At 74.5% G+C, this 84,356-nt stretch carries 78 protein-coding genes, 1 rRNA gene and 2 pseudogenes; 27 read left to right on the forward strand and 54 right to left on the reverse strand.

From position 1 onward, the window contains the following. The 3 genes from BM242_RS26000 to BM242_RS26010 form a co-directional block, all read left to right on the forward strand. Positions 1-565, forward strand: a 565-nt coding sequence (locus tag BM242_RS26000) for a hypothetical protein (protein WP_217652595.1), incomplete at its 5' end; no start/stop codon positions are given. A 149-nt stretch (positions 566-714) separates the two neighbouring features. Continuing rightward, positions 715-996: a hypothetical protein gene (locus tag BM242_RS26005; RefSeq protein WP_093841391.1), complete on the forward strand. Its 282-nt coding sequence runs from the start codon at positions 715-717 to the stop codon at positions 994-996. Positions 997-1,543: 547 nt separating this feature from the next. After that, entirely contained in the window at positions 1,544-1,870 is a 327-nt protein-coding gene (locus BM242_RS26010) for a hypothetical protein (protein ID WP_139238457.1), read from the forward strand. 72 nt (positions 1,871-1,942) lie between these two features. Here the strand turns inward: BM242_RS26010 and BM242_RS29700 are convergent, their stop codons facing one another. The 4 genes and pseudogenes from BM242_RS29700 to BM242_RS26025 form a co-directional block, all read right to left on the reverse strand. Continuing rightward, the gene (locus BM242_RS29700) at positions 1,943-2,119 is read right to left on the reverse strand and encodes a hypothetical protein (protein ID WP_175541588.1); all 177 of its coding nucleotides are present in this window, start codon (positions 2,117-2,119) and stop codon (positions 1,943-1,945) included. 54 nt (positions 2,120-2,173) lie between these two features. Continuing rightward, positions 2,174-2,518 carry a hypothetical protein gene (locus tag BM242_RS29050; RefSeq protein ID WP_139238458.1) on the reverse strand — a complete coding sequence of 115 codons (345 nt, stop codon included), beginning with the start codon at positions 2,516-2,518 and terminating at the stop codon, positions 2,174-2,176. Positions 2,519-2,543: 25 nt separating this feature from the next. Continuing rightward, positions 2,544-2,711, reverse strand: a pseudogene (locus tag BM242_RS31245) (GntR family transcriptional regulator); the annotation flags it as partial. A gap of 176 nt (positions 2,712-2,887) precedes the next feature. Continuing rightward, positions 2,888-4,543, reverse strand: coding sequence for an FAD-binding dehydrogenase (locus tag BM242_RS26025; protein ID WP_093841394.1), 1,656 nt, complete (start codon positions 4,541-4,543; stop codon positions 2,888-2,890). A 123-nt stretch (positions 4,544-4,666) separates the two neighbouring features. Between BM242_RS26025 and BM242_RS26030 the strand changes: the two genes are divergently transcribed. The 4 genes from BM242_RS26030 (at position 4,667) to BM242_RS26045 (ending at position 7,964) form a co-directional block, all read left to right on the forward strand. Beyond that, positions 4,667-5,062 carry a YidH family protein gene (locus BM242_RS26030; RefSeq protein WP_093841395.1) on the forward strand — a complete coding sequence of 132 codons (396 nt, stop codon included), beginning with the start codon at positions 4,667-4,669 and terminating at the stop codon, positions 5,060-5,062. After that, the gene (locus BM242_RS29060; protein WP_093841396.1) at positions 5,059-5,394 is read left to right on the forward strand and encodes a DUF202 domain-containing protein; all 336 of its coding nucleotides are present in this window, start codon (positions 5,059-5,061) and stop codon (positions 5,392-5,394) included. Before BM242_RS26030 ends, BM242_RS29060 begins: the two co-directional genes overlap by 4 nt. 282 nt (positions 5,395-5,676) lie before the next feature. Continuing rightward, a complete protein-coding gene (locus BM242_RS26040) occupies positions 5,677-6,732 on the forward strand; it encodes a phosphotransferase family protein (RefSeq protein WP_093841397.1) in 1,056 nt (351 codons plus the stop codon). Between the two features lie 5 nt (positions 6,733-6,737). Then, on the forward strand, positions 6,738-7,964 hold the full coding sequence (locus BM242_RS26045; RefSeq protein ID WP_093841449.1) for an acyl-CoA dehydrogenase family protein: 1,227 nt from the start codon (positions 6,738-6,740) through the stop codon (positions 7,962-7,964). A 106-nt stretch (positions 7,965-8,070) separates the two neighbouring features. Here BM242_RS26045 and BM242_RS26050 read toward each other — a convergent pair whose 3' ends face one another. Genes BM242_RS26050 through BM242_RS26060 form a run of 3 tightly spaced genes read right to left on the reverse strand, consistent with a single transcriptional unit; the run spans position 8,071 to position 10,478 of the window. Further along, entirely contained in the window at positions 8,071-9,060 is a 990-nt protein-coding gene (locus BM242_RS26050) for an NADPH:quinone oxidoreductase family protein (RefSeq protein ID WP_093841398.1), read from the reverse strand. A gap of 54 nt (positions 9,061-9,114) precedes the next feature. Next, on the reverse strand, positions 9,115-9,705 hold the full coding sequence (locus BM242_RS26055) for a TetR/AcrR family transcriptional regulator (RefSeq protein ID WP_093841450.1): 591 nt from the start codon (positions 9,703-9,705) through the stop codon (positions 9,115-9,117). A 5-nt stretch (positions 9,706-9,710) separates the two neighbouring features. Further along, positions 9,711-10,478: an SDR family oxidoreductase gene (locus tag BM242_RS26060; RefSeq protein ID WP_093841399.1), complete on the reverse strand. Its 768-nt coding sequence runs from the start codon at positions 10,476-10,478 to the stop codon at positions 9,711-9,713. Positions 10,479-10,732: 254 nt separating this feature from the next. Here BM242_RS26060 and BM242_RS26065 point away from each other — a divergent pair, with 254 nt between their 5' ends. Continuing rightward, complete coding sequence (locus tag BM242_RS26065) at positions 10,733-11,194, forward strand: MaoC family dehydratase (protein WP_093841400.1); 462 nt, start codon at positions 10,733-10,735, stop codon at positions 11,192-11,194. A gap of 102 nt (positions 11,195-11,296) precedes the next feature. Here BM242_RS26065 and BM242_RS26070 read toward each other — a convergent pair whose 3' ends face one another. From BM242_RS26070 to BM242_RS26085, 4 genes are all read right to left on the reverse strand, one after another. After that, positions 11,297-12,670 carry an SPFH domain-containing protein gene (locus BM242_RS26070; RefSeq protein ID WP_093841401.1) on the reverse strand — a complete coding sequence of 458 codons (1,374 nt, stop codon included), beginning with the start codon at positions 12,668-12,670 and terminating at the stop codon, positions 11,297-11,299. Positions 12,671-12,672: 2 nt separating this feature from the next. Next, positions 12,673-14,316, reverse strand: a complete 1,644-nt coding sequence (locus BM242_RS26075; protein ID WP_093841402.1) for an SPFH domain-containing protein — start codon at positions 14,314-14,316, stop codon at positions 12,673-12,675. Positions 14,317-14,573: 257 nt separating this feature from the next. Next, positions 14,574-15,224, reverse strand: coding sequence for a TetR/AcrR family transcriptional regulator (locus BM242_RS26080; RefSeq protein ID WP_093841403.1), 651 nt, complete (start codon positions 15,222-15,224; stop codon positions 14,574-14,576). 114 nt (positions 15,225-15,338) lie between these two features. Further along, entirely contained in the window at positions 15,339-16,466 is a 1,128-nt protein-coding gene (locus BM242_RS26085; protein WP_093841404.1) for a Zn-dependent alcohol dehydrogenase, read from the reverse strand. 343 nt (positions 16,467-16,809) lie between these two features. Here BM242_RS26085 and BM242_RS30980 point away from each other — a divergent pair, with 343 nt between their 5' ends. After that, entirely contained in the window at positions 16,810-18,177 is a 1,368-nt protein-coding gene (locus BM242_RS30980; protein WP_093841405.1) for an NsdA family TPR-like regulatory protein, read from the forward strand. Between the two features lie 122 nt (positions 18,178-18,299). Beyond that, on the forward strand, positions 18,300-19,460 hold the full coding sequence (locus BM242_RS26095) for a serine hydrolase domain-containing protein (protein ID WP_093841406.1): 1,161 nt from the start codon (positions 18,300-18,302) through the stop codon (positions 19,458-19,460). 63 nt (positions 19,461-19,523) lie between these two features. Here BM242_RS26095 and BM242_RS26100 read toward each other — a convergent pair whose 3' ends face one another. The 4 genes and pseudogenes from BM242_RS26100 to BM242_RS26115 all read right to left on the reverse strand — a co-directional run. Next, positions 19,524-20,270, reverse strand: a complete 747-nt coding sequence (locus BM242_RS26100; RefSeq protein ID WP_093841407.1) for an SIMPL domain-containing protein — start codon at positions 20,268-20,270, stop codon at positions 19,524-19,526. Between the two features lie 69 nt (positions 20,271-20,339). Next, a complete protein-coding gene (locus BM242_RS26105) occupies positions 20,340-20,942 on the reverse strand; it encodes a TetR/AcrR family transcriptional regulator (RefSeq protein WP_093841408.1) in 603 nt (200 codons plus the stop codon). Between the two features lie 16 nt (positions 20,943-20,958). Beyond that, on the reverse strand, positions 20,959-22,227 hold the full coding sequence (locus tag BM242_RS26110) for a hypothetical protein (RefSeq protein WP_175541589.1): 1,269 nt from the start codon (positions 22,225-22,227) through the stop codon (positions 20,959-20,961). A 30-nt stretch (positions 22,228-22,257) separates the two neighbouring features. Next, a pseudogene (locus tag BM242_RS26115) lies at positions 22,258-24,466 on the reverse strand (right-handed parallel beta-helix repeat-containing protein); the annotation flags it as partial. Positions 24,467-24,624: 158 nt separating this feature from the next. Between BM242_RS26115 and hmgA the strand changes: the two are divergent. Both hmgA and BM242_RS26125 read left to right on the forward strand, forming a co-directional pair. After that, positions 24,625-25,959, forward strand: a complete 1,335-nt coding sequence (gene hmgA, locus BM242_RS26120; RefSeq protein WP_425443936.1) for a homogentisate 1,2-dioxygenase — start codon at positions 24,625-24,627, stop codon at positions 25,957-25,959. 47 nt (positions 25,960-26,006) lie between these two features. Further along, positions 26,007-26,762 carry a GntR family transcriptional regulator gene (locus BM242_RS26125; RefSeq protein ID WP_093841410.1) on the forward strand — a complete coding sequence of 252 codons (756 nt, stop codon included), beginning with the start codon at positions 26,007-26,009 and terminating at the stop codon, positions 26,760-26,762. 65 nt (positions 26,763-26,827) lie between these two features. On the opposite strand, the gene BM242_RS26130 is transcribed toward BM242_RS26125, so the two are convergent. After that, entirely contained in the window at positions 26,828-27,091 is a 264-nt protein-coding gene (locus BM242_RS26130) for a hypothetical protein (RefSeq protein ID WP_093841411.1), read from the reverse strand. A 185-nt stretch (positions 27,092-27,276) separates the two neighbouring features. On the opposite strand from BM242_RS26130, the gene BM242_RS26135 reads away from it, so the two are divergent. Continuing rightward, positions 27,277-28,440: a DUF5925 domain-containing protein gene (locus BM242_RS26135; protein WP_093841454.1), complete on the forward strand. Its 1,164-nt coding sequence runs from the start codon at positions 27,277-27,279 to the stop codon at positions 28,438-28,440. A 78-nt stretch (positions 28,441-28,518) separates the two neighbouring features. On the opposite strand, the gene BM242_RS26140 is transcribed toward BM242_RS26135, so the two are convergent. After that, positions 28,519-29,487, reverse strand: coding sequence for a pirin family protein (locus BM242_RS26140; RefSeq protein WP_093841453.1), 969 nt, complete (start codon positions 29,485-29,487; stop codon positions 28,519-28,521). A gap of 81 nt (positions 29,488-29,568) precedes the next feature. On the opposite strand from BM242_RS26140, the gene BM242_RS26145 reads away from it, so the two are divergent. Then, on the forward strand, positions 29,569-30,153 hold the full coding sequence (locus BM242_RS26145) for a DUF6624 domain-containing protein (protein ID WP_245834537.1): 585 nt from the start codon (positions 29,569-29,571) through the stop codon (positions 30,151-30,153). A 132-nt stretch (positions 30,154-30,285) separates the two neighbouring features. Here the strand turns inward: BM242_RS26145 and BM242_RS26150 are convergent, their stop codons facing one another. Further along, positions 30,286-30,666, reverse strand: coding sequence for a GntR family transcriptional regulator (locus tag BM242_RS26150; RefSeq protein WP_245834538.1), 381 nt, complete (start codon positions 30,664-30,666; stop codon positions 30,286-30,288). A 78-nt stretch (positions 30,667-30,744) separates the two neighbouring features. Between BM242_RS26150 and BM242_RS26155 the strand changes: the two genes are divergently transcribed. The 3 genes from BM242_RS26155 (at position 30,745) to BM242_RS26165 (ending at position 33,787) form a co-directional block, all read left to right on the forward strand. Further along, a complete protein-coding gene (locus BM242_RS26155) occupies positions 30,745-31,707 on the forward strand; it encodes a GNAT family N-acetyltransferase (protein WP_093841457.1) in 963 nt (320 codons plus the stop codon). A 165-nt stretch (positions 31,708-31,872) separates the two neighbouring features. Beyond that, a complete protein-coding gene (locus tag BM242_RS26160; protein ID WP_093841412.1) occupies positions 31,873-32,907 on the forward strand; it encodes a lytic polysaccharide monooxygenase auxiliary activity family 9 protein in 1,035 nt (344 codons plus the stop codon). 220 nt (positions 32,908-33,127) lie between these two features. Then, entirely contained in the window at positions 33,128-33,787 is a 660-nt protein-coding gene (locus BM242_RS26165; protein ID WP_093841413.1) for a pyridoxamine 5'-phosphate oxidase family protein, read from the forward strand. Between the two features lie 11 nt (positions 33,788-33,798). On the opposite strand, the gene BM242_RS26170 is transcribed toward BM242_RS26165, so the two are convergent. After that, complete coding sequence (locus tag BM242_RS26170) at positions 33,799-34,716, reverse strand: esterase/lipase family protein (protein WP_093841414.1); 918 nt, start codon at positions 34,714-34,716, stop codon at positions 33,799-33,801. Positions 34,717-34,980: 264 nt separating this feature from the next. On the opposite strand from BM242_RS26170, the gene BM242_RS26175 reads away from it, so the two are divergent. After that, complete coding sequence (locus tag BM242_RS26175) at positions 34,981-35,640, forward strand: HAD family hydrolase (RefSeq protein WP_093841415.1); 660 nt, start codon at positions 34,981-34,983, stop codon at positions 35,638-35,640. Between the two features lie 66 nt (positions 35,641-35,706). Here the strand turns inward: BM242_RS26175 and BM242_RS26180 are convergent, their stop codons facing one another. The 6 genes from BM242_RS26180 to BM242_RS26205 all read right to left on the reverse strand — a co-directional run bounded on the left by BM242_RS26180 (position 35,707) and on the right by BM242_RS26205 (position 40,414). Further along, positions 35,707-36,477: an urease accessory protein UreD gene (locus tag BM242_RS26180; protein WP_093841416.1), complete on the reverse strand. Its 771-nt coding sequence runs from the start codon at positions 36,475-36,477 to the stop codon at positions 35,707-35,709. After that, positions 36,474-37,169, reverse strand: coding sequence for an urease accessory protein UreG (gene ureG / locus BM242_RS26185; RefSeq protein WP_093841417.1), 696 nt, complete (start codon positions 37,167-37,169; stop codon positions 36,474-36,476). Before ureG ends, BM242_RS26180 begins: the two co-directional genes overlap by 4 nt. A 56-nt stretch (positions 37,170-37,225) precedes the next feature. After that, positions 37,226-37,939 carry an urease accessory protein UreF gene (locus BM242_RS26190; protein WP_093841418.1) on the reverse strand — a complete coding sequence of 238 codons (714 nt, stop codon included), beginning with the start codon at positions 37,937-37,939 and terminating at the stop codon, positions 37,226-37,228. A gap of 126 nt (positions 37,940-38,065) precedes the next feature. Further along, positions 38,066-39,790, reverse strand: coding sequence for an urease subunit alpha (locus tag BM242_RS26195; protein ID WP_093841419.1), 1,725 nt, complete (start codon positions 39,788-39,790; stop codon positions 38,066-38,068). Continuing rightward, positions 39,783-40,094, reverse strand: a complete 312-nt coding sequence (locus BM242_RS26200; RefSeq protein ID WP_093841420.1) for an urease subunit beta — start codon at positions 40,092-40,094, stop codon at positions 39,783-39,785. The genes BM242_RS26195 and BM242_RS26200 overlap by 8 nt, the downstream gene beginning before the upstream one ends. Positions 40,095-40,111: 17 nt before the next feature. Next, positions 40,112-40,414, reverse strand: a complete 303-nt coding sequence (locus BM242_RS26205; protein WP_093841421.1) for an urease subunit gamma — start codon at positions 40,412-40,414, stop codon at positions 40,112-40,114. 304 nt (positions 40,415-40,718) lie between these two features. Here BM242_RS26205 and BM242_RS26210 point away from each other — a divergent pair, with 304 nt between their 5' ends. Beyond that, the gene (locus BM242_RS26210; RefSeq protein WP_093841422.1) at positions 40,719-41,741 is read left to right on the forward strand and encodes an aspartate-semialdehyde dehydrogenase; all 1,023 of its coding nucleotides are present in this window, start codon (positions 40,719-40,721) and stop codon (positions 41,739-41,741) included. Between the two features lie 291 nt (positions 41,742-42,032). Further along, positions 42,033-42,473 (forward strand): cell division protein SepF, encoded by a 441-nt coding sequence (locus BM242_RS26215; RefSeq protein ID WP_093841423.1) that lies wholly within the window; start codon positions 42,033-42,035, stop codon positions 42,471-42,473. Positions 42,474-42,490: 17 nt separating this feature from the next. Here the strand turns inward: BM242_RS26215 and BM242_RS26220 are convergent, their stop codons facing one another. Both BM242_RS26220 and BM242_RS26225 read right to left on the reverse strand, forming a co-directional pair. Further along, positions 42,491-43,681 (reverse strand): acyl-CoA dehydrogenase family protein, encoded by a 1,191-nt coding sequence (locus BM242_RS26220; RefSeq protein ID WP_093841424.1) that lies wholly within the window; start codon positions 43,679-43,681, stop codon positions 42,491-42,493. Between the two features lie 232 nt (positions 43,682-43,913). Further along, positions 43,914-45,551, reverse strand: coding sequence for an MFS transporter (locus tag BM242_RS26225; protein ID WP_093841425.1), 1,638 nt, complete (start codon positions 45,549-45,551; stop codon positions 43,914-43,916). 520 nt (positions 45,552-46,071) lie between these two features. Here BM242_RS26225 and BM242_RS26230 point away from each other — a divergent pair. Continuing rightward, positions 46,072-47,064: a phosphatase PAP2 family protein gene (locus tag BM242_RS26230; RefSeq protein ID WP_425443937.1), complete on the forward strand. Its 993-nt coding sequence runs from the start codon at positions 46,072-46,074 to the stop codon at positions 47,062-47,064. 58 nt (positions 47,065-47,122) lie between these two features. On the opposite strand, the gene BM242_RS26235 is transcribed toward BM242_RS26230, so the two are convergent. After that, positions 47,123-47,338 carry an I78 family peptidase inhibitor gene (locus BM242_RS26235; RefSeq protein WP_093841458.1) on the reverse strand — a complete coding sequence of 72 codons (216 nt, stop codon included), beginning with the start codon at positions 47,336-47,338 and terminating at the stop codon, positions 47,123-47,125. A gap of 511 nt (positions 47,339-47,849) precedes the next feature. Between BM242_RS26235 and BM242_RS26240 the strand changes: the two genes are divergently transcribed. Together BM242_RS26240 and BM242_RS26245 are read left to right on the forward strand one after the other, a co-directional pair. Further along, the gene (locus BM242_RS26240) at positions 47,850-48,653 is read left to right on the forward strand and encodes a hypothetical protein (RefSeq protein ID WP_093841426.1); all 804 of its coding nucleotides are present in this window, start codon (positions 47,850-47,852) and stop codon (positions 48,651-48,653) included. Positions 48,654-48,860: 207 nt separating this feature from the next. Then, positions 48,861-49,202, forward strand: a complete 342-nt coding sequence (locus BM242_RS26245) for a hypothetical protein (protein ID WP_342747011.1) — start codon at positions 48,861-48,863, stop codon at positions 49,200-49,202. A gap of 27 nt (positions 49,203-49,229) precedes the next feature. Here BM242_RS26245 and der read toward each other — a convergent pair whose 3' ends face one another. The 6 genes from der to BM242_RS26275 form a co-directional block, all read right to left on the reverse strand. After that, the gene (gene der / locus BM242_RS26250) at positions 49,230-50,750 is read right to left on the reverse strand and encodes a ribosome biogenesis GTPase Der (protein ID WP_093841427.1); all 1,521 of its coding nucleotides are present in this window, start codon (positions 50,748-50,750) and stop codon (positions 49,230-49,232) included. Positions 50,751-50,832: 82 nt separating this feature from the next. Further along, positions 50,833-51,561, reverse strand: a complete 729-nt coding sequence (cmk, locus tag BM242_RS26255) for a (d)CMP kinase (RefSeq protein WP_093841428.1) — start codon at positions 51,559-51,561, stop codon at positions 50,833-50,835. 174 nt (positions 51,562-51,735) lie between these two features. After that, complete coding sequence (locus BM242_RS26260) at positions 51,736-52,821, reverse strand: prephenate dehydrogenase (protein ID WP_093841429.1); 1,086 nt, start codon at positions 52,819-52,821, stop codon at positions 51,736-51,738. Between the two features lie 29 nt (positions 52,822-52,850). Then, positions 52,851-53,849: a pseudouridine synthase gene (locus BM242_RS26265; protein WP_093841430.1), complete on the reverse strand. Its 999-nt coding sequence runs from the start codon at positions 53,847-53,849 to the stop codon at positions 52,851-52,853. A gap of 41 nt (positions 53,850-53,890) precedes the next feature. Continuing rightward, entirely contained in the window at positions 53,891-54,595 is a 705-nt protein-coding gene (gene scpB / locus BM242_RS26270; RefSeq protein ID WP_093841431.1) for an SMC-Scp complex subunit ScpB, read from the reverse strand. After that, the gene (locus BM242_RS26275) at positions 54,592-55,713 is read right to left on the reverse strand and encodes a segregation and condensation protein A (RefSeq protein WP_093841432.1); all 1,122 of its coding nucleotides are present in this window, start codon (positions 55,711-55,713) and stop codon (positions 54,592-54,594) included. The genes scpB and BM242_RS26275 overlap by 4 nt, the downstream gene beginning before the upstream one ends. A gap of 208 nt (positions 55,714-55,921) precedes the next feature. Here BM242_RS26275 and BM242_RS26280 point away from each other — a divergent pair, with 208 nt between their 5' ends. Then, positions 55,922-56,899 (forward strand): lysylphosphatidylglycerol synthase transmembrane domain-containing protein, encoded by a 978-nt coding sequence (locus BM242_RS26280; protein WP_245834540.1) that lies wholly within the window; start codon positions 55,922-55,924, stop codon positions 56,897-56,899. On the opposite strand, the gene BM242_RS26285 is transcribed toward BM242_RS26280, so the two are convergent. From BM242_RS26285 to BM242_RS26320, 8 genes are all read right to left on the reverse strand, one after another. Further along, positions 56,840-58,072, reverse strand: coding sequence for a glycosyltransferase 87 family protein (locus BM242_RS26285; RefSeq protein WP_093841460.1), 1,233 nt, complete (start codon positions 58,070-58,072; stop codon positions 56,840-56,842). The two genes, BM242_RS26280 and BM242_RS26285, sit on opposite strands and share 60 nt — an antisense overlap. Continuing rightward, complete coding sequence (gene mptB, locus BM242_RS26290) at positions 58,069-59,499, reverse strand: polyprenol phosphomannose-dependent alpha 1,6 mannosyltransferase MptB (protein WP_093841433.1); 1,431 nt, start codon at positions 59,497-59,499, stop codon at positions 58,069-58,071. The genes BM242_RS26285 and mptB overlap by 4 nt, the downstream gene beginning before the upstream one ends. 256 nt (positions 59,500-59,755) lie before the next feature. Then, complete coding sequence (locus tag BM242_RS26295) at positions 59,756-60,361, reverse strand: hypothetical protein (protein ID WP_093841434.1); 606 nt, start codon at positions 60,359-60,361, stop codon at positions 59,756-59,758. After that, on the reverse strand, positions 60,346-61,440 hold the full coding sequence (locus tag BM242_RS26300) for a ParA family protein (RefSeq protein ID WP_093841435.1): 1,095 nt from the start codon (positions 61,438-61,440) through the stop codon (positions 60,346-60,348). Before BM242_RS26300 ends, BM242_RS26295 begins: the two co-directional genes overlap by 16 nt. Before the next feature lie 488 nt (positions 61,441-61,928). Beyond that, a complete protein-coding gene (gene ald / locus BM242_RS26305) occupies positions 61,929-63,044 on the reverse strand; it encodes an alanine dehydrogenase (RefSeq protein ID WP_093841462.1) in 1,116 nt (371 codons plus the stop codon). 230 nt (positions 63,045-63,274) lie between these two features. Then, positions 63,275-65,449, reverse strand: coding sequence for a tetratricopeptide repeat protein (locus BM242_RS26310; RefSeq protein WP_093841436.1), 2,175 nt, complete (start codon positions 65,447-65,449; stop codon positions 63,275-63,277). Positions 65,450-65,607: 158 nt separating this feature from the next. Beyond that, positions 65,608-66,234, reverse strand: coding sequence for an NUDIX domain-containing protein (locus BM242_RS26315; RefSeq protein ID WP_093841437.1), 627 nt, complete (start codon positions 66,232-66,234; stop codon positions 65,608-65,610). A gap of 2 nt (positions 66,235-66,236) precedes the next feature. Then, positions 66,237-67,895, reverse strand: coding sequence for a CTP synthase (locus BM242_RS26320; protein ID WP_093841438.1), 1,659 nt, complete (start codon positions 67,893-67,895; stop codon positions 66,237-66,239). A gap of 432 nt (positions 67,896-68,327) precedes the next feature. Between BM242_RS26320 and BM242_RS26325 the strand changes: the two genes are divergently transcribed. Then, positions 68,328-70,136, forward strand: a complete 1,809-nt coding sequence (locus BM242_RS26325) for a glycoside hydrolase family 15 protein (protein ID WP_093841439.1) — start codon at positions 68,328-68,330, stop codon at positions 70,134-70,136. Positions 70,137-70,237: 101 nt separating this feature from the next. Here BM242_RS26325 and BM242_RS26330 read toward each other — a convergent pair whose 3' ends face one another. From BM242_RS26330 to BM242_RS26365, 8 genes are all read right to left on the reverse strand, one after another. Continuing rightward, complete coding sequence (locus tag BM242_RS26330) at positions 70,238-71,386, reverse strand: glycosyltransferase family 4 protein (RefSeq protein WP_093841440.1); 1,149 nt, start codon at positions 71,384-71,386, stop codon at positions 70,238-70,240. Positions 71,387-71,597: 211 nt separating this feature from the next. Next, complete coding sequence (recN, locus tag BM242_RS26335) at positions 71,598-73,370, reverse strand: DNA repair protein RecN (RefSeq protein WP_093841463.1); 1,773 nt, start codon at positions 73,368-73,370, stop codon at positions 71,598-71,600. Between the two features lie 83 nt (positions 73,371-73,453). After that, complete coding sequence (locus tag BM242_RS26340) at positions 73,454-74,404, reverse strand: NAD kinase (protein WP_093841441.1); 951 nt, start codon at positions 74,402-74,404, stop codon at positions 73,454-73,456. Further along, a complete protein-coding gene (locus tag BM242_RS26345) occupies positions 74,401-75,228 on the reverse strand; it encodes a TlyA family RNA methyltransferase (RefSeq protein WP_093841442.1) in 828 nt (275 codons plus the stop codon). The genes BM242_RS26340 and BM242_RS26345 overlap by 4 nt, the downstream gene beginning before the upstream one ends. A gap of 7 nt (positions 75,229-75,235) precedes the next feature. Further along, positions 75,236-75,682: a hypothetical protein gene (locus BM242_RS26350; protein WP_245834541.1), complete on the reverse strand. Its 447-nt coding sequence runs from the start codon at positions 75,680-75,682 to the stop codon at positions 75,236-75,238. 10 nt (positions 75,683-75,692) lie between these two features. After that, positions 75,693-76,535, reverse strand: a complete 843-nt coding sequence (locus tag BM242_RS26355) for an ABC transporter ATP-binding protein (RefSeq protein WP_093841443.1) — start codon at positions 76,533-76,535, stop codon at positions 75,693-75,695. A gap of 140 nt (positions 76,536-76,675) precedes the next feature. Next, complete coding sequence (locus BM242_RS26360) at positions 76,676-77,671, reverse strand: FecCD family ABC transporter permease (protein ID WP_093841465.1); 996 nt, start codon at positions 77,669-77,671, stop codon at positions 76,676-76,678. Positions 77,672-77,742: 71 nt separating this feature from the next. Continuing rightward, positions 77,743-78,729 (reverse strand): FecCD family ABC transporter permease, encoded by a 987-nt coding sequence (locus tag BM242_RS26365; RefSeq protein WP_093841464.1) that lies wholly within the window; start codon positions 78,727-78,729, stop codon positions 77,743-77,745. Between the two features lie 175 nt (positions 78,730-78,904). Here BM242_RS26365 and BM242_RS26370 point away from each other — a divergent pair, with 175 nt between their 5' ends. Continuing rightward, a complete protein-coding gene (locus BM242_RS26370; RefSeq protein WP_093841444.1) occupies positions 78,905-79,960 on the forward strand; it encodes an ABC transporter substrate-binding protein in 1,056 nt (351 codons plus the stop codon). Between the two features lie 72 nt (positions 79,961-80,032). On the opposite strand, the gene BM242_RS26375 is transcribed toward BM242_RS26370, so the two are convergent. Beyond that, positions 80,033-81,109, reverse strand: a complete 1,077-nt coding sequence (locus tag BM242_RS26375) for an HAD hydrolase-like protein (RefSeq protein ID WP_093841445.1) — start codon at positions 81,107-81,109, stop codon at positions 80,033-80,035. Between the two features lie 143 nt (positions 81,110-81,252). On the opposite strand from BM242_RS26375, the gene BM242_RS26380 reads away from it, so the two are divergent. After that, positions 81,253-82,563, forward strand: a complete 1,311-nt coding sequence (locus BM242_RS26380) for a DUF1015 family protein (protein WP_093841446.1) — start codon at positions 81,253-81,255, stop codon at positions 82,561-82,563. A 21-nt stretch (positions 82,564-82,584) separates the two neighbouring features. Here the strand turns inward: BM242_RS26380 and BM242_RS26385 are convergent, their stop codons facing one another. The 3 genes from BM242_RS26385 to rrf form a co-directional block, all read right to left on the reverse strand. Continuing rightward, the gene (locus BM242_RS26385; RefSeq protein ID WP_093841447.1) at positions 82,585-83,427 is read right to left on the reverse strand and encodes a tetratricopeptide repeat protein; all 843 of its coding nucleotides are present in this window, start codon (positions 83,425-83,427) and stop codon (positions 82,585-82,587) included. Further along, positions 83,397-84,056 carry a hypothetical protein gene (locus tag BM242_RS26390; protein WP_139238459.1) on the reverse strand — a complete coding sequence of 220 codons (660 nt, stop codon included), beginning with the start codon at positions 84,054-84,056 and terminating at the stop codon, positions 83,397-83,399. Before BM242_RS26390 ends, BM242_RS26385 begins: the two co-directional genes overlap by 31 nt. A 206-nt stretch (positions 84,057-84,262) precedes the next feature. Beyond that, positions 84,263-84,356, reverse strand: a 5S ribosomal RNA gene (gene rrf / locus BM242_RS26395); the annotation flags it as partial.

The raw sequence follows: 84,356 nt of genomic DNA on the forward strand, positions 1-84,356 counted from the left end.
CGGAGGTGGCCGGGTGACCACGACTGCGGATGCGCTGTCGGCGGTGCTGGCCGGGCTGGCTCTGGAGTGGGAAGCGCCCGAAGGTCGGGATGAGGCTTACCGGCGGACCGCGCGCGAGGCGCGGCGGGCGCTCGATGAGCTGGTGGCCGGGGCGGACCGGGTGTTTGTCGAGGTCCTGGTGTTTCCGGACTTCCCCGCGCCGTATGTGCTTGTGGTGCGGCGTGCGGGGGTGTGGGGGCTGCCGGGTGCCTGGCTGGCCGGGGGTGAGTCGCTGGGGGCGGCTGCTGAGCGGGTGCTGCGGGATCAGGCCGGGCTTGCCGGGGTGGGTGTTGATTCCGTGCTTGCCGTGGATCAGCGGCCCGACGGGCTGTTTGTGGTGTGTGATGCCGGGGTTCCGGAGGGCGCATCGGATCGGCGTCGTGCTCTGACCGCGGGCCTGGGCCGGTTCGTGGGGGAAGGCACGCTGGGGCGGCTGCTGCCTGCCGATGCAGGGCGGCGGGCGTTGACGGCACTGGCGAACACTGAGCACATGCGGGCGGTGCCGCTGGATACCGGGCCGTCCTGACGGCGGTCGCTGCCGAGGCCGGGCCTCTGCGCCGGTTGCTGCGGTAACTGGTGCAGGGGCCCGGCTACTTGTCGTGACGTATCTCGTCGTGACTCTTCCGCTACGGCGTGCGACGGCGCAGAATGGGCGTCTGTGGAAGGAACGGCGCGATGAGTGTTCCGAAGGAACCGGGCGGCTTCGCGGGGGACGCGGAGGACAGGGACGGCGCGGCGTGGGTGCCGGGGGTGCCGTATGTACGGGGTTGGGAAGACGCGGAATCGGCTGGGGCTGCGCTGGCGGCGGCCCTTCGGCTGGCGGGGGTTGACGGGGTGAGTGCGCGGCCGGATGCGGATGCGGACGGGTCCGGGGCGGTGTTGCCGGCCTGCCCGGTATCGGCGGATGAGGTGCTGCGGGCGTGGGCGCTGGCTGCGGCGCCGGGCCGCATCGGGTGAAGCGGGCGGGCGCCTGGTCCGTGGGCCGGGGGACTGCCGCCGGCCGTAGTGTCGCCGGGCGACAGGACCGTGTACGTGCCGGGGCGGGCTGAGGACTGCCCGGCGATGCGTAGGCCATCCCCCGCCACCCCTGGATGCACGTCGAGGTTCCCCTTCCTGGCTGCGGGTTGCGGTGCGGCGCGGGGGCGACCGGACGGGACCGGCCGGAGGCCGCATGCCCGGCCGGGGCGCCCGCCGCGCGCCGCGCTGTGCGCGGCGCCTTGAGGAAGTAAGGCAATTCTTCGACGCCTTGCGGGAAGGGCGAGGTGTGGCCGGGGTGCTGGGAAGTGGCGCCGATGGCATGGCTCGGCCGGTCAGGGTCTGGCTGGGTGGCGCGGCGGCCGTCGCGCGTGCTCCGTGCTTCCCGCCGGTGCGCTCCCTCACACGCGGGACACGATGTGTAGTCGCATCGCTTCAAAGGGTAGCTGTACGGCGGACGTTGCGACCTCCCTCCCGTCAAGTGGCCTTGGGCATTGCCGGGGACGGATTCCCGAAAGGACCGAAGAACATGAACGCTTCGCGATCCATGCGTACGGCTGGCGGGCTGTTGGCGACCGCTGCCTTCGGCCTGGCCGCGCTGGCGGCCGCACCGAGTGCTGCGGCGCAGCCGCTCCCGGCCTACATCTGTGAGGCCGTGAACCCTGACCTGCCCCGGGTTTTCGGCTCCGGCTGTGAGGCACTGGGGGGCGCCCCTGAGCATGGGCCGATCTCCGGCGACTTCCTCATTGCGAATGAGGGAGGCCGCAACGCGTTCCTGTGCCGGGAGGAGGAGCGCTACTCGGGGCTGGCCGATCTTCCCTACCGTGTCGTCGGCTTCACCTGTCAACCCTGGTGATCTGTCGTTGCGTGTGGCCCGGCCCTCCGGGGCCGGGCTTTTCGCGTCCCCGGCAGTGTCCTGGAAGGGTCATCAGGCGGCGGGTCGGCGGGCCGGGGTGAGGCGGTAGACGGCTTCGGCCTCGGTGCCGGGCGCGGTGAGGTCTTCGCGGATGAGCGCATGCTGCCGGTGGTGGATGATCCGGGTGAGGTGCAGGACGGGGACGCCCCGGGGGGGGTCGAGGGCTGCGGCCTGCTCCGGTGCGGGCATGCGGGCCCGGGCCGTCTCGGTGAAGGTCAGCGGGCCGCGCTGGGCCAGGATGGCCTAGAGGTGTTCGGGGTCGGTGTCGGGGTGGTCGGCGAGTTGGGTGCCGGATGCGGCGGCGAACGGGATCAGTAGCCGGTGTGCGATGCGGTGTCCGGCCTCGGTGGTGTAGAGGCGGTCGATGCTGAACAGGGGGTGTCCGTCTTCGATGTCGAGTTGGGCGGCGGTGACGGGGTCGGCGTGGGTGCGGGTGACGGCCGGGGTCTCCAGTGGGGTGCCGGGGGGTGCGGTGGCGTAGCGGCCTTCGGTGGTGCGGGTGATGTGGCGGTCCAGGAGGGTGGGACCGGTGGCGTCGCGTACGGCGGGAGCGGGCACCTTGGCGGGCTTGGACGAGTCCTTCGGCACGGAGGGCGGCGAGGGCTGCGCGGACGGTGGAGCGTGAGACGCAGTATTGGGCCGTGAGCTGGTGTTCGCTGGGGACTTCGGTGCCGGGGGCGTAGGTGCCCTCGTGGATGGCGGCGCGATCTTCTCGTTGTCCTCGTGCTGCTCGCTGACACTGCGTTCCCGGCCGTTCTTGTCTTTCGAGAAACGCGGATATTCACGGCCGGTGCAGGTCGGTCCGGAGGTGAATCGGCGGGCGGTTTCCGGCGCGGTGCGCGGGCAACCCACCGTAGGGTCGGCCGACAGAAACCGGCAATGCGCGCCTGACACTGGCGGGTTGTCTGTGAAGCGCTTGGTACAGCGGAGGTGTGCGGGGTCCCGCGGCGCTCGTGGTCAGGCCGTGGCGGCGGCCGCGGCGCGGCCGGCGGTGCGGCCGGAGAAGAGGCAGCCGCCGAGGAAGGTGCCCTCCAGGGAGCGGTAGCCGTGCATGCCTCCGCCGCCGAAGCCGGCCGCCTCGCCCGCCGCGTAGACGCCGGGCATGGGCTCGCCGTCCGCGGTGAGGACGCGGCCGGACAGGTCGGTCTCCAGGCCGCCCAGGGTCTTGCGGGTGAGGATGTTGAGGCGGACGGCGATCAGCGGCCCGGCCTTGGGGTCGAGCAGCCGGTGCGGGGAGGCGACCCGGATCAGCTTGTCGCCCAGGTAGCTGCGGGCGCCGCGCATGGCGGTGATCTGGAGGTCCTTGGTGAACGGGTTGCCGATCTCCCGGTCGCGGGCCTCGATCTCCCGGCGCAGCGCGTCCTCCTTGATCAGGTCCTCGCCGGTCAGCGCGTTCATGCCGGCGACCAGGGAGGCCAGGTCCTGCTCCACGACGAAGTCGGCGCCCTGGTCCATGAAGGCGCGGACCGGGCCCGGCGCGCCGGAGCGGGCGCGGCCGAGCACGCCGCGGATGGACTTGCCCGTCAGGTCGGGGTTCTGTTCGGAGCCGGAGAGGGCGAACTCCTTTTCGATGATCTTCCGGGTCAGTACGAACCAGGTGTGGCTGTGGCCGGTGCCCATGATGTGCTGGAGGGTGCCCAGGGTGTCGAAGCCCGGGAAGAGCGGGACGGGCAGCCGGGCGCCGGTGGCGTCCACCCAGAGCGAGGACGGGCCGGGCAGGATGCGGATGCCGTGGTCCTCCCAGACCGGGTCCCAGTTCTCGATGCCCTCGGTGTAGTGCCACATCCGGTCCCGGTTGACCAGGCTGGCGCCGGCCTGCTCCGCCACCCCGAGCATGGCGCCGTCCACATGGGCGGGCACCCCGGAGAGCATGCGGCGCGGCGGGGTGCCCAGCCGCTGGGGCCAGCAGTCCCGGACCAGGGCGTGGTTGCCGCCGATGCCGCCGGAGGCGATGACCACGGCCTGGGCGCGCAGTTCGAAGGCGCCGACCACCTCGCGGCTGCTGGCGGTGCCGCGCACCGCCGCGCTGGGTGCCAGGATCTCGCCGCTGACGGTGTCCACCGAGCCGGCCGAGCGGGACAGGCCGGTCACCCGGTGGCGGAACCGCAGCTCCGCCCGGCCGTCCCGGGCGGCGGCCCGCACCCGGCGGACGAAGGGCTCCAGCAGGCCGGGCCCGGTGCCCCAGGTGATGTGGAAGCGGGGCACGGAGTTGCCGTGCCCGGTGGCGGTGTAGCCGCCGCGCTCGGCCCAGCCGACCACCGGGAAGAAGCGCACCCCCATGCCGTGCAGCCAGGCCCGCTTCTCCCCGGCGGCGAAGTCGACATAGGCCTCGGCCCAGCGGCGCGGCCAGCGGTCCTCGGCGCGGTCGAAGCCTGCCGTGCCCAGCCAGTCCTGCCAGGCGAGCTCCCGGCTGTCGCGGACCCGCAGCCGCCGCTGCTCGGGCGAATCGACGAGAAAGAGGCCGCCGAATGACCAGTGGGCCTGGCCGCCGAGCGAGGTCTCGGGCTCCTGGTCGAGCAGCAGCACCTTGCGGCCGGCCTCGGCCAGCTCCGCGGTGGCCGCCAGGCCCGCCAGTCCGGCTCCGATGACGATGACGTCGGCGTCGTAGGCCATGCTGTTTCCCTGGGGTCGCGGCGGGAGGTGCTGGGCGTCGATCTTCTTGCCTGGTTCACCCGGCGTCAACTTCCCGCGGAAGCCGCGCGGGCGGATGATCACCCGCGGAGTTACCGTTGAGTCATGATCGGGCGGCTGGCGGGCGGGGTGCGGCTGTGGTTCTCGCCGCGGCGGATGGCGTCCCAGGGGACGACTCCGGACTACCGCTACTCGCTGGCCAATGAGCGCACCTTTCTGGCCTGGCTGCGCACGGCGCTGGCGCTGGTGGCCGGCGGCCTGGCGGTGGAGCAGTTCCTGACCGGTCTGGACCGTCCGCTGCGGGTGGGCATCGCGCTGTTCCTGCTGCTGGGCGCGGTGGTGTGCGCGCTGCGCGCGGTGAACCACTGGGCACGCTGCGAGCTGGCCATGCGGCGCGGCGAGGATCTGCCGGTGACCCGGCTGCCGGCCTGGCTGGCGGTGGGGACGACGGTGGCGGCGCTGGTGGTCGGGGTGGCCATCGGCCTGGGCTGGTCCCGGTGACGCCGCCGGACGGCGTGGCGGGCCGCGAGACGCAGCGGGAGCGGACCCGGCTGGCCTGGCGGCGCACCTCCCTGGCGTTCCTGGTCGCGGTGCTGCTGGCCTGGCGCGGCGCGGTGGTGCTCGGGGGCGGCGTCCGGTACACGGGCGCGGTGCTGGTGTGCCTGGCGTGGGCGGGCTTTCTGGCACTGGCGCACCGGCGGATCGCGGCGCTGGCGGCCGCCGGCGCGCCGGGCCCGGCGCGCCCGCCGGGTCCGGCCGAGGTGCTGGGTGCCACCGGCACGGTGCTGGCGGTGTGCGCGGTGTGGCTGGTGTGGCTGGTGCTGCTGCGCTGACCGCCCCGGAGGCGCGGCAGCGCGGCAGCGGCCGTTGCCGGGGATTGGGCGAATGACGCGTGTTGACCGCACCCCCCTGGACTGCATACCGACTGGTCGGCATCATAGGGATCATGCAAGTGCTGCCCACGGCAGCCCTTGCCCCGCCCATCCGCCGGCCCGTCCGTTCCGCCCGTCCGCCCGCCGAACCGCCCGCCGGCCCGAGCGCCCGAGCCGGTGCCATGGCCGCCCCCGCGCACCCCGGGCGCGGACCGGCCACGCCGCCCCACGAGGAGTCCGCCCATGACCGCCGAGTCCGCCCTGCCGTCGTCGACCGGCACCGCCGGGAACCCGCCCGGTCTGGACCTGGTGAAGCTGCGCACGCACCTGGACGAGGCCCGCCCCGGGCTGGTCACCGGCCCGCTCACCGCGCGCCTGATGCCCGGCGGCCGGTCCAATCTCACCTACGGCGTGACGGACGGCACCGGGCAGTGGGTGGTGCGCCGCCCGCCGCTCGGCCATGTCCTGGCCACCGCGCACGACATGGCCCGCGAGTACCGGGTGATCAGCGCGCTGGCCCCGACCGATGTCCCGGTCCCGGGCGCGGTGCTGCTGTGCGAGGAGCCGGAGGTGCTGGGCGCGCCGTTCTATGTGATGGAGCATGTGCCCGGCACCCCCTACCGGACCGCCCGCCAGCTCGCCGGGCTCGGGCCGGAGCGCACCCGGGCCGCCGTGCTGCACCTGGTCGACACCCTGGTGGCCCTGCATGCCGTGGACCCGGACGAGGTGGGTCTGACCGGTTTCGGCCGCCCGGAGGGCTTTCTGGAGCGGCAGTTGCGCCGCTGGGGCAAGCAGCTCGACGCCTCCCGCAGCCGGGAGCTGCCCGGCATCGACGAACTGCACGGCGCGCTCACCGCCGGGCTGCCCGCCTCCCCCGCGCCGGCCGTGGTGCACGGCGACTACCGGCTGGACAATGTGCTGCTCGGCCCGGACGACCGGATCAACGCGGTGCTCGACTGGGAGATGTCCACGCTCGGCGATCCGCTGACCGACCTGGGCCTGCTGGTGATGTACAGCTCGCTGCGCAGGCTGCCCGGCGTGCCGGTGACCGACAGCGGCCACGCCCCCGGCCATCCGGACGCCGCCGAGCTGATCGAGCGCTACGCGTCCGGCTCCGGCCGCGACACCGGCCGCATCGCCTGGTACGCGGCCTTCGCCTACTTCAAGCTCGCGGTGATCCTGGAGGGGATCCACTACCGCTACACCCTCGGCCAGACGGTCGGCGCGGGCTTCGACCGGATCGGAGAACTGGTCCCGGTCTTCATCGAGGACGGCCTCGCCACCCTGCGGAAGGGATGACCATCGTGGATTTCGCCTTTGACGAGCGCACCGAGGAACTGCGCAAGAACCTCCTGGAGTTCATGGCCGAGCAGGTGTATCCGGCCGAGGAGACGGCCGGGCGGCAGCGCGCCGCGCAGGACGACCCCTGGCGGCCGGTGCCGGTGCTGCGCGAGCTCCAGGCCGAGGCGCGCCGCCGCGGCCTGTGGAACCTCTTTCTGCCCGACGAGCGGTACGGCGCCGGGCTGACCAATCTCCAGTACGCGCCGCTGGCCGAGATCACCGGGCGCAGCCCGCAGCTCGCCCCGTCGGCGCTGAACTGCGCGGCCCCGGACACCGGCAACATGGAAGTGCTGGCCATGTTCGGCAGCGAGGAGCAGCGCAGGCGCTGGCTGGAGCCGCTGCTGAAGGCGGAGATCCGCTCGGCCTTCGCCATGACCGAGCCGGCGGTGGCGTCCTCGGACGCCACCAACATCGAGACCCGGATCGAGCGGCAGGGCGACGAGTACGTCATCAACGGCCGCAAATTCTACATCTCCGGGGCGATGAATCCGGACTGCGCGGTGTTCATCGTGATGGGCAAGACCGATCCGGGCGGCGCGGACATCCGGCGCCAGCAGTCGATGGTGCTGGTGCCCCGGGACACCCCGGGGGTGACGGTGACCCGGGCGATGAAGGTCTTCGGCTTCGAGGACCACTGGCACGGCGGGCACCCGGAGGTGCTGTTCGAGAACGTGCGGGTGCCGGCGGGGAATCTGATCGGCGAGGAGGGCGGCGGCTTCGCCATCGCCCAGGCCCGGCTGGGCCCGGGGCGCATCCACCACTGCATGCGGCTGATCGGCATGGCCGAGCGGGCGATCGAGCTGATGTGCCGGCGGGCGGTGTCGCGCACCGCCTTCGGCCGGCCGCTGGCCGAGCAGGGCCAGGTACGGGCCTGGATCGCGGACGCCCGGGTGGCGGTGGAGCAGCTGCGGCTGCTGGTGCTGAAGACGGCCTGGCTGATGGACACGGTGGGCAACCGGGGGGCGCACACCGAGATCCAGGCGATCAAGATCGCGGTGCCGCGCACGGTGGTCGGGATCCTGGACAACGCGGTGCAGCTGTTCGGCGCCGCGGGGGTCAGCCAGGACACGCCGCTGGCCGAGCTCTACGCCTCGGCGCGCACGCTGCGGCTGGCCGACGGACCGGACGAGGTCCACCAGCGCTCCCTGGCCCGCCGCGAACTGAAGCGCCACACCGCCGCGCGGAGCTGAGCCGCTCCGTCCCGCCCGCCCCGCTCCCGTCCCGGACAGGGACGGGACGGGACGGGAGGACAGCACCGGAGCCTCCCGCCCCGCCCCGCACATCCGCCGGCGCTGGTCAGCCGGCGGGGAGGATGGCGATGCGGCCGGTGGTGATGCCGTCGGCCACGCGCTGGACGGCGTCGGCGGCGCCGGAGAGCGGCAGCCGCTCGCTGATCAGCGGGCGGATCGCGCCCTTGGCGGCCAGCGCGGTCAGCTCCCGGTGGCAGGCGTGCACCGACTCCGGGTCCCGCTGCCGGTACAGCCCCCAGTGCAGGCCCAGGATGGAGTAGTTCTTCACCAGCGCGTGGTTCAGTCCCGGAGTCGGTATGGTGCCGCTGGCGAAGCCGACCACGATGATCCGGCCCTCGAAGGCCACGCACTTGGCGGACTGGGCGTAGGCCTGGCCGCCCACCGGGTCGTAGATCACGTCCGCGCCGCGACCGCCGGTGGCCTCCTTCACCGCGGCGGCCACATCGTCGGTGCGGCGGTCGATCACCTCGTCGCAGCCCAGTCCGCGGGCGGTGGCGGCCTTCTCGGGACCGCCGACCACACCGATCACCCGGGCGCCCGCGGCCTTGCCCAGCTGGACCGCGGCGCTGCCCACGCCGCCCGCCGCCGCGTGCACCAGCAGTGTCTCCCCGGCCGCCAGCCGGGCCCGGCGGTGCAGGCCGAACCAGCCGGTCTGGTAGCCGATGTAGAGGGCGGCGGCCTCGGCGTCGTCGAGTTCCTCCGGGGCCGGGTGCGCGTTGTCCGCGGCGACCAGGGCGTACTCCGCGAAGGCGCCGCTGGGCAGCACCGGCTGGCCGATGATCCGGCTGCCGGGCGGGCGGCCCTCCGTCCCGGGGCCGGCCGCCTCCACCGTGCCGCACAGTTCCACCCCGGGGGTGAACGGCAGCGGCGGCCGCACCTGGTACAGACCGCGGGCCAGCAGCGCGTCCGGGAAGTTGACGGCCGCGGCCCGGACCCGGACCAGCAGCTCGCCGGGGCCCGGCTCCGGCCTGGGGGTCTCCTGGAGCCGCATCACCGTCGTGGGCTCACCGTTTTCGTGGACTCGCCAAGCTTGCAAGGGAAAAACCTTTCGGCACGGGTGCGTACGGAGGGAAACGGACGGCCGGCCGCCTCAGGGGCGCAGCGCGCGCATCAGCAGATCGGCCAGATGGTCGCCGATCTCCTGCGGGGTCATCGGCCCCTCGGGCCGGTACCACTGACTGAGCTGGTGCACGGCCCCGAAGTGGTAGAAGACGACCAGGTCGGCCGGGGTGGCGGTGGAGAAGATGCCCGCCTGCTGGCCCTCCTCGACCAGCGCCCGGAACCGCTCGTGGTAGCGGCGCCGCTCGGCCCGCACCTTTTTGAGCTGCTCCGGACCCAGCTGGTGCATGGAGCGGAAGAAGATGGTGGCGTCGTCGATGTTCTCGATGCTGCTCACCACCACATCCGCGGCGGCGGCGCGCAGCCGCTCGGCCACCGGGGCGCCGGAGCCGGCCACCGCGTCCAGGCGCTGCTGCTGGAGCCGCAGCAGCCGGCCGTAGATCTCGTGCAGCAGATCGTCCTTGGAGCCGAAGTAGTGGTAGAGCGCGCCCTTGGTCACTCCGGCGGCGTCCACGATCTCCTGCACCGAGGTCCGTTCGTAGCCGCGTTCGGCGAACAGCCGGGTGGCGATGGCCAGCAGCCGCTGCGGTACTTCCCCGCGTCCCCCGTTTCTCTGGGCCATCCCGGTCACCTTTCGAGCTTCTGCTGGATGCGGTTCATCGCGCCCAGCCATGCGTCGCGGTCAGTGGCGCGGGCGGTAGCGTACTCGGCCACCCTGGGGTGGGGCAGAATCAGGAACCGCTCCTCGGCGATCCCGGCCAGCACGGCATCGGCCACCTCGGACGGTTCGATGGCGTCCGGGGTGAGGACCAGATCGCCGGCCCGCCCGGAGCCCCGCAGCATGGCGGTGCGCACGCCCTGCGGGCAGACGGCGTGCACCGCGACGCCGCGGTGCCGGTAGGTCAGGGAGAGCCATTCGGCGAAGGAGAGCGCGGCGTGCTTGGTGACGCTGTACGGGGCGGCGCCCACCATGGTGAGCAGCCCGGCGGCGGAGACGGTGGCGACGAACCGGCCGCGGCCCCGCTCCAGCCAGTGCGGCAGCAGCGCGCGGGCGGCACGGACATGGGCCATCACATTGACGTCCCAGGAGCGGGCCCAGTCGTCCTCGTCCGCCTCCGGGCCGCCGCCGAGCGCGATCCCGGCGTTGGCGCAGAAGATGTCGACGGTGCCGCCGAGGGCGTCCCGGGCGTCCGGCACCACCGTGGAGGCGTCGCCCGGCACGGCCACCCCGCCGATCTCGCCGGCGACCCGCTCGGCGGCCCCGGCGTCGAGGTCGTTGACCGCCACCCGGGCGCCCTGGCGGGCAAAGCTCCGGGCCAGGGCGGCACCGATGCCCGCGCCGGCTCCGGTCACCACCACCGCGGCGTCGCGCAGCTTCTCCTCCGGTGTCCCCATCTCTCAGGCCCCTTCAGCACTCGCCTCGTGCATACGGTCACGGAGCGGCGGCCCCGGCCCGGCCGGCCGCCGTCGCGGCCACAGACTAACCGGTCGGTATGGATGGCGGAAGACACCCGCCGCGGCGTTGACAGAGTGCCCAACCGCGAGAATCCTGAACGGACACGATGAGCAAGCGCTTAGCCAAGCGTCGCCGAGCAGGCATGCCGTCGTCCGTTCCGTCCTCACCACCCCTGCACAGGAGGCAACCGACCATGGGCGAGCCACGGGTCTTCACATCGGCCGACGAGCTGCGCGCGGCGGTCGGTGCGGAGCTGGGTCCCAGCGACTGGCTGGAGGTCGACCAGAAGCGGATCGACCTGTTCGCCGAGGCCACCGGCGACCACCAGTGGATTCATGTCGATCCCGAGCGGGCGGCCCAGGGCCCCTTCCGCACCACCATCGCACACGGCTATCTCACCCTCTCCCTGCTGCCGGCGCTGGTGCCGCAGACGCTCCGGGTCGAGGGCGTCAAGATGGGCGTCAACTACGGCACCAACAAGGTGCGCTTCCCCTCCCCGGTGCCGGTGGGCGCACGGCTGCGCGCCCGCGCGAAACTGCTGGAGGTCACCGATGTGCCGGGCGGCGTGCAGGTGACGCTCCAGGTCACGGTGGAACGGGAGGGCGGCGAGAAGCCCGCCTGCGTGGTGGAGAGCGTCTCCCGCTACTACCTCTAGCCCTCCGGCTCCGCCGGCCCGCCGCGCCGCACCGGCAACGACGGCGGGCCGGTGACCCGGGTGCGGGTCACCGGCCCGCCGGCCGGCCGTGCGGGCGCGCCGTTACTCCTCCGCGTCCGGCCGGTGCAGCTCCTCGGCCAGCGCCCGGGCGCCCGAGGCCAGGCCCGGACCGCCCCGGCCGGCCCCATCGTCCCCGCCTGCGGCACCGGCCGCCAGCCGCGGCAGCAGCTGCGCGGTGACCAGCGTGGTCAGCGCCGAGGGCTCGCCGCCCCCGGGGTCCGTCTGCACCACCACCGGCTTGGGGGCGTGCTGCGCCAGGGCGGCGCCCACCTCCAGCCGCCGGCGGGCCAGCTCGTACTGGAGCACCGCCCGGTTGTCCCGGTAGGCGGTGGCCAGCCGCCGCTGCGCCTTGGCCTCGTTCTCCGCCGAGACCAGATCGGCCCGGCCGCGGGTCTCGATCTCGAACCGGACCCGCTGCGCCTCGGTCTCCTGCTGCTCCAGCATCTGCGCCACGTCCTTGCGCGCCTGGTTGAGCGCGGCATTGACCTCGACGATCTTGGCGTCCCGGATCTTCTTGGCGCGCTCGATCTCCATCAGCAGATTGTCGGTGCGCCGCTTGCGGGTCAGGCCCCACTCCTGCTCATAGGCGACCCGCTCCTTGGCGACCGTCTCCCGGGTGGCCAGGTGCTGCTGGTACTGGGCGGGCAGCTGGACGTCCGGGATGTTGCAGCCGGTGATCCGCACCCCGTAGTGGTCGAGCTGCCGGTTGAGCAGCTCCTGCATGTCCGCCACGTCGGAGCCGCGCAGATCGTAGGCGCGCTCGGTGCGCACCAGCCGGCCGCGCTGCCGGATCGCGTCCTGCACGGCGCTGGACAGCACCAGGTCGAAATTGCCCGCGCCGATGGTCCGCACGAACAGCACGGCGTCGGTGATGCGGAACTTCAGGAAGAACTCGATGGACTTCAGCGGCACATTCTCCCGGGTCGGGCAGGCCACCACCGGGGCCGAGTAGGGGATCTCGGTGGAGGTGTCCACCACGAAGTCCACCCGGGACCAGGGGTGCCACAGATAGTGCCGTCCCGGGTCCAGCACGCCCGCGATGGCGCCGTACCTGGTCAGCACGCCGGTGGTGCCCTGTTCGATCTCCACGATGGAGGAGCGCCACCACCACAGCACCCCGAGCAGCAGGGCGACCACGGCCACCGCGAAGGCGATCACGGCGAGCGCGCCCCAGGCGGTCTCCGAGGCGGCGTTCCCGGAGTCGGACTCGGCCACGGTCATCATCACGCCGGAGGCCGCGGCCAGCAGACCGAACCAGAGCAGCACCGTCCAGGTGGTGCGGCGGCTGTTCTTGGGCATCACGACCGGGACCAGGGCGCCGCTGTCGCCGCCGCGCAGCAGGCGGGCGATGTCACCCCAGTCGGCCAGCGCCTCCTTGATGGCGGAGCCGCGGCGGTCGGCTGTCGGCTGGCTCATGCTCACTCCCCCTCTCCGGCGGGCGGGGCGAACGCGTCGGCCGCGCCGCCCGCGGTGCCCGCGCCCTGTTCGCCGTCCTCGTCCCCGCGTGCGGCGGCCGCCGGGACGGCCGTCACCGTGGACGGCCCGGCCGCCAGCAGCCGGGCGATCTCGTCCTCGCGCCCGGCGATCCGGTCGGCGATCTCCGCCAGCCGGGTGCGGATCGCGGCCATGTCCGTCTCGGTGAACAGCTCACCGCCGGCCTCGCCGACGATCTCCTGCGCCACCCGCAGGAAGTTGACGCTGGCGCCGTCCCCGGCGCCGATCTTCACCACCTGGGGCAGCCGGTCGGCCAGCTGCTCCAGGGTGTCCAGCACCCGCTGCTGATAGCGGTAGTTGAGGATCTCCGGGGCCTCGGCCGCGCTCACCGCGCGGATGTCCAGCGCCTGGGCCTCCAGCAGGGCCGCGTTGGCCCGCGCCTCGGACTCGGCCTCGGTGAAGCGCTGCCGCGCCACCGCCCGGGCCCGGTTGGTCTCCCGCTCCAGCGCGGTGTCCATCTGCGCCTGGTAGGTGGCGATGTCGGCCTGGATGGCGGAGAGGGTCTCGTTCAGCGAGGCCAGCTCCTTGTTGAGGTCGCCCTCGTCCTGCTCCTTGCGGAGCTGGAGCTCGTACTCATGGGTGTACGCCTCCTTGGCCACCCGCACCATCTCCGGCGCGGCCAGGTCCATCCGGTACTCCTGGCTGGCCGGCTCGGCGTGCGTGATGTTGGCGTTGGTCAGCTCCACGGCCGGGCTGAACTGCTGGTTCAGCTGCTCCAGCAGCGGCGTGGTGTTCTCCCCGACCATGTCGTAGATGTCCGAGGCCTCCTGGTCGTAGATCAGCGCCCGGGTGGTCTCGCTGACCGCGTTGTTCAGCTTCTCCTGGAAGCCGCGCACCGCGCCCAGGGTGTAGATGAACTCCACCGGGTCGTTGATCCGGAACTGCACGAAGAGGTCGATGGACGCCTTGACGCCGCTGCGGGTGGGAGCCTCCCGGATCGGCGCGTTGAACGGGTATTCCCGGGTGGTGTTGACGATGTAGGAGACCCGCTTCCAGGGGTTGAACAGGGTGACCCGGCCCGGGCCGGTGACCTGCTCCAGCTTGCCGAAGCGGGTGATCAGCGCCTGACAGCCGTCCGGGACCATCACCATGCCCTGGCGCCACCACATGAAGACGGCGGCGGCCAGGGCCATCACCCAGTAGTGGATGCCGAAGAAGGGGTTGAGCAGCGCGTCGCCGCCGGTGGCCGAGAGCACCACCGAGGCCACCACGCCGACGGCGATCAGCAGCACCGCCGGGAACATGGTGAGCAGGCTCCGGCCGCGCGGGATCACCATCGGGCAGATCACATGCACCGGACCGCTCGGACCGCGCTCCAGCTTGCTGCGGTTCAGCGCCTCACTGGCGCTGTTCAGCCAGACGCTCTGCTGCTCGATCCGGGTGTCCACGGAGGCGCCCTGGTCGCGGGCGGCCAGGAAGTCGGCCGGATCGGCGCCGGAGCCCCCGCCCGGTGCCTGGCCGCCGCCGACGCCGTACTGCTCCCGCAGCGCGCCGGCGACGGCTTGTCGTGGATCGCCGCCCTCGGCGACCGCCCGGGCCGCCTGGCGGACGTTCTGGGCCAATGACATGGGCACCCCTCCCCGTGGGACTGCCGGTGGTTCAGGCTGGAAACCGGGCTGATCGCCCGCCGCGCCGCGCGGGCACGGTGCTCGTACCATCCCACATGCCACGGGCGTGCTCACGCCAGGTGCCGGCCGGCCCGGCGTGCGGTTGCAACCGTGCTGTCACCGGGCCGTGATCCGCTGATCACGCCGGACGCCCGGGGCGCCGGGGGCGCGCGGGGCGTGTGCGGCGCCCGCGGGACCGGGGAGAATCCCGCCGGAGGTCACGCTCCGAAGCCGGGCGGTGGTTCCGCGGCACCCGCCATCCGCAGCGCCAGACCGGCATAGAGGCGGCCGAGCTGTTCGGGCGAATCGCTGCCGGCGGGATCGAACCAGCGGGCCACATCGATGCACAGGGACATGATCGCGCGGGCGGTGGAGCGGATGTCGGCGACCTGGAACTCACCGCCCGCGGTGCCCTCGTCCAGCAGGTCCCGGATGATGTCCCCGGCCCGGCGGCGCAGGGTGAGGATCTCGGCGTAGTGCTCCTCGCCGAGCGCGGTCAGCTCGTACTGCACCACCCTGGCCCGGGTGTGGTGCTCGGCATGCCAGCGGGCGAAGGCGCTGACCGCGGCCGCCAGCCGGTCGGCGACGGTGACGCCGTGCCGGGAGGCGTCGCCCAGCACCCGGATGGCCCGCTGGTGGCCGAAGACGCTGATCTGGTAGAGCAGCTCCTCCTTGGTGCGGTAGTGGATGTAGAGCGCGGCCGGGCTCATGCCGGCCCGCTGGGCGATGTCCCGGGTGGTGGTGGCATGGAAGCCGCGCTCGGCGAACGCCTCGACGGCGGCCAGCAGCAGCCGGCCGGCCGTTTCGTGCCCGGCGGAGGCGGCCAGCTCGTCCGGCGCCCCCTGCTTCTGCCCTGCCTGTGCTGACATCCCGCCTCCGGCCAGTCGGTGAACCGGCCCCTCGCCCAGACGGAGCCGGAGCGATCACCTTACACCGGCCCTCTGAGCAGCCGCTTAGCCAGCCGCCGCACGGTACGGCCGGCGCTATGCCCCGGCGTCGTAGACGATCAGCGCCCGGCCGCCGCGGCCCTGCTGCATGGCGGCGAAGGCGTCCGGGATGCCGTCCAGCCCGATGTGGTCGGTGACCAGCGCCGACAGATCCAGGCGGCCGGCCTGGACATGACCGGCCAGCACCGGCAGGTCGGCGGCCGGATCGCTGTTGCCGTACACGCAGCCCGTCAGCGTGCGGGCGGTGTAGAAGATCTCCAGCGCCGAGAAGCTGACGATCTGGTCCTTGCCCCCGATGCCCACCACCGTGGTCCGTCCGCCGCGCCGGGTGGAGCTCCAGGCCGCCCGGATGGTCTCGGCGCGCCCGGCGCACTCCACGGCCACATCGGCGCCCAGGCCGCCGGTCATTTTCCGGATCTGCCGGGAGGTCTGGCCGGAGGCGACCACGAAGTCGGTGGCCCCGGCGGAGCGGGCCAGTTCCTCCTTGGCCTCCGAGATGTCGACCGCGATGATCCGCCCCGCGCCGGCGATCCGGGCGGACTGGATCACCGCCAGCCCGACCCCGCCCACGCCCATCACCACCACGCTCTCCCCGGGCCGCACCCGGGCGCTGTGGTGCACCGCGCCGTAGCCGGTGAGCACCGCGCAGCCGAGCAGTGCCGCGTCGGTGAGCGGGATGCCGTCCGGCAGCGGCAGCACGGCCCGCTCCGGAACCACGGTCTCCTCGGCGAAGGCGGCCACGGTCAGCCCGGGAAAGAGCTCGGTGCCGTCCTCGCCGCGGGCGTAGGGCCTGGTGTTGGCGGCGTCCGCGTGGGCGCACAGCCATGGCTCGCCCATCCCGCAGAAGGCGCAGGAGCCGCAGGACGGCGCCCAGTTGAGCACCACCCGCTGGCCGGGCGAGACCGCGGTCACCCCGGCGCCGACGGCCGTCACGGTGCCCGCGCCCTCGTGGCCGAGGACCGCGGGCACCGGCTGGGCGAGGGTGCCGTTGGAGAGCGAGAGGTCGGAGTGGCACACGCCCGCGGCGGCGAGCCGGACCCGGACCTGTCCCGGGCCGGGCTCGGGAAGCTCGATCACGGTCAGCCGGAGCGGCTCTCCGACGGCGGGCAGTACGGCGGCGCGGACGGCGCCGCGAGGGCTGTGGTTACCGGGAGCGGCCTGCATGCCCTCAACATACTGAGTGGTCGCTTAGCTGTCAGCAGGCGGGGCCGTGCTCTGGATCACCGCACAACACGGCGCCGCCCCCCGCTCCTCGGCCGGCCGGTGCGGCACCGGTACGGGAAGATCACGGACGGGGTCGGCGACGGAGGCGGGGGCAGGCAGCACCGCTGCATAGAGCCTGGGATCGTTCATATGATCACCGTCACCGCGTTCGACGGAACCCGCCACCTCAGAGTGAACGAACGGTGGAAAAGTACCCCGATGGTGTGAGCTCGGTGCAAAATATCCCGCTCCATGCACCTGTGCGCTCTGTGAGCCCGTCAGCAGCCATGAGAAACAAGGAAACATGACACACCGGCGCCGTCCCAACGACCGGCTGCGCACCCTGCTCAAGGAGGCCGACTGGACGCAGGAGGCGCTGGCCCGTGCCGTGAACACCCTGGGTGCCGAGATCGGGTGTCCGCTGCGGTACGACCGCACCGCGGTCGCGCACTGGCTGTCGGGCACCCGGCCCCGCCACCCGGTTCCGCAGCTCGCCGCCGAGGCGCTGTCCCGCCGGATCGGGCGGCCGGTCACCCCGGAGGCGGCCGGTTTCCCGGTGCCCTGGCGGGAACCGGCCGGCGAGGACCCGGTCACCGGCTTCGCCGCGCTCTGCCGCTCGGACGCGGAGACCGGCAGCCGGCTGGTCCTCCAGCAGCGGCCGTACCGGGTCGCCGACGCGCGGGCGCCCTCGCCCCCGGCGCTGCCGGAGATCCCGGCCCAGCGGCCCGCCGCCGACCGTGACCCGGCCTCCCCCGGCCCGCCGCAGGCCGGCGCCGGCGGCCCCGAACTCGCCGCCCTGCACGACGCGGCCCGCTTCTTCGCCGCCTCCATCGACACCCACGGCGGCCGGCACGCCCGCAGCGCCCTCTCCACGTACCTGGCGGACGACGTCACCCCGCTGCTCACCGCCCCGCGCCCCTCCCCCAGCCGCCGGGAGATGCTGGGCGCCGCGGCGCGGCTGGCCTTTCTGCTCGGCCGGATGTACGAGGACGGCCAGTTGCACGGCCTGGCGCAGCGCTACTACACCTACGCCCACCGGCTGGCCTCCGAGGGCGGCGACCGCGCCACCTGGAGCCTGGTGATCCGGGCCATGAGCGCCCAGGCCCAGCGGCTCGGCCATCTCTCCTCGGCGCTCCAGATGGGCGATGCCGCGGCCCGCGCCGCCCAGGGCCTGGCCCCCTCCCAGCAGTCCTATGTGCAGGCGCAGTTCGCGGTGATCCTGGCGCAGACCGGGGAGCGGCGCGGCGCGCTCAGCGCCCTGGCCACCGCCGAGCGGGCCGCGGAACACGCCGCCTGCGGCCAGGGCGGCTCGCCGTTCGACACCTATCCGCGGGCCGCGCTGCTGTTCCAGACCTCGCAGGTGCTGGAGGCGCTGGGCGATCTCCCCGGCGCGATCGGCGCGCTGCGCCGCTCGGCCGCGGAGCGCGCCGAGGCCGATGTCCGGGGCCGCACCCTGACCCACGCCCGGTTCGGGCAGATGCTGCTGCGCACCGGCCGCCTGGACGAGGCGTGCGCCGCCTGGCGGCGGTTCCTCAGCGGCCGGGAGCGGCTGCGCTCCGGCGACGCGGAGCGGGCGCTGCGCGAGATGCGCCGGGCGCTGCGCCCCTACCGCAACCGCCGCTGCGCCGCCGAACTCCTCGCCCTCTCCGTGCCCCTCACCGAACACTCCTGACCCGCGCGGGCGCTGGGCGGCTGCACACTCCCGGACCGGGACGGCGGCCCGGCCTTCCCCGGATCCCTACCGGTCGGTACGCTCCGGCGCGTGATCCGCGGCGAAGGAGACGGGTGGGGCCCATGGTGACGGTGCACGGCGAGTGCGACGACCGGTTCGCGGCGGTGCGGACCGCCTTCGAGGAGAACTTCCGGGACCGGCAGGAACTCGGGGCGGCCGTCACGGTGCTGGTCGGGGGCGAGCCGGTGGCGGATCTCTGGGGCGGCTGGGCCGACCCGGCCCGCACCCGCCCCTGGCGGCGCGACACCCTGGTCAACGTCTGGTCCACCACCAAGGGCGTCACCGCGCTCTGCGCGCATCTGCTGGCCGACCGCGGGCTGCTCGGCCTCGATGTGCCGGTCGCGGAGTACTGGCCGGAGTTCGCCGCGGCCGGAAAGGACCGGATACCCGTCCGCGATCTGCTCTCGCACCGGGCCGGTCTGGCCGGGCTGCGCGCGCCGCACTCCGTGGCGGACCTGTACGACTGGGAGCTGACCTGCGCCCGGCTGGCCGCCACCGAGCCCTGGTGGAAGCCGGGCAGCGCCTTCGGCTACCACGCCCTGACCTACGGCTTCCTGGTCGGCGAGGTGATCCGGCGGGTGAGCGGCCGGCTGCCCGGTGAGCTGCTGCGCGAGGAGCTGACCGGCCCGCTGGGCATCGATTTCACCATCGGCCTGCCCGAGGGCGAGGACCACCGGGCCGCCGAGCTCGTGCACCGGCCGGCCCCGATGGCCGCGGACGGCGGGCAGGCCCGGCTGCCGGCCGCCCTGCCGCCGGTGGCGTCGGCCGCCCTGGGCAATCCCCGGGTGGGCGGCGCGGAGGCGGGCAGCACGGCCTGGCGACGGGCCGAGCTGCCCGCGCTCAACGGCCACGGCACCGCCCGCGCGGTGGCGGCGCTCTACGGCATCTGGGCGGAGGGCGGCCGGTCCGGCGACCGCACGGTGCTCGGCCCGGACACGGTGGCCAGGGCCCGGGAGGGCCAGGGCCCGGGCATGGACCTGGTGCTCGGGCCGGGCCTGGGCCGGGAGACGGAACTGGCCCTCGGGCTGTGGCTGAGCGGCCCGCACGGTTCCTACGGCCCCAACCCGCTGGCCTTCGGCCACGACGGCTTCGGCGGCTCCTTCGGCCTGGCCGATCCCGAGTCCCGGGTCGCCATCGGCTATGTGATGAACCGCATGGGCCCGCACATCGCGGACGACCCGCGCAAGACGGCCCTGATCGACGCGGTCTACGCCTCCCTGTAGACGCCCGGCCGCCGCCCCGTGCGCGGCACCCGCCGGCCCGGCGCGGCAACGGCCGCCGCAGGGCTACAGCTCCGGGCGGGTGATGCTGAAGCGGGCGGAGACCTCGGCGCGCACCGACTGGCGGCGCGGTTCCAGATCCAGCGCCGGTGCCGCGCTCTCCGCCGAACCGGCGCGGGCCGCCCCGTAGGCCGCCGGTGCCGCGGCCAGCGTGCGCCGCTGGTCGGGGAACGCCGACTCCAGTCCGCGGTCGGCGAGTTCCAGCAGTTCGGCGAGGTCGGCACCGAGCGCCGCCGCGTACTCGCGGGCCCGGACCACGGCCTCCCGCACCGCCTGCTGGCGCGCCTGCCGGTAGACCGGTGAGTCCGGGCGCAGCCCCCACCACGGGCCGTCCACCCGGGTCAGTTCCAGGTCGGCCAGCCGGGTGGTCAGCTCGCCCAGCGCGGTGAAGTCGGTGATCACCGCCTGGATCTGGACCCGGCCGTGGTAGGCGCGGATGCGCTCGCCGCGGCCCTGCTTCAGCTCCGGGGAGATGGTGAAGGCACCCGTCTCGGTGCGCTCCACCGCCTCGCCGTAGCTCTTGAGCAGCTCCAGCACGGTGGTGTTGCGCCGGGTGAGGTCGGTCAGCGCGGCCCGGCGGTCGGCGCCGCGGGCCCGGACGCCGATGCCGATGCGGGCGATCTCGGGTTCGACTTCGAGCCGGGCCTCGCCGCGCACCGAGACGCGTGGCAGCGGCGCGCCGCCGGAGGCGTCCGCGGCTCCGGGGGCCTGGCCGGCCGGGGGTTCGGTTGCGGGACCGGTTTCGGGTGTCATGATCCCCAGCCTGCCAGAACCGCCCGGCCACGGCGGCCGTTTCGGGGCGCCGCCCGCCGGCCCGCCGCGTCAGTCCAGTACCTGCGCCAGATAGCTGCGCAGCAGGGTGCGGGTCTCGTCGATCAGGGCGGCGTCGCCGCCCGGGCCGGCCCGGAAGGCGAGGCCCAGCAGCGCGTCCGCGGACTGCACGCAGACCAGGCAGGCCAGCCCGAGCCGCCCGCCGGGGCCGTCCCCGCCCAGATGCTCGCGCAGCAGGGTGTAGAGCTGCTCGGCGACCCGCTGGTTGGGCCCGTTGTCGTCCCGGCTGTCGGGCACCCCGAAGTCGATCAGGGTGAAGCCCGGCACGGTCCGTTTCATCTCCACGTACGCGTCGAAGCAGACGTCGAGGGCGGGGCGCCAGCCGTGGTCGGGCAGGGCGGCCAGCCGCTCGCGCACCCGGGCGGTGTACGCCTGGAGGTTGCGGTGCGCCAGTGCCTCCACCATCTGCCGCTTGTCGGCGAAGAACCGGTAGACCGAGCCGATCGGTACCCCGGCGGCGGCTGCCACGCCCCGGGTGGAGAGGGCTTCGTAGCCGGTCTCGTCGAGCAGCCGGGCACAGGTGTCCAGTATGCGGTCCAGCCGTTCGGCGCTGCGCTGCTGGACCGGGACCTTGCGGAGCGAGAACGTGTGCACGTGTCCATCCTGCCGTTCAGCCGGACATCAGGAGGGCGAGTCCGGCCAGTGTGTAGCCGATCATCAGGATCAGCAGGGGGATCTGGCCGGCCACCGCCCGGTGCGGCGGAAAGAGGCGTACCGCCCGGTCGTGGGCGGCGACCACCCCGCCGAGGTGCCCGGCGACGATGGCGCCGACCTGCACGGTGGCCAGGGCGGCGGCCGGCAGGGCGACGGCGGGCGCCCCCACCGCCCGCGGTGCCTCGGTGAGCAGCATCTCCAGGTAGTGGGCGATCAGGTAGCCGGCCGCGATGGGCACCAGGGAGTGGGCGAACTGCGCCTCCCCGGGCCGGTGTTCTGGACCGGCGGCGAACAGCCGGGCGGCGCTGGTGGCGGCCACCATGGCGAGGGCGACCACGGCGACGGTGGTGAGCAGGCCCAGGGTGCGGGCCGCGGTGGTGCCGGCCGGCAGCCAGGACGGCGGCCCGGTGAGGGTCAGCCCGTCGTAGGCGGTGGCGGCCAGCAGGACGCACACGGTGGCGGTCAGGCCCGGGCGGGGGCGGACGGTGTCCAGGCCGTGCAGCGGCAGCCGCAGCACCGGGCGGCCGTCGGCGGGGCGGCGGCCCACCGGGGCGAGGCTGCCCAGCAGGCCGGAGTGGACGGTGAAGGGGTCGCAGCGGTCGAACCAGCCGCTGCCCCAGCAGGCGGCCCCGGCCAGTTGTACGGCGCTGTAGGCCAGGACGAAGACGGCGACGGTGGCGGGCGACTGCGGTTCGGGCGAGGCGAGTTCGGTCCAGGCGTAGCCGAGGAGGCCGGCCGCGGCCGGCCAGTGGCCGAGCCCCTCCGGCACCTCGCGCCGCCCGCCGATGCCGGTGGCCGGGTCGCGGCCCAGCGCCCGGCAGGCCAGGGCGTGCAGGGTGCGCAGCGGGTCCAGCCGCCGCCAGACCGGTCCCAGCAGCAGGGAGGCGGGGACCAGCCCGGCCCAGAGCACGGCGTGCAGCAGCCGGGGGGCGGCATCGCTGCCGAGCAGCGCGGCGGCCAGGGTGTACAGGTAGGCGGCGAGGCCGAGGACGCGCGGCAGCAGCCTGGCGGCCGGGGCGTCGGCGGCCCGCCGCAGGGCGTCGGGCAGCGGGCGGCCCGCGGTGTCGCCGCGCAGCCGCGAGCGCTCCCAGAGCAGGCCCAGTGCCAGGAAGGAGATCAGCAGGGCGGCGAAGGCACCGGCGTAGGCGTAGAACGGCGACACCGGCAGCTCATGGCCCTGCCCGGTGCCATGGGCCAGCACGCCGCCGGGCCCGCCGCCGCTCACCCGGGCCCCCGGCGGGCGGCACCGGCGCACCGCGGCCGGCGCGCCCCGTGCACCAGGCGCACGCGGGCCCGGCCCCGCCGGGCCCGGCCCGAGGGGGGTGCCGTCGGCATGTGGCCGCCGCCGTGCCGCCGGCGGCGGGGAGCGGGAGCGCCGTGGGCCGTCATGCGGCGGCCGCCACCGGTGCCGCGGCCGGCCGGTCGCGGCGGGCCGCGACGGTGACCGCCCAGACCACCCACACCAGGGCCAGCAGGCCGCGCAGCCAGGCGGGGCCGATCGGCAGATACGGGATCAGCCACAGCGATTTGTCGATGGCGTCGAGCAGGGTCAGCCCGCCCAGCGCCACCGTGGTCCAGGCGAAGCCGGGCCGGCTGCGGCGCAGCGCCAGGCCGGTGCCCACCCACCACGCCCCCATGAGCAGCAGCGCCGCCGGCACCAGGGGGGTGTGGGCGTAGGAGGAGGCCGAGCCGAGGAGGTCCAGCGCCAGCCCGGCCGCGCCCAGCCCGGCGGCGGCCGTGGCCATGGTGTCGGTGCGCAGCCGGCGCCACCACAGCAGTCCGCCGACCAGTCCCAGCACCACCGCGATCACCGCGGTGAGCTGTACCTCCACCCGGGCCGGGCCGCGCGCGCCGTACCAGTCGCAGCCGCCCGGGACCCGGGCCTCGCCGATGTCGTAGTCCGCGCACACCAGTTGCTGGGCCATCTTGACCGGCTCGCCGATCAGCCGGTGCGAGCCGGGGCCGGAGACGTCGCCGGGGGCGGCGCCGCACTCGGGCAGCACCGGCGGGTTGCTGGCGCCGGTGTCGCCCTGCCAGCAGTTGCCGCGGCCCTGGCCGTCCCACCACACGTCCAGCTTGTTGGGGCGGGATTCGCCCTCCGGGGTGCGGCCCAGCACATTGTCCGCGTAGTGGTTGTGGTGGGAGGTGTCGGTCTGTTTGCCGAGGGCGGTCTCCCCCCGGACGAAGGCCGGGACCGAGGTGAGGTAGAAGGCGGCCCGCTGGTGGCCCCACAGGTGGTTCTCGCGGTACAGGTTCCAGTTGCCGCCGGCCGTGATGATGCCGCTGCCCGGGGGCATGGAGACGGCCGGGCAGACCACGCCGTCCCGGTAGCCGCGTTCCGCGACCGGCTTGGCGCAGGTGCCGTCCTTGACGTAGCGGTAGTAGTTCTGGTTGTTGTCGTGGATCAGGTTGTGCTCGAACAGCGCGTGATTCTGCGGCAGTCCCGGGTGGTCGGGGAAGGCGCTGTCCATGGAGGCGCCGGCCTGGTTGTGGTCGAACTCGTTGCCGTGCACCCAGACGGAGTTCCCGGCCGTGCCGGAGTAGCCGACCATGTTGTGGTGCGAGCGGCAGCCGGTGATCTCCACGGCGTAGCGCTTCACCCGGTGGCCGGCCACGTCCCCGTTGATGTCGGAGGCGCTGCCCGGGTAGATGCCGGAGTCGCCGTTGCCGTACGCCTCGCAGCCGGTGTAGAGGCCGTTGTCGCTGGCGAAGGTGAGGAAGCCGTACTCCTCGTTCCACCGGCCGAGCATCCGGTCGATCACGAAGCCGTCCGTGGCCAGCACGTACACGGCGTTGAACAGGGTCTGCTGGACGGTGAAGTTGCGCAAATAGATGCCGTCGGCCCGGTCGGCCCGCAGGGCGTTGAGCCTGCTGAAACCGGCGTCCAGCACCACGTCCTCGGGGCGGGCGCCGGTGCCGGATATCTGGAGGTCCTCGATGCCGAGCACGGCGACCAGGTTCTGGTTGTGCGGGCAGGCCAGTTGCTGTTCCCAGCTCAGCACCTGGTAGTCGGTGACGCCGAAGCGGGCCCAGCGCGCGTCGAGCTCGGCGCATTCGCCCTGCGGTGCGGCGCGGTAGGGCTCCTCCCGGTACTCGCCGGGCAGCACGGCGATGGTCATGCCGGGCCGGTCCACGGCGTTCACCGCGTCCTGGAGGTGGCGGTGGCCGTCCTTCCGGCAGGCGGCGAAGAGTTCTTCGTTCTCCCGGCGCAGCTCGTCGGGGAAGCCGGCGGTCCGGCGGGCGAAGTCGTCCGGGTCGTCCTTGCAGACCAGCAGGTCGGGGGCGGTGTCGCGGTACTGGGGCACGCCGTGTGTGCCGTCCGGGAATTCGACCTCGCGCTCCTCGTGCGCCTGCGCGGGCGCGGCGCCGAGCAGCACGGCGGCGAGTGCCGCGAGCGCGGTGAGGGGGACGGCCGTGCGGGGGCCCGGCAGCAGCGCGCGGAGGCGCTCGGGAAGGGCAGGCATGCGCGAAGAGTAGAGCAATGCTCAGCTTTCGGAACCCCTTCCGCCGAGATCTCCGGCCGTCGCACTCCGGCCGGATCGTTGACTTCCCCGGAACTGATTCCTATGGTCTGGCAAAGGAATCAGACGGGCGGGGGCAGGGGCAGCGAAGGAGCCATGCGATGGGCACCCATGGAATGGTCACCGGGCCGGGCGGCGCTGCCGTGAAGCCGGCCTACTCGCCGGGATTCGGCAACGAGCACAGCAGCGAGGCGGTCCCCGGGGCGCTCCCGGTGGGACGCAACTCGCCCCAGCGGGCGCCCCTGGGCCTGTACGCCGAGCAGCTCAGCGGAACCGCCTTCACCCAGCCCCGGGCCGCCAACCGCCGCTCCTGGCTCTACCGCATCCGGCCCTCCGCGGCCCACCCCCGCTTCACCCGCACCGGCAACGGCCGGCTGCGCGGCGCGCCGTTCGAGGAGACCGTGCCCGACCCCAACCGGCTGCGCTGGGACCCGCTGCCCGACCCGGACCCTGACACCGACTTCGTCTCCGGCCTGTGGACCCTGGGCGGCAACGGGGACGTGCGGCAGCGCACCGGCATCGCCATCCACCTCTACCGGGCCTCCGCCTCCATGACCGACCGGGTGTTCGGCGACTCCGACGGCGAACTGCTGATCGTCCCGGAGCGCGGCACCCTGCTGCTGCTCACCGAGTTCGGCGCGCTGCGCGCCGGGCCCGGCGACATCGCGCTGATTCCGCGCGGGGTGCGGTTCCGGGTGGAGCTGCCGGAGGGCGGCCCGGTCCGCGGCTATGTCTGCGAGAACTACGGCACCCCGTTCGACCTGCCCGAGCTCGGCCCGATCGGCGCCAACGGCCTGGCCAATCCCCGCGACTTCCTGGCGCCCACCGCCGCGTACGACGAGAATCCGGACCGCCCCGTCGAGGTGATCAACAAGTTCTGCGGCAATCTGTGGGCCGCGGTCTACGACCACTCACCGCTCGACGTGGTCGCCTGGCACGGCAGCCATGTCCCCTATCTGTACGATCTGCGGCGGTTCAACGTGCTGGGCACGATCAGCTACGACCACCCCGATCCGTCCCTGTTCACGGTGCTCACCTCGGCCTCCGGCACCCCCGGACTGGCCAACGCCGACTTCGTGGTCTTCGCCCCGCGCTGGCTGGTCGGCGAGGACACCTTCCGCCCGCCCTACTTCCACCGGAATGTGATGAGCGAGTACATGGGGCTGATCGAGGGCTCCTACGACGCCAAGGCCGAGGGCTTCCGGCCGGGCGGCGGCTCGCTGCACAACATGATGTCCGCGCACGGACCGGACCGGGAGACCTTCGACCGGGCCTCGGCCGCCGAGCTGCGCCCGCAGAAGACCGACGACGGGCTCGCCTTCATGTTCGAGACCCGCTGGCCGGTGACCCTCACCGCACAGGCCCTGTCCGCCGGACACCTGCAGCGGGGATACGACGAGGTATGGCAGGGTCTTGAGCGTCATTTCCGACCGTAGGACCTGCTAGTACCCACTCAGCGCGCGCATATCCCGGAGGCCCCGCCGTGACCGCTTTCGCCCCCGACTCGCTCGAACTGAACCGGAAGCTCCCGCTCTGGTATCAGGTATCGCAGTCGCTGCGCGCGTCCATACTCGGCCGGGCCGCCGGGGCCCCGCTGCGGCTGCCCACCGAGGAGCAGCTCGCCGAGCACTACGGGGTCAGCGTGCTCACCATGCGGCAGGCCCTGAAGGAACTGGAGACCGAGGGGCTGATCAGCAGACACCGGCGGCGCGGCACCTTCATCGAACCGGACGCCAGGGGCGGGGCGCCGGTGCGGCTGCTGGGATCGCTGGACGCCATCGTGGCCCAGCAGTCCGGCGACCTGACCACCGTGCTGGACCACGGGCCCACCCCGGTGCCGCCGGAGCTGGCCGGCTACTTCCCCGGCCTGCGCGAAGCGGCCGGCTACCGGCGGGTGCGCCGGGATCCGGAGAGCGGCGACCCGACGAGCTGGGCGGAGAATCTGGTGCTGCCCGAGGTGGCGGAGCGGATCGACCCGGCCGATCTGGAGCGGTGGCCCATGACCAGGATTCTGCGGGACACGGCCGGGGTCACCGTCTCCCGGATCGCCAACACCGTGCAGGCGCGGCTGGCCGATCCGCGCACCTCGCAGCTGCTCCGGGTACCGCTGCTCAGCCCGATCCTGCACTGCACCGGCGTGGCCTACGACGAGCACGACCGGGCGGTGGATGTGGTGCGCATCCACTACCGGGGAGATCGTTTCTCCTTCGCCGTGACGGTGGACGCGGCTCCGCACTGAACGCCGCCGCGGGGCGCGGTGGCCGGCGGGCCCGGCCGTGCGGCCGGCTCCGGCCCGCCGGCCGGTTACGCCTGACCGCCGAACAGCGTCCGGCGGAGCCGGCGCAGCGGCGCCAGCAGCATGACCTTGGCGCCCCGGCGCTCGTGCCCGGCACGCCGGTCATGCTTCGTCAGCTCACGCATGAGCATGCTGGCGTCCTCGGCGTCGTGCCGCTGTGCCGCGGGGCCGGAGAGCACGCTCAGATGGCGCTCCAGGCGCGAGCCGGACGTTCCGCTCCCGCAGTTGACGGCAGGCACTCGGGGCCTGCTCCGCGCAGTTATCTGCTCCATGACTCTCCCACCCGTACAAGGGCACCCGGTGCGGGCAGGGTAACCCTAACGCCCCACACATGCGCATGGGTATCCCGGTCCTCCGATTCACCTTCCCCTGCGCGAGGTTGACGAACATCGCCCGTTCGTCTTTCAACAAGGAAACTCTCGTGCGCGGCTGCCCGCCGGTGACCGATCATGGCTCCATGCGCCCGAACCACGATACTGGCCCCCAGGAGGACACGCTGCCGTTCCGCTTCGTGGTCAACGACCCCAACTCGCCCGGCGAGGTCATCGACACCATGCTCATCTCCCGGTTCGCCTCCGGGGAGCTGCCCTGCGCCCGCAGCCGCCGGCTGAGCCAGGTCAAGGAGCACCACACGCTGCTGCCGCCCGGCGCCGAGGTGCAGCGCACCGCACAGGGCAGCGACGACCGGACCGTGCTGGCCACCGGGGCCAACTGGGCGATCCAGTCCCGCCGCTGGCGGTTCGGCGCACAGGTGACCGTGGTCGCCACCTCGGACGAGATCGCCGAACGGGTGCTCAAGGAGGCGGTGGACGGCGCCGAGGAGGAGCCGCGGCAGGAACCCTCCCAGGTCATCATGGGCTTCTGGCACTACTCCCCGGCGCACGGCTCGGTCCGCACCACCCGCAAGATCAGCGCGGAGGGCTGGACGGCCGCACGCAAGAACTATTCCGCCCGGGTGGCCGGGGAGCTGGACACGCTGCTGGCCACCTCGCCGGACGACATCTCCGGGCGGCTGGTGCTGCTGCACGGCCCGCCCGGCACCGGCAAGACCTCGGCGCTGCGCACCCTGGCGCGGGCCTGGCGGGAGTGGTGCCAGGTCGACTGCGTCCTCGATCCGGAACGTCTGTTCAACGACGTCGGCTATCTGATGGACGTGGCCATCGGCGAGGAGGACGACCCCCTCCCCGCGTCCGCCTCCGGCCCGGGCTCCGGCGACGATGAGGACTCCGAGGCGGAACGTCCCGCCCGCTGGCGGCTGCTGCTGCTGGAGGACTGCGACGAACTGATCCGCGGCGGCGCCAAGGACACCGCGGGCCAGGCCCTGTCCCGGCTGCTGAACCTCACCGACGGGCTGCTCGGCCAGGGCCGCAACGTTCTGGTCGGCATCACCACCAACGAGGATCTGGAGCGGCTGCATCCGGCGGTGGTGCGCCCGGGCCGCTGTCTGGCCCGGATCGAGGTGGGCCGGCTCAGCCACCACGAGGCCACGGACTGGCTGGGCACCGCCGAGGGCATCCCCCGGGAGGGGGCCACGCTCGCCGAGCTCTACGCGCTGCGCCGCGGCATCCCGCCGTCCCCGGCCGCCGCCTCCGCCGACCCCGCCCCGGGCCTGTACCTCTGACCGCCGTGGGGACCGCTCCGGCCCGGGCGGCCGGAGCGGGAAGGTGTTCCGGCCCCGGGCCCCGGCCCCGGCCGCCGGCTAGGCGTCGCGGGTCCGGCCGCGGGGCTTGAGCGGGACGGAGGGGAGTCCGGGGGCGGCCAGGCGCGCCCCGGAGTAGCCGTGGACCTCGCCGAAGCGCTCACCGGCCGTCCAGGCCCGGCGGGCGTCGGCGATCTCCTCGGCCGTGCGGGCCACGAAGTTCCACCACATCACCAGGCGTTCCTCGAACGGGACACCGCCGAGCAGCATCAGCGCGGAATCGGTGTCCGCGCGCAGCGGGAGTTCGCGCCGGCCGGTGCCGAGGTAGAGCAGCGAGCCGGGGGTGAGCGGGACGCCGTCCACCTCCGGGGCGCCGCTCATGGTGAGCGCCGCGTACTCGAAGTCCTCCTCGGCCGGCAGGCGGGCGTCGGTGCCGGCGCGCAGCGCCAGATCGGCGCCGACCAGCGGCGAAAAGGTGCGGCCCGGCGAGGCCGCGGTGTCCAGGGTGCCCAGGAGGACGGTGGCGGTCAGTCCGTTGCCGCCCCGGATCACCGGGAGCTCGGCGTGGAACTCCCAGGCCGGCTCGGTGTGCCGGTGGGCGTCCGGCAGGGCCACCCAGAGCTGGGCGCCGTGCAGCACCGCCGGGTGGTCGCGGGGTGATTCCTCGGAGTGGGCGATGGCCCGGCCGGAGGTCATCAGGCCGAGCTGGCGCGGCCGGATGGTCTGCAGGCTGCCCAGGCTGTCCCGGTGCAGCACCTCGCCGTCGTGCAGCCAGCTCACCGTCTGGAGACCGGTGTGCGGATGCGGCGGCACCTGCATGCCGGGCTCGCCGGCGATGTCGTCCGGCCCGTAGTGGTCGACGAAGCACCAGGCGCCGACCATCCGCCGCCCCAGACCGGGCAGCAGCCGGCGCACCATGGTGGACTCGCCCAGCGGCACCTGCCGGCCGCGCTGGAGTTCCCGCACCGGAGGGGACCAGCCCTCGCCGCCGCACCGCCGGGGCGCCGGCCGCAGATCGAGATTGCTCATGCCCCCGAGCATGCCCTACCGGGGCGCCGGGCACGATCGAACCCACCGGAGGGCAACGGCAGGGGACGCACCGGAGGTCGCATGACGCAGTGGGAGGCGGACGGCAGGGACGGGGAGACGGGCCGGGGGGCCGCCGGCGCGGGCGGCGACGGCGCACAGCCGCGCGATCCGCGGCTGGCCGCCGAACTGCTCCGCCGGATGGCGGAGGACCAGCGGCTGCGGCAGATCCCCTACGACCGGTGGACCGAGGAGATCCGCGCCGAGCTGCGGCGCATCGACGAGGAGAACACCGCCTGGCTGAAGGGGGTGACCCAGGCGCACGGCTGGCCCGGCCACTCGCTGGTCGGCCGGGAGGCGGCCACCGCCGCCTGGCTGCTGGCCCAGCACGCGGACCACGCCTTCCAGGACCGCGCCCGGGAACTTCTCACCACCGCCGTGGTGGCGGGCGACGCCGATCCGGTCCATCTCGCCTATCTGACGGACCGCTGCCTCACCAACTTCGGCGAGCCGCAGCGCTATGGCACCCAGTACTACGATCCCGGCGACGGGGGCGGCATCCGGCTCTACCCGGTCGCCGACCCGGAGAATCTGGATTCCCGGCGGGCGGCCCTCGGGCTCGGCCCGCAGGCCGAGTACGACGCCCGCATCCGGGGCGAGACCGGCTAGCCGCCGGGGGCCGCGCGGGGGCCGGCCGGGAACAGGGGAACAGGGGCGCGGCGGCGGTGACGGCGCGCCGTCCCGGGACCCGGCCGGCCGCACGGCCATCCCCCCGGCCATCCCCCCGGCCCGCCCGCCGGTTCAGCCGCCGGGCCGGTCACCGTAGGCGGCACGCAGCGCGTCCTGCGCCGCGGCCAGCGCCGCCTCCCGGGTGAGGCCGAGCCGGCGGGCCCGGCGGGCGAAGCCCTCCGCGGCCAGTGCCGCCTCCCGTTGCGCCGCGTCCCCGGCCGCCGCCACAAAGGTGCCGCGCCGGCCCCGGGTCTCGATCACCCCGTCCTCCTCCAGGGCGCGGTACGCCTTGGCCACGGTGTTCGCCGCCAGCCCCAGCTCGGCGGCGAGTGCCCGCACCGTCGGCAGCCGGTGGCCGGCGGTCAGCGTGCCGTCCCTGGCCTGCCCGGCGATCTGGGCGCGCACCTGCTCGTACGGCGCCTGTGACGACCGGGGATCGATGCTGATCCGCACGCCGCTGGTTCTCCCTCCGCTCTCGCCGCCCGGAAAATCGGGCGGTGTCCGCCGGTGCTGCCGCGTACCGTACCGCGCATGCCGATCAAGGTGCGTACGTTCCGTCCCGGGGACGCCGCGGAGGTGGCCGCGGTCCGCCGGTCCGCCGTGCCCCATCTCATCTGCACGGCCGCGGGCATCGCCTGGCAGGCCGAGGGCACGCCGCCGGCCGTCCGGCTGCGTCTGCTGGTGGCCGAGGACGGCCGGGGCCGGATCACCGGCTGCGCCGACGCCGGTCTGCACGCCGCGAGTGCCGATCCGGGCCAGGGCTTTCTCCACGTGGCGGTGCGGCCGGAGCGGACCGGCGAGGGGGCCGGCCGGGCCCTGGCGGCGGCGGGCGAGGAGTATCTGGCCGGGCTCGGCGCGCACACCGTGTTCACCTGGGCGGCGGACGACGGCCGCTCCCCCGGCTTCGCCGAGCGGCTCGGCTACCGGCGGCGACGCCGGGCGGGCTTCCTCACCCTGGATCTGGCCGCCGGCGGGCTGCCGCCGCTGCCCGCCGGGCTGCCGCCCGGGGTCGGACTGCACACCAGGGCGTCCTTCGCCGGTGACCTGCGCCGGCTGCACGAGGCGGATCTGGAGTGCCGCGCCGACGAGCCGGGCGACGTGCCGTTCCGGGCGATGTCCTTCCAGGACTGGCTGCGGGTGGACCGGGAGCGCCCGGATCTGGACCACGGGCTGTCCACGGTGGTGACCGTGGACGGCGAAGTGGCGGCGTACACCCTGGCGGTGACCGACCGCATCTCCCGCTACGGCTCCGCCATGACCGGAACGCGCCGCGCCCACCGCGGACGCGGGCTGGGGCTGCTGGCCAAGCTGGACTCGCTGCACCGCGCCCGGCGGGCCGGGTACACCATGGCGGTCACCGGCAACGACGCGGGCAACCGGGCGATGCTGGCGATCAACGAGAAGCTGGGCTACCGGGGGGCCGGGGAGGAGTTCCGCTACGCCCGTGAGCTCCCCGCGGGGCGCCGCCGGGCGGTGCGGCGGGCCGCGCTTTAACCATCACTCAGCGCTTCCTTAAAGGCGGCATAAGACTGCGCCCGGGCGCTGCCGGCATGCGGAAACAGCCGCTCCGCGGGGCTAACGTGCAAGGTACCGGCCGGACTTCACGGCTCCCGACGCGGCCGGCGGCACGACCGGCGACCGAGAGAGCGGAGAGTGCGCATGTCCATCCGTCACCGGGCCCGCACGGTGGCCGCGGTGCTGCTGGCACCGCTGGCGGCCGGCCTGGTGACGGCTGCGCCCGGCGCCGCGCACGGCACCATGGACAACCCGATCAGCCGGGCCCGGCTCTGCTTCGTGGAAGGCCCGGAGGCGCCGCGGTCCGACGCCTGCCGGGACGCGGTCGCCCTCGGCGGGACCCAGGCGTTCTACGACTGGCACGAGGTCAGCCTGGCCGACGCGGCCGGGCGGCACCGGGAGCTGATCCCGGACGGCAGGCTGTGCAGCGCCGGCCGGGAGAAGTACGCCGGTCTGGACCAGGCGCGCGCCGACTGGCCGGCGACCGGCATGAGCAGCGGCAGCCACACCTTCCGCTACACGGCCACCGCGCCCCACCGCGGCGGCTTCCAGGTCTACCTCACCAGGCCCGGCTATGCCCCGGACCGGCCGCCGGCCTGGTCCGACCTGGAACTGATCGGCGAGGTGGACGACCCGCCGCTCGCCGAAGGGGCCTATGTCTTCACGCTGGACGTCCCACAGCGGCGGGGCCGCCACCTGATCTACACGATCTGGCAGCGGACCGACAGCCCGGAGGCGTTCTACTCCTGCTCCGACGTCGTGTTCGGCGACGGGGGCGGCGAAGCCGCCGGGGGCGGTGGCGACCGGGGCAGCGGCACCCCGGGACAGGGCGGCGCCACCGCCCCCTCCGGCGAGAAGCCGGAACCGGAACCGGAGCCGCGGACCGAGCCGGCGCCGGAACCGGAAACCGGGCCGGATTCCGGGGACCGGAGCACGGCCGAGGCCACCGGCCGGAACACCGGACCGGCCACAGACCCGAGGAGCAACGGAACCGACGCAAACAGCCCGGCACCCAGCGGTCGCACCGAAGCCGAGGTCGGGACAGACCTCGCCGCGACCGGTGGCGGGAGCGGCACGGCACTGCCGGCCCTCGGCGGTGCGGCGGCCATGGCCGCCGGCGCGGCCGTGCTGCTCGCCTCCGTCCGCCGCCGCCGTGCCCTGGGCAGACGCCGGATCTGACGCTTCTCACCCGCTGGGGCCCCCACCCCCGGCAGCGGTGCCGCCGCCTCCGTCCTCCCACCTCCGCCGGGAGGCGGCGGCACCCCACCCCCACCGCCGCCCGGGCGCCAGCCGTGCCCGGGCGGCAGCCGGCCCGCGGTCCCGGCGAAAACCCGTGTGCCGCCGGCGGACGCAGGGGTAGGGTCGGTGCCGTCTGAATACACCTCCCGAAGGGAGCGGCATGACGGACGGCAGGCCCGGGGCCGGGCAGGCGGACGGTCTGGTCGAGGTCACCGGCGAACAGGAACTCGTGGAGATCGTCGGAGAGCCGCTCTCCCACACCCGGGAGAAGGTCCGCGATTCGCTCCATGAACTGGACCGGCAGTGGCTGGCGGCCTCCCCGCTCTGTCTGCTGGCCACCTCGGCCGCGGACGGCTCCTGCGACGTCTCGCCCAAGGGCGACCCGGCCGGGAATCTGGCCCTGGTGCTGGACGACACCACCCTGGCGCTGCCGGAACGCCCCGGCAACAAGCGGATGGACGGCTTCCGCAACATTCTGTCCAACCCGCGGGTGGGCTTGATCTTCCTGATCCCGGGACGCGGCGACACCCTCCGGGTCAACGGCCGCGCCCGCATTCTGCGCCAGGCGCCCTTCTTCGACCGGATGACCGTGCGCGGCCACCGCCCGAAGCTGGCCCTGCTGGTGGAGATCGAGGAGGTCTTCCACCACTGCTCGAAGGCGTTTCTGCGCTCCGCCGCCTGGGATCCGGAGAGCTGGGATCCGGGCGCGCTGCCGTCCCGCGCCCGGATCGCCAAGGCCGTCGAACGGCCGGAGGAGGCGCTCGCCGAACTGGAGCGGTACTACGGCCCGTCCTATGCCGAACGGCTCTACACCGCCTGACGGCCGGCCGCTCAGCCGAACACGGACAGACAGGTGGTGGGCTCGGCGCGGGCCGGATCGAGCGCGTTGGCCACCTCGTGGAACGCGATCCGGTCGGCCAGCCCGAGCAGCGCGTGCCCGGAGAAGTCCAGCGGGCACAGGTCCTGGATCAGGATGTTGCGCACCCCGGGTTCCCGGATGAACTGGGTCCGGTAGGGGGTGACCACCTCGTCGTAGCGGGTGGCGATGACGGTGTAGTCGACCCCGGGGACGGTGTAGCCGCCCGCGTTGAGCCGGGTGAGGAAGTCCGAGCCGGCCACCTGCTGCGTCAGCGCGGGCGCGGCGGAGCCGATCAGGTCGCCGGCGCCCGGGAAGTGGTCGAGCAGCCGGGTCAGGCCGCCGAGCGTGGTGCCGTTGGTGGAGGGCGCAAGCGCGATCAGCGCGTTGACCTTGCCGGCCGCGCCCGGGGAGTGCCTGAGGTAGTGGCGCGGCATCAGGCCGCCCTGCGAGTGGCCGACGATGTCGGCCTCCTCGGCGCCGGTGGCGGCCAGCACCCGGTCGATGTGGACGGCCAGTTCGGCGGCCGAGTCCTCGATCGGGCCGAGGCCGTGCACCAGCGGCACCCCGGGCAGTTCGCCGAAGTTCTCGGAGAACACGCAGTATCCGCGGTGCACCAGGTACGGGGCGAGGCCGAGCCAGTTGTCGGTCTTGTTGGCGAAGGTGCCGTGCACCAGCACCACCGGCCGGGGATGGCCGGCGGAGGGGCGGCAGGAGTAGTCGTTCCAGCCGCCGGCGGACGCGGCCGCCGGGCCGGCCGCCGCCCGGGCGGCGGTGGCACCGGGCAGCAGGGCGGTGAGCACGGCGAGCAGCAGGACGGCGGCGAGGAGCCGCGGCCGGCCGGCCGTGCGCGGTGCAGAGAGGGGCGGTGCGGACACGGGCGGTGCGGACATGGGCGGTGCAGAATCGTTTTTTCGCAGGGGTGTCGGCCGGGGCGGCATCATGTGGTCTCCTTGCTGTAGCGCACTTGGGGGGTGGCACCACGGCTGTGTGGTCCGGACCACGGCTACTACCGAGTAGCTGACAAGTTACGGTCAAGTAACCTGCGGGGCCATCCATCGTGCGGTGAAGAACCCCGCACATGCCGCACACCGCCTCTTCGCCCGGTCCGCACCCCGGCCGCACACGGCGGCCCGCCGCCCGGTTAGCCTTGCCGCGTGAACAACCGCGTCGGACTGCTCATCTTCGACTGCGACGGTGTGCTGGTGGACAGCGAGCCGGTCGCGCTGCGGATCAATCTGCGGCTCGGCCGCGAGCTCGGCTGGCCGATGGACGAGGAGGAGATGACCCGCCGCTTCCTCGGCAAGTCCGCGCCCGCGATCTACCGGCAGATGGCCGACCGTCTCGGCGAGGAGACCGCGCTGCTGTGGGAGCGGCGCTTCACCGAGCAGCTCAATGCCGCGATCGACACCGGGCTGAACGCGGTCGCCGGAGTGGTGGAGGCCCTGGACGCCCTGGGCACCCTGCCGCTGCGCACCTGCATCGCCTCCAGCGGCAGCCACGAGAAGATGCGGCGCACCCTGCGGGCGGCCGGCCTCTACCAGCGGTTCGAGGGCCGGATCTACAGCGCCACCGAGGTGGCCGAGGGCAAGCCGGCACCGGATCTCTTCCTGTACGCCGCCCGCCGGATGGGGGTGCCGCCACCGGACTGCGTGGTGATCGAGGACAGCCAGTACGGCGTGCAGGCGGCACGCGCGGCCGGCATGCGGTCCCTGGGCTACGCCGGCGGCCTCACCCCGGCCGGCTGGCTCACCGGCCCGGACACCACCGTCTTCGACGACATGCGCAAGCTCCCCGCGCTGCTCGCCGCCCTCTGACGCCCGGCGAGCGCCCGCACCGCGCCGCCCGTAGCCGGGCAGTCCCGGAGTCCCGGAGTCCCGGAGTCACGGAGTCACGGTGTCCAGCAGACGGCGCAGCGCCAGGGCGTCCGGGGCGAGGGCGGTCACCAGCACGGCCGGGGCCCCGGCCAGGGGCAGCAGCGCCGCCGTCCCGCCGAGCGGGCGCGGCTCGGCGGGCCGGCCGCCCTCCCCGTAGGCGGCGGGGTCCACCACCAGCAACTGGCCCACCGCGCGGTGGCCGCCGAGCACCGCGCCGCCGTCCCAGCCCGGTGCGCCGGGCCCGGTGGACAGCTCCTGGTCCAGCACCGTCCGGCCCGCCCACCGCACGGTGATCCGGCTGGTCAGCCGCCCGCCCTCCTCACCGCTGCGGCCCAGCACCTGCTCCTCCCGGAACACCAGCCGGGCGTCCGCCGCCAGGTCGATCCGGGCATGGGTGACCAGTTCGCTGCCCCGCGCCGAGATCAGCGGCTCCGGCAGCCAGCGCAGTTCGCCGCCCTGGCGCACGGTGAGTTCGGTGTCGAAGCGGGCCGCACCGCCGCCCCGGCCGGGCAGCGCGACCATGGCCGCGGCCGAGGTGATGCGCAGGGCCGCGCCCGGCCGGGCCTCGGCGGCCAGCCGCAGCCGGTCGCCGCCCAGCGGGGCGCTCATCGCCCCGACCAGCGTCACCTGGGCGTACGGGCCGGCCGCCCGGGTGCGGCGCAGCGCCAGCGGACCGTCACCGGCCAGCACCGGCAGCGTCCCGCCCGGCCCGGCCGCCACCCGCGCGGACGCGGACAGCCCGGCCGGGACGGCGGCGGGGGCGGCGGCGCCGGTCATTGCGTCCCGCCCGTCCGCCAGGCGGCGAGCCGCCCGCGGACCCAGTCGGCGACCGGGCCGACGCCGCCCGGCCGGGTCAGCGCGGTGAAGACGACCGGCAGCCCGCCGCGCTGCGCCTTGGCGTCCCGGGCCATCAGGCCCAGATCGGAGCCGACATACGGGGCCAGGTCGGTCTTGTTGACCACCAGCAGATCGGCGGTGGTGACCCCGGGCCCGCCCTTGCGCGGGATGTCGTCCCCGCCCGCCACGTCGATGACGAAGACCTGGGCGTCGACCAGGCCGTGGGAGAAGGTGGCGGTCAGATTGTCGCCGCCGGATTCGACCAGGACCAGATCGAGCGGGCCGGCGGCCTCCTCCAGTTCCTCCACCGCCTCCAGGTTGGCCGAGATGTCGTCACGGATCGCGGTGTGCGGGCAGGCGCCGGTCTCCACGGCCGTGATGCGCTCGGCGGGCAGCACGGCGTTGCGCAGCAGGAAATCGGCGTCCTCGCGGGTGTAGATGTCGTTGGTCACCACGCCGATGGCGACCTCGTCGCGCAGCGTCCGGCAGAGCGCGGCGACCGTGGCGGTCTTGCCGGAACCGACCGGCCCGCCCAGTCCGATCCGCAGCGCCCGCCGCCGCCCGTCCGGCCGCACGGCCTGGGCGCCGTGCGTGTGCCGTCCGGGAAAGGTCACCGGGTGATCACGATGCATGACGGTACCTCCAGAGGTTGGGGGAATGCGGGTTGCGGTGCCGGCGAAGGGCGGGCTCAGGAGGCGAACAGCCGGGTGGGCCAGGCGGCATGGGCCTCGGCGGTGATCTCCAGCAGCGGCGCGGACGCGGCGGGAAGTTCCCCGGTGCCGCCCGTCGCCGCCCGCCCGGCCGCCGCCACGGCGCGCCCGGCGACCTCGTCCAGTTCGCCGCCCAGCCGGGCCAGTACCGCCGTGGCCCGGAACGGGTCCAGGCCCAGCAGCCGGACCACCGCGGTGGCCGGGCCGGACACCGTCTCGTATCCGGCCGCCAGCGCGGCATCGTGCGGGGTCAGCCCGGCGGCCCGGGCCGCGGCCCCGAGCACCACCGGCTGGTGCGCGCCGCGCGGCCGGGCCGCCGCCAGGGCGGCCAGTTCCGGTGCGGGCCACACTGCCCGGGCGGCCCGCATCAGTTGCCGTCCCAGCCGCCGGGCCGTGGCGCGCAGCGCCGGGCTCGGCGTCCGGACGTCCGCGGCGGCGTCCAGCTCCACCGGGTCCAGTCCGGCGCAGGCCGCCGCCGCCAGGGCGGCGGCGACCAGGCCGGCGGTGTGCAGCCGGCCCCGGCAGAAGTCCTCCAGCGAGTCGGGACCGGTGATCCGGCCCGCCCGGACGGCGGCCTCCGCACCGCCGGAGTGCGCGTGTCCCCCGGCCGGGAACCGCCCGTCCGCCAGCACCAGCAGGGCCGCCGCGGCGGCGGGCCGGGAGGGCGGGGGCGGGCAGGAGGGCTGCTGCATGGGCGGGGCCTTCTTCCGGCTGGGGTGCTGCGGGATCGTCCCCGCCGCGTCCCGGGAAAGGACTGGAAGGGGGTGGGTCCGAGGGGTGGCCCGGGGAGTGGGTCCGGGGCCGGCGCGGGGACCGGCCTAGAAGAGGAAGTAGCGCTGGGCCATGGGCAGGGTCGCGGCGGGCGCGGGCACGACCTCCTCGCCGTCGATGGTGACGGTGAAGGTGTCCGGCTGGACACGGATCTCCGGGGTGGCGTCGTTGAGCCGCATCCGTTCCTTGGTCACCGCCCGGGCGGACTCGGCCGCCACCCAGCGTTTGCCCGCCGCCAGCCGCTCCGGCAGGCCGTCCGCCAGGGCGAGCGGCGAGACGAAGTTGACCGAGTTGCCGGCCGGTGCCCGGCCGATCGCCCCGAACATCGGCCGCGGCAGCACCGGCTGCGGGGTCGGGATGGAGGCGTTGGCGTCGCCCATCTGGGCATAGGCGATCTGGCCGCCCTTGATCACCAGGGCCGGCTTCACACCGAAGAAGGCGGGCTCCCAGAGCACCAGATCGGCCAGCTTGCCCGGCTCCACCGAGCCCACCTCATGGTCGATGCCCTGCGTGATGGCGGGGTTGATCGTGTATTTGGCGACATAGCGACGTGCCCGCATATTGTCCGCCCGCCCGTCGCCCGGCAGTGCCCCGCGCCGCGCCTTCATCACATGCGCGGTCTGCCAGGTCCGCATCACCAGCTCCCCGATCCGCCCCATGGCCTGGGAGTCCGACCCCATCATGGAGATCGCGCCCAGGTCGTGCAGGATGTCCTCGGCCGCCATCGTCGTCGGCCGGATCCGGGACTCGGCGAAGGCCAGGTCCTGCGGCACCGCCGGATTCAGGTGGTGGCAGACCATCAGCATGTCGAGATGTTCCTCGACCGTGTTGACGGTGTGCGGCCGGGTCGGATTGGTGGAGCCGGGCAGCACGTTCGGCGCCGAGCAGACGGTGATGATGTCCGGCGCGTGCCCGCCGCCCGCGCCCTCCGCATGGAAGGCGTGGATGGACCGCCCGCCGATCGCGGCCAGCGTGTCGGCCACGAACCCGGCCTCGTTGAGGGTGTCGGTGTGCAGGGAGACCTGCGCCCCGGTCTCGTCGGCCACCGTCAGGCAGGCGTCGATGGCCGCGGGGGTGGTGCCCCAGTCCTCGTGCAGCTTGAAGCCGACCGCCCCGCCCCGCAACTGGCTGAGCAGGCCCTGGCGGGAGACGGTGTTCCCCTTGCCGAGCAGCCCGATGTTGACCGGCAGGCCGTCCATGGCCTCCAGCATCCGGGCGAGGTGCCACGGCCCCGGGGTGACCGTGGTCGCCTTGGAGCCCTCGGCCGGTCCCGTACCGCCGCCGATCATCGTGGTGACCCCGGAGGCCAGGGCCTCGTCGGCGAGCTGCGGGCAGATGAAGTGGACATGCGCGTCGATGCCGCCGGCGGTGAGGATCCTGCCGTTCCCGGCGATGATCTCGGTCTCCGGGCCGATCACCAGCTCCGGGTGCACCCCGTCCATGGTGTCCGGGTTGCCGGCCTTGCCCAGGCCGGTGATCCGGCCGTCCCGCATGCCCAGATCGGCCTTGTAGACCCCGGTGTGGTCCAGCACCACCGCGCCGGTGATCACGGTGTCCGGGGCGCCCTCGGCCCGGGTGACCCGGGACTGGCCCATGGATTCCCGGATCACCTTGCCGCCGCCGAAGACCACCTCCTCGCCGGCCGCCGGCCCCGGGCCGCCGCTGAGGTCCCGCTCGATCTCGATCAGCAGACCGGTGTCGGCAAGCCGGATCCGGTCCCCGGCGGTCGGGCCGAACAGGTCGGCGTAGGCGGCGCGGCTCAGCTCAGGCATCGAGTTCTCCTCCGGTCTCGCCGCGCAGCCCCGGCACGATCCGGCGGCCCGCGAGGGGAATCAGCTCCACCTCGGCCGGGATGCCCGGCTCGAAGCGGACGGCGGTGCCGGCCGGGACGGCCAGCCGCTTGCCGCGGGCCGCGGCACGGTCGAAGTCCAGGCCCGGATTGGCCTCGGCGAAGTGGTAGTGGGAGCCCACCTGCACCGGGCGGTCGGCGGTGTTGCGCACGGTGAGGCGGGTGATCCCGGCGCCCTCGAAGAGGACCACCGGGTCATCGGCGAACAGGATTTCTCCGGGAATCACGGCGGCGGCCCTCCGGGCTAGCTGATCGGTTCATGGACGGTGACGAGCTTGGTGCCGTCCGGGAAGGTGGCCTCCACCTGGACGTCATGGATCATCTCGGGCACGCCCTCCATGACGTCGTCCCTGGTCAGCACCGCACGGCCGGAGACCATCAGCTCGGCCACGGTGCGCCCGTCCCGGGCGCCCTCCAGCAGATGGGCGGTGATCAGGGCCACTGCCTCGGGGTGGTTCAGCCGCAGGCCGCGTGCCCGCCGCCGGGCGGCCACCTCCGCGGCCACATGGATGAGCAGCCGCTCCTGTTCGTGGGGGGTCAGATGCACCGTGCCACCTCGCCGTCTCCGTGTGTTGCCGTTGCCTCGTCGCCGGACGTGTCCGACATGCCGGAACACCCCGCGGGCCGGCCGCCGGCGCCACCGGGGCGTTACGGCGGAAGGCGCCAGGCCAGGGAGGGTAGTTCCATCTCGTTACAGGAGCGTTACTTCCATTCAGAAGTATTCGGCCGCTGTGGTGTGATCCACGTCAAGGAAAGGATTGGCCCATCCGGCACCGGGCAGGGCACGCTAGGAGGTGCGGTCGGGACGACATCCGCACACAGCGACAGGTGAAGGACAGAGGTACCAGCGCATGAAGATCGGGATCGTCGGGGCGACCGGCCAGGTCGGCACTGTGATGCGGGAGATTCTGGCCGAGCGGAAGTTCCCGGTCAGCCGGCTCCGGCTGTTCGCCTCGGCCCGCTCCGCCGGGCGCACCCTGCCCTGGCAGGACGGCGAGGTGACCGTCGAGGACGCGGCCACCGCCGACTGGTCCGGGCTGGACATCGTGCTGTTCTCGGCCGGCGGCGCCACCTCGCGGGCGCTGGCCGAGAAGGTCGCCGGAGCGGGCGCCGTGGTGATCGACAACTCCTCGGCCTGGCGGATGGACCCCGGGGTCCCGCTGGTGGTCTCCGAGGTGAACCCGCACGCCGTGGCCGACCGGCCCAAGGGCATCATCGCCAATCCGAACTGCACCACCATGGCGGCCATGCCGGTGCTCAGGCCGCTGCACCGGGAGGCCGGGCTGACCGCGCTGGTGGTCGCCACCTACCAGGCGGTGTCCGGCAGCGGTCTGGCCGGGGTGGACGAGCTGAACGCACAGGTGCGCGCCGCCGCGCCGCAGGACCCCACCCGGCTCACCCGGGACGGCCAGGCACTGGACTTCCCGGCACCGGGCACCTATGTGCGCCCGATCGCCTTCAATGTGCTGCCGATGGCCGGCTCGATCGTCGACGACGGGCTCGGCGAGACGGACGAGGAGCACAAGCTGCGCAACGAGAGCCGCAAGATCCTGGAGATCCCCGGCCTGGCGGTCTCCGGCACCTGCGTCCGGGTCCCGGTCTTCACCGGGCACTCGCTCCAGGTCAACGCCCGCTTCGAGCGGCCGGTCAGCCCGCAGCGGGCGGCCGAGCTGCTGGCCGAGGCGCCCGGCGTGCAGCTCTCCGACATCCCGACCCCGCTCCAGGCGGCCGGCCGGGACGCCAGCTATGTCGGCCGCATCCGCCGCGACGAGACCGTGGAGCACGGGCTGGCGATGTTCATCTCCAACGACAATCTGCGCAAGGGGGCCGCGCTGAACGCGGTGCAGATCGCGGAGCTGGTCGCCGCCGGGTGAGGCCGGGCGGCCGGGGGCGTCACCCGGGCGCCGCAGCGCCCGGGCCCCCGTCACCCTCCCGGCAGCAGCCGGGGAAACTCACTCTCCGTCAACCGGCCACAGCGCCAACTCCCCTGACCGGGCGCCATCCAGCGGCCCGCCGAATGCACCAGAACCGTCACAGAAAACCGTTTCTGCGGCCAACCACTTGGCGCATTCTCTGCTCCATGCACGACGATAGGGGGGCGGGTGTCACCGTGTTCCACAACGACGGGAAGGCGGGGGTCCCCGCGCATCGGGAAGGAGGCGTCCATGGGTTCGGTTCGCAGGGCGAGTGCGTGGCTGGGACTGGTCGACGACCGCGAGCGCTACTACGACGACGACTACGCCGAGGGCCCGGAGCCCGGTGACAGCGCCCCCGCCGCCTGGACCACCGATCCCCGCCTGCGGGTGGCCGCCGAGGCCGCGCAGGAGCGCGGGCGCCGGATCGCCACCGTGACGCCGCAGGGCTTCCGGGACGCCCGCCGGATCGGGGAACTCTTCCGGGACGGGGTGCCCGTCGTCATCAACCTCACCACCCTGGAATCGGCGGACGCCAAGCGGGTGGTGGACTTCGCCGCCGGGCTGATCTTCGGTCTGCGCGGCTCCATCGAGCGCGTCGCCAACCGCGTCTTCCTGCTCACCCCCGCCAAGTACGAGGTGGTCAGCACCGACGGCCGCCGCCCCGACGGCGGCTTCTTCAACCAGAGCTGACCCGGCCGCCGGCCGGGTCAGCCGCGGAAGGCGTCCAGCCCGGTCAGGGCCTTGCCCAGCACGAGCTGGTGCATCTCGGAGGTGCCCTCGTAGGTGAGCACCGACTCCAGATTGGTGGCGTGCCGCATCACCGGATACTCCAGGGAGATGCCGTTGGCGCCCAGCACGGTGCGGGCCGTGCGGCAGATCTCCAGCGCCTCGCGGACATTGTTCAGCTTGCCGAAACTCACCTGCTCCGGCCGCAGTTTCCCGGCGTCCAGCCGCCGCCCGAGGTGGTGCGCCAGCAGCATCCCCTTGTGCAGCTCCACCGCCATGTCGGCCAGTTTGGCCTGGGTGAGCTGGAAGGCGCCGATGGGCCGCCCGAACTGCTCACGGGTGCGCGCATAGTCCAGCGCCGCCCGGAAGCAGCTGCGGGCCGCTCCCATGGCGCCCCAGACAATGCCGTAGCGGGCGTGGCCGAGGCAGGCCAGCGGGGCGCCCAGGCCGCGCGCCCCGGGCAGCAGGGCGCCGGCCGGCAGCCGCACCTCGTCCAGCACCAGCTCGCTGGTGACCGAGGCGCGCAGGGACCACTTGTGCCGGATCTCCGGGGCGCTGAAGCCGGGGCTGTCGGTGGGCACGGCGAAGCCGCGGATGCCCTCCTCGGTGCGGGCCCAGACCACCGCCACGCCGGCCACCGAGCCGTTGGTGATCCACATCTTGCGGCCGCTGAGCACCCAGTCGCCGCCGTCGCGGCGGGCCGAGGTGCGCATGGCGCCGGGGTCGGAGCCGTGGTCCGGCTCGGTCAGCCCGAAGCAGCCGATCACCTCGCCGGACGCCATCCGCGGCAGCCACTCGCGTCTGAGCTCCTCCGAACCGAAGCGGTGCAGCGCGTACATGGCCAGCGAGCCCTGCACCGAGACCAGGGAGCGGATGCCGGAGTCGGCGGCCTCCAGCTCCAGGCAGGCCAGGCCGTACTGGAGCGCGGAGGCGCCGGCGCAGCCGTAGCCCTCCAGCGTCATGCCCAGGGCGCCCAGCGCGCCCAGCTCCCGGGCCAGCTCCCGGACGGCGGGCAGCTCGCCGCGCTCGTACCAGCCGGCGATCTCCGGCAGCACCCGGTCCGCGGCCCAGCTGCGCACGGTCTCCCGCACCGCGAGATCCTCGGGCGCGAGCAGGTCGTCGATCCCGAGCGGGTCGGCGGGATCGAAGGGGGGCAGGGGCTCTGCGGCCATCGTTACGCCTCCGGTGCGAGGAAGTCCCGGTCAGGGGCCGAAGCCCCGCCAGACGCTACGGGCCGGTAACCCCGCCCGGCAAGCATCCCCTCCCGCGCTGTGGCCTCCCCCACCCCGGGCCCCGCACGCCGCGGCACCCGCACACCCCCCACTCGCGCGCCCCCAGTCGCGGGCCCCCGGTCGCGGGCCCGCGCTCCGTCCCGGCCCGCGGCGCGCCCGGTGCCGGGCGGCCTCAGCGGTCGGCGGGGGGCGGCGGGGTGCCCAGATCGCGCGGCAGGCGGAGCGCGGCCACCGCGCCGGCGAGCAGCAGCAGCGCGCTGACCACCAGCACGCTGTGGGTACCGCTGACGAACGCGTGCCGGGCGGTCAGCCGCAGCGCCTCACCGGCCTCGCCCCCCACCTGGTCGGCCACCGCGTACGCCTCGGCCAGGGAGTGCCGCGCGGCGGCCAGATCGGCCTCCGCCAGGCCCGCGACCCGGCCCACCCCGGGCCCGTAGACGGCGTTCATGATGCTGCCCAGCAGCGCGATGCCCAGCCCGGCCCCGAACTGGTAGGCCGTCTCGCCGATCGCCGCCGCCTCCCCGGCCTGCGCGGCCGGGGCATCGCTGAGCATCGACTCATAGGCGCCGAACAGCGTGGTCTCCAGCCCGAAGCCGAGCATCACGAAGGCGGCGGTCAGCAGTCCCGGCCGGTCCTGCTCGCCCAGTCCGAGCAGGGCCAGCACGGCCACCGCGGTGAGCAGGAAGCCGAGCGACACCATGGTGCGCGGGCCCATCAGGGTGAGCATCCGGGAGCCGGCCAGACCGGCGGCGACGGCCGCCACGCTCAGCGGCAGCAGCCGCAGCCCGGTCTGCAGCGGGCTGAGCCCGAAGACGAGCTGGAGGTACTGGGCGGCGACCAGCGCGAGCCCGACCAGCGCCAGCACGGTGAGCACGATGCAGCCGACCGCGGTGCCGAAGGCCGCCCGGCGGAACGCCGAGAGATCCAGCAGCGGGCAGTGCCGCCGCCGCTGGCGGCGGACGAACACGGTCAGCAGGGCCGCGCCCAGACCGGCCAGCAGCAGCGTGCCCGGCGAGAAGAGGTCCCCGCCGCCCGCCCGCTTCACGGCCAGGATCACGCCGAACAGCCCGCCGGCGGCCAGCACCGCCCCCAGCACGTCCCAGGGCCCGGTGCCGTCCCCGGTGCACTCCGGCAGCAGCCAGCGGCCCACCGGCAGGCAGACGGCCATCAGCGGGATGTTGATCAGAAAGACCGAGCCCCACCAGAAGTGTTCCAGCAGCACCCCGCCGACCAGCGGACCGAGCGCCGCCCCCACCGCCGCCACGGCGCTCCACACACCGATCGCCAGCGCGCGCTCCCGCCGGTCCGGGAAGACGTGCCGCAGCAGCGAGAGCGTGGCCGGCATGATCATGGCCCCGCCGACGCCCAGCAGCGCCCGGGCGGCGATCAGCACTTCCGGCGAACCGGCCAGCGCGGCCAGCGCGGAGGCGCCGCCGAAGCAGCCGTATCCGAGCAGCAGCACCCGGCGGCGGCCCACCCGGTCCCCCAGGGTGCCGAACAGGATCAGCAGCGAGGCGCAGACCAGCGGGTAGATGTCCACGATCCACAGCAGCGCGATGGGACCGGGCCGCAGATCCGCGGTGACCGCGGGCACCGCCACATGGAGCACGGTGGCGTCGACGGCGACCAGCAGCAGGCTGGCGCAGAGCACGGCCAGCACCGCCCAGCGGTTGCGCGCGCCGCGCGGCCCGGGACCGCCCCGGACGGCACCGCCGGCCGGGCGGGGAGCGGCGGTGCCGGGGATCGCTGCGTGCCGGGCGACATCGCCTTGGACCGTTGCTGATCCGGGCGTGGTCGTGGATCCCGGCATCTGCGCACCTCCCTCGATGGCCTCCCGGCCCGACCGGCACCGACTGATCTGGCCGCGCCGTTCCGGCCGTGACGAACGGGGGACCGCCCGGTGGGGAGCCGGAGCGGGACCGCGCACGGGGACGGTGCGGGGCAGATGGTCAGCTAGCGTACGTCAGCCGCCGGGAGGGCCGTGCACACACCGTTCCGGCGGGGGGCGGGTGCACCGCCCGCCCGGTGTCCGCACCGACGTGGCCGGCCGGCCCGGCGGTTGCGGGGCGTACGGCCCGGCACGCGTCCGTGGCATTCCCGTACCGCCGCCGTGACCGGATCCGGGACCGGTTCCCGGCGGCCCGCCGAAATGTGCCGGCCCGGACGTCGGCGGCCATTGATTCAGTCATGAACAAGGTGAATCATCCACCGCGGGCATTCGGCAAAACCAGGGGATCGACGTCCCGATTCCGATAGCGAAGACATCACATAGGGATCACGAAGACCGGCGCGAGACGGAACCCCGCCATCACCGGCTGTAATGTTGAGGAGTGCCTATCGACCGTCTCTTTGCCCGACTGGAGCAGGAGCCGCAGCGCCCGGACGCCGCGATTCCGCGCATGAGCCGTACGCGAAGGTCGATCCTGGGTGCCACCCTGGCCTTCTACGCGCTGATCGTGTACGCGGTGCTGAGCACCTCGTGGCTGGTCAGGCTGGACTGGCAGGTGATGCTCTTCCGGCCCTACAAGCAGTGGCCCGGGCTGCACGCCTTCCTGGACTACTTCGTGGTGCTGGGCCAGCGCGGCCCCACGGCGGTGCTGATCGCCGCCTGGCTGGGCTGGCGGTCCTGGCGGCAGCGCACCCTGCGCCCACTGCTGGTGATGGCCGCCGCGCTGCTGCTGCTCAATGTCAGCGTGGGGGCGGCCAAGCTCGGCATGGCCCGCGAGGGCCCGCACTACGCCAACGTCATAGGCTCCAACGAGATGTTCCTGACCGGGGACATATTTCCCTCGGGGCACACCGCCAACGCGGTCGTGACCTGGGGAATCCTGGCGTATCTGGCCACCACCTCGCGGGCCCGGCGGATCCTGTCGGTGACCGCCGCGGTGTTCGCGCTCGGGGTCGGCACCACCACGGTCTACCTGGGCACCCACTGGGTGACCGATGTGCTGCTCGGCTGGGCCGCGGGGCTGGCGGTGCTGCTGGCCATGCCGTGGTTCGAGCCGATCGTCGCCTGGGCCGAGTGGCGGCTGCTGACCACCCGGGACGCGCTGCGCGCGGGCTACCGGACGTTCCGGGCGTATGCGCCGGAGGCGCTCCACCCGCACGCCGCCGGGCAGGGGCTGCACGGGGTGCGGGCCGGGGAGCCGGCCGCCCCGCCCCGGCATCCGGAGCCGCAGCCGGCCGGAGCGGCGCGGGGCGTGCCACAGCTCACCGGGGAACTGCGGCCCTGGCATCCGGCGGCCCGCCCACAGGGCGGCCACCAGGGCAGTCCGGCCGGGTACGGCGAGCAGCCGGCGGGCCGTCCGGTCGGCAGCCACTGAGCGCGCCGCGGCACGGGTCCCGGGCCATGGCGGCCCGGGCCGCCCGGCGGCCCGTGGCTCAGCCCTGCCAGCAGCGCACCACCCGGTCGTCCCGCACCGCGAGGTTGAGGCGGCCGGCGCGGTACTCCATGGTGATGACCGCGTCCGGCGGCACCACCCGTACCGTGGTCCAGCCGCGGTCCCGGGCCCGCTGCTCGGCAGCGTGCGCGGGCAGGCCCAGATAGCCGTCTGTCTCGTCGCGGGGCAGACCCGCCCCGCCGGGTTCCGGTGACATGCCGCCCACCGTACGGGGTGGCGCGGACACCCGGAAGTTCCGGCCCGGTCCTTGCCCTGTCACCATTCCGTCACGGAACGCCCGGCGTGCGGCCCCGTTCGGCAACGATGTTCCGTAGCCCATTCGGACGTGGCGGTAATTCACATTTCCCGCCGCCCGGCCGCCGCCGGACCGCCGCCGAAAAAGTTCCGGCAATATGACGGTCGCGAGCGGATGGGAGCGGCGGTCCCGGCCGCAACTCCCATTGCCCCGGCGTTCCCGCGTGTTCCCCCGCTCACCGGCGGAATTACCCACGGTGTCCGCCGGAGGCCACTTCCGTGCCCGGCCGCCCCGCGGCCACGGGCAGTACGGCCCCGGCGCCCCGGCCCGGGCGCGACACCGCGGCGCGCCTCTGCGGCGTGCGCCCGGGGGATGCCGCGCGCGCCGTAAGGCCGTGACAAAAGCCGCCGCCCGCCGTTGGACACGTCGCAGCCTCATCAGGCGGCGGAGATTCCGATTCCGAGGAGCGTCTGTGTCCCTCATGCTCGACGTCAGTGATGACGTACGTGCCGAGCTCGGCGATGAAGAAGCCGACCGACTCCTGGCCGGCGAGAACGCGCCGCGCACCTACGACTGCACGTCGTGCCAGTCCCCCGGCGACAGTTCCCGGCAGCGCACCAGCACCGTGCTGTTCGTGGGCGACGAGACGGCCGTGCTGGCCTTCGCCCACGCGGACTGCTTCCCCTCCCAGGTGGTCCCGGTCTCCGAGGAACAGCTCAAGGGCGCGGTGCGGTCCATCACCGGCGGCAACGGCGGGCAGCAGTCCGCCCCCACCGCGGCGGACATCCCGGGGGCAGATCCCGGCCAGGCGGTGCTCAGCGTGACCTGTGGCCAGGTGCTGCTCGGGGATGAGCTGTATCCGGCGATGGTGGTGGAGCCCAGCGCCCCGGTGGTGCGCCCCGGCAGCGAGGGACCGGGCGACGACTTCCTGCCGCTGCTGATCGAGCACGGTTTCATGCCGGTGATGGAGATGAACAAGCCGCCGTCCGAGATGGCCGGCTGGTCGGTACTGGTGGTCAACGGCCGGCTGCACTCGGTGCTCCAGCCGGGCCTGGTCGGCGGCCCCACGGTCTCCTGGTGGGAGGCCCACCAGCCGCTGCCGGTCACCGACGAATGGCGGTCGGCGGCCCGGCAGCGCAACAGCGTGCTGGTCTACGCGGCCCCGGCCGGATCGATCGGGCGCCAGCCGCGCGAGGACCTGCTGCGGACGGCGCTGGACGGCGCCGCCTCGCGCGGCCTGCTGGTGGGCGGTTCCATGCCGCTCTCCGGCACCTGACCGGACGGCGCCGGTCCCGGGGACGCGGGGCAGCACTCAGGACGGCTGGGGCGTCCGGAGGGCTGCCCCGCATCGTTGCCGCGTATCGTCGCTCCGCCCGGCGCCGGGAGCCCGCCGCCGCTCCGCGCACCGCAGGAGCGTGTGGGGCGTTCAGGGGGTGCCGGACGCGCGCCCGCATCCGCCGGGTGATCTGATCGTTGGAGAAGCGTGCAGCATTTCCATGTCTCCGCCTCCGCCTCCGGCTCCGCCACGTCCGCCACGTCCGGACGCCACCGCTCCATCCCCGCCATGCGTCCGGTCTACGAGGAACCGGGCGAGCGTTCGGCCACGCCGATCTACGACTCGCTGTGCGCCGAATACCGGCGGCTGTTCCGGGCCGTGCCCGGGGAGCGGCAGGGCGAGGAGGCGCTGGGCTTCCGCGGCTTCGCCGCGCTGAGCTGGCTCGGCGCCACCTACGGCAGCCGGAACCCGGCCGCGGAGAAGAGCGCCCGGCACGCCCTGCCGGCCGGCGGCCGGGAGACCGGCCCGGCCGAGCGCGGCGGGCGCTGAGCCGCACCGCGCCCGGCACCGGCCGGCTCAGTCGTGACGGCGGGCCTTGCCCTTGGCGCCCTTGCCGGTACCGCGCTTCTCCCGCACCCGGACCGAGAGATGGATCGGGGTGCCCTCGAAACCGAATTCCTCGCGCAGCCGCCGTTCGATGAAACGGCGGTAGCCCGCCTCCAGGAATCCGGTGGCGAACAGCACGAAGCGCGGCGGCCGGGCCCCGGCCTGGGTCCCGAACAGGATGCGCGGCTGTTTGCCGCCCCGCACCGGGTGCGGATGGGCGGCGACCAGCTCGCCGAGGAAGGAATTGAGCTTGCCGGTCGGCACCCGGGTCTGCCAGCCCTCCAGGGCCCGCTCCAGCGCCGGGACCAGCTTGTCCAGATGACGTCCGGTGGCGGCCGAGATGTTGACCCGCGGCGCCCATCGGACCTGGGCGAGATCGCGCTCGATCTCCCGCTCCAGATAGTGCCGGCGTTCCTCGTCCAGGGTGTCCCACTTGTTGTAGGCGATGACCAGGGCCCGGCCGGCCTCCACCGCCATGGTCAGGATGCGGGTGTCCTGCACGCTGATGGTGTCGGAGGCGTCGATGAGCACCACCGCGGCCTCGGCCTTCTCCAGGGCGGCGGCGGTGCGCAGCGAGGCGTAGTAGTCGGCGCCGGCCTGAAGGTGGGTGCGGCGGCGGATGCCGGCCGTGTCGACAAAGACCCATGGCTTGCCGCCCAGCTCCACCACTTCGTCCACCGGGTCGCGGGTGGTGCCGGCCAGTTCGTTGACCACCACCCGTTCCTCGCCCGCCACCTTGTTCAGAAGTGACGACTTGCCGACATTGGGGCGGCCGATCAGGGCGATCCGGCGGGGGCCGCCCGGCGCCACCGAGAAGGTCTCCGGCGGGGCCTCGGGCATGGCCCGGAGCACCGCGTCCAGCAGGTCCCCGGTGCCGCGGCCGTGCAGCGCGGAGACCGGATGCGGCTCGCCGACGCCCAGCGACCACAGAGCGGCGGCATCCGCCTCGCCGGACGGGCCGTCCACCTTGTTGGCGCACAGCACCACCGGCTTCCCGGTGCGGCGCAGCAGCCTGACCATGTTCTCGTCGGTGTCGGTGGCACCCACCGAGGCGTCCACCACGAAGACCACGGCGTCGGCGGCCTCGATGGCGAACTCGGCCTGGGCCGCCACCGACGCCTCGATGCCGAGCACGTCCTGCTCCCAGCCGCCGGTGTCCACCACCTTGAAGCGGCGGCCGGCCCACTCGGCCTGGTAGGTCACCCGGTCCCGGGTGACTCCGGGACGGTCCTCGACCACGGCCTCGCGGCGGCCCAGGATGCGGTTGACCAGAGTCGACTTGCCGACATTGGGCCGGCCGATCACGGCGAGCACCGGGAGCCGTCCGCTCCCCTTGGCGAGTTCGCTGTCGACCTCGGCGGCCTCGAAGCCCTCCTCGGCCGCGAGGCGCATGAACTCCTCGTACTCGGCCTCGCCCAGCGCACCGTGCGGGGCCTCGGTGCCCTGGTGGTGCCCCGGGGAATGCCCCGGGGAATGAAGATCGTCGTGCATGAGTCCTGTCTCGCGTCCGTTGAAGTTGGGGTGCGCCCGGCTCACCGGTCGGTGTGCCCCGCGCACGGCCGGGCGGGCCGCCTCAGCCGGCCACGGCGCCGCGCCGCCGCGCGTCGTCCCGCCGCTGCTCGACCAGGGTGATGATGTGCGCGATCACCTGCTCCAGGGTGAGCTCGGAGGTGTCGATCTCCACCGCGTCCGCCGCCTTGGCGAGCGGGGATGCCGCGCGGCCGGAGTCCGCGGCGTCGCGGCGGGCCAGCGCCTCGCGGGTGGCCTCCAGGGTGGGGGCGCCGGTGGTGCCGGCCAGTTCGCCGTTGCGGCGGGCGGCCCGGGCCTCGGGCGAGGCGGTGAGAAAGATCTTGAGATCGGCGTCGGGCAGCACAGTGGTGCCGATGTCCCGGCCCTCCACCACGATGCCGGGTACGGCGGAGCGGGCGACGGACCGCTGGAGCTCGGTGATCCGGGCACGGATCTCGGGCACCGCGCTGACCGCGCTGACCGCGCCGGTGACCTCCGGGCCGCGGATGGGCCCCGACACATCGGCGCCGTCCACGGTGATGGCGGGATGCGCCGGGTCGGTGCCCGAGACGATCTCCGGCTTGCCGGCGGCCGCGGCCACCGCCGCCGGATCGGCGGTGTCGATCCCGTTGCGCAGCATCCACCAGGTCGCGGCCCGGTACTGGGCCCCGGTGTCGAGGTAGCGCAGGCCCAGGCGGGCCGCGACCGCCCTGGAAGTGCTGGACTTGCCCGTGCCGGACGGCCCGTCGATGGCGACGATGAGAGCGGGGGTAGCAGACACGGCGGGGCGCACCTTTCGAGAGAACCGGAGGAACCGGGGCCTGGACGAGACCGGACAGCGCGGCGACCGTCCCGCACGGGCGCCGGCGGCCCGGGATCCGGCGCCGCGCCTGTGGGCGAAGGGTCCTGGGCAAGGGTAGCCGTTCCGGGCCGGGGCCCGCCGCCGGCCGCCCGCCGGGGCCGGCGGCTACTGGCGGATGGACCAGCCGCGTTCCCGCAGTGCCGCGGTGAGCACCGGGGCGACCGCGGGCTGCACCATGAGCTGCACCAGACCGGCCTGCTGCCCGGTGGCGTGCTCGATCCGCACGTCCTCGACGTTGACCCCGGCCCGCCCGGCGTCGGCGAAGATCCGGGCCAGCTCGCCGGGCCGGTCGCTGATCAGCACCGCCACCGTCTCATAGGCGGCCGGGGCGGCGCCGTGCTTGCCCGGCACCCGGGCCCGGCCGGCGTTGCCGCGGCGCAGCACCGCCTCGATGCCGGCCGCGCCGCCGGCCCGCTTGTGCTCGTCGGCGGACTCCAGGGCGCGCAGCGCCCGCACCGTCTCGTCCAGGTCGGCGGCCACCTCGGCGAGCACATCGGCCACCGGTCCCGGGTTGGCGGACAGGATGTCCACCCACATCGCGGGGTCGGAGGCGGCGATCCGGGTCACGTCCCGGATGCCCTGCCCGCACAGCCGCACGGCGGCCTCCCCGGCCTCCGCGAGCCGGGCCGCCACCAGGCTGGACAGCAGCTGCGGGGTGTGCGAGACCAGGGCCACCGCGCGGTCGTGCGCGTCCGCGTCCATCACCACCGGCACCGCCCGGCACAGCGCCACCAGCTCCAGCGCCAGGTTCAGCACCTCGGTGTCGGTGCCGGCGGTCGGGGTGAGGACCCAGGGCCGGCCCTCGAAGAGTTCGGCGGTGGCCGCCAGCGGCCCGGACCGCTCCCGCCCCGCCATCGGATGGCTGCCCAGGTAGCGGGTGGTGTCGCAGCCCAGGTCGGCCAGTTCGCGGCGCGGCCGGCCCTTGACGCTGGCCACGTCGAGATAGCCGCGGGCGGCCTCCCGGCGCACGGCGTCGGCCAGCACCGGAGCGGTGAGCGCGGGCGGCACGGACACCACGGCCAGGTCCACCGGGCCGTCCGGCGGGGCCTCGGTGCCCGCGCCGAGCGCGGCGGCGGTGCGGACCTGCTCCGGGTCCCGGTCCTCCAGATGGACGCGCACGCCGCGGGCGGAGAGCGCCAGCGCGACGGAGGTGCCGATCAGTCCGGTGCCGATGACGAGGGCGGAGCGCATTGTCCCAGCCTAGACCGGGGCGCCCGGGCCTAGAGACCGACCTCGCGCATGAGCCGGCCCACCTCGGTGTGGGTCATGCGGCGCAGCTTGCCGGACTTCTGGTCGCCGAGGGCGACCGGGCCGAAGTGGGTGCGCACCAGCTTGTCGACCGGGAAACCGGCCTCGGCCAGCATGCGCCGCACGATGTGCTTGCGGCCCTCGTGCAGCACCACCTCGACCAGGTAGTTGTTGCCGACCTGGTCCACCACCCGGAAGTCGTCGGCCCGGACGTAGCCGTCCTCCAGCCGCACGCCCTCGCGCAGCCGCTTGCCCAGGTCGCGCGGGACGGGGCCGGTGATGGCGGCCAGATAGGTCTTGGTGACGCCGAACCGGGGATGGGTGAGCCGGTGGGCCGCCTCACCGTGGTTGGTGAGCAGGATGATGCCCTCGGTCTCGGCGTCCAGCCGCCCGACGTGGAACAGCCGGGTCTCCCGGTCCTGGACGTAGTCGCCCAGGCAGGGACGGCCGTCCGGGTCCTCCATCGCGGAGACCACGCCGACCGGCTTGTTCAGGGCGTAGAAGACATGCCGCTGGGAGGTGACGGTCAGGCCGTCGACCTTGATCTCGTCCCGGTCGGGGTCGACCCGCCGGCCCTGCTCTTGCACGACCGTGCCGTTGACCTCCACCCGGCCCTGGCCGATCAGTTCCTCGCAGCTCCGGCGGGAGCCGAGGCCGGCCCGGGCCAGCACCTTCTGGAGCCGCTCGCCCTCGGGCTCCCCGAAGGTCCTGGGGGGCTTCGCGGCCGGCTTGCCGTGCCGGGCGCGGTGCCGCTCCTCCACCTCGGCCTCGTACTCCCGGGGCCGGCCCGGGACGGGGCGGCCGGCACCGCGGCGGCCCGCCCGGCCGCCGCCGGCCCCGCCGGGGTCCTGGGGATGGCGGCGTTCCTCGGGGCGGGGCCGCCCGGCGCGCTGCCGTTTCCGGTCGCGGTCGTTGCCCGCGCCCCGGTAATTCCTGCTGTTGCCGCTGTTGCTGCTGCCCCTGCTTCGCATCGTGTGTTCCGTCTGTCGTCGTCGGCGCGGCGCGCACGGTGTTACGCGCCCAAGGTCTCGGAGCCGTCGCTGTCGTCCGGAGCGAAGGAGGGCATCCCCTCCGGGCTCTCGGCCTCCACGGCATCGGCCTCGGGGAGGAAGGGCGCCAGCTCGGGAAGCTCGTCCAGGCCGCGCAGGCCCATCCGCTCCAGAAAGTACTGCGTCGTCCCGTACAGGATCGCACCCGTTTCGGGTTCGCTGCCCGCCTCCTCGATCAGACCCCGCTGGAGCAGGGTGCGGATCACGCCGTCGCAGTTGACGCCGCGCACCGCGGAGACCCGGGACCGGCTGACCGGCTGGCGGTAGGCGACCACGGCCAGGGTCTCCAGCGCGGCCTGGGTGAGCCGGGCGGTCTGGCCGTCCAGGACGAAGCGCTCCACGGCGTCGGCGTAGTCGGGGCGGGTGTAGAAGCGCCAGCCACCGGCCACCTCGCGCAGGTCGAAGCCGCGGCCCTGGGCGGCGTACTCCTCGGCCAGCTCGGCCAGGGCCCGCCGCACCCGGTCGGCGGGACGCTCCAGCAGCCGGGCCAGGCGGTCCGCGGCCACCGGCTCGTCCACCACCATCAGCACGGCCTCCAGCGCGGGCTTGAGCTCCAGCGCGGCGACCGTGCTCGCGCCGGCCGGCGGCCGGGCCGCGGGCACGGCGGCGGGGGCGGGGGCGTGGGCGTGGGCGCCGTCCTCGGCCGCCGTCTCCGGTTTCTGGGTCATGCCCGCTTCCTTCCGTGCTCGTTGTGCTGCTGCCGCCGGTCCTCGGTCCCCGGCTCCTGGTCGAACTCGTCGGTCACCAGGGACCGGCCGTCGTCGGCGCCGGTGCCGCTCCACCGGACGGTGAGCGCGCCCAGCGCCTCTTCCTGGTCCAGGGCCACCGCCCGCTCCCGGTACAGCTCCAGCAGCGCCAGGAAGCGGGCCACCACGGTCAGGGTGTCCGGGGCGTCGGCGGTCAGCTCGGCGAAGGTGGCCCGGCCCAGCTCGCGCAGCCGCCCGACCACGATCTCGGCCTGCTCGCGGACGCTGACCAGCGGGGCGTGGATGTGATCGACATAGACCTCGGGCCGGCGGCGGGGCTGCATGGCCTTGACCGCGAGCCGGGCCAGGCCCTCGGGGCCGACCCGGAGGACGACCTCGGGCAGCAGTCCGGCATGGTGCGGCTCCAGGCCGACCGTGCGGGGGCGGGACCGCTCCTCCTCGGCCATCCGCCGCTGGAAGACCGCCGCGACCTGCTTGTACGCCCGGTACTGGAGCAGCCGGGCGAAGAGCAGGTCGCGGGCCTCCAGCAGGGCGAGGTCGTCCTCGTCCTCGACGTGTGCGGAGGGCAGCAGGCGCGCCGCCTTGAGGTCCAGCAGGGTGGCGGCGACGACCAGGAACTCGGTGGTCTGGTCCAGGTCCCAGTCGCCGCCCATGGCGCGGATATGGGCCATGAAGTCGTCGGTGACCCGGGACAGCGCGACCTCGGTGACATCCAGCTTGTGCTTGGCGATGAGCTGGAGCAGCAGGTCGAACGGCCCTTCGAAGTTGTCCAGCACGACCCGGAACCGGCCGTCGTCCGCCGCCGCCCGCTCCGCGGGTTCGCCGGCGGCGGCCCCGCCCGTCTCCGCCGGCTCCGGCACCCGCTCCGGCACCCGCTCCGGCACATCGGCATCGGCTTCCGCGGCGGCGGGCCCGGCCGGGAGGTGGCCGGGAGCCGGGGCGGCGGCCCCGGGCAGCCGCTCCTCCCCCGGCGGCGCCCCGCCCGATGCCGGCGGTCCGGGGCGCGCCGGGGCGGGACCCCGGCCGAGGCGGCGGCGGGGGGCCCTGGCCGGGTCCGGAACGGGATCGGGCGTGGTCATCGCGGGCACCCTATCGGGCCGCTCCCGCCGCGCCCGGGGTGCCGCCCCGGGCGGGCGCGCGGCGGGTCGCCCGGCCGTTGCGGCGCCTTTCGGCCATCGGTGTCACCGCGGCCCGACGTGTTGCCGACACCGGGGCGTCGCGTGCGTCGGGCATACCCGTTCCGGTAGCCACCTGCTATGCGCCAGGCGAGAAAGGACGGCTGAGACCGTGGCACTGTCCGGGACGACCACCGCGCCGAGACGGAGTTCCCCGCTGCCGCGGCTTCCGCTGCGCCAGATCGCCTGTCTGATTCCGGTCTGCCTGGTGGTGGTCTGGTCCATCGGCAACTGGCCGGTGATCGTGGCGGGGCTCGGCCAGCTGCGGGCCGCCGACCGCCTCTGGCTGCTGGCCGCCGTCGTCATCACCTGCCTGTGCTGGGTGGCGGTCTGCTTCGCCCGCCAGGGCACGGTGCTGGAGCCGCTGCCCCCCGGACGGCTGCTCGCCACCCAGTTCGCCGCCGGTGCCGCCAATGACCTGCTGCCCGCCGGAATCGGCGCCCATCTCGTCACCCTGCGCTTCTACCGCCGCTGCGGAGTGCCGCTGACCCGTGCCTCGGCCTCGCTGGCGCTCTACTCGCTGGCCCTGCCGCTGGCCCGGCTGGTGCTGCTGCTCGTCCTGCTGTCCCTCACCCCGGGCGTGCTGCATCTGGGCGAGGCGGTACCGGCCGGCCGGACCCTGCTGATGACGCTGCTGGCGCTGACGGCGGCGGCCCTGCTGGTGCTCGTGCTGCTGGCGGTCCGGCCGCTGCGCGGCGCCGTGCGCGGCTTTCTCGGCGCGGCGCTGACCGACGCCCGGGCGCTGCACATCCGTCCGGCCCGGGTGGCCGCGCTGTGGGGCGGTGCGCTGGCGTTCCCGGCGCTCCAGGCCGGGGTGCTGGTGACGGTGGCGCTGGCGCTGCGGGCACCGGCGCCCTGGCTGCATGTGGGCATCGCCTATCTGGCCGCCGCCGCGGCCGTCGGCTTCATTCCGGCGCCGGGCGGGCTGGGCTCGGTGGACGCGGCGCTGCTGGTGACCCTGACGGCGATCGGCACGCCGGTGACCACCGCGACCGCGGTGGTGATCGGCTTCCGCGCCATCACCTCCTGGCTACCGCTGCTGCCCGGCGTCCTGGCGCTGTACGCGCTGGTCCGCCGGAAGGTGCTGTGAACCCGCGCCCACCGGCAGGGCGAGCAGCATGGCGAGCGCGAGCCAGACGTAGGCGTTGCCGCCGAGGAAGCCGCCCACGCCCGGGGCGCCGGACCGCCACAGCCACACCACGCTGCTGCACAGCAGCACATACGCCCCGACGGCGACGGCGAAGGGCGCCGCGCGGCGGCCCGGCGGGCGGCTCAGCGCGGCGGCCGCCAGCACGGCCAGCGCCGGCAGCAGCCACACCAGATGGTGGACCCAGGTCACCGGGCTGATCAGACAGGCCGCCGCGCCGGTCAGCGCCGGCCCCGCGGCCGTGTCGCCGGCCGCCCGGGCGCGCCGCACCCGCCGGGCCCAGACGGCCAGCACCAGCACCACTCCCACCGCCCAGACCGCCCGCCCGGCGTCCCCGGCGCTGCCGGCGAGCCGGGCCAGCAGGCCCTGCAGGGACTGGTTGGAGATGTAGGCCAGGTCGCCGATGCGGTCGGTGTCGCGCAGCGCCTCGGTCCAGTAGTCGTGGGAGGTGCCGGGCGCGGCCCAGGCCGCGAGCAGGGTGGCGGCGACGGCGGTGGCGGCGGCCACGGCCGCGGCCCGGCGCCGCCCGGCGAGCAGCAGATAGCCGATGAACAGCGCCGGGGTGAGTTTGACCGCGGCGGCCAGCCCGGTGCCCAGTCCGGCGAACCGGGCGGCCCGGCCGCCGTGCGCCGCCAGCCGGGTGTCCGCCAGCACCAGGGCCAGCAGCACCAGATTGACCTGGCCGAAGCTGAGCGTGTCGCGGACCGGTTCCAGCAGCAGCACCAGACAGCCGGTGACCGCCAGCGCGTACCGGCGGCCGTGCACCCGGCCGCGCAGCACCGGCCCGGCGAGCAGCACGACCACCGCCGCGGTGGCGGCGGCGTTCACCAGCAGACCGGCGGTCAGGGCGGCGGGCCAGTCCAGCAGGGCCAGCGGCAGCATGCACAGCGCGGCGAAGGGCGGATAGGTGAAGCCGTAGTCCTGGCCCGGCACCCGGTAGCCGTAGAGCGGGCCGCCGTCGTGCACCCAGTGGTGCACCGCCTCGTGGTAGACACGCAGGTCGAACCAGTTCCGGTGCAGCGGGACGGTGGCCAGGAACAGGCCCACCGCGGCGGCCAGGAGCAGCAGGGCCGGCAGCCGGCCGGTCACCCGCGCACCGCCCGGGAGGCGGATCATCCCGGTCCCGGTCCCGGGCGCGGCGGCGGCAGCGGCGGCAGCACGGACGGGGCCGCGCCGAGGCGGCGGGCCCACCACAGCGCCGGCAGCGCGCAGAGACCGCCGCAGACGGCCAGCGCCACCTGGCCGCCGTCCGGGGCGAAGCCGCTGGGCAGCACGGCGAAGGCGAGCACCCCGCTGGCAGCCGCCAGGCCGCTGCGGGCGGCTCCACCGGGCGCCGCGGCGGCCACCAGGAACACCCCCCACAGCACATACCAGGGACGGATGGCGGGGCCGAGCACGGCCAGGGCGGTCAGCGACAGGCCCAGCGCGTACAGCGGGGCGGACGCGGGACGCCGCAGCCACAGCACCAGCACGGCGGCGCACAGCACCGCCAGGCCCAGCAGCTGCCAGGCGGGCTGGGCGAAATGGGCCAGTCCGCTGCCGGCCGCCCGCAGCGCGCCCTGGGTGATGCGGCCCAGCACGCTGACCGGCGCCCAGTTGTCCGGCGAGACGGGGGTGCGCAGGGCCCCGATCCAGCCGTAGCCGTGGCCGGTGACGGCGGTGGCCAGCACGGTGGTGACCAGGGCGGTGCCGGTGACCGCCGCCCCGGCCCGCCACCAGCGGGCGCGGCCGGCCGGCCGGCGGGCCCGCAGCGAGACCACGGCCAGCAGGCCGAGCGCGGCGGGGACCTTGACCAGCGCGGCCAGCGTGACCAGCACGGTGGCCAGCACCGGGGCGAGGAACCGGCGCCGGCCGAGCGCGGCCACCAGCCCGGTGCCCAGCAGACCGAGCATGACGGCGTCGTTGTGCGCGCCGCCGACCAGATGCAGCAGCACCAGCGGGTTGAGCGCGCCGAGCCACAGCGCGCGGCCGGGGTCGGTGCCGCAGGCACGGGCCAGCGGGGGGAGCGAGAGCACCATCAGTGCCACGCCGAGCAGGGCGAGCAGCCGCATGCCCAGCACCCCGGCCCAGACCTCGGCCCGGGCCAGGTCGTTGATGACCGAGGCGAAGGAGAGGAAGACCGGGCCGTAGGGCGTGGGGGTGTGCTGCCAGGCGGGCGCGACCTCCGCGGCCAGCGGTCCGCCGAGGTCGGCCGGCCCCTGCGTGTAGACGTCCAGCCGGGCGTCCGCCATGGCGCCCTGGGCGAGATAGCTGTAGACGTCCCGGCTGAACAGCGGCGGGGCGAGCAGCAGCGGCGCGGCCCACAGGGCGAGGGTGGCCAGCAGCCGGCCGGGGGCGGGCGGATCGGTGCCGCGCACGGTGCGGCCCAGCCGGGCCCAGGCGGCCACCAGCAGCACCAGGCCGAAATAGGTGGCGGCCAGTCCGGCGGCGGCCCGTCCGGCGGGGAGCTCCATGACCCGCTGCACGGAGAGCGCGCCGGCGCTGCTGCCGCCCGCGGCCAGCGCCGCGGTGCCCGCCAGGCCCACCAGGCGGCAGCGCCGCATCTCGTCACGTTTCCCCGTGCCCGGCACACCGGCAGACTGCTCACCCCCGATGACCCGCGGGCAACCCGGTCCCCACCCCCGGGCGACCACCACATGTCGCACAGCGCAACACCCGGGCACCGGCCCCGGGCGGGTGCGGGGAAGGGGTCCTCGATCGATGCGGACGGAAAGGGGAGGGGAACCGGCCCGGAAGGGCGGTGCCGGCACCGGGACGGGCGCGGCCCGGCCGGCGGGGACGCCGCCGGGGACCCGGTCGCTAGCTCGCGCGCAGGCGGCGCACCAGGATGCTGGCCTCGCCGCGGGATTCCAGGTCGGCCAGGACCACGGCGACCGCCTCGCGGACGATCCGGCCGCGGTCCACCGCCAGCCCGTGCTCGCCGCGCAGCACCAGCCGCGCCTGCTCCAGGTCCATCAGCTCCTCGGCGGAGACATAGACCGTGATCTTCTCGTCGTGGCGTTCCCGGCCGCTGGGGCGGCGGGCCATCCGCCCGGCCCGGCCGCCGGCGCGCTGCGCCGCGGCCTGCTGCTGGCCGGCCGCGGCGGCGCGGCCCTTGGCGCCGCCGGCGCGCGCGCCGGCGGCCGGGCCGCGCTTGGACTGGCCGGGGACCGAGGGTTCCCGGCTGTTGCCGGAGGAGGCGGGCGCCGCCTCCGCGGTGCCGGAGGTGTGCGGCCGGGGGCCGTCCTCCGGATCACCGCCGGCCGCCTGGTCCCCGCCCGGTGCGGGGCCCTGCTGCCGTGCCGCCGCGGCCTCCTCCTGGGAGGCGTCCGCGGCGTGCTCGTGCGGGGTGGACGGCTGCACCGCCGCACCACCCGTGGTACGGAACAATTCGTCTGCTGCCGGAAGACTCACTCGGCGTGGCACCGGGCGAGCACCTCCCTGGCGAGCTGGCGATATGCGGCGGCGCCCACGGAGTTGGAGGCGTAGGTGGTGATCGGCTCGCCGGCGACCGTGGTCTCCGGGAAGCGCACGGTCCGTCCGATGACGGTGTGGTACACGTTGTCCGGGAACGCCTCGACCACCCGGGCCAGCACCTCGCGGCTGTGCACCGTGCGGGAGTCGTACATGGTGGCGAGGATGCCGTCCAGGCTGAGGTTGGGGTTCAGCCGCTCCTGGACCTTCTCGATGGTCTCGGTCAGCAGGGCCACCCCGCGCAGGGCGAAGAACTCGCACTCCAGCGGCACGATCACCTTGTGCGCGGCGGTGAGCGCGTTGACGGTGAGCAGGCCGAGGGAGGGCTGGCAGTCGATGACCACGAAGTCGTAGTCGTTGATCAGCGGCGCGAGGGCGCGCTGCAGCGCGGACTCCCGGGCCACCTCGCTCACCAACTGCACCTCGGCCGCGGACAGGTCGATGTTGCTGGGCAGCAGGTCCATGCCGGGGATGGCGGTCTTCAGCAGCACCTCGTCGGGAGCCATGCCGCTCTCCATGACGAGGTTGTAGACCGTGTTGTCCAGCTCCATGGGGTTGACGCCCAGTCCCACGGAGAGGGCGCCCTGCGGGTCGAAGTCGACCAGCAGCACCCGGCGGCCGTATTCGGCGAGCGCCGCACCGAGGTTGATGGTGGACGTGGTCTTGCCGACCCCGCCCTTCTGGTTGCACATGGCGATGATGGTGGCCGGGCCGCGCTCGGTCACCGGTCCGGGGATCGGGAAGTACGGCATCGGCCGCCCGGTCGGCCCGATGCGTTCGCGGCGCTGGCGCGCGGCGTCCGGAGCGATGGTCGCGGCGTACTCGGGGTCCGGCTCGAATTCGGCGTCGGGGTCGAAGAACTCCCCGTCCGGGAACTCGTCATAGGCGGCGAAGCGCGCCGGACCGCTCTCCGCACGGCCACGGGCCATGCCGGAGACGTGGTGTCCGTCTGTGCTCTGATGCGCTGTCATGTTCGCTGGGTTCTGGTGGGTGACGAAGGTGTGGACAGCGACGGAGCCGACCCCCGTCATGCCCGAGTGGCCCGAAGGCCCCGCGGGCGCTCCTGGTTGTCCTCCCCCGGGAGTAATTGTCGACTCATTCACAAGTCGTCGTACCTCCTTGGGGACCAGGAAACTTCTCGACAGAGTCAGCGTTGCACCTTGCCGACGTTTGGCGACTCTATGGCGTGTCGGCGGTCCGCAGCAACACAATCCACCGGACCGGCACCGATGTGTCGGCATCGTCCGGTCCGTGGTCAGGGCTGCCGCGAGGGTGCTCCACTGGCGAGCGGAAGTCTCGGCAGGACTGGAAACAGTTAAAGAGTAGTCTTTGCCACAAGTCGCCGTCGCGATACCCCGGATACTGATAAATCTGGCCGGGTCCCGGCGCCCTCCGGGGCGGCATGTCACGGGACCCGGCCCGGCGCCGGGCACCGGCCGGCGGGTCGGGGAGAGCCGGGGCGAACGGCGTCGCGCGGTTGACGCGCCGGGTTGACGCCGGGCCGCCGGCCCGGCCGTGATCAGCCCACAACGGTGGCCGGATCGGTGTGCGGCAGGCCGTGCGCCTCCGCGACGGGGCCGTAAATCACCTGGCCGTCATGGGTGTTGAGCCCCTTGGCAAAGGCGGCGTCAGCGCTCAGCGCGGCCCGCCAGCCGCGGTCGGCCAGCTTGACCAGATACGGCAGGGTGGCGTTTGTCAGGGCGTAGGTCGATGTGCTGGGCACCGCGCCCGGCATATTGGCCACGCAGTAGAAGACCGAGTCGTGCACCCGGAAGACCGGCTCGGCATGGGTGGTCGGCCGCGAGTCGGCGAAGCACCCGCCCTGGTCGATCGCGATGTCGACAAGGACACTTCCCGCCTTCATCCGGGACACCTGTTCCGTGCTCACCAGCTTGGGCGCCCGGGCGCCCGGGATCAGCACCGCCCCGATCACCAGATCCGCGGCACGCACCGCCCGGTCCAGCTCGAAGGCGTTGGAGGTGATGGTCTGCACCCGGCCGCCGTAGATCCGGTCCGCCTCCCGCAGCCGGCCGGCGTTGGTGTCCAGCAGGGTGACCCGGAAGCCCATGCCCACCGCGATCTGCATGGCGTTCCAGCCGGCGACACCGCCGCCGATGACCACCGCCTCGGCCGCGCCGGTGCCCGGCACGCCGCCGGGCAGCACCCCACGGCCGCCCGCCGGGCGCATCAGATGATAGGCGCCGACCTGGGGGGCGATCCGGCCGGCCACCTCGGACATCGGGGCCAGCAGCGGCAGGGCGCCGTCCGCGGTCTGCACGGTCTCATAGGCGATCGCGGTGGTACCCGCCTCCAGCAGGGCCCGGGTGCACTCGGCGGAGGCCGCGAGATGCAGATAGGTGAAGAGGATCTGGTCCTTGCGCAGCCGGTGGTACTCCTCGGGGACCGGCTCCTTGACCTTGAGCAGCAGCTCGGCGGCGGCCCACACCTCGTCGGCGCTGTCCAGGACGGCGGCACCGGCGGCGGTGTACTCCTCGTCGGTGATGGCGGAGCCGAGCCCGGCGCCGCGCTCCACCACGACCTGGTGGCCGTGGCCGACGAGCTCGTGGACCCCGGCCGGGGTGATGGCCACACGGAACTCGTTGTTCTTGACCTCGCGGGGGATGCCGACCTTCACGTCGATCACGGTCCTTGCGTTGCGGGGATGCGCTGCGGACACCGGGCACGGCTGGGGCCCCTGGCACGGGGCGCGTACCGGCATCACCTTGCACACCCGGATGTGCCGAATATGCCCGATATGCCAAACAACCAAATATCCGCACATGGCGTGCATGCCGGAAGCGACCGGAAGGCCGCGGCAGAGCCATTGTTAACGAAGGACTTCCCACTGTCCAGCCTTGCAATCATTCAATCGGGCTGGACGTTCTTCTGCGTTTCGCAGGCCAGCTGTCCGGTGGCCGATGCGGAACCCTCCCCCGTGGCCCCGTCCCCGCCGAGCAGCCGCCCGGCCGCCGCCCGGTGGTCCGCCGCCTCCGCCGGCCTGCCCAGCCGCGCCGCGCAGTCCGCCAGCCGCAGCCGCAGCGCGCCCTGCAGCCGGCCGTCACCGGACCGTTCGGCGATCCGCAGCGCCTGCAGCCCCAGCCGCATCGCCTCGGCGGGCTCCCCGGCGTACTCCCGCACCCGGGCGGCCTCGGCCAGCGCCCTGGCCTGCGCCCCCGGATCGCCGCGCCGCCGGTGCGCGGAGGCCGCCGCCCGCCAGGCGCGCAGCGCCTCCGGCCACTGCCCGGCCCGCGCCAGCACGGCACCGATCCGGCCGTGCAGCCGGGACTCGGCGTCCAGGTCCCGGCGGGCCTGTGCGGTGGACAGCGCGCGGGCGTACCAGTCGGCGGCGCGGCGCCACTCCCCCAGCTCCGCGTAGGTCCCGGCAATGGACTCCAGTGCCCGCCCGGCCCCCAGCCCGGCAGCGGGCGGCCCGGCGGCGCCCGCGCCGGGCGGCCCGGGCGGCATCCGGTCACCGTCCGGCCGCAGCGCCTCCAGGGCCGAGCGGTAGCGGTCCAGGGCGAGGTGCGGCCGGCCGCCGGCCACATCCAGGTCGCCGAGGTTGAGCAGCGCGGCGGCGCGTTCCCTGGGCAGCCGCTGCCGGTCCGCCACCCCGAGCACCAGCTCGTGCAGCCGGTACAGCTCGGGCGCCGCCGCCCCGGTGCCCCGGTGCGCGGACAGCGCGCTGGTGAGTGCGGCGATCAGCCGCCGGGCCAGGGTGTCCAGCTCGCCCTCGGCCACCACCAGCCGGGCGGCGGCCAGCAGCGAGGGCAGCCGGGTCTCCAGCCAGTCCGCGGCGGCGGCGCGCGAGGCGAACCGCAGGGTGGCGGGCAGCCCGGACAGCCAGGAGCGGGCCGGGCTGCCGGACGGCTCGGTGACCGCCCGGCAGGCGGTGAGCTGGCGCACCGTGCGCTCCAGCAGCCGGGCCCGGGCGAGCTGCACCTCGGCCGGCCGTTCCTTGCGCTCCAGCAGGGTCTGCAGCAGCGGATCGAGGCAGCCGGGCAGGGCGAGCAGCGGCCCGGCCGACTCCTCGGTGGCGGCGGGCGGGGCGGCCGGCACGGCGTGCACCAGCCCGAGCAGGGTCAGATCCCGCAGGGTGCCGCGGGCGGTGTCCATGGAGCAGCCGGCCAGCGCCGCGGCGGTGTGCGCGTCGGCCACGCCCGCCGGGGCCAGGGCCAGCAGCCGCAGGGTCCGGGCGGCGGGCGGCGGCAGCGCGGAGTGGGCCAGCCGGAAGGCGCGGCCCAGGGGATCGGTGACCTCCGGCAGGCCGTCGTCGTCGGCGGGGTCCTCCAGCCGCCGCAGGGCATCGGCCAGCGCGGCGTCGGGGTGTGCCGCCAGCCAGCCCCCGGCCAGCACCAGGGCGGCCGGCAGATGGGCGCACGCCTCGGCCAGCCGCTCGGCGGCCCGGGGGTCGACGGTGACCCGGGTGCGGCCGGCGCCGCGCACCAGCAGGCTCAGCGCGGCCTCCTGCTCGATCGCGCCGAGCATGCAGGGCCGGACGTCCGGTACGCCGGTGAGCGGGCCGCGGGCCACGGCCAGGGCCAGACAGCCGCGGGTGTCCGGCAGCAGGCCGGCGAGCTGTTCGCCGGAGCAGACGTCGTCGAACAGCAGCACCGCCCGGCGGCCGGCCAGGGCGGTGCGCAGGGTTTCGGTGAGTTCGTCCTCGCCGGCCCCGGCCGGGGCGGTCGTGCCGAGCGCGGCGAGCAGGTCGCGGGCGGTGCGCTCGGTGGGCACCGGCAGGCCGCCGGGGTCGGTGAGCCGGGCCCGCAGCATGCCGTCCGGGTAGTCGCCGCCGGCCAGGCACTCGGCGGCGAACCGCTCGGCGAGCGTGGTGCGCCCGGTGCCGGGGCGGCCGGCCACCAGCAGCACCCGGCAGCGGGGGGCCGGGCGCCCGGCCAGGGTGTCCAGCCCGGCGCGCTCCAGGTCGGCACGGAGCGCCGCGAGTTCGCGGCTCCGGCCGAGGAACACGGGTCCGCCGCCGTCCGTCTCCGCGCCGGCCCGGCGCCGCGCCGGGCCGGTCCTGTGCACCGCCTGCTCCGTCACGTCCCCGAGCGTATGCCCTGCCCCTCAGGCGTCACCCATGGAACACGTCGCCGGGCGGCGGCCACCCGCCGCTTGTCCCCCGTGCGGCGCCGCCGGGAGCCGGCCGGCGGCCGTGCCGTGCGGTGCGGTGCGGTGCGGTGCGGTGCGGCGGGGCCGGCTCAGTAGGGGCGGGCGGGCCAGGGGGAGCCGGCCGGGCGGAGCGCGTCCAGGCCGTCCCCCGCCCGCGCCGCCAGCACCGCCAGCACGCCCGTCACCAGGCAGTTGTTCTGCAGATCGCCGGCCAGGGCGGCCCGCGCCAGGTCGTGCAGCGGCGCCCAGGCGTGCTCCATGTCGGCCTCCTCCTCAAAGGCCTCGTAGCGCGCGCCCTCGGCCGCGGAGAGCTGCCGGGCCAGATAGATCCGGATCGCCTCGTCGCTGCCGCCGGGGGTGGTGTACACATCGACCAGGACCCGCCAGTCCTCGGCCTTGATGTGCGCCTCCTCGTACAGTTCGCGGCGCGCCGCCTCCAGCGGGTCCTCGCCGGGCACGTCCAGCAGGCCGGCCGGGATCTCCCACAGCCGGTGCCGCACCGGGTGCCGGTACTGGCGGATCACGGCGATCCGGTCCAGCTCGTCGAGCGCGACGACGGCCACCGAGCCGGGGTGGACCTGGTAGTCGCGGCGCATCACCGCCCCGTCCGGCGTCCGCACCTCCTCGGTGCGCACCCCCGTCCGCGCGCCCATGTAGGGCGTGGCCGTGGAGACCACCGGCCACTCGTCGGGCATGTCCTGGAACCGCTCACCCATGGTCAGGCTCCCTGCTGCGTGCTCTGGCGCCCGATCGCGGCCCGGACCAGGCCGGCGAAGAGCGGATGCGGACGGGTGGGCCGGGAGCGCAGCTCCGGGTGCGCCTGGGTGGCGACCAGATACGGATGCGTCTCGCGCGGATACTCCACATACTCGACAAGCTTGTTGTCCGGCGAGGTGCCGGAGAACACCAGGCCCGCCTTCTGCTCCAGCTCGGTGCGGTAGGCGTTGTTCACCTCGTAGCGGTGCCGGTGCCGCTCCTCCACATAGGCCTCCCCGCCGTACACCTCGCGCACGATCGAGCCCTCGGCCAGCCTGGCCGGGTAGAGCCCGAGCCGCATGGTGCCGCCCATGTCCCCCTCGCCCGCGACGATGTCGAGCTGCTCGGCCATGGTGGAGATCACCGGATGCGGCACCGCCGGGTCGAACTCGGTCGAGCCGGCACCCTCCACCCCGGCCAGGTTGCGGGCCGCCTCGATCACGATGCACTGCAGGCCCAGGCACAGCCCCAGCAGCGGGATCCGGTGCTCGCGGGCATAGGTGATGGCCGCGATCTTGCCCTCCACGCCGCGGTCGCCGAAGCCGCCGGGCACACAGATGCCGTCCACGCCGGCGAGCTGTTCCCGGGCCCCGCCCGGCGTCTTGCAGTCGTCCGAGGTGACCCATTTGATACGGACCCGGGCATTGTTGGCGAAACCGCCCGCGCGCAGCGCCTCGGTCACCGACAGATAGGCGTCGGGCAGGTCGATGTACTTGCCGACCAGCGCGATGGTCACCTCGTGCGCCGGGTGGTGCACCCGGCGCAGCAGGTCGTCCCACTGCGTCCAGTCCACGTCCCGGAACGGCAGGTCGAGCCGGCGCACCACATAGGCGTCCAGCCCTTCGCCGTGCAGCACCTTGGGGATGTCGTAGATGGACTTGGCGTCGATCGCGGCGACCACGGCGGCCTCGTCCACGTCGCACATCAGGGAGACCTTGCGCTTGATGGACACCGGCACGTCCCGGTCGGCGCGCAGCACGATGGCGTCCGGCTGGATGCCGATGCTGCGCAGCGCGGCCACCGAGTGCTGGGTGGGCTTGGTCTTCAGCTCGCCGGACGGGCCGATGTAGGGCAGCAGGGAGATGTGGACCACAAAGACGTTGTCCCGCCCCACCTCGTGCCGGACCTGGCGCACCGCCTCCAGGAACGGCAGCGACTCGATGTCCCCGACCGTGCCGCCGACCTCGGTGATCGCCACATCGACCTCCGGGCCGGCCAGGCGCCGGATGCGGCTCTTGATCTCGTTGGTGATGTGCGGGATGACCTGCACGGTGTCGCCCAGGTACTCTCCCCGCCGTTCCTTGGCGATCACGGTCGAGTAGACCTGGCCCGTAGTGACGTTGGCACTGCCGTCCAAGTCGACGTCGAGGAACCGCTCGTAGTGTCCGATGTCCAGATCGGTCTCCGCCCCGTCGTTGGTGACGAAGACCTCTCCGTGCTGGAAGGGGTTCATGGTGCCGGGATCAACGTTCAGATACGGATCCAGCTTCTGCATGGTCACCCGGAGCCCGCGGGCCTTGAGCAGGGCGCCGAGGCTGGACGCGGTGAGCCCCTTGCCGAGCGAGGAGGCGACGCCTCCGGTGACGAAGATGTGCTTGGTCGTCGAGGACCTGGGCGGCATGGCCAAGAGGGGGCTCCCGTGGTCGCGAGGTGTTGTGCATACCGGCGGCGCCAGGTCAAGACCTGGAGTCACCGTCGCTGCGGTTCGGGGGTTGGCGATCCCTCCGCTCCACGGGCTACCAGCGTATCAGCGACACTGGGAGGAGACCGGTCATGCGGGAGTCCGGGCGGCACGCCGGGTCACACCGGAAACACCCGTTACCGCCTGGTCATACGGGTCGCCGGAGACCGAACAGGGGTTCCCCTGCGGGGTCGTCCGGTACTCACCCGAGCGGACCCGCAGGTGTGCGGCGTCCGGCATGCGGAACCGGTCCGCTGTGCGAGATTCGTCACGCGAAGCACATGACGCGGGCGTATTCTTCTCGGACTCTCTCAAGCAAGATTGACCACAATCCCCCATCCCCTGGGGGTCACTGGCACCGTTCGACTGGAGATGCTCGTGGCAGGGCGCATCGAGGATTACGCACTCATCGGCGACATGCAGACCGCCGCTTTGGTCGGCCGCGATGGCTCTGCCGACTGGCTTTGCCTGCCGCGGTTCGACTCCCATGCGGTCTTCGCCGCACTACTGGGAAACGAGGAGCACGGCTTCTGGCGGCTGGGCCCGGCGTACGGCCGCGACGCGGAGCCGCCGCGGGCGACACGCCGCCGTTACAAGGGTGACTCACTGATCCTGGAGCAGGAGTGGGACACCCCGCGCGGTACCGTGCGGGTGATCGACTTCATGCCGCCCCGGGACGGCGCCCCGCAGCTCGTCCGGATCGTCGAGGGCGTGTCCGGCCGGGTGCCGATGCGCTCCGCCCTGCGGATGCGGTTCTCCTTCGGCTGGGTGGTGCCCTGGGTGCACAAGGTCGGCGACCGCATCGCCGCGGTGGCCGGCCCCGACTCGGTCTGGCTGGACACCCCGGCCGACACCTACGGCGAGGAGCTGACCACCTACTCCGACTTCACGGTCGGCCCGGGTGAGCGGATCGGCATGGCCATCAGCTGGGAGCCCTCGCACAAGGGCGCGCCGCCGGTGGCCGAGGCCGAGGAGGCGCTGTCCGCCACCGAGGAGTTCTGGCGCGGCTGGGTGGGCCAGTGCACCTACCACGGCCCCTACCGGGAGGCCGTGGTCCGCTCCCTGATCACCCTCAAGGCGCTGACCTACGCCCCCACCGGCGGCATCGTCGCGGCGCCCACCACCTCGCTGCCGGAGGAGATCGGCGGCTCCCGCAACTGGGACTACCGCTACACCTGGCTGCGGGACGCGGCGATCACCCTGTCCTCGCTGCTGCGCACCGGCTACCGGGAGGAGGCGCGCGCCTGGCGCGAGTGGCTGCTGCGCGCGGTCGCCGGCGACCCGCAGAACCTCCAGATCATGTACGGCATCGCGGGCGAGCGCGAACTGGGCGAGACCGAACTGGACTGGCTGCCCGGCTACGAGAACTCCCGCCCGGTGCGGATCGGCAACGGCGCGGCCAGCCAGTTGCAGCTCGACGTCTACGGCGAGGTCACCGAGGCGCTGCATCTGGCGCACATGACCGGGCTGGCCCGCAACGACCACGCCAATCTGCTGCTGCTCAAGCTGATCCGGTACCTGGAGGACCACTGGGACGAGCCGGACGAGGGCATCTGGGAGGTGCGCGGCCCCCGCCGGCACTTCGTGCACTCCAAGGTGATGGCCTGGGTGGCGGTGGACCGGGCGGTGAAGCTGATCGAGTCCGGCGAGGTGGACGGCCCGCTGGACCGGTGGCGGGAGCTGCGCGACGACATCCACCGCACGGTCTGCGAGCGCGGCTACGACAAGGAGCGCAACACCTTCACCCAGTCCTTCGGCTCCAAGGAGCTGGACGCCTCGCTGCTGTTGATCCCGCAGATGGGCTTCCTGCCGCCGGACGACAAGCGGGTGATCGGCACGGTCGAGGCCATCCAGCGGGAGCTGTCCACCCCGGACGGCTTCATCCTGCGCTATCCGACCGCCGGCGACGAGCCGGGCGTGGACGGCCTGCGCGGCGACGAAGGGGCCTTCCTGGCCTGCTCGTTCTGGATGGCCGACGACCTGGCGATGATCGGCCGGGTGGAGGAGGCACGGCGGCTGTTCGAACGGCTGCTGGCGCTGCGCAACGATGTCGGGCTGCTGGCCGAGGAGTGGGATCCGAAACTCAAGCGCCAGGTGGGGAACTTCCCGCAGGCCTTCAGCCACGTGCCGCTGATCGACACCGCGCTGCGGCTGACCGCCTCCGGGGCCTACGGCGGCTGACCACCACCGGCGCACGGCCGGGCGACACCACGGACAGCGCCTCCGCACCGCCGGGTGACCGGCGGCGCGGAGGGGGACCGGCGCCGGGTGCCGGACCGGGCCTAGCGCGGCGGGTGGGTGAATTCGTCGTAGATGCTGAGCACCTGGGCCACGGTGCTGTCCTCGGTGGGCCAGGTGGCGGCGCGGGCCTGGCCGGCCGCGGCCAGCTCCGCCCGCCGCGCCGGGTCCGCCAGCAGCGCGGCCACCGCCCCGGCCACCGCCGCCGCGTCCCCGTACGGCACCAGGACGGCGGCGTCGCCGACCAGTTCCGGCAGCCCGCCGACGGCGGTCGCCACCAGCGGCACCCCGCCGCGCAGCGCCTCCTGGGCGATCAGCGAACGGCCCGCCCAGCGGGCCGCCACCAGCGCCAGGTCCACCTCGCCGAGCAGTCGCAGCACATCCGGCCGGCTGCCCAGCAGCCGCACCGGCAGCCGCTCGCGGTCGATGCGCTCCTGGAGCGCCGCGCGGTCCCGCCCCTCCCCGGCGATCAGCAGCAGCGGGCACGGGTCGAGTCCGCGCCAGGACCGGGCGGCGGTGAGCAGGGTGTCATGCCCCTGGTGCGGGGCGAGCCGGCCGACGGCGAGCAGCAGCGGCCGGTCACCGGCGCGCAGCGCGGCGCGCAGCGAGGACGGCGTGAGGGTCGCCTGCCCGGTGCCGTAGCGGGTGCTGCCCGGCGGCACCGGAGTCCGCGGCGAGGGCAGCGCCACCGGGGCCAGCCGGGCGTCCCGGGCGCCGCGCAGCCGGGCCCGTTCCACCAGGTCGGAGGTGGCGCCCAGGACCACCGAGGCGGCCCGGGCCACCCAGCGTTCGGTGAGCCGCCGGACCCGGACGGCCGCGCCCCGGCCGCCGGGCCGGGTGTGCCAGGTCACGACCAGCGGGGTGTCCGTACGGGCCACCGCCAGCGCGGCCACGGCTCCGGCGCACAGGCCATGGGCATGGACCAGGTCCGCGTCACCGCAGGTCTGCCGCAGCCGGGCGACGGCGTCGCGGTGCGCCGGGGACGGCAGCGCGGCGAAACGGGCACCGGTCTCGGCGAAGCGGTAGCGGCGCTCGGCGGCCCGCGGCGCGCAGACCGTCACCCGCAGGCCCCGGGCGGCGAGCCCGGCGGCCAGGGAACGGACATGGACACCGGTGGCGGTGGAGCCACCGCTGTAGAGCTGGACGACGTGCAGCCGGGTCCGGCCGCGCGGCAGTGGTGGGGTGGTGGTCACGGCCGTGCTCCTGTTCGCTCGCGGGCGCCGCCGCCGCCGGACCGTCCGGCGATCGGCCGTGGTCCCGGGCGCGGCTGCCCCACCATGATGCGGGTCGGGCCCGGCCGGTCCGCGCGCACCTGCCCCGGGCGGGGCGCGGTCCGGGCGCCGCGCTCCCGGTCAGCCGCCCGCGCCGGTTCCTCCGCCGCCCCGCCGAAACCACCCGGACGAGCTACGCCGCGCCGCCGGGGTCCGCGGCGGTGCCGGGCAGGGCGCGGGCGGCGGTGGCCAGCAGTTCCTCGGCATGGGCGCGGGCCAGGGCGGAGTCCTCCTGCCCGGCCAGCATCCGGGACAGCTCGCGGATGCGGCCCTCGCCGTGCACCACGGTCACCCCGCTGCGGGTCACCGAGCCGTCCGAGGTCTTCTCCACCACCAGATGCCGGTCCGCGAACGCCGCCACCTGCGGCAGATGCGTCACCACGACCACCTGGGCGCTCTCGGCCAGCCTGGCCAGCCGCCGGCCCAGTTCCACCGCGGCCTTGCCGCCGACCCCGGCGTCCACCTCGTCGAACAGATAGGTCGGCACCGGGGCGGCGCCCGCGAAGACGACTTCGATGGCCAGCATCACCCGGGACAGCTCGCCGCCCGAGGCGCCCTTGGCGACGGGCCGCGGCGGGGCGCCCGGATGCGGGGCGAGCAGCAGCTCGATCTCGTCCGCGCCGTGCGGCCCGCAGGCCACGGTGCGGCCGTCGGCGAGGCGCGCCCATTCCCCGCCGGCCGGGCTCTCCGGCACCTCGGTCTGCCGCACCGCCACCTCGATCCGGGCGTGCGGCATGGCCAGCTGGGTCAGCTCGGCGGTGACCGCCCCGGCGAACCGGCCGGCGGCCTCGGTGCGGGCCTCGCCCAGCGCCTGGGCCAGCTCCCCCAGCCGTCCGCGCAGCCTCTCCTGCTCGGCGGCCAGCTCATCGATCCGCTCGTCGTCGCCGTCGAGTTCGGCGAGCCGGGCGGCACTCTTCTCGGACCAGGCCAGCACCGCGTCGATGTTCTCGCCGTACTTGCGGGTCAGATGGGCCAGCACCGCGCGGCGCTCCTCCACGGCGGCCAGCCGCAGCGGGTCGGCGTCCAGGTCGTCGGCGTAGCCGGCCAGGTCGCCGGCGACATCGGTGACCAGGATGGTGATCTCGGCCAGCCGGTCGGCCAGCGCGGCCAGCGCCGGGTCATGGCCGCGGACCGCCTCCAGGGCACGGTGCGCGCCCCCGATCAGGGTGCCGGCGTCCACGCCCTCCGGGTCCGCCGGATCGCCGGCCAGGGCGGCATGGGCGGCCGAGGCGGCGGTGGCCAGGGCGTCGGCATGGCCCAGCTTCCCGGCCTCGGCGGCGAGTTCGGTGTCCTCGCCGGGGCGGGGCCCGGCGGCGGCGATCTCGTCCAGCCCGAAGCGCAGCAGATCGGCCTCCCGGGCGCGTTCCCGGGCCCGGGTGGTGATCCCGGCGAGCTCGGCGGCCACCGCGCGCAGCCGCTCGTAGGTCTCCCGGTATGCGGCGAGCGGTCCGGCCACGGCCCGGCCGGCGTAGCGGTCCAGGGCCTCGCGCTGCCGGGCGGGCCGCAGCAGTCCCTGCTGGTCGGTCTGGCCGTGCACGGCGATCAGTTCCTCGCCCAGTTCGGACAGCAGTCCGACCGGCACCGACCGGCCGCCGACATGCGCCCGGGACCGGCCCTCGGCGGAGACGGTACGGCTGAGCAGGAGCGCGCCCTCGTCCAGTTCGGCGCCCGCCTCGGCGGCCCGGCGGGCGGCCGGCGCCTGCGGTGGCAGGCTGATCCGGCCCTCCACGACGGCGCCCCTGGTGCCGGCCCGGACCAGGCCGGGATCGGCCCGCCCGCCGCACAGCAGCCCCAGGCTGGTGACGACCATGGTCTTGCCTGCCCCGGTCTCGCCGGTCACCGCGGTGAAGCCCGCCGACAGCTCCACCACGGCGTCGTCGATCACGCCCAGGTTCTTGATCCGCATCTCCTCCAGCACGGTACGACCATACGCAGTCCGTGCGGCGGCGCGCGACGCTCCTCCCCGGAACGCGTGCCGTGCCGCGGCGGCTAACGGGCGGCGCCGCGCCAGCCGGCCACGGGCAGGGCGAACTTGGCCACCAGGCGGTCGGTGAACGGTGCCCGGTGCAGGCGCGCCAGCCGCACCGGCACCGCGCCGCGCCGCACCTCCACCCGCGCGCCGGCGGGCAGGATCACGGTGCGCCGCCCGTCGCACCAGAGCACCCCGTGCTGGCCGCCGGGCTGCACCTCCACCGCCAGCACCGAGTCCGGCGCGGTGACCAGCGGCTTGGCGAACAGCGCGTGGGCGCTGATCGGCACCATCAGCAGCGCCTCCACCTCGGGCCACACCACCGGGCCGCCGGCCGAGAAGGCGTAGGCGGTGGAGCCGGTGGGGGTGGCGCAGACGATGCCGTCGCAGCCGTACCGGGACACCGGACGGCCGTCCACCTCGGTGACCACTTCGAGCATGCGTTCCCGGGCGGCCTTCTCCACGGTGGCCTCGTTGAGCGCCCAGTCGCGGTAGACCGGCGGCCCGGTGGTGGAGCCGTCGTTGTAGACCAGGACGTCCAGGGTCATCCGCTCCTCGACGGTGTAGTCGCGGCGCACGACGCGCACCACCACCTGGTCCAGGTCGTCCCGCTCGGCCTCGGCGAGGAAACCGACCCGGCCGAGGTTGACGCCGAGCATGGGCACCCCGGAGGCGCGGGCGAACTCGGCGCCGCGCAGCAGGGTGCCGTCGCCGCCGAGCACCACCAGGAGCTCGCAGCCCTCCACCACGTCCGGCTTGGCCTCGACCCGTGCCACCTCTTCGGGCAGCGGGAGGTCTTCGGCCTCGTCGGCCAGCACCCGCACCCCGATGCCGTGCGCCAGCAGGCCGCGCACCACGAGTTCGGCGCTGCGGATGGCGGCGGCCCGGCCGGTGTGGGCGAGCAGGAAGACGGTGCGCGGGGCGAGAACACTGTGCCCGGCGGGGTTTTCGCCGGTGCTGCCACTGGTCACTGCGGTCCCTCCGTCACGGCGCGGTCGACCTCCGCCGGGTCGAGCGGTGGTGCCCCGGCACGAAGCCACAGGAAGTACTCGACATTGCCCGACGGCCCGGGCAGCGGGCTCGCGGTGACGCCCAGCACGCCCAGGCCCAGTTCCGCGGCCCGGCCGGCGACGGCGCGGACGGCTTCGGCGCGGAGTTCCGGGCTGCGGACCACGCCGCCGCTGCCGAGCCGTTCCCTGCCGACCTCGAACTGTGGTTTGACCATCAGTACCAGATCGCCGTCCGGAGCGGCACAGCGCCTCAGCGCGGGCAGCACCAGCCCGAGCGGGATGAAGGACAGGTCGCCGACCACCAGGTCGACGGGTTCGCCGCCGATGTCGTCCAGGGTGAGGTCGCGGACGTTGGTGCGGTCCCTGACCACCACCCGCTCGTCCGCCCGGAGGGACCAGGCGAGCTGGCCGTAGCCGACGTCCACGGCGATCACCCGGGCGGCGCCGGCCCGCAGCAGCACATCGGTGAAGCCTCCGGTGGAGGCCCCGGCGTCGAGGGCGCGGCGGCCGGCCACGGCCAGGCCGCGCGGGGTGAACGCGGCCAGCGCCCCGGCCAGTTTGTGGCCGCCGCGGGAGACATAGTCGGGCCCGGTCCGGTCGTCGGCGCGGACCAGGACCGCGGCGGCGGTGCCGACCTGGGTGGCGGGCTTGGCGGCGGTCACCCCGTCGACGCTGACCCGCCCGGCCTCGATCAGGGCGCGGGCATGCTCCCGGGAACGGGCCAGCTTGCGGCGGACCAGTTCGGTGTCCAGCCGGGCGAGCCGGCGGCGCGTCGCTGCTGCCACGGACGGTTCAGCTCCTGGAGTCGTGGGGATGCCTCCCCGGCCCGCCGGGGCCCGGCGGGCCGGGCTGCTGCGGCTCGTCGAGCGCGGTCAGCGTCTCCCGCAGGCCGCGGTGTACATCTTCGTACACCTCCAGGTGTGCGGGCACCGCGAGGTCGTCGGCGGCGGCCAGCCGGGCCAGCCGGGCGTCCACCCCGCGGTGCCCGGTGGGCCGCACGGTGATGCCCAGCGGCCGGGGCGCGTCCGCCCGCTCCCCCTCCTCGTCCCCGTCCCCGTCACCGTCCCCGGCACCGGCTTCGCCGTCCCCGCCGTCCGGTACGCCCGGGGTGCCCGGGACGTCGTTGTTCTCCGGCGCGGTCTCCGGCGCGGTCTCCGGCGGACCGTCCGGGGCGGTGTCCGCCGTGGCGGCGGGGACGGCCGGGGGCTGCTCGGCCTCGTCAGAAGCGGGCTGGTCCATGCCCCCGACGCTACCGGGTCCGGCGGCCCGCGCCGGTGACTGACCCCGCCCGGCGCCTGGCCGCGGGTATCACCAGCGGCGTCCCGGTCTCCGGATCGTCGATCACCCGGCACGGCAGCCCGAAGACCTCCGCCACCAGCTCCTCGCTGATCACCTCCGCCGGACTGCCCTGGGCGACCAGCCGTCCGTCCCGCAGCGCGACGAGATGGGTGGCGTAGCGGGCGGCCTGGTTGAGGTCGTGCAGCACCGCGACCAGGGTGCGGCCCTCCTCGTGCAGCCGGGCGCACAGGTCCAGCACCTCGATCTGGTGCGCGATGTCGAGGTAGGTGGTCGGCTCGTCCAGCAGCAGCAGCGGCGTCTGCTGGGCCAGCGCCATGGCGATCCAGACCCGTTGCCGCTGCCCGCCGGAGAGTTCGTCCACATAGCGGTCGGCAAGCTCCGCCACCCCGGTGCCGGCCATGGCCTCCTGCGTCACCCGCTCGTCCTCGCGCGACCACTGGCGCAGCAGTCCCTGGTGCGGGTAGCGCCCGCGCGCCACCAGATCGGCCACGGTGATGCCGTCCGGCGCGGTGGCGCTCTGCGGCAGCAGCCCCAGGGTGCGGGCCACCTGCCGGGCGGGCCGGGCGGAGATCTCCTGGCCGTCCAGCAGCACCGCGCCCCGGGCGGGCCGCAGCATCCGGGCCAGGGCCCGCAGCAGTGTGGACTTGCCGCAGGCGTTGGGGCCCACCACCACGGTGAAGGACCGGTCGGGAACGGCGACGGTCAGCTTCTCGGCGACGACCCGCCGGTCGTAGGCGAGCGTGACGGACTCGGCGCGCAGCCGGCTCTCCCCGGGCGGCGGGTCGGTGGTCATGGCGGTTCCGTCCTGTCTCTCGCGCTGCTCTCTCGCACTGCTGATGGCGGGTCTCCCGGAGCGGGCCCGCCCCGGCTGCTCCGGCGCTACCGCCGCCACCGCCGGCGGTGGCGGCGGCCCGGAGTGCGGCGGTGTCCGGCTCATACGCGTCCCGCCCGGCGCTCGGTCCACAGCAGCCACAGCAGATAGCCGCCGCCCAGCACCCCGGTGAGCACGCCCACCGGCAGCCGCCGGTCGCCGAACGCCTGCTGCGCCACCAGGTCGGCCGCCACCATCAGCAGCGCGCCCATCACCGCGGCGGGCAGCAGGTTGGGCCCGGCCGCCCTGGTCAGCCGGCGCGCCAGTTGCGGCGCGGTGAGCGCCACGAAGGCGATCGGCCCGGCCGCCGAGGTGGCGGCGGCGGTCAGCAGCACGGCCGCGCCCATCACCACCATCCGGGTGCGCTCGGCGGCCACCCCGAGCGCCCGCGCGGCGTCGTCGCCCATCTCCAGCATCCGCAGCGGACGGCCCCGGCCCAGCACCACCGGCACCAGCACGGCACAGGTGATCAGCAGCGGCCAGACGTGCGACCAGTCGCGGCCGTCCAGCGAGCCGGTCATCCACAGCACCGCCCGCGCCGCGTCCACCAGATCGGCCCGGGTGAGCAGATAGTGGCGCACGCCGCCGAGCATCGCGGCGGCCCCGATACCGACCAGAACCAGCCGGTAGCCGTGCACGCCGCGCCGCCAGGCGAGCAGATAGACGGCCAGCCCGGTGAGCACGCCGCCGCCGACCGCGCCGGCCGCCACCACCGCGCTGCTGCCGTTCAGGACCACGATGGCCACCAGCGCGCCGGCGGCCGTGCCCTCGGTGAAGCCGATGATGTCCGGGCTGCCCAGCGGATTGCGGGAGACGGCCTGGAACACGGCGCCGGCCAGCCCCAGGGCCACCCCGGTCAGCAGGGCGACCAGCAGCCGCGGCAGCCGCAGGTCCAGCACGATGAACTCCTCGGCGGCGGTGCCCTGTCCGGCCAGGGTGCGCAGCACCGCCGAGGGGCCCATCGGGTAGTCGCCGGTGCCGGCCAGCAGCACCGACACCGCAAGCGCCGCCACGGTCAGCGCCGCCACCACAGCTGCCGTGCGCGGGGCGACACGCATCGAGAGGCCGCCGGGGGTGCGCAGCACGGCGGGGCGGAGAGCCGCGGAGGTGCGGCGGTGGATCGGGGTTCTCACAGCTGGACCATCCTTCGGCGGCGCACCAGAAAGATGAAGACCGGACCGCCGATCAGCGCGGTGACCACGCCGACCTGGAGTTCGGAGGGCGCGGCGACCAGCCGGCCGACGACGTCCGCGCCGAGCAGCAGCACCGGCGACAGCACAACGGCATAGGGCAGGATCCAGCGCAGATCGGGTCCGGTGATGCTGCGCACCAGATGCGGCACGATCAGGCCGACGAAGACGATGGGCCCGCAGACGGCGGTGGCCGCGCCGCAGAGCAGGGTCACCGCGGCCATGGTGGCGATCCGGGTGCTGCCCAGCCGGGCGCCCAGCGCCCGGGCGGTGTCGTCGCCCAGCGCCACCGCGTTGAGCGGCCGGGCGAGCAGCGCGGCCAGGGCGAAGCCGGCGGCCAGGAAGGGCAGCACCTGGACGATGGTGTCCATCCGGGCGGAGGCCAGCGAGCCCGCGGTCCAGAACCGCATCCGGTCCAGGGCCGCGGTGTCCAGCAGGATGGCCGCGTTGACATAGCCGTAGAGCGCGGCGGTCACCGCGGTACCGGCCAGGGCCAGCCGGACGGGGGTGGCCGAGCGGGTGCCGGCCAGCGCGTACACCAGGACGGAGACGGCGGCGGCGCCCAGGAAGGCGAACCAGACGTAGCCGTGGAAGGAGCCGATGCCGAGAAAGGCCATGGCGGACACCACGGCCGCCGCGGCCCCGGCGTTGACGCCCAGCAGTCCCGGCTCGGCCAGCGGATTGCGGGTGAGCGCCTGCATCAGCGCGCCGGCCAGGCCGAGTGCCGAGCCGGCCAGCAGTCCCAGCAGGGTGCGCGGCAGGCGCAGTTGGCGCACCACCACGTCGGTGTCGCTGCCGACCGGGCTGACCAGCGAGTCCCAGACGTCGCCGGGCGGGATGGACTTGGCCCCCAGCGCGACGCTGGCGGCGGCCACCAGCGCCAGCAGCAGAGCCGAGACGGCGAGCCCGCCCGCCCGGGCCGGGATGCGGCGCGGGGCGGGTGGAGCGGCCGGTCCGGCACCGGGCGGGGCCGGGTCCTTGGCGGGCGCGGCGTCCGCGGTGGCGGCCGTCACGCCGGGGTCCTGGTGCTGCAACCTTCACGCATGTGGTTAGGTTAGCCTAACCTTCCCCCAGAGCTTCACTGAGAGGTCCGAGCACGTCATGACCATATCCCGCGCCAAGCTGACCAGACGTTCCCTGCTCGCCACCGGAGGAGCCCTGGGCGCCGGTGCTCTGCTCACCGCCTGCGGCAGCGACTCCGGCTCCGCGGAAGCCGGCGGGGACAACGGCGGCGGCAACGGCGGCAACGGCTCGGGCCCCTGGAGCTTCACCGACGACCGCGGCACCACCGTCGAACTGGACAGGACCCCGGAGAAGATCGTCGCCTTCACCGGCACCGCCGCCGCCCTGTACGACTACGGCGTGGAATGCGTCGGGGTCTTCGGCCCGACGGTGACCGCCGACGGCGAGCCCGACGTCCAGGCCGGCGAGCTCAATGTCGACAAGCTGACCGTCCTGGGCAACGCCTGGGGTGAGTTCAACGTCGAGAAGTACGCCGGGCTCGCCCCCGAACTGCTGGTCACCAACATGTTCGTGGAGAACGGCCTCTGGTATGTGCCGGACGAGAGCGCCGAGACCATCGCGGGCCTGGCCCCGACCGTCGGCATCGCGGTGGCCCCGGCCGCGCTGCCGTCCACCACCCTGCTCAGCGCCATCGAGCGCACCGCCGAACTGGCCGGCGCCCTGGGCGCCGATCTGACCGCCCGGCAGAACACCGAGGCCCGGACGCGTTTCGAGGCAGCGGCCGAGTCACTGCGGCAGGCCGCCCGGGACAGCGGCGGACTGACCGTGCTGGCCTGCTCGGGCGACCCGGACCTGTTCTACGCCTCCGACCCGTCCGCCTCCGCCGATCTGGCCTACTTCAAGGAGCTCGGCGTGCAGATCGTCACCCCCGACAATGTCGAGGGCGGCTTCTTCGAGAGCCTGAGCTGGGAGAACGCCGACAAGTACCGGACCGACCTGGTCATGCTGGACAACCGCAGCAGCGCCCTCCAGCCGGCCGACCTGGCCGACAAGCCGACCTGGACCCGGCTGCCGGCCGTCGAGGCCGGACAGGTCATCGAGTGGACCACCGAGCCGCGCTACTCCTACGCCGGCTGCGCCCCGCTGCTGGAGGCGCTGGCCGAGGCGCTGCGCACCGCCAAGCGCGTGAGCTGACCGGGGCGCCCCTGCCGGAGCGGCGGCCGGGGCGTCGGGTACCGGCCGGACACCCGACGCCCCGGCCGCGGTTCAGAGCCCCAGCCTGGCCAGCGCCTTGTCCGCGTCCAGCGGAGATTCGCCGTCCCCCGCGGACCAGGCCGCCGCGCACAGCGCCCGCAGCCCGTCCAGGGCATCCCCGGCGCCCTCCAGTTCCAGCACCCCGCCGCGCACCACGGCCCGCCGGCCGCCGCACCGGAAGCCGTCGCCGTCCGCCGTCACCGCGGGCTGCGCCGCCAGCAGCCCGCGCAGATCGGCCGCCACATAGGCCGGCCGGTGTTCCGGCCGGGCCGCCAGCAGCTGCGCGGCGTCCGTCACCCCGGTCAGCACCAGCAGCGCGTCCACGCCCGCGTGAAACGCGCCCTCGATGTCGGTGTCCAGCCGGTCGCCGACCACCAGGGGACGACGCGCCCCGGTCCGCAGGATCGTCTCCCGGTGCATCGGCGGCAGCGGCTTGCCCGCCACCCACGGCTCCCGGGTCCGGCCGGTGGCGATCCGCACCGCCTCCACCAGCGCGCCGTTGCCCGGCGCGATGCCGCGCTCGCCGGGGATCGTCAGATCGGTGTTGGACGCGAACCAGGGCAGCCCGCGATTGACCGCGATCGCCGCCTCCATCACCCGCCCCCAGGGCATCTCCGGGCCGCCATACCCCTGCACCACCGCCGCCGGGTCGTCGTCCGCCGACTCCACCGGCACCAGACCACGTTCCCGCAGCGCGACCCGCAACCCCTCACCGCCCGCGCACAGCACCCGCGCGCCCGCGGGCAGATGCTCGGCCATCAGCCGGGCCACCGCCTGCGCGGAGGTGACCACCTCCCCGGGGTCCGCCGCCAGGCCCAGCCCGGTGAGATGACCGGCCACCGCCGCCGGCGTGCGATTCGCGTTGTTGGTGACATACGCCAGCCGCATCCCTCCGTCCCTGGCCGCGACCAGCGACTCCACGGCATGCGGCACGGCCGACCCGCCCGCGTACACCACCCCGTCGAGATCGAGCAGCGCGGTGTCGTACAGCCTGCTCAGCGGCCCGTCACTGCCCTGCGGGGCCCGCCGCGGCCCGCCCCCGTCCCCGGCCGAAACCGCGGTGGGGTCTTCCGTGCTGTTACCGGCCATCTGTTCCCCGCCTCTGCTCGCATCGCTCCCGTTCGGTCCCAAGGCGATCGGAACCGACGGCTTTCCCTGCACGACCGATCATCCCGCATGCCTCCGCTCACCTGCCCGGAGGCCCTCCGCGACCATCGGCTTACCATGCCGGAATGCGTACCGCCCGCCGGGCCGACGGCCTCGACCTGGCCCCCTTCCGAGCCCTGCGCTATGTCCCCGAACGCATCCATGAACTGGCCGCCGTCACCTCACCGCCCTACGACGTCGTGGTCCGCCCCGAGGGCTGGAGCCATCTCCACACCTCCCACCCGTACAACATCGTCCGGCTGATCCTGCCGGAGAACGGCAATCCCTCCGCGGCCGACCGCCACCGCAGCGCCGCCGCCGCCCTGGCCCGCTGGACGCGGGACGGCGTGCTGGCGCCGGACCCGGAGCCTGCCCTGTACCTGTACGAGCAGCGCAGCGGCTCCGTCCTCCAGCGCGGCCTGATCGGCGCACTCCGCCTCACCCCGCCGGAACAGCGCGTCGTCCTGCCCCACGAAGAGGTGATGCCGGATGTGGTCGAGGACCGGGCCGGGCTGATGCGGGAGACCGCCGCCAATCTCGAACCGCTGCTGCTCTCCTACCGCGGCGAGCAGGACGACGGGGCCGGCGGCGGCGCCGCGGCGGTGATCGACCGCACCGCCGCCGGGCCTCCGCTGTTCCGGATCACCACCGAGAACGGCTTCTCACACCGGATGTGGGCCATCACCGACCCGGCCGGGCTGCGCCGCATCCGCACCGATCTGGCCCGGTACACCGCGCTGATCGCCGACGGCCATCACCGCTGGGCCACCTGCCTGCGGCTGGCCCGGGAACACGGCGGTGCCCCGCCCTGGGACCGCGGACTGGTGCTGCTGGTCGACACCGTCCGCCATCCCCTGCGGGTGGGCGCCATCCACCGGGTGCTGCCCCGGCTGGCCCCGCAGGACGCGCTGGCCCGGCTGCGGGGCGCCTTCCGGGTCCGGCCGCTGGACACCCACGACCTCGGCACCGCCCTGCGCACCCTGCACACCGTGCGGACCGCCCCCGGCGACAACGCCTTCCTGCTGGCCGGCGGCGGACGGTTCCATCTGCTCGACCGGCCCGACCCCGCGCTGCTCGCCCGCACCGTCCCCGCCGGCCGCCCGGAGGCCTGGCGGCGGCTGGACTCCACCGTTCTGCACAGCACCCTGCTGGGCTCCCTCTGGCAGGTGCCCGATGCGCCCCCGCATGTGGAGTATCTGCATGAGGCCGAGGCCGCGGTGTCCCGTGCCGAGGCGCGCGGCGGTTCCGCGGTGCTGCTCCGCCCGGTCGCGGAGGACACCGTCCGGCAACTGGCCGAGCAGGGCGTGCCCATGCCGCAGAAGTCCACCTCCTTCGGCCCGAAGCCGGCCACCGGGCTGCTGCTCCGCAGCCTCACCGCCGAACGCGCCCAGCACTGACGGCCCCAGCGCCCCCGCCCGCTACCGCTCCACGTCGTCCCCGGTGTCCTTGGCCCGCAGCCCGGACTCGAACTCCTCGTCCATCCCGTCCGTCTCATCCATCTCGAACTCGTCGCCGAGCAGCTCACGGCCCTCCGGCCGCCCCGTTCCGGCATCCCCCTCGGAGTCCTCCTCCGCCTCCAGTGCGTCGAGGAATTCCACGCCGTCCAGCTCGGCCAGCCGGTCCGAGGCGTCCGTGGCCCCCTCCTGGTCGGCCTCCACCGCCCGGGCGAACCACCTGCGGGCCTCCTCCGCCCGGCCCACCTCCAGCAGAACGTCGGCATAGGCATAGCGCAGCCGCGCGGTCCACGGCTGATGGGCGCCGGAGGTCAGTTCGGGGCTCTGCAGGGTCACCACCGCGGCTTCGGGCTGCCCCATGTCCCGGCGCGCCCCCGCGGCGACCAGCCGCATCTCCACCCGGCCGGCCTTGTCGAGCTGATTCGCCTCGGGCGCGCCCGCCATCGCCAGCGCCCGTTCTGGGCGTCCCAGACCGCGCTCGCAGTCCGCCATCATCGGCCACAGATGTACCGAGCCGGTCATCCGCCGCGCCGCCCGGAACTCGGCCAGCGCCTCCGCGTACTTGCCGACCCCGTAGGCGGCGAACCCGGCCGCCTCCCGGACCGCGGCCACCCGCGAGGCCAGCCGCAGCGCGGTCCGGGCGTAGGCATACGCCCGCTCCGCGTCCTCGTCCAGCAGCTGCGCCACCATGACCAGGTTCCGGGCCACATCCGTGGCCAGCGTCTTCGGCAGGCTCTTGAGCTCCTGCTGCACCTCCCGGTCCAGCTCGCCCCCGGTCACCTCGTCCGGGATCGGCAGTCGCCGCACCTGCTCACGGTCGTGCTGACGCGGACGTGCGTCCCTGCCCTCCGGCCCGCGGCGATAGCCACCGCCGCGCCGCTCTCCGGGCCGCCCGTCCCGGCGGTCGCTCCACCGGCCGTCCCGCCCACCGGGACGCGGCCCGCCGCGACGCTCGTCTCGCCGGTACTCCCGCCGCTCGCTGCCGCGCTCGGCCCGCGGATACTCCCGTCGCTCCTCACGCCCCCCGGACCAGCCGCCTGTACGGCGGTCCTCACGACGGTCGCCCCGCCGCTCGTCCCGGCGGTCATCCCGCCGGACAGGCCGCCGCTCCCCGAAACCACTCCGCCGTTCGTCCCGGCGCCGCTCATCCCGCCGTTCCTCCCGGCGGTCGTCACGACGACGGTCATCCCGGCGGTCGTCACGACGATCCTCCCGCCGCCGGTAACCGGGACGGTCATCGCGTCGCTCCCAGCGCCGCTCGTCGCGCCGCGCCTCTCGCCGCTCACCCGCACGGTCGCCTCCGCTGCGGCGCTCCCCGTACGGCCGGTCCCCGCCACGGGGACGATCCTCCCGGGAGGACGACGGCCGGTAACCGTCCCGCCGCTCACCACCATCGCGACGGCCGTCCCGCCGCTCATCGCGGCGACGGAAATCACGCTCCCCATCACGGCGGAATCGGCCCGACGGCCGTTCCCCGCGGTCCGGCCGGTCCGGCCGGCCGGACCGATCCGATGGCCGACGCCTCTCCGGCCGCTCCTCGGAAGAGTTGGACATCGACGCGACTCCTGTCTTTCACATACTCAAACGAAAGGGGCCCTGGTTCCCCAGCGTGAACGCTGGGGACCAGGGCCCCTCAATAATTGTTCGGCGGCGACCTACTCTCCCACACGGTCCCCCATGCAGTACCATCGGCGCAGCAAGGCTTAGCTTCCGGGTTCGGAAAGTAACCGGGCGTA

Origin of the sequence: Streptomyces aidingensis, assembly GCF_900112355.1 — a bacterium.
Lineage (GTDB): Bacteria > Actinomycetota > Actinomycetes > Streptomycetales > Streptomycetaceae > Streptomyces > Streptomyces aidingensis.

Bases quoted from the DNA above. Each gene is read 5' to 3' on its own strand.
- BM242_RS26215 (WP_093841423.1), top strand. From the start codon at position 42,033: ATGGGTTCGGTTCGCAGGGCGAGTGCGTGGCTGGGACTGGTCGACGAC.
- BM242_RS26170 (WP_093841414.1), bottom strand. From the start codon at position 34,716: ATGTCCGCACCGCCCGTGTCCGCACCGCCCCTCTCTGCACCGCGCACG.
- BM242_RS26220 (WP_093841424.1), bottom strand. From the start codon at position 43,681: ATGGCCGCAGAGCCCCTGCCCCCCTTCGATCCCGCCGACCCGCTCGGG.
- BM242_RS26210 (WP_093841422.1), top strand. From the start codon at position 40,719: ATGAAGATCGGGATCGTCGGGGCGACCGGCCAGGTCGGCACTGTGATG.
- ureG (WP_093841417.1), bottom strand. From the start codon at position 37,169: ATGCATCGTGATCACCCGGTGACCTTTCCCGGACGGCACACGCACGGC.
- BM242_RS26180 (WP_093841416.1), bottom strand. From the start codon at position 36,477: ATGACCGGCGCCGCCGCCCCCGCCGCCGTCCCGGCCGGGCTGTCCGCG.
- BM242_RS26055 (WP_093841450.1), bottom strand. From the start codon at position 9,705: ATGGCCCAGAGAAACGGGGGACGCGGGGAAGTACCGCAGCGGCTGCTG.
- hmgA (WP_425443936.1), top strand. From the start codon at position 24,625: ATGGGCACCCATGGAATGGTCACCGGGCCGGGCGGCGCTGCCGTGAAG.
- BM242_RS26235 (WP_093841458.1), bottom strand. From the start codon at position 47,338: ATGTCACCGGAACCCGGCGGGGCGGGTCTGCCCCGCGACGAGACAGAC.
- BM242_RS26275 (WP_093841432.1), bottom strand. From the start codon at position 55,713: ATGACCACGCCCGATCCCGTTCCGGACCCGGCCAGGGCCCCCCGCCGC.
- BM242_RS30980 (WP_093841405.1), top strand. From the start codon at position 16,810: ATGACACACCGGCGCCGTCCCAACGACCGGCTGCGCACCCTGCTCAAG.
- BM242_RS26265 (WP_093841430.1), bottom strand. From the start codon at position 53,849: ATGCGAAGCAGGGGCAGCAGCAACAGCGGCAACAGCAGGAATTACCGG.
- BM242_RS26285 (WP_093841460.1), bottom strand. From the start codon at position 58,072: ATGATCCGCCTCCCGGGCGGTGCGCGGGTGACCGGCCGGCTGCCGGCC.
- scpB (WP_093841431.1), bottom strand. From the start codon at position 54,595: ATGACCCAGAAACCGGAGACGGCGGCCGAGGACGGCGCCCACGCCCAC.
- BM242_RS26065 (WP_093841400.1), top strand. From the start codon at position 10,733: ATGGGCGAGCCACGGGTCTTCACATCGGCCGACGAGCTGCGCGCGGCG.
- BM242_RS26080 (WP_093841403.1), bottom strand. From the start codon at position 15,224: ATGTCAGCACAGGCAGGGCAGAAGCAGGGGGCGCCGGACGAGCTGGCC.
- BM242_RS26070 (WP_093841401.1), bottom strand. From the start codon at position 12,670: ATGAGCCAGCCGACAGCCGACCGCCGCGGCTCCGCCATCAAGGAGGCG.
- BM242_RS26320 (WP_093841438.1), bottom strand. From the start codon at position 67,895: ATGCCGCCCAGGTCCTCGACGACCAAGCACATCTTCGTCACCGGAGGC.
- BM242_RS26380 (WP_093841446.1), top strand. From the start codon at position 81,253: ATGCGTACCGCCCGCCGGGCCGACGGCCTCGACCTGGCCCCCTTCCGA.
- BM242_RS26160 (WP_093841412.1), top strand. From the start codon at position 31,873: ATGTCCATCCGTCACCGGGCCCGCACGGTGGCCGCGGTGCTGCTGGCA.
- recN (WP_093841463.1), bottom strand. From the start codon at position 73,370: ATGCGGATCAAGAACCTGGGCGTGATCGACGACGCCGTGGTGGAGCTG.
- BM242_RS26350 (WP_245834541.1), bottom strand. From the start codon at position 75,682: ATGGACCAGCCCGCTTCTGACGAGGCCGAGCAGCCCCCGGCCGTCCCC.
- BM242_RS26155 (WP_093841457.1), top strand. From the start codon at position 30,745: ATGCCGATCAAGGTGCGTACGTTCCGTCCCGGGGACGCCGCGGAGGTG.
- BM242_RS26225 (WP_093841425.1), bottom strand. From the start codon at position 45,551: ATGCCGGGATCCACGACCACGCCCGGATCAGCAACGGTCCAAGGCGAT.
- BM242_RS26145 (WP_245834537.1), top strand. From the start codon at position 29,569: ATGACGCAGTGGGAGGCGGACGGCAGGGACGGGGAGACGGGCCGGGGG.
- BM242_RS26085 (WP_093841404.1), bottom strand. From the start codon at position 16,466: ATGCAGGCCGCTCCCGGTAACCACAGCCCTCGCGGCGCCGTCCGCGCC.
- BM242_RS26355 (WP_093841443.1), bottom strand. From the start codon at position 76,535: ATGACCACCGACCCGCCGCCCGGGGAGAGCCGGCTGCGCGCCGAGTCC.
- BM242_RS26005 (WP_093841391.1), top strand. From the start codon at position 715: ATGAGTGTTCCGAAGGAACCGGGCGGCTTCGCGGGGGACGCGGAGGAC.
- BM242_RS26040 (WP_093841397.1), top strand. From the start codon at position 5,677: ATGACCGCCGAGTCCGCCCTGCCGTCGTCGACCGGCACCGCCGGGAAC.
- BM242_RS26375 (WP_093841445.1), bottom strand. From the start codon at position 81,109: ATGGCCGGTAACAGCACGGAAGACCCCACCGCGGTTTCGGCCGGGGAC.
- BM242_RS26360 (WP_093841465.1), bottom strand. From the start codon at position 77,671: ATGCGTGTCGCCCCGCGCACGGCAGCTGTGGTGGCGGCGCTGACCGTG.
- BM242_RS26010 (WP_139238457.1), top strand. From the start codon at position 1,544: ATGAACGCTTCGCGATCCATGCGTACGGCTGGCGGGCTGTTGGCGACC.
- BM242_RS26315 (WP_093841437.1), bottom strand. From the start codon at position 66,234: ATGGGTGAGCGGTTCCAGGACATGCCCGACGAGTGGCCGGTGGTCTCC.
- BM242_RS26130 (WP_093841411.1), bottom strand. From the start codon at position 27,091: ATGGAGCAGATAACTGCGCGGAGCAGGCCCCGAGTGCCTGCCGTCAAC.
- BM242_RS26165 (WP_093841413.1), top strand. From the start codon at position 33,128: ATGACGGACGGCAGGCCCGGGGCCGGGCAGGCGGACGGTCTGGTCGAG.
- BM242_RS26095 (WP_093841406.1), top strand. From the start codon at position 18,300: ATGGTGACGGTGCACGGCGAGTGCGACGACCGGTTCGCGGCGGTGCGG.
- BM242_RS26190 (WP_093841418.1), bottom strand. From the start codon at position 37,939: ATGCAGCAGCCCTCCTGCCCGCCCCCGCCCTCCCGGCCCGCCGCCGCG.
- BM242_RS29700 (WP_175541588.1), bottom strand. From the start codon at position 2,119: ATGCCCGCACCGGAGCAGGCCGCAGCCCTCGACCCCCCCCGGGGCGTC.
- BM242_RS26140 (WP_093841453.1), bottom strand. From the start codon at position 29,487: ATGAGCAATCTCGATCTGCGGCCGGCGCCCCGGCGGTGCGGCGGCGAG.
- mptB (WP_093841433.1), bottom strand. From the start codon at position 59,499: ATGCGGCGCTGCCGCCTGGTGGGCCTGGCGGGCACCGCGGCGCTGGCC.
- BM242_RS26135 (WP_093841454.1), top strand. From the start codon at position 27,277: ATGCGCCCGAACCACGATACTGGCCCCCAGGAGGACACGCTGCCGTTC.
- BM242_RS26260 (WP_093841429.1), bottom strand. From the start codon at position 52,821: ATGCGCTCCGCCCTCGTCATCGGCACCGGACTGATCGGCACCTCCGTC.
- BM242_RS26025 (WP_093841394.1), bottom strand. From the start codon at position 4,543: ATGGCCTACGACGCCGACGTCATCGTCATCGGAGCCGGACTGGCGGGC.
- BM242_RS26100 (WP_093841407.1), bottom strand. From the start codon at position 20,270: ATGACACCCGAAACCGGTCCCGCAACCGAACCCCCGGCCGGCCAGGCC.
- BM242_RS26325 (WP_093841439.1), top strand. From the start codon at position 68,328: ATGCTCGTGGCAGGGCGCATCGAGGATTACGCACTCATCGGCGACATG.
- BM242_RS26300 (WP_093841435.1), bottom strand. From the start codon at position 61,440: ATGACGGGGGTCGGCTCCGTCGCTGTCCACACCTTCGTCACCCACCAG.
- BM242_RS26075 (WP_093841402.1), bottom strand. From the start codon at position 14,316: ATGTCATTGGCCCAGAACGTCCGCCAGGCGGCCCGGGCGGTCGCCGAG.
- BM242_RS26060 (WP_093841399.1), bottom strand. From the start codon at position 10,478: ATGGGGACACCGGAGGAGAAGCTGCGCGACGCCGCGGTGGTGGTGACC.
- der (WP_093841427.1), bottom strand. From the start codon at position 50,750: ATGCACGACGATCTTCATTCCCCGGGGCATTCCCCGGGGCACCACCAG.
- BM242_RS26195 (WP_093841419.1), bottom strand. From the start codon at position 39,790: ATGCCTGAGCTGAGCCGCGCCGCCTACGCCGACCTGTTCGGCCCGACC.
- BM242_RS26030 (WP_093841395.1), top strand. From the start codon at position 4,667: ATGATCGGGCGGCTGGCGGGCGGGGTGCGGCTGTGGTTCTCGCCGCGG.
- BM242_RS26370 (WP_093841444.1), top strand. From the start codon at position 78,905: ATGACCATATCCCGCGCCAAGCTGACCAGACGTTCCCTGCTCGCCACC.